The organism is Streptomyces sp. NPDC092370, assembly GCF_044755265.1.
Lineage (GTDB): Bacteria > Actinomycetota > Actinomycetes > Streptomycetales > Streptomycetaceae > Streptomyces.
Genome location: NZ_JBIVQO010000003.1, coordinates 505329 through 607084, shown reverse-complemented (window position 1 = coordinate 607084; position 101756 = coordinate 505329). Strand labels below are relative to the sequence as shown.

Below are 101756 nucleotides of genomic sequence, written 5' to 3'. Positions count from 1 at the left end.
TGAGTTCTCAAGGAACGGTCGCTTCCTTTGTACTCGCCCTCTCGGGCTTTCCTCCGGGCTTCCCTTCGGTCTTGCGTTTCCGACTCTATCAGATCTTTTCTCGACCCGATTTCCTCGGTGCTTTCCAGGTTTCCGCTTTCGCGTTTCCCTTTCCGGCGGTTCCGACTTTATCAGAAGTTCCGGGCCGGACTGACCGGCCGTTCATTTCCGATTTATCGGGAGAGGCTTCAATGAAATCAGCGTTTCAAGAAGCAGATAGATGTTCACCGTGCTGGTCTGGGCCTTGAGCCCATCTCCAGGCAACTGTTCAAATCTACCTCCCCGCACTCGCCGTGTCAACGGCTCCTGCGGGGGCGAAGAGGAGACTAGCAGCTGAACGGAGGTCGTCGCACATCCGGCGGTCACGGGGGCCATCAGGCGGCTGTGGGGACGGTCGCGCTGCGCTCCGCGGCCTCGACGTCGCCGGTCTCCCCTGCACGAGCGGCACGACCGCCCAGGACGTAGACGTATGCCAGGAACGCCGCTTCGGCGACGACCCCGATGCTGATGCGGGCCCACGTGGGAAGGCCGGACGGAGTGACGAAACCTTCGATCGCGCCGGACACGAAGAGGACGAGGGCGAGGCCTATGGCCATGCCTATGGCGGCTCGGCCTTCTTCCGCGAGAGCGGTGCGCCGGGTGCGGGGGCCGGGGTCGATGAGGGTCCAGCCCAGGCGCAGGCCGGTGCCGGCTGCGACGAAGACGGCGGTCAGTTCGAGGAGACCGTGCGGGAGGATCAGGCCGAGGAACGTGTCGAGGCGGCCGGCCGAGGACATCAGGCCCACGCCGATGCCGAGGTTGAGCATGTTCTGGAAGAGGATCCAGATGACCGGGAGGCCCAGGAAGACCCCCAGGATCAGGCACAACGCGGCGGCCCAGGCGTTGTTCGTCCAGACCTGGGCGGCGAAACTGGCGGCCGGGTGGCTGGAGTAGTACGTCTCGTACTGGCCGCCGGGGCGGGTGAGCTCACGTAGTTCGCCGGGAGCCGCGATCGAGGCCTGAACATCGGGGTGGGTGCCGATCCACCAGCCCAGCAGGGCCCCGACGGCCGTGGACAGGAGCGCCGTGGGCACCCACCAGTGCCGTGACTTGTAGACAGCTGCGGGGAAACCGTGGGCCAGGAAGCGGGTGACGTCACGCCAGGAGGCGCGTCGGCTGCCTGTCACGGCATGACGCGCGCGGGCCACGAGTTGACTGAGCCGGCCGGTCAGCTGCGGGTCGGGAGCGCTGGACCGGATCAGGGAGAGATGCGTCGCGGTGCGCTGGTAGAGGGTGACGAGTTCGTCGGCTTCGGCGCCGTTGAGGCGGCGCCGGCGGCGGAGCAGGGCTTCGAGGCGATCCCACTCCGCACGGTGGGCGGAGACGAAGACGTCGAGGTCCATCGGTGTGCCTGCTCCTCGGCTGGTCGTCGGCAGCTCGTCGTGGATCAGCTTGTCGTACTGCGGTGCGATGCGCACTCAGCTTGGCAGACTGGCCCTGTCGGAGGCAGGGCAGGGGAAGGGCGGCGGGCGTGAGTGAGCTGGTGACGGGCGAGGCTGTGGCGTTGGAGCTGCGCCCCGCGAGGCTGCCCAGCAGGGCGCTGGCCGTGCTGCTCGATCTGGTGGCGGCGCTGGCGGTCTACGTCGCGGTGACCATCACGGTGGTCGTTTCCACGGCCTCCCTGGACGAGGCGGCGCAGACGGCGCTGTCGATCGCGACGTTCGTTCTCGTGCTGGTGGGCGGGCCCATCGCGGTGGAGACGCTCAGTCACGGGCGGTCGCTCGGGAAGATGGCGTGCGGGTTGCGTGTGGTGCGGGACGACGGGGGTCCGATCCGGTTCCGGCATGCGCTGGTGAGGGGCTTGATCGGGGTGATCGAGATCCTCATGACGTTCGGGGTCGTCGCCTGCATCGCCTCGTTCGTGTCGGCGCGTGGGCGGCGGCTGGGTGATGTGTTCGCGGGGACACTCGTCGTACGGGAGCGGATCCCGGTCACGCGGACCGGTTTCGTGCCGCCTCCGCCTCCCTGGCTGTCGGGGCGGTTCTCGGGGCTCGATCTGTCCGCGGTGCCCGACGGGCTGTGGCTCGCCGTCCGGCAGTACCTGACGCGCATGCAGCAGCTGGATCCGCAGGTGGGCTGGTCGATGGCGGAGCGGCTGGCGTCGGATCTGGCGGAGCGTACGGGCGCTCCGGTGCCGCAAGGTGTGCCACCGGCGGCGTATCTGGCGGCGGTCGTGCAGGAACGGCAGGCGCGGGAGGTCCGGCGGGCTTTCGGGAGCGATGCGGCCCCGTCGGCGACGCCCGCCACCGCCGCTCCGGCCCCGAACGGAACGAAGACCCCGGCCGTGGCTCAGGCAGAAGGGTGGCTTCAGGCTCCGGGCACTCCTCCGGCTTCCCATGGAGCGGCCGGTCCGTCGGCCGGGGCGCGTGAGGTGGTGTCCGAACCGTCCGGCGGGGGCCGGTCCGAGGAGTCAGCCGAGGTTCCCGCGAGTGAGCGGCCCCGTACCGGGTTCGTGCCGCCGGCCTAGAAGGCGGGACCGGCCGCCCGGGGGCGGCTGCCTGTTCAGGTGAACACCGACGGCGGTGACTCCAGGTCCTCGAGCTCGATGCCGGGTGCCGCGAGCACCACGTCCCCGGCGAGGTGGACGGTGTGCTGCTCGCCCGTGTCCAGGGCTGTGACCTGGTATTCGTCCACGGTCAGAGGGCCGTTGTCAGTGGCGTGTGCTTCGCTTTCCAGCAAGGTCCAGGACTGGTCCACGGTGCGGGGGGCGAGGACCGGGTCCGTGAAGGCGACGAGGCGTACGCGGGTGGACACGGAGGGGGTGAGGCGCAGAAGACGGGCGGTGGCCACGAGGAATGCCGGGGATGTGCCGGTGAAGGCGTGGGCGCGCACGTTGCCTTCGGTGGCCTCGGTCCCGGTGGGATCGGTGCGAACCCAGGTCACGCCGTCGAGGGCGGCGCCGCGGACCTGCCAGGCGGAGGCGTGGAGTTCGAGGCGGAGGGGGCGGCCGAGTTCGTCGAGGGTGAGGTCGACGGAGCCGTGGTGATCGCCCGCGGGGGTGGTCAGCTGGGAGACGTAGCGCCAGCCGGAGGGGCCGCGCGCGCACTGGAAGTGCTCATCGGCGAGGGGGGTGTGATCGTGCGGATCGTGGAGCGAATAGCGGCCGCGGGGCATGGAGGTCCTGGGTCTTGACGGGCGGGGCCGGTCACTGGTCCGTCAAACGGGGCAGGCCCCCCGGCACGGGGGTGCGGGGGGCCTGCCTCGGAGATCTGAACCGGTAGCCGGCTGACCGGCAGTGGTGCCGCTCGGCTCAGTAGCGGTAGTGGTCCGGCTTGAAGGGGCCCTCTACCTGGACGCCGATGTACTCGGCCTGCTCCGGGCGCAGCGTCGTCAGCTTCACGCCGAGGGCGTCGAGGTGGAGGCGGGCGACCTTCTCGTCGAGGTGCTTGGGCAGCACGTAGACGCCGGTCGGGTACTCGTCGGGCTTGGTGAACAGCTCGATCTGGGCCAGGGTCTGGTCCGCGAAGGAGTTGGACATCACGAACGACGGGTGGCCGGTGGCGTTGCCCAGGTTCAGCAGGCGCCCCTCGGACAGGACGATGATGACCTTGCCGTCGGGGAAGGTCCAGGTGTGGACCTGCGGCTTGACCTCGTCCTTGACGATGCCGGGGATCCTGGCGAGGCCGGCCATGTCGATCTCGTTGTCGAAGTGGCCGATGTTGCCGACGATGGCCTGGTGCTTCATCTTGGCCATGTCAGAGGCCATGATGATGTCCTTGTTGCCGGTCGTGGTGATGAAGATGTCGGCCTTGTCGACGACGTCGTCGAGGGTCGTGACCTGGTAGCCGTCCATCGCGGCCTGGAGGGCGCAGATCGGGTCGATCTCGGTGACGATCACACGGGCGCCCTGGCCGCGCAGGGACTCCGCGCAGCCCTTGCCCACGTCGCCGTAGCCGCAGACGACCGCGGTCTTGCCGCCGATGAGGACGTCGGTGGCGCGGTTGATGCCGTCGATGAGCGAGTGGCGGCAGCCGTACTTGTTGTCGAACTTCGACTTGGTGACGGCGTCGTTGACGTTGATCGCCGGGAACAGCAGGACGCCGTCGCGCTGCATCTCGTACAGGCGGTGGACGCCGGTCGTGGTCTCCTCGGTCACGCCGCGGATCTCGGAGGCCAGCTGGGTCCACTTCTGCGAACCGTCCGTGATGGTGCGGTTCAGCAGTTCGAGGATGACGCGGTGCTCGTCGGACTCGGCGGTGTCGGGCGAGGGGACCTTGCCGTCCTTCTCGTACTCGACGCCCTTGTGGACGAGGAGGGTGGCGTCACCGCCGTCGTCCAGGATCATGTTGGGGCCGCCGGTGGGGCTGTCCGGCCAGGTGAGCGCCTGCTCGGTGCACCACCAGTACTCCTCCAGGGTCTCGCCCTTCCAGGCGAAGACCGGGACGCCCTGGGGGTTGTCCACGGTGCCGTTCGGGCCGACGGCGATGGCGGCTGCCGCGTGGTCCTGGGTGGAGAAGATGTTGCAGGACGCCCAGCGGACCTGCGCGCCGAGGGCGACCAGGGTCTCGATCAGCACGGCGGTCTGCACGGTCATGTGCAGGGAGCCGGTGACACGGGCGCCGGCGAGAGGCTGCGCCTCGGCGTACTCCTTGCGGATCGCCATCAGGCCCGGCATCTCGTGCTCGGCGAGGGTGATCTCCTTGCGGCCGAAGTCGGCCAGGGAGAGGTCGGCGACCTTGAAGTCCTGTCGGTTCTCGACAGTCGTCATTGCGAGCTGCTCCTCGGGGTTTGGGTCGAGGTGGGTACGGCTGGTCTGCGCGGCGGCGGACACAGGGGTGCCCGAAGGAGGACACAGGCATGCCCGCGTACGCGCAGCGCAGTCCGTCGGAGGCCCTCTCTCCCTCGGCCGGTCCGCGGTGGGACCGCCCGACCGCCATCAGCAGCGACGTCTGGCTCCGTCCCAAGCTACACCGGGGGCGGGTGCGATCCCCAGTCCGCCGGGAAACACATCGAGCCGATCATGTGACGGATCGGGGGACGGTGCGGACGGCGGGGCGTGGCGGCGACGGCCGGTGATGGTGATGGGGGCCGGGAAAGCCGGACGGGGCCCGCCGGGTGGTTCGGCGGGCCCCGTGGGCCGGAGAGGAAGGGGTCAGTGCTCGGTGGGGTGGGGAGCCGGGCCGCCCGGGGAGGCCTCGGGGTCGGGGCCCTTGGCGGCTTCCCGCTCGCTGAAGACGTCCGGCTCGAGGTAGATCACGCGGGCGATCGGGACGGCTTCGCGGATGCGGGCCTCGGCGGCGTCGATGGCGGCGGCGATCTCGGTGGCCGTGTCGTCGTGCTGGACGGCGATCTTGGCGGCGACGAGGAGTTCCTCGGGGCCGAGGTGCAGCGTGCGCATGTGGATGATGCGGGTGACGGTGTCGCCGTCGACGACGGCGGCCTCGATCTTCCGGGTCTCCTCGATGCCGGCGGACTCGCCGAGCAGCAGCGACTTGGTCTCGGCGGCGAGGACCAGGGCGATCACGATGAGCAGGATGCCGATGCAGAGGGTGCCGATGCCGTCCCACACGCTGTCGCCGGTGAGCAGGGCGAGACCCACGCCGCCGAGCGCGAGGATGAGGCCGACGAGGGCGCCCAGGTCCTCCAGGAGGACGACCGGGAGCTCGGGGGCCTTGGCGTGGCGGACGAACTCATTCCAGGAGCGCTTGCCCCGCAGGACGTTGGACTCCTTGATGGCCGTGCGGAAGGAGAAGGTCTCGGCGATGATCGCGAAGACCAGGACGCCGACCGGCCAGTACCAGTTCGTCAGTTCGTGCGGGTGCTTGATCTTCTCGTAGCCCTCGTAGAGGGCGAACATGCCGCCGACCGAGAAGAGCACGATGGAGACGAGGAAGGCGTAGATGTAGCGCTCACGGCCGTAGCCGAAGGGGTGTTCCGGGGTGGCCTCGCGCTTCGCCTTCTTGCCGCCCAGCAGGAGCAGGGCCTGGTTGCCCGAGTCCGCGAGCGAGTGGACGGACTCGGCGAGCATCGACGACGAGTTGCTGAAGAGGAACGCCACGAACTTCGCTACCGCGATGGCAAGGTTGGCGGCCAATGCCGCCACGATCGCCTTGGTACCGCCTGACGCGCTCATATGTCCGCGTTGTCCCTTCGTATGCCGTTCCAGGGCCCGGACGCCCGCCTTGGTGCGCGCCCGTGGCTTTGCCCGTGCTTGACGGTGGGCCATTGTTGCAGCCCGCCGCGGCAGCGGTGAGTCAGGTCACCAGCACGGGGCCGTCGAAACGGTCACGCGACGACCGTGGCCCGGAAGAGCGTTCCCGTTCCGGACACTTCAGCCTTTTCACCGGCCGGGACGAAGACGGACTCACCGGGGGCCAGGTCGTGCTCGCCGGCCCGGACGGTGCCGGCCGTGCAGAGCAGGATCTGCGGGGTCGGCCGGGTGAGGTCGTGGGCGGCGCCCGCCTCGGGGAGGACGTAGCGGGAGAGGCGGAACTCGTCGATGGGCGTCTCGTAGACCTCCTCGCCGTCCGGGGAGGCCTCCGGGCGCAGGACGCCGGGGTCGCCGGGGCGGAAGCGGACGATGCGCAGGAGTTCGGGGACGTCGACGTGCTTGGGCGTCAGGCCGCAGCGCAGGACGTTGTCGGAGTTGGCCATGATCTCCACGCCGAGGCCGTCGAGGTAGGCGTGCGGGACGCCGGCGCCGAGGTAGAGGGCCTCGCCGGGCTGGAGCCGCACATGGTTCAGCAGCATCGCGGCGATGACGCCGGGGTCGCCCGGGTAGTGGTGGGCGATGTCGACGTAGGGGGCGTAGGCGCCGCCGAGGCGGGCGCAGGCGGTCGCCGCGTCCGCGACCGTGCGGGACATCTCGTCGGGGTCGGCGGTGAGGATCGCCGTGAGGACCTCGCGCAGGGCGGCGCCCTCGGGGTGGGCGTGCAGCAGGTCGACGTAAGGCTTGAGGGAGTCGACGCCCAGGTCGTCGAGCAGGGCCGCGGCCTCCAGCGGGTCGCGGAAGCCGCACAGACCGTCGAACTCGGTGAGGGCGCAGATCAGTTCGGGCTTGTGGTTGGCGTCCTTGTAGTTGCGGTGCGGGGCGTCCACGGGGACGCCGCGCCGCTCCTCGTCCGCGTAGCCCTCTCGCGCCTGCGCGAGGTCGGGGTGGACCTGGAGGGAGAGCGGGGCGCCGGCGGCGAGGATCTTGAGGAGGAAGGGCAGCCGGGGGCCGAACTTGGCCACGGCGGCGGGCCCGAGTTCCTTCTCGGGGTCGGCTTCGACGACCTGGACGAGCGTGCCCCGGCCGGTGCGCGAGGGTGCGCCCGGGTGCGCGCCCATCCACATCTCCGCCTGCGGCTCGCCGGTCGGTTCGACGCCGAGCAGCTGAGGGATCGCGGTCGGGGAACCCCAGGCGTAGGGGCGGATGGTGTTGTCGAGGCGGTCCATGGGGGTTCTCTCTGCGTGGTGCGGGACGCGGGCGCGTCAGGGTGTCCCCGGCAAGATCAGGCCCTCGAAGCGAGCGCCAGGTAAACGGCGGCGAAATCCGTGATGGCGATCAGTTCCGCGAGGGTCTCCAGTTCGCCGCCCTCCTCCGGTTCCAGCTCGCTGATCGGTGTGTCGTGGCTGAGCGCGAGGTCGCGGGCGCCGGGGGCGGCGGTGAGGCCGCCGATGGGGCGGTCACGCAGCAGCACCACGCGCGCGTGCAAGGCGGGCGGTTCTTCGACGCGGTCGCGGAAGAAGTCCTCGGGGTCGGCGCTGGCGGCCAGTGGGCCGGCGAGCAGGGCGCCGTGGGCGGCGAGGGCCTCGGGCAGCTCGGCCACGACCGCGGGGGTACCGGACAGTTCGGCGAGGGCGGCGGCGAAGCGGCGGCCCGCGGGTCCGGCCGAGGTGCCCTCGGTCCAGACGACCGGGAGCGCGTCGGCGAGCTCGGCGGCCAGAGTCTTGGCGGCGTTGCTGTACGTGGCGATGGCGGGGCCGCAGCGCTCGGCGACGCGGTCGAGACGGTCGGCGACCTTGCCGAGGACGTCCGGCGGGGCGTCGAGCACGGCCGCACGGTCCAGCAGCGCGAGCAGCGGGGTGAGCAGGGCCCACAGGACACCGGGGGCGGACGCGGCGAGCGGCTCGTCCTGGTCGTACGGGGCGGTCGCCATGGGGACGAACAGGCCGTGCACGCCGGCGACGGCGTCGGCGAGCGGGGTACGGGCGGGCGCGACGGCGACGACGGTGCAGCCCCGGCGGTAGGCCTGCTCGGCGAGCAGGGACAGGCCGGGTTCGGTGCCGTCCGGGGTGGTGATCAGCAGGAGGTCCACGGAGCCGACCCAGCCGGGCAGTTCCCAGCGCAGGGCGCCCGCGGCGGGGGCGACGCCGGTGGGGGCGAGGCGGGTGACCGGACTGCCCGCGCCGGCGAGGGTGCCGATGAGGTCGGCGGCGTGGGTGGCGGCGGCACCCGGACCGGCGATGAGGACGGCGCGGGGCCGGCCGTCCGGCTTGAGGTCGTTGACGCCCGCCTCGGCGGCGTGGCGGGCGGCGGTGCGCACGCGGGCACCGGCTTCTGCGGCGCCGCGGAGCAGCCCGCGGTGGTCGGCCTCGGCGAGGCCCTCCGGGGAGTCGAGCAGCGATTCGTCGAGCATGGGCGGCAACTTCCCATCGCCGGGGTCCGTTAAGAGGTGTCCTGGATCGTGCCCGCTGTGCCGGGAGCTATGTGCACCGGGGTGTCGCACGGGTGCGTACGGGCGCGCGCGGCTGCGTGCGCCCCTCGGTCACGCGGGGCGGCGGGCCTCGTCGACAAGGAGGACGGGGATGCCGTCGCGGACCGGGTAGGCCAGGCCGCAGGCGGTGTCGGTGCAGATCAGCTCGCTGTCCTCCTCCGTGAGGGGGGCGTGGCAGGCCGGGCAGGCGAGGATCTCGAGGAGGCCGGATTCGAGGGGCATAGGGGTTTCCTTCGAGGTGCGGGCGCTTGGGGTCGTGCCTGGTCAGATTACCGCCGGTGGGGGTGGGGCCTCAGCCCCTGATGATTCCCAGTACCTCGTCGCGCACCCTGGCCATCGTCTCGGCGTCCTTCGCCTCCGCGTTCAGGCGCAGCAGCGGTTCCGTGTTGGAGGGGCGGACGTTGAACCACCAGTCGGTGGCGGAGACGGTGAGGCCGTCGAGTTCGTCGAGGGTGATGCCCTCGCGGGCCCCGTACGCGGAGCGGATCGCGGCGAGGCGGGCCTGCTGGTCGGCGACCGTGGAGTTGATCTCCCCGGAGCCGGCGTAGCGGTCGTACTGGGCGACGAGGGAGGAGAGGGGGCCGTCCTGGCCGCCGAGCGCCGCCAGTACGTGGAGGGCGGCCAGCATGCCCGTGTCGGCGTTCCAGAAGTCGCGGAAGTAGTAGTGCGCGGAGTGCTCGCCGCCGAAGATCGCGCCGGTGCGGGCCATCTCGGCCTTGATGAAGGAATGGCCCACGCGGGTGCGGACCGGGCTGCCGCCGTTCTCCTGGACGACCTCCGGGACGGACCAGGACGTGATCAGGTTGTGGATGATCGTGCCCTTGCCGCCGTTCCGGGCCAGTTCGCGGGTGGCGACCAGGGCGGTGATCGCCGACGGGGAGACCGGCTCGCCGCGCTCGTCGACGACGAAGCAGCGGTCGGCGTCGCCGTCGAAGGCGAGGCCCAGGTCGGCGTCCTCCTCGCGGACCCGCTTCTGCAGGTCGACGAGGTTGGCGGGGTCGAGGGGGTTGGCCTCGTGGTTGGGGAAGGTGCCGTCGAGCTCGAAGTACATCGGGACCAGCGTCAGGGGCAGGCCTGCGAAGACCTCGGGGACCGTGTGCCCGCCCATGCCGTTGCCCGCGTCGACGACGACCTTCAGGGGGCGGATACAGGTCAGGTCGACCAGGGAGCGCAGGTGTGCCGCGTAGTCCGGCAATGTGTCGCGGCCGGTGATGGTGCCCGCCCGGCCGGCCGGCTCCGGGGCGCCCGACTGGCTCCACCCCTCCACCAGTTCGCGGATCTGCGCGAGGCCGGTGTCCTGGCCGACCGGGGCGGCTCCCGAGCGGCACATCTTGATGCCGTTGTACTGCGCCGGGTTGTGGGAGGCGGTGAACATGGCGCCCGGCAGGTTCAGCGCGCCCGAGGCGTAGTACAGCTGGTCCGTCGAGCACAGGCCGATCTCCGTCACGTCCGCGCCCAGCGCGGCCGCCCCGCGTGCGAAGGCACGCGACAGGCCCGGTGAGGAGGGCCGCATGTCGTGCCCGGTCGCGATGGCGCTCGCGCCGGTGACCCGCACGAAGGCCGCTCCGAAAAGCTCGGCGAGGGACTCGTCCCACTGGTCGGGAACGACCCCGCGTACGTCGTACGCCTTCACGACCTGCGACAGATCAGCAGCCACGGCCAACCTTCCTGGAAAAGTACTGTCGGTCCGCCCAAACTACCCTCGCCCACCGACGGCGCGCTGGGCGGACGCCAGGAGGACTCCCAGCCGTGATCTCAGGTCAGGCGGCATCCAGTCCAGCACCGGGGTGCTCTGGCCGACGGCGATCAGGCACATCACATCCCCAGCGCCAGGCCGCACTCGCGGGCCGCGGTGACCGGGAGGACGCCGAAGAGGGCGTTGGCCGAGGTGCCGAGCCGGTCACGGTGACACCGAACCAGCCGGGGACGGGCGACAGGAAGGCGAGCCCGGCGCCGGCCGCCGCCACGCGGTGGCCGGTGGTCGCCGCCTGCCCGGAGAGGTTCATGACGCAGCGAGCGCGAGGACGGACGTCACGGTCAGGATCGCGGGGCGCAGCTCGCGGACGGTGGCGAGCCGCTTCTGTACCGCCCCGCGCGCGGGTACGCCGATGACGACGGCCGTGCGGATCCCGGCGAGCAGGACAGAGCGTGCCGCCGGTCGACACGTGGGCGTGGCTCCGGCGAGCCGGAGCCCAGCCAGCAGGACAGAGCGTGCCGCCGGTCGACACGTGGGGGTGGCTCCGGCGAGCCGGATCCCGGCGAGCAGGACAGAGCGTGCCGCCGGTCGACACGACGGGCCCGCTGATGACGTCGCCGCCGACCGGTTCGCCGTCGGGACCGGTGACGTTCAGGAAGGGCCAGTCGTGGGTGGGGGTGGTTCCGGCGAGCCAGTCCTTGACGGCCGTCCACGAGCCGGGCGAGCACGAGGGACACCACGAGGGCCAGCAGCGGGTCTCACGGCTCACCACGGACGCCACGGAGCCGAGCGGCAGCCCGGTCACCCGGGAGAGCGACGACCGGTGTGCCCCTCGTGAAAGCGGTTTCCCATGGTCACGGAATAGCCATGTCCGCGCCAAGCCGGCGCCCATGGGTGCGCCGGTGGAGGAACGAGGATGCGGTCAGTTGTCGGGCGAGCGCAGGACGCGGAGGTGTCCGCGGCGCGCGACCTCCATGGGGTCGGCCCTGCGGCCTCCGCCGCCGGCCTCGGCCGCCCGCTCCTGCGGACGTGCCGCCTCACGGACGGCGTTCGCGAGCGCTTCCAGGTCGTCGCCGCTGGGGCGGGCGGGGGCCGAAGCGTCGAGAAGCCGGACGACCTCCCAGCCGCGCGGGGCGGTGAGGCGCTCGGAGTGCTCGGCGCACAGGTCGTAGCAGTGGGGTTCGGCGTAGGTGGCGAGCGGACCGAGGACCGCGGTCGAGTCGGCGTAGACGTACGTCAGCGTCGCGACGGCGGGACGGCCGCAAGCGGTGCGCGAACAGCGACGTACAGGGCTCACGATGTTGGACGGTACCGCACTCTTGAGCGGGCCGCGACGACTCTCCACGAGGTCACCCCACCGTGTCGTGCTGTGAAACGTCCCACACACTCCTTCGGGCGCACCTTGCCGACCTGCCCGGACGTCGCCGTCCGGGGTGCCGGACAGCCTCGCGAGCGGACACGAGTCGGCACAAAACCCTCAATTGCCGTGTGCTCACCGGTCTCGGCGAGATACGAATTTGAGCCCGATCTTGGCTTGAACGGTCATGTGACGACATGCCCCGCGGGTCGGCCGGAAGCGGTCCGTGCCACCGTGCGGTGCCGGGTGCCGGGGCGCGGCGGGGACTACCCTTCACCAGTGATGGACAAGCCCGTAACGCCCCGTGCCGCCGCCCCCGGGCCCCGCCGCCGTGATCGCCACGGACGGGGCATGCGCGGCCCCATCGCACCGCCGCAGGTGCCGCTCGCCGCGAGCCGTGCGGACGCGTTCGCCGATCTCGTGCAGGACTCCGTGGAGCGCCTGGAACGGCGGTGGCCGCAGCTCGCCGACATCGATTTCCTGGTCCTGGAGGTGCCCCGGCTCGACAGGCCCGGCCAGGCCTGGAACGACGAGGCGGTGCCGCTCGGCGGCACGATCAGCGCACGCGAGGGCCGCCCCGCGCGCGTGGTCGTCTACCGGCGGCCGGTCGAGATCCGCACCAAGGGGCGCGACGAGCGGGCGGCGCTGGTGCACGAGATCGTCGTGGAGCAGGTCGCCGAGCTGCTGGGCCTGACGCCGGAGACGGTGGATCCGCGCTATGGCGAGGACCAGGGCTGAGACGGACGCCGGCCGGAGGTTCTACTTCTGGAGCACCGACAGGTCCTCGTCCGCCTCCGGTACGGCCACCGTCCCCCGGTCGTCCGGCAGCGTCTGCACGGTGAAGGCGGGGACGCCGCCCTCGGTCGCCGCAAGGGTGCGGGCCCCGTAGACCGGGCCGCCGGAGACCGGTTCGACCGTGAGCGCGTAGGTGCCCTTGAGACCGCCGGGGGCCGGGGGCTCGATGTCCTGGGTCGTGCCGCCCTTGATCGTGTACGTCTTCGACACCGGGGTGCCACCCTCGCTGCCGGCCGAGGCGGTGACCTTGACCGTGGCGGCGGCACCGGGGGCCGTCAGGGACAGCGTGCTGCCCTTGCCGCTGTTGTCCGCGGACGTCGCGCGCGTGCCGACGGGGCGGGTGGCCGGGATGAATGCCGTCTCCTGCTTGTCGCCCTTGCCGCGGACGACCCGCAGGGCCGCCACGACCGGCACGGACCGGTCCGTCGGGGTCAGCACCAGGGAGCCCGCCTCGCCGCGGGTGACATCGCCCAGGTCGGCGCCGGTCGTCATGCCGGCCTTGACGTGCACCGTCTCGTGCCCGGCCGGGGTGATCAGCCCGGAGGGGGACGCCAGGCGCACCTTCAGGTCGGCGTCGGCGTCGCCGGGGGTGAAGGCGACCAGGCGCACGGAGGTTGCATCTTTGGGGATGCCGGGCAGGACCAGGCTGCCCGAGGGGTCCGTGGACGCGGCCAGCCAGTCGCCGCCGAGCTTGTCGTCCAAGGCCTGCACGGCGGCGCCGACGCGTCCGCTGCGGACGTTGACATGCACGGTGAGGTCGGTCTGCCGCTCGTCGACGAGGGTGGACAGCAGGACCGGCTCGCTGGAGTGCGGCTGGACCGTGATGTCCTCCCCCACCGCGGACTTCAAGGCGCCGTCCTTGCCGTAGAGCTCGATGTCGACCACGGCGGGCGAGTCGTCGGGGTTCGTCAGGTGGACGTAGTCGGTGCGGTCGGCGTCCGTGCTGGCGCCGGGGAACCAGAAGTCGGTGTCCGGCGCGGTGCAGTTGACGCCTTGGAGGCCACGCCCGGTCCCCGCGGCGACCTCGGTCGTCTCCTGGACCGTCCAGCCGGGTGCGAACCTGCCGTCCGCGGTCGCGACGAGCGCGGGCGCGTCGCCGCCGGAGCTGTCGCCGGTGACCGGCTTGCCGGGCTCCCGGGGAGTCAGCACGGGCTCGGCGGGCTTGTCCTTGCCGGACTTCCCGTCGTCCTCGCCCTTGCCTTTGTCCGTGCCGTCGGCCGGAGCGTCCGCCGACTCCTGGGCGGCTGCCCTCAGTTCGGCCTTGCCGCCGCTCTCGGCGCCCTTCGTGACGGGTGTGAAGGACGTGTAGGACGTCTCGGCGAGGTCGGACGTGCTGGGCGCGGGGCACAGCAGGCTCGTGCGCTCCACGGGCAGTTGGGCGGCCGCCCCGGCGGCGGTCTCCGGGGCCGGGGCGTCCGGCTGGGACAGCGCGGCGAAGCCGGTGACGGCGGCGAGCGCGGTCGCGCCGGCGATCAGGGACAGGGTGGTGCGGTTCACTGCTGGCTCCCGTCGGGACGCTCACTGCCCGTGCCGTGGGGGTGGTGCTGCTGCGCCGGGTCGTACGGCGTGCCGTAGCCCTGCTGGTAGGCCTGGTCGTAGCCCTGCTGGTCGTACGGCGCGACCGGCGTCTGGTCCTGGCCGCCGTAGGCGTACGGGTCGTACTGGCCGCCCTCGTACGGGTCTGCCTGGTACTGCTGCCCGTAGGCGTCCGCCGGGTAGGGGGCGTTCTGGTACTGCTCGCCGTAACCCGCGTACTCGCCGCCCTGGTAGGCGGCGTTGTCCCACTCACCGTAGTTCTGCTGCTGCGGCACCGCCGCCGGCGGCTGCTCCGGCTGCGGGGGCGGGAACTCCTCGGATCCGGCGGTTCCTTCGGCCTCGGCCTCGGCTTCCGCCTGGGCGCGCAGACGGCGGGCGCGGCGGCCCTCGCCGGCGACGGCCTCGGCCGGGACGGCCGGCTCCTCGGGGAGGTCGTCGTCGATGTCACGGCGTCGGCCGGGCAGGGCGAGCACCACGAGGACGAGGGCGAGGAGCCCTTGGGCCCACAGCCAGGCCGTGTGGCCGATCGGGTCGTCGTAGGTGACGTCCAGCCTGCCTCCGCCCGCGGGGAGTTCGAAGCCCTGGGCCCAGCCGTCGACCGTGGTGCGGGTCAGCGGCTTGCCGTCGAGCGTGGCGGACCAGCCGTCGGAGGCCGAGTCGGCGAGGCGCAGCACGCGTCCGCCGGCACCCGCCGGGATCGTGGTGTGGATGTCGACGGGCCCGGCGGCGACGGGCCGCGGGGTGCCGGATCCGGAAGCGGGGACGATCGTGGCGCGCGCGACCTCCCGGTTGACGCGCCACAGCGCGCCGCCGTCCTGCTGGCTGAGCCGGGTCAGACCGGGTGTGGCGTCCAGGACGCGGGTGACCTCGCGGGGCGCGCCCTGGTGGACGAGGACGTAGCGCACGGCGAAGCCGCCGAGCTGGTCGGCCTGGTCCGCGCCGGAACCGGCGACCAGGTTGGCGACGACCTTGTCGAGCCTGCCGTTCTCGCCGTCGGCCGCGGCGATCTCGCCGTCCCCGAGGCGGGCGCCCGAACCGCGGACCAGCATGTAGCCGACGCGGGCGACGGAGTCGCTGTCGAGGACGAGAGTGCGGGCCTGGTCGCGGGTGCCGCTCTCCTCGGCGACGAACGCGGGCACCTGGGTCGCGTCGCGCCGCTCCAGGGGGCCGTCGGCGCCGCGGATCATCCAGCCGGCGGCGATGAGCAGCGGGCCGGCGGCCGAGGCGAAGGCGATCAGCACGGCGACCGGCTGGCGCCAGCCGAAGCTCTGCTCGGCCACCCGCGCGCGTGCCCCGTCGGCGCCGAGCGCGGCGGCCGCCAGGAGGGCGATGCCGTAGACGAGGGTCGCCGGGCCGGCCCAGGCGGAGCCGTTGGCCAGGACCGCGAAGACGAAGCCGATCAGGGCGACCGTCCAGGCCGTCCAGATGCCCGCCTGGCGTTCGGAGCGCACCAGGGCGGCCAGGGCGGCCAGCACGATGCCGAAGAGCATGAGGCCGCTGACGGTGCCGGGGCCGCCCGGGCTGGCGCCGAGCAGGTCGAGGGGGGAGGCGGCGGAGGGGCCGTACTCCAGGCCCGCTTCCTTGAGGAAGCCGAACGGCAGCAGCGTCAGCGACCAGGGCGCGAGCAGCAGCAGGGGGGTGCCGAGCTGGGCGAGGAACCGCAGTCCGTAGGCCGTGATGTCGGTCCGGCGCAGCACCAGCACTCCGATGCCGAGGAGCAGCGCGATGGGCCACACGATCGGCGTGAAGGCGGTGGTGATGGTCAGCAGCAGCGCGTACGCCCAGGTGGCGCGCCAGCTGCCGCGGGCTCCGCCGGCGTTGGCCAGGCCGGCGGCCGCGATGCCCGCGCGGGCGATGAGCGGCAGCAGCACGGCCAGGACGGCGGTGCCGATACGGCCGCCGGCGAGAGCGCCGGTGGCGGCGGGCAGGAAGGCGTAGACGACGGCCGCCCAGGCGCGCAGCAGCCGGGACTCGACGAGCGGGCGGGAGGCGAAGTAGGCGGTGACGCCGGCCAGCGGCACCGAGCAGACGAGCAGGACCGTGACGGCGAGACCGGCCGAGCCGAACAGCAGGGACGCCAGCATCGCCACGAGCGCGAGGTACGGCGGCGCGGGCGAGGTGCCGCCGGCGCCGACCGGGTGCCAGGCATCCAGGTAGCGTGCCCACAGCTCGCCGGAGTCGGCCGGGGCGGGCAGCAGGGCGCCGCCCGCGAGCGCGCCGCCGCCGAGGAGCTGGCGGCAGGCGGCCAGGGAGACGAGCAGCAGCACCAGGAAGAGCACCGGGCCCGGCTTGCGCGCGATGCGCTTGAGCCGGGCGAACTGCTCGATCTCCAGGAAGTCGGCGTCGTCGCCGCCGGGGCCCGACTCGACGGCGCCGCCGTGCCGTCCCGCGCCGGCGGCGACTTCCGCGTCGGAGCGGCCGACGAGGCTGCTCGCGACCTGCTCGACGGTGACACGGACGGTCGCGCCGGGCGGCGGGAACAGTGCCCGCAGCTCGCCCTTGTCGATCCGGGGTGCGCCCCTGCCGCGCCGCCCGGCGAGGATCCGCTCGGGCCTGAGCAGGGTGCTCATCAGGCCGCGGATCTCGTCGACGGCCTGTCCGGGGACCTTGCCCACGAGGTAGGCCACGGTCCGCAGCAGCGTGCCGAGCACGATGCGCAGCATCACCCAGGGGAGCACGGCCGTACGCGCGTTGACCAGCAGGGTGTAGACGGCGCCGGCCTTGTCGACCTTGTGCGGAGAGGCCGCCGTACGGCCCACGCAGTCGACCGTGCGGCGCTCGCGGCTGGAGGCCTCGGCGTGCCGGACGACCGCCTCGGGGGCGACCAGGACGCGGTAGCCGGCCGCGTGCGCGCGCCAGCACAGGTCGACGTCGTCGCGCATGAGGGGCAGGTGGCGGTCGAATCCGCCGAGCTGCTCGAAGACGTCGCGGCGGACGAGCATGCCGGCGGTGGACACCGACAGCACGGTCCGGACGTGGTCGTGCTGGCCCTGGTCCTGCTCACGGCGGTCCAGGCCGGTCCAGCGGCGGCCTGAGTTGGCGATGGAGACGCCGACTTCCAGCAGCTGGCGCCGGTCGTACCAGCCGCGGAGCTTGGGGCCGACGACGGCCACGTCCTCGCGGCCCAGCTCGTACTCGTTGTCCACGACCCGCAGCAGCTGGGCCAGGGCGTCCGGGTCCGGGGCGCAGTCGTCGTGCAGCAGCCACAGCCACTGCACCGGCTCGCCGTGCGGGAGCTCGGGCAGGTCGTAGGCGTCGTCGCGCCACGAGCGCGTGACCGGGTCCCAGCCGCTGGGGCGCTTCAGATACGGCAGCTCGTCCGGAGTGAGGACCGGTGCGGTGCGGTCGCACTCCTCGACGGCCTGGCCGAAGCCGGTGCGGCGGGCGAGGTGCAGCACCCGGTCGGCGCCGAGCGCGTCCGTGACCAGCTGTGCGGAGGCGTCCGAGCTGCCGGTGTCGGCGCCCATCGCGTACTGGACGGGCCGCTCCTGGCCGAGCAGTCCGGCGAGCGCGTCGGGCAGCCAGCGGGCGCCGTCGTGGGAGACGAGGACCGCCGTCACCACATGACGCGGGAACTCAGGTGTGGCAGCGGTGTCGTGATGGGCTGCCGGGTGGCTGTGCACGGACATCGAGGTACGGGCCCCGGTTCGGTGGACTGCGGTGGACGCCTGCGCCCGGTGGGGGCGGCGCGGCGTCTCGGACGAGCGACCACACTATCGGCTGCGCAGCAAGGGGCCCGCCGCCTGTGGACAACCCATGACGACGGGCCGTTCACGAAGAGGGGTGGGGGGTCAGACGGCCGCTTTCTTCAGCCGGCGGCGCTCCCGCTCGGACAGGCCGCCCCAGATGCCGAATCGCTCGTCGTTGGCGAGGGCGTACTCCAGGCACTCGGAGCGGACCTCGCAGGCGAGGCAGACCTTCTTGGCCTCTCTGGTCGAGCCGCCCTTCTCGGGGAAGAAGGACTCGGGGTCGGTCTGGGCGCACAGCGCGCGCTCCTGCCAGCCGAGCTCCTCGTCCGCGTCGTCGACCAGCAGTTGCTGCACCGTCTCGGTCATGTGCGCCCCTCGTCTGTCTTTCGCGTCCCCGTGATCTAGCCGTTACCGATTCCGGCTGAACGACACGAGTGAAATTACAAGTGTGCGGCTCCGGGCGAGTCAAGCCGAGATCTGCTATTGGGCCCCTGATTCACTCTGCGGAACCAAGCCCATGCGGAAAGTGTTCAAATCACCATAAATCTGACACACAGACAGAGCCCCTGAGGGCTCACGTCTTCCGCCGGACCCCTCGCAGACCTCTACAGGGAAGGACGCCCAGGAGTTCGATCTCGTTCCGACACGCACATCGAAGCGCAACGGATCACAGTTGGATCACGACCACGCAACGGGGTTTGTGCGCCCGGTTGGACGCCATGTGTCCCGGGTGGGCCATGAACAAACCTTTCATCTGAGCGATCGACCGGATGAGGTGAACCACATCCCACATACCGGGTGTCGGGTTGACAGTGAAGGTGTGAACCGGTGTCCTTGTGGGCATGCTCGCGAACTTGGCATCCACCTCGACCCGCACCGCCGGGTCCCACGGTGCTGCCCGCGCTCGCTGTAGCTGTTGCTGTCCCAGCTGTTGAGCCACACCCGCTCCAGCTGAAGGCCGAGCCACCCGTGTCTCGGCCTTTCGTTCCCTCTGACCTTCTTTCACTGAGGAACCACGCACCCCATGAACAGCGACAGCGACCTCCAGATCGCCGGTGACATCCTCGAAGTCACCCACCTCCTCCAGACCCCGCGCGAGCACCCGGCCACCGTCGCCGAGTTCGTCGGACTGGCCCGCTCCCTCGCCGAGGACCGCTCCCAGTGGGCGCACCTCGTCCGCTACGACGCGGTCAGCCGCTGGTACCACCGGCTGCGCACCGGCCCGGGTTACGAGGTGTGGCTGCTGTCCTGGGTGCCCGGGCAGGGCAGCGGGCTGCACGACCACGGCCGCTCCTCCGGTGTGCTGACCGTCCTGGAGGGCACGCTGACTGAGCGCACGGAGCGGGGCACGCGCGCCCTGCGCGCGGGCGCGCAGCGCGTGTTCGCGCCGGGGTACGTGCACGAGGTGGTGAACGACGCACTGGAACCGGCGGTGAGCCTGCACGTCTACTACCCGGGCCTCACCGAGATGCCGATGCACACGGCCCCGCACTGCGAGGCCCGGACCGTGCCGGGTGTTCTGACCCCCTGACCCCCTGACCGGATGCCGTGGGCGGCGGCCGGATCTCGCGGGCGCCGACCGCTTGTCGCAGGCGCCTGCAAGACTGACTCCCATGCGCATTGTGGTTCTGGCAGGCGGCATCGGCGGTGCCCGGTTCCTGCGTGGTCTGAAGCGGGCCGTCCCGGACGCGGACATCACGGTCATCGGCAACACCGGGGACGACATCCACCTCTTCGGGCTGAAGGTCTGCCCGGACCTCGACACGGTGATGTACACGCTCGGCGGTGGCATCAACGAGGAGCAGGGCTGGGGTCGCGCCGACGAGACCTTCCACCTCAAGGAGGAACTCGCGGGGTACGGCGTCGGGCCCGAGTGGTTCGGCCTGGGCGACCGGGACTTCGCCACGCACATCGTGCGGACGCAGATGATCGGCGCCGGATACCCGCTGAGCGCGGTGACGGAGGCGCTGTGCGACCGCTGGAAGCCGGGCGTGCGGCTGATCCCCATGTCCGACGACCGCGTCGAGACGCATGTGGCCGTCGAGATCGACGGCGAGACCAAGGCGGTCCACTTCCAGGAGTACTGGGTGCGGCTGCGCGCCTCGGTGCCCGCCCGGGCGGTGGTGCCGGTGGGAGCCGATCAGGCGAAGCCCGCGCCGGGTGTCCTGGAGGCCATCGCCGAGGCGGACGTGATCCTCTTCCCGCCGTCCAACCCGGTCGTGTCGATCGGCACGATCCTCGCCGTGCCCGGCATCCGGGAGGCGATCGCCGACGCCGGGGTGCCGGTCGTCGGGCTCTCCCCCATCGTCGGTGACGCGCCCGTGCGGGGCATGGCCGACAAGGTGCTCGCCGCCGTGGGCGTCGAGTCGACCGCGACGGCGGTGGCCGAGCACTACGGCTCGGGCCTGCTGGACGGCTGGCTCGTCGACTCGGTGGACGCGGGTGCGGTGGAGCAGGTCGAGGCGGCCGGGATCCGCTGCCGGGCCGTACCGCTGATGATGAGCGACACCGACGCCACCGCGCGCATGGCCCAGGAGGCGCTGGCGCTGGCCGAGGAGGTGCGTGCGGCGTGAGCGCGGAGGTCACCGGTGAGGAGCGGGGCGCCGACGGGTACCGGGTGTGGGCCGTGGGCGGGATACCGGAGGTCGCGGCCGGGGACGATCTGGCCAAGCTGATCGCGGCCGCCGAGCCCGGGCTGGCCGACGGGGACGTGCTGCTCGTCACCTCGAAGATCGTGTCCAAGGCCGAGGGCCGGATCGTCCGGGCCGCCGACCGGGAGGCCGCGATCGACGCGGAGACCGTACGGGTGGTCGCCCGTCGCGGCAGCCTGCGGATCGTGGAGAACCGGCAGGGCCTGGTCATGGCCGCGGCCGGGGTCGACGCGTCCAACACCCGGTCCGGGACGGTGCTGTTGCTGCCCGAGGACCCGGACGCCTCCGCCCGCGCCATTCGCGACGGGCTGCGGGACACCCTCGGCGTCGACGTCGGGGTGATCGTGACCGACACGTTCGGGCGGCCCTGGCGCGCCGGGCTCACGGATGTCGCGATCGGCGCCGCCGGAGTGCGCGTGCTCGACGACCTGCGCGGCGGCTCGGACGCTCACGGCAATCCGCTCAGCGCCACGGTCGTCGCCACGGCCGATGAACTCGCCGCCGCGGGGGACCTCGTCAAGGGCAAGGCCGCGGGGCTTCCCGTCGCCGTGGTGCGCGGGCTCGCACACCTGGTGGCGGAGGGCGACGGCGGCGAGGGAGCGCGGGCCATGGTCCGCGGCGCCCGCGACGACATGTTCCGCCTCGGCACCTCCGAGGCGGTCCGGCTGGCCGTGACCCAGCGGCGCACGGTCCGGGCTTTCACGGACGAACCAGTCGACACGGGTGCCGTACGCCGGGCCGTGGCCGCCGCCGTCACGGCGCCGGCACCGCACCACACCACCCCCTGGCGGTTCGTGCTGCTGGAGTCGCCGGAGTCGCGGAGGCGCCTGCTCGACGCCATGCGGGACGCGTGGATCGCCGATCTGCGGCGGGACGGCAAGACGGAGGAGTCCATCGCCCAGCGCGTCCGCCGCGGGGACGTGTTGCGCAACGCGCCCCATCTCGTCGTCCCCTGCCTGGTCATGGACGGCTCCCATACGTACGGCGACGCGCGACGGGACGGGGCCGAACGGGAGATGTTCGTGGTCGCCGCGGGTGCCGGCGTGCAGAATTTCCTGGTCGCGCTGGCCGGGGAGCGGCTGGGCTCGGCGTGGGTGTCGTCGACGATGTTCTGCCGGGACGTGGTGCGCGAGGTGCTGGAGCTGCCGGCGGACTGGGACCCGATGGGGGCGGTGGCGGTCGGGCACCCCGCGGAGGAGCCGCGGCCCCGGCCCGGGCGTGACGCGGGGGCCTTCATCGAGGTGCGGTGACAGGTGCCGGGCGGGGCCTACCCTCGTAGGGCTGCTCTTTCGGATCCCGGGGACTTCATTCATGGCAGGACGGTTCGCTCCGCGGCCCACGCGTACGACGGTGCGCGGCGGGCAAGTCGCCGTACCCCCCGGAATACCGCGGCAGGCCGTGGGGCCGGGGCGGGTGCGCGAGTGGGTGCCGGACGGGCCGCTGGATCTCGGCCTGGTGCTGGGGCCGCTGCGGCGCGGGCCCGGGGACCCGACGTTCCGGGCGATGCCGGACGGGTCGGTGTGGCGGGCCAGTCTCACTCCGGCCGGGCCCGGGACACTGCGGGTGTGCGCGTACGGCGGTGGGGTGCGCGGGGAGGCCTGGGGACCCGGGGCACCGTGGCTGCTGGAGCGGTTGCCCGAGCTGCTCGGGGCCGCGGACGATCCGTCGGCGTTCGTGCCGCGGCACCGGCTGCTGGCGTCGGCCCGGCATCGGCGGCCGGGGTTGCGGCTGACGCGGAGCGGGCTCGTGCTGGAGTCCTTGATCCCGTCGATCCTGGAACAGAAGGTCACGACCGATGAGGCGTACCGGGCGTGGCGGCTGCTGGTGCGGAAGTTCGGGGAGCCGGCGCCGGGGCCCGCGCCCGGACGGATGTACGTGATGCCCGCGCCTCGGACCTGGGCCCTGATCCCTTCGTGGGAGTGGCACCGGGCCGGGGTCGACAACAAGCGGGCGTCGACGATCCTGCGTGCGGTGCGGGTGGCCGCGCGGCTGGAACAGTCGGTGGGGATGGAGCCCGGGGCGGCTCGGGCGCGGCTGGAACTCGTGCCGGGGATCGGGCCGTGGACCTCCGCGGAGACGGTGCAGCGCAGTCACGGGGCGGCGGACGAGGTGACGGTGGGGGATCTGCATCTGCCCGGGATCGTGGGATGGGCGCTGGCCGGGAACCGGGACGCGGATGACGCGGTGATGCTGGAGCTGCTGGAGCCGTACGCGGGGCAGCGGCATCGGGCGGCCCGGCTGATCCTGCTGAGCGGGAGGGTGCCGGCTCGCAGGGCACCGAAGATGCCCCGGTGGGATATCGGGCAGTTGTGACCTGTGGGCTCCGCTGGCCCGGCGTTGGTACTCGCGTTGCCGCACGAACGGTGGGGGGCGAAGTGTGGGGCGTCGGTGCTGGGGGCGTTGCGCAACCCGGCGGAACGGGGTGCCGCTGCGCCCACCCGTGCCGCCCCCCGGCGGCACGCATGCCCGCAGCCGGCGGGACGGGGCACCGCAGCGCGGAGGCAGTGCCCGCAGCGCGGAGGCAGTGCCCGCAGCCCGGCCGGAGCGGGCCCAGACCCGGCCGGGCTGGGCTGGGCCGGGCGGGCTGGGCCGGGCGGGCTGGGCCGGGCGGGCTGGGCCGGGCCGGGCGGGCTGGGCCGGGCGGGCTGGGCCGGGCCGGGCGGGCTGGGCCGGGGGCCGGGCTGAGCTGGGCTGGGCTGAGCCCGGCCGGGCTGGGCTGAGCCCGGCTGGGCTGAGCTGGGCTGGGCTGGGCTGGGCTGGGCTGGGCTGGGCTGGGCTGGGCTGGGCTGAGACATGATCCCCTCAGTCGAGCGGGGCAGGATCCCGTAGCTGGGCGGGACAGGGCCCCCGGCAGACGAGGGGGACAAGGGCGCCCGCCCGACAAGCGGAGCAAAGGCACCCGGCAGACAAGCAGGACAAGAACGCCCGCCCGACAAGCGGAGCAAAGGCACCCGGCCGACAAGCAGGACAAGAACGCCCGCCCGACAAGCGGAGCAAAGGCACCCGGCCGACAAGCGGGACAAGGACGCCCGGCCGACGAGCGGGGCAGGGGCGCCTGGGTGGGCGGCCCCGCCCCCATGCGGACTACTGGTCCGAGGAGAAGCGCACCGCTCCTGCCGGGATCCGGGCGTCGCACCATATGCGGGCGCCCTCCAGGAGTTCGTTGTCGGCGCCGATCACCGCGCCGTCGCCGATGACCGTGCCCGTGAGGACCGAGCGTTGGCCGACGCGGGCCCGGGTGCCGATCAGGGAGTCGGTGATGACAGCGCCCGGCTCGATGACCGCGCCCGGGAGGATCGTGCTGCCGAAGATCCGCGCGCCCTCGGCGACGAAGGCGCCCTCGCCCACCACCGTGCCGCCCGACAGCTTGGCGTCGGCGGCGACCTGGGCCGTGGGCAGGACGAGGCGGTCGCCGCAGCGGCCCGGGACGGCGGGCGACGGTGCCCGGCCGAGGACCAGGTCCGCCGAGCCCCGCACGAAGGCCGCCGGGGTGCCCAGGTCCAGCCAGTACGTCGAGTCGACCATGCCCTGGAGGTGCGCGCCGGCCGACAGCAGACCGGGGAAGGTCTCCCGCTCCACCGACACCGGCCTGCCCAGCGGGATCGAGTCGATGACCGAGCGGCGGAAGACGTACGCCCCCGCGTTGATCTGGTCGGTGACGATCTCCTCGGGAGTCTGCGGCTTCTCCAGGAACGCCAGCACCCTGCCCGTGTCGTCGGTGGGGACCAGGCCGTAGGCGCGCGGGTCCGTGACCTTGGTGAGGTGCAGGGAGACGTCCGCGCCGGTCGTCTCGTGGGTGTCGACGAGGGCCCGGATGTCCAGGCCCGTCAGGATGTCGCCGTTGAAGATCAGGACCGGGTCGTCGGGGCCGGAGTGCAGCCGGGAGGCCACGTTGCGGATGGCGCCGCCGGTGCCGAGCGGCTCCTCCTCCGTGACGTACTCCAAGTGGAGTCCCAGCGCGGAGCCGTCACCGAAGTACGGCTCGAAGACCTCGGCCAGATAGGACGTGGCCAGGACGATGTGCTCGACGCCCGCGGCTCTCGCTCTGGCCAGCTGGTGCGTGAGGAAGGGCACCCCGGCCGCCGGAACCATGGGCTTGGGCGTGTGCACCGTGAGCGGGCGCAGCCGGGTGCCCTTGCCGCCGACCAGGAGGATCGCTTCTGTCACGTGTCGTCTCTGCTTCCTGCCGGGACCGGCCGAACTGTCTTTCGGCCGGTCAGTGTATGCAGACCGTTCCGTGGCGCCTTCGTTGGCCGTGTGGCATCCCGCCCCCCTGTCCCCCGTCGGCGGTGAGACGGATACTCAGCGGCCCTGGTAGCGGGCCGCCTTGGAGCGGGCCGAGCCGAGCTTTCCGTAGAGCTTGCGTCCCGGGCACTCGGTGATGAAGCCGTCCCGGTGCCCCGAGATCACGTTCAGTCGTACCTTCTTGCCCTTGCGGTGGAGATTGCTGCCGGCCGACGTCAGATAGGTCTTTCCCTTCGGGTTGACCCCGTACAACCCCAGCTTCCACGCGGTCAGCCGGGCGATGGCCTTGACCGCGGCCTTCGACGGCTTGGTGGCGCCGTACGACCCGAGGACGGCGATCCCCGTGCTGTTGCTGTTGAAACCAAGCGTGTGCGCGCCGAGGACCGGTCTCGCCACGCCCCCGGCGCGGCCCTCGTAGATCTTTCCGCACTTGTCGATGAGGAAGTTGTAGCCGACGTCCCGCCAGCCCATGCTCTTGACGTGGTAGCGGTAGATACCGCGGATGAGTGAGGGCACCTGCGAGCAGCGGTAGTTGTTGCCGCTGGCCGTGTGGTGCACGAAGGCCGCCTTGACCTTCTTGGTGTACCGGAAGCCGCTCTCCCGCAGCCCCTCGTCCGCGCCCCAGCCGCGCCGCGTGACGATATCCGGGCGCGGGCCGATGTACGGCTTCGCCTGCCTCTGCCGCTGCCGCTGCCGCTCGATCAGCTCGCCTGCGTCGAGGGCGAGGTACTCCTGCTCGGTCTCGGCGCGGCTCACTGCCGCGATCTCGGTGGCGCCGAGCGGGGCGAGGTCGGCGTTGACGGCGGCGGTGAGCGCGGACGCCTCGGCGTTCAGGCCGACGGCGCGGGAGCCGCCCGGGACGGCACCGCGGGACGGGTCCTCGTCGTCGCCGGGGTCGACGAGTTCGAGGCGGAGACCGGACGGAAGCGGGGGCTCGGCGGGCAGGTTGCGGGCGCCCGCGGTGTGCCCGGCGGAGTCGGTCGCCGCACCGTCGGGCTCGGAGTGGACCCGGAGTTCGACGCCGTCGGAGTCGCCCACCCACAGGGGGGCCGTGGCACCGCGGACCCGGCCCGCGGCTCTCTCGGCGGTGTCCGGGTCGGCGGCGTGGTCGGCGTTGTGGGTCTCCACCTCCTGCCAGCCCGACCAGGTGCCGGTACCGGCGGCGCGGGTGCGGACCTGGACACGGCCGTGCAGTTCGGCGTCGGGATCGTCCCAGACGACGCCGACGAGGGAGAAGTGGCGAACGGCACGGCGGGTCAGGCCCTGTTCGGCGGCAGGGGCGGAGGGGGTGGCACGGTGGCGGGTGAGGGGTTCGAGGGGGAGGGACTGGGTGCTGCCGGCGGCGTACGGTTCGGCCGCGCGCCGGTCGGCCGGGGTCGTGGCCGGGGCGCCCGCGTGGGGCGCGGGTCTCGCCGTCGTGGCGGCTTCCGCGGCCGGCACCGGTCTCGCCGTCGCCGCGAGGGCGGGAGGGGTGAGGGGAAGGGCCAGGGCGGCCGCACAGGTGACACCGATCGAGGAAGCAAGGAATCCACGCATGCCCCTGATCTTGGACATCATCGTATAAGTCTGTCCATTTGGGATATGACGGATCGTCGGCCGGGTTCGGCCGAACCGGTGGCGGATTCGCGGGGGGACGGCGGACGGGCCATTGGGCGGGGACCGGTGCGCCGCGTACGCTTGCGCGGGTGAACGCCACCGATCGCACCCCCGCCGACCTGCTGGGTTCCGCGCTCGCCGCGGATCCGGGACGCCCCCTGGTGACCTTCTACGACGATGCCACGGGCGAACGCGTCGAACTGTCCGTGGCCACCTTCGCCAATTGGGTGGCCAAGACCTCGAACCTCCTCCAGGACGAGTTGTCCGTCGAGCCCGGGGACCGGGTCGCGCTGCTGCTGCCCGCGCACTGGCAGACGGCGGTGTGGCTGCTGGCGTGCGCGTCCGTGGGAGTCGTCGCGGACGTGTCCGGGGACGTCCGGGCCGCGGACGTCGTGGTGAGCGGGCCGGACCGGCTGGAGGAGGCGCGGGCCTGCTCCGGGGCGCGGATCGCCATGGCCCTGCGGCCGCTCGGGGGGCGGTTCCCGCAGGCCCCGGAGGGCTTCGCGGACTACGCGGTGGAGGTGCCGGGGCAGGGGGACCGGTTCGTGCCGTACGCGCCCGTGGATCCGGAGGGGCCCGCGCTGATCGTGGCCGGGCGGGAGTTCAGCGGGGCCGAGGTGGTCGAGCGCGCCCGTGCCGAGGCGACCGCGCTGGGGCTGACCGGACCCGGGTCGCGGATCCTGTCGGGCCTGCCCTACGACACATGGGAGGGGCTGAACGCCGGACTGTACGGGCCGTTGGCCACCGGTGGTTCGGTGGTGCTGTGCCGGCATCTGGAGCAGGCCGGGGACGGGGTGCTGGACAAGCGGGTGGACAGCGAGCGGGTCACGACCATCGCCCGCGGCACGGCGGGCCACTGAGGCCTGCCGCTTGGATCATCGTCGCGGGGCCCGGGGCCGGCTGACAGGAGCCGAGCCTCACAGCCGGCCTGATCCGAACGACAGGCCCCAGGACTCTCCCTCGTTCGGCCCATCCCCACCCGCCCCTCGCCCTCCATCCGCGCCATGGTCATAGGAGCAGTGCGCGCGGGGCGTTCCTACGTCAGGAGGGGTGGTTGCTGCCGTGGGCTACAGGGTCGGTCCGAACGCGGGGGCGTCCGCCAGCGGGCGGGGGCTGCTGCGGCGGCGCCGGCGGCGGTGGGTGCGCATCACGGCGTTCTGGGTCACGGCTCTCCTCATGGCGGCCGGCGGCGTCGGCTGGGCCGTGTACGCGAAGCTCAGCGGAAACATCACGCCCGACGAGGCCGCCGCCGCCGAACTCCGGCGCTACGACAGGGAGCGGCCCACCTCGCTCGTCAAGGACGCCCGGAACATCCTGCTGATCGGGTCGGACTCGCGCGAGGGCAGGGACAACGCCCGCTACGGGCGGGACTCCGGCACCGAGCGGTCCGACACCACGATCCTGATGCACCTGTCCGCGGGGCGGGGCAGCGCCACCGCCGTCTCCCTGCCGCGGGACCTCATGGTGAACCTGCCGGGCTGCCGGCGACCGGACGGGTCCCGCAGCGCGCCGCGGTTCGCGATGTTCAACCAGGCCTTCCAACTGGGTGGTTCGGCCTGCACCATCCGGACGGTGGAGAAGCTGACCGACATCCGCGTCGACCATCACGTCGTCGTCGACTTCCACGGCTTCAAGAAGATGGTCGACGCGGTCGACGGCGTCGAGGTGTGCCTGCGGAAGCCGATCGACGACCGGGCCGCCAAGCTGCGGCTGCCCGCGGGGCGGGTGACGCTGAACGGCGAGCAGGCCCTCGGCTACGTCCGCGCCCGCAAGTCCCTCGGCGACGGCAGCGACACCGAGCGGATGGAACGGCAGCAACGATTCCTCGGGGCGCTGGTCAACAAGGTGCGCAGCAATGACGTCCTGCTGAATCCGGCGAAGCTGTATCCCGTGCTGGACGCCGCCACATCGTCCCTCACCACCGACCCGGATCTGGCGAGCCTGCGCGGTTTGTACGAACTCGTGCGCGGTCTGCGCGACATCCCCATGGAACACGTGCAATTCCTCACCGTTCCCCGGGAGTCGTATGCGTACGACGCCAATCGCGACCAACTGGTGGAGCCAGCGGCGGACCGGCTGTTCGAGCGGCTGCGCATGGACGCACCAGTGGTCGTCGAGGGGAACGGCCCAGGACATCCCGCCCCGGCGAGGGCCGCCGATTCGCGTGACGGGTCGTACGGGGATTCGTATTCGGGTCCTTTCCGCGCGCCCGCCGTCACCGTTTCTCCCCCACCGACGTTTCGGGGGAACACGGCAGCCGAGGACACCTGCGAGTAAAGCGGGCACCAAGGTCGCCCCAGGGCCAGGAACTCTTCACCTGAGAAATGGGCGAATTGCCCGGGTGTAGGGACGTGGAATGGGTCACCGTCTTCGCTCGGCGCCGAAAGGGACGGTTAATGTGAGCGATCCGGTGCGCCCGGCTCTGAGGGACGGTCCTGAGCCGCGCACCGTGTGACCGAGACCCGAGCGCCTTGGAGGGGAAGGCGCCGCGTGCCCCGACGGAGGAATCAGGCAACCGTGGACGCGCAAGGCCGTGGGCGGGCGGACGACGTCGACCCCGCAGACCAGTGGGTGCTCAACCCGGACACCGGCGAATACGAACTGCGACTGGGTCCTTCGGCACCGCAGTCGGGCGTCCCCGCGCCGCGCAGGCCGCGGTCCTTCGAGGCGGGCCCGCGGGCGCGCGGCCGTACGGAGGCGCCCGGCCGGTCACGGCCCGAGAGGCCCGGGCGCGCGGTGCCGCCGCCGCGCAGGCGGCGCGGGGCTCCGGAGGAGCCGGTGCCGGGGCGCCGCGGACGGCGCCCGGTGAAGAAGGTCTCGAAAGGCAGGAAGGTCCTGCTGTGGACCGGCGGCACGATGGCGTTCGTGCTGGTCGCCGGTGCGGGCGCCGCGTACTTCTACATCGAGCACCTGAACGACAACATCGCGTCCGTCTCCGACGACGGCGCGAGCACCGGTGGCTTCCAGAAGGACAAGGCGATCAACATCCTGCTGATCGGCACCGACAAGCGCACCGGCAAGGGCAACGACAAGTACGGCGACGCGGGCAGTGTCGGGCACGCCGACACCACGATCCTGCTGCACGTCTCCAGGGACCGTTCGAACGCGACCGCGCTGAGCATCCCGCGCGACCTGATCGTCGACGTGCCGGACTGCCCGACGACGCAGGAGGACGGCACGCAGAAGGTCATCCCCGGCACCCAGCAGGTCCGCTTCAACACGAGCCTCGGCCAGGACGGCCGCACGCCGAGCTGCACGATGCGGACCGTGACCGAGCTGACCGGGGTCAAGCCGGACAACTTCATGGTCGCGGACTTCAACGCGGTCAAGACGCTGACCAGCGCGGTCGGCGGGGTCGAGGTCTGTGTGGGCAAGGACCTCGACGACCCGGACTCGCACCTGAAGTTGTCCAAGGGCACCCACACCATCGAGGGCGAGCAGGCGCTGGCGTTCGTGCGCACCCGGCACGCCGTCGGTTTCGGCGGTGACCTGAGCCGGATCGGGCTGCAGCAGCAGTTCCTGAGCGCCCTGATGCGCAAGCTGAAGTCCAACGACACCCTGACCAGCCCCGCGAAGATGCTCGACCTGGCCGAGGCGGGCACCAAGGCGCTGACCGTCGACTCGCAGCTGGACAGCATCGGCAAGCTGAAGGACCTCGGTCTGGAGCTGGGCAAGCTCAACACCGAGAACCTGACGTTCGCCACCATTCCGGTCGTCGACAACCCGGCCGAGAAGGTGAAGGCCACCGTCGTGCTCAACGAATCGACGGCCCCGAAGGTCTTCGAGATGATCAGGAACGACGTTTCCTTCACCGCTGTCAAGGCGCGGAAGAAGAAGGACGCCGCCGCGGTCGCCGCCCGGCTGAAGGGCACCAAGTCCTCGGCCTCCGAGGTGCGGGTGCGGATCCTCAACGGCGGTGCCCTCGCCGGCAGCGCCCAGGAGACGCTGAGCTGGTTGCAGAACGAGGAGGGCGTCACCAAGTCGGAGAACGCCGGCAACGCGCCCGCCTCGCTGGCGAAGACCACGCTCGAGTACGCGCCCGACCAGGCCGACCAGGCCCGCCGTCTCGCGGACATCATGGGTCTGTCCGGCTCGGCGATGAAGCCCGGCGAGAGCGCGACCGACTCCCAGGGGCTGCCCGCCATGACACTGACCCTCGGCAAGGACTTCGAGGGAGCGGGTGTCTCCCTCACCGCACCCACGAAGGCACCGGCGGGGGTGCCGAGGTCCACCGCCGACAAGGTGACGTGCGCCGAGTGACTCCTCGTTCCTTCCCGTTCGCGCACCCGATGAGCCGGGCCGGAGCGTGACCACTTCCGGGGGTGCCCGCGATGACGCGGACCCTGGGCAAGGACCCCAAGGGGGCGGGGGTGCCCCTCACCACTCCGGCGAAGGTGCCTGACGACGTGCGGAAGGCCACGGCCGACAAGGTCGAGTGCGCGAAGTGACCTGACCGCCCCTTCCTGCGTCTCACAGGTGGACGGAGCATGCCCGGACGAATCGGCCGGGTGTACATCCGACCGGGCATGTCAGTGGTCCAACCAGGAGCGGAGACGACCGTACTCCGGCGGAGCACCGGGGAAACCCGTGGCCCGGGCGGACACGGGTCGCCCGTGATCCGAACACGACGCGGGGCGGACCCGTGGGTCGGCCGTAGGGGTGGGGAGGCAGGGATATGGCGCAGAGTGACGTGCGCGGAGGCAGCACGCGGCACGATTCGGGCGGCCTGGCCCAGGACGAGGGTCCGGGGACGCAGACGCCCGTCGCGGGCGGCGGCGAGGGGGGCGGAGGCGGCCACGGCCGACCACGCGGCCGACGGCGCGGCGGCGGACGCCGGATATTGCGCTGGTCCGCCATCGTGCTGTCGGTACTGATATTCGGGACGGCCGGCGCCGGATACCTCTACTACCGCCATCTCAACGGCAACATCGACAAGGGCACACGCAACAGCGGCGAATCCGGCGTCGAGAAGGCCGGGCCCAACGCGGCGGGCCAGACCCCGCTCAACATCCTGCTGATCGGTTCCGACAGCCGGAACTCGGCGGAGAACGTCAAGCTCGGCGGCGGCAGGGACAACGTCGGCAGCAAGCCCCTGGCGGATGTGCAGATGCTCCTGCACGTCTCGGCGGACCGCGAGAGCGCGTCCGTGGTGAGCATCCCGCGCGACACCCGGGTGGACATCCCCAAGTGCGTCGACCCCGACACCGGGGAGACCTACCCGGCCAAGAACACGATCATCAACGAGACGCTCCAGCGCGGTGGTCCGGGCTGCACCCTCGCCACCTGGCAGAACCTGACCGGTGTGTACATCGATCACTGGATGATGGTCGACTTCGCCGGGGTGGTGGCCATGGCGGACGCCATCGGCGGCGTCCCGGTCTGCGTCAACCAGAACGTGTGGGACCGGCCGCTGCCCGGTCAGCGCGGCGGCTCCGGACTGAAGCTGAAGGCCGGCAAGCACAACGTGCAGGGCAAGCAGGCGCTGCAATGGCTGCGCACCCGCCACGCCTGGGGCAGTGACCCACTGCGCGCCAAGGCACAGCACATGTACATGAACGCGATGATCCGGACGCTGAAGGAGCAGAACGTCTTCACCGACACCGGCCGGCTCATGGGCCTGGCCGAGGCGGGCACGAAGGCGCTGAAGGTGTCCGAGGAGATCGGCACGGTCAAGGAGCTGTACGACCTGGGCATGCAGCTGAAGTCGGTCCCCACGAACCGCATCACGATGACGACGATGCCGTGGATCGTGGACAACCTGGACCGCAACCACCTGCTGCCCAAGCCGCGGGACGCCGACAAGATGTGGGCGATGCTCCGCGACGACGTCCCCTTCGACAAGGCGGGGAAGGCGCGGGCGGCAGCGTCCTCGACGCCGTCCCCGGCATCGGGGAAGGCCACGGGTCCGGTCGCCGCGCCGGCCGCGGGACTGTCGGTCTCCGTCGTCAACGGGACGGCGAGCGACGAGCGGGCCGCCGTTGCGCAGCGGGCCGCCGCGATCGTGACGGCGCTGCAGCAGAAGGGCTTCACCCGGGCCGTCGCCTCGGGCCGGCAGGATCCACACGCCCGGACGCAGGTGACGTACCCGAAGAGCACCGGGGAACAGGGCCGCGCCAACGCGCTGTCGGTGGCGAAGGCGGTCGGCGTCCCGAGCAGCCAGGTGCGGGCCACGGACGACGTCACCACCACCCTGACCATCGGCAGCGACTGGCGGGAGGGGACGACCTACCCGAAGCAGAAGGCTCCCGAGGCGGGTGACCTGCCCGACTCCGCGGACGCGCTGACCGCCGACAAGCAGGAGTGCATGGACGTGTACCCGGCCTACCGGTGGTGAACTCGTCCGCGTCCGGTGCGTGAGAGAGCGGGGCCCGCCGTCCGGGAGGACGCCAGGGCCCCGTCTCGTCCAAGACGGCGGTTCAGCTGGGCCGGGGTTCAGCCGCCCGGCCCGGCGCGCCGGGCCGGGTGGAGACCGGCGGGCCCACGTGGCCGGGCCGGCCGGGGGGACGGGGAGTGCCGTCCCGGCGCGCCGGCGCAGCACAACCGCGTCGCGCGCACCGTGGGCCCCCTCCCGGACGGGAAGGGGGCCCACGGCCACGTCAGGTCAGGTCAGGTCAGGTCAGGTCGCGGCGGCGTCGGCGTGCACCGCGGGGCGCCGGGAGGCGATGACCTTCTTCGCCAAGGCCCGCGGGCTGGTCAGGAAGCCCCAGCCCCACGACATGTGCATCGTGGCCAGCGCCACCGGGATCTGCAACCGCGCCTTCAGCGGCAGGCCCTTGCCCGCCGGGACCGAGCCGAGCAGGATCGCCGCGAGATAACCGCCGGGCACCACGAAGCCCCACGGCGTCAGCAGAGCGCCCACCAGGAGGCCGGCCGCGATCGCGCACACGGCGGCCGGCGGGGCGAGGTAGCGCAGGTTGATCGAGCCCTCGTGGTAACGGGCGACCACGTGCCGCCAGCGCCCGTAGTCCTTGTACTGCTTGGCGAGCGCCTTCACGCTCGGCCGCGGCCGGTAGGACACCTTCAGCTCGGGCGAGAACCAGATCAGCCCGCCGGCCTCACGGATGCGGAAGTTCAGCTCCCAGTCCTGGGCGCGGATGAACTCCACGTTGTAGCCGCCCTGCTGCTCCAGCGCCTCGCGCCGGAACACACCGAGATAGACGGTCTCCGCCGGACCCGCCTGCCCGCCGGTGTGGAAGGCGGCATTGCCGACCCCGATCTTCGAGGTCATCGCGGCGGCGACCGCGTGCTCCCAGTCGTTCTCGCCCTCGGCGTGCATGATGCCGCCGACGTTCTGCGCGCCGGTCTCGTCAAGGAGCCGGACGGCGGTCGCGATGTAGTTCGGCGAGAGCATGCCGTGGCCGTCGACGCGTACGACGATCGGGTGCCGGGAGGCGTTGATCGCGGCGTTCAGCGCCGCGGGCGTACGGCCGGTGGGGTTGGGGACGGTGTGCACACGCGGGTCTTCGGCCACGAGCTCGGCGGCGATCTCGTCCGTGCGGTCCGTGGACGGACCGAGGGCGATCACGACCTCCATCTCGCCGGCGTACTCCTGCGCGAGGATGGCTTGGACTGCTCCCCGCAGATGCCGCTCCTCGTTGAGGACGGGCATGATCACGGAAACGGCGGGGAGCCGCACGTCGGGATTGGCGTTCATAGGAGCCTCACGTTACCGCGAACGGGGGACACCGGTGCGCGCCGCCGGGGCGGTGGCGCGGGCCGCAGATCGTATCGGCCTACGGTTTCACGGATCCCACGTACGGCCGTCGTCCGGAGGTGTCCCCATGCCCACGCCGCCGCGGTCCTCTCGGTCCACCGCCGCACCCCGGCGCCGCCCGCAGCCCCCCTCTCCCCGCCGTGCTCCGCGCCGCCCCCGCCCGGCCCGGCGCACACCGCGCTGGGGCATGCGGGCGGTCACCACCCTGTCCGTCGCGGTCCTCGCCTCCGCCGGTATCGGGCACGCGGTGATGACCAGCCTCGACGCCGACATCGCGCGGGTCGACCCCTTCAAGGACATGAAGAACCGGCCGCAGGCGGGCCACGGCATGAACGTCCTGCTGGTCGGCACCGACGGCCGGGAGAAGATCAGCAAGGAGGAGCGCCGCAAGTACCGGCTGGGCGGCGCCCCGTGCCACTGCACCGACACGATCATGATCGTGCACATCTCCGAGGACCGGAAACGGGCGAGTGTGGTGAGCCTGCCGCGCGACTCGTACGCGGTGGCGCCCGCGCACACCGACCGGACGAGCGGCAAGCGGCACCACGGGCATCCCATCAAGCTGAACGCGGCGTACGCCGAGGGCGGGCCGCAGCTGACCGTACGCACGGTGGAGGACATGACGAAGGTGAAGATCGACCACTACCTGGAGGTCGACTTCGCCAGCTTCATGAGGACGGTCGACGTGGTGGGGGGCGTGCAGATCTGCACCGCGACCCCCCTGAAGGACAGCCACACCGGCCTGGACCTCCCGGCCGGCCGGCACACGCTCGCGGGCGGGCAGGCGCTCCAGTTCGTCCGCGCCCGCCATGTCGACGGGGCCTCCGACCTGGGCCGCATGAAACGGCAGCAGCGCTTCATGGCGGCACTCGTGGAGCGGCTCACCTCCTCCGGGCTCCTCCTCAACCCGATGAAGTTCCGGGACGTGACGCGGGCGGTGCTCGGCTCGGTACGGGCCGACAAGGGCTTCGGCACGGACCAGATGCTGGACCTGGGCCGGGCCATGCGGAACTTCTCGCCCTCCTCCTCGGAGTTCACGACCGTCCCGATCGGGCGGATGGGGTATCCCGTGAAGGGCGTCGGATCGACGCTGAAGTGGGACCCGGTGAAGTCGGAGCGCCTCTTCCAGGCCCTGCGCCAGGACCAGCCGCTGTCCGTGCACCGGCCGCACGGCGCGGCCCGTATCGTCCCGGTCGCCCCGCAGCAGATCCGCGTCCAGGTGGAGAACGGCACCCGCGCCGCCGGCCTGGGCCGCCGGGTGGACGCGGCCCTGGCCTCGACCGGCTTCCGCACGACCAAGACCCCGGTGAACTCTGCCGGCCGCGACGTCAGGCGCACGATCATCGTCCACGACCCCCGCTGGGACCGCTCCGCGAAGTCCCTCGCGGCGGCTCTGCCGGGCAGTGAGCTCCGGGCGGTCAAGGGTCTGGGCCCGACCCTGAAGGTGATCGCCGGAGCGGACTTCGAACGCGTGCGGAAGGTGCGGGCCGAGGACCCGGGTCAGAGCGAGTTCGGGGTGGTGCGGGGCGACGAGGTGGCGTGCTCGTAGGCGCGCTCAGTCCTCGAAGCCCTCTGCCGCTCGCTTCTCCCGCAGGTCCATGATCGCGCGGCGGCGGGCCAGGCGGTGGGTGCGGCGGATCTGGGCCTCCTGGTAGCGGCGCTTGTCGCGTTCGGTCTCCGGGAGGACCGGCGGGACCCGGCGGGGCTTGCCGTCGGCGTCGACCGCCGCGAAGACGAGGTAGGCGGAGCCGACCTGCGTCGGTGGGGCGGACTCGTTCCAGCGTTCGGCCAGGACCCGGACGCCGACCTCCATCGACGTGCGGCCCGTCCAGTTGACCTGTGCCTTGACGTGGACGAGGTCACCGACGCGGACCGGTTCCAGGAACGCCATCTCGTCCATGGAGGCGGTGACGGCCGGCCCGCCGGAGTGGCGCCCGGCCACGGCTCCCGCCGCGTCGTCGACCAGCTTCATGATCACCCCGCCGTGCACCGTCCCCAGAAGGTTCGTGTCGTTGTGGGTCATGATGTGGCTGAGGGTGGTGCGGGACGCCGAAGTCGGCTTGCCCGGGATTTCCGGACTGCCGGAATCCGCAGCTGGGGCCTGGTCTGTCATGGCCCCCACCTTATGCCGAGGCCGCATGAGGGGGATTTGTGTCAGCTTCGCCACAGCCGTGCTCTGATTTTCCGACGACTCTTGTATGGCCCACTACGTGGACCTGCACACTGGGGCGCATGAATGATTGGCCCGAGGGGTTTTCCGGCGACAACCGCGGCAGCCGGTACGGACGCGGCAGCTCGAGCGCACAGCCCGAGAGCGCCCGTGTCATGCGGCAGGTCCGCCGCGGTCCGGCGGCCTCGCCCGGGCAGGCGGCGTACGGCGGCGCCCCGCCGTACGGCGGCGGGGTACCGCAGCAGCCGTCCTACGTGGACGGGGGTGGCCACGGCCCCGGTGACGGCTACGACAGCGGCTACAACACCGGCCAGGTCTACGGTTCCCCCGGCGGCCGAGGCCCCGGCGGACCGGGCGACGGCGTGTACGAGCCGGGCCCCGCGCCGAACTGGCGCCGCCGCATCAAGGTGACGGCCATCACGGTGGTGACGCTGCTGGTCGTGACGAGCGTCGGCACGTACTTCTGGGCCGACTCCAAGCTCAACCGCGACGTCGACCTGTCGAAGGTCATCGACCGTCCGGAGGCGGGCGAGGGCACGAACTACCTGATCGTCGGCTCCGACAGCCGCAAGGGCATGTCGGCCGAGGAGAAGAAGAAGCTGCACACCGGGTCCGCCGCGGGCAAACGCACGGACTCGATGATGATCCTGCACACCGGCGGCGGCGCCCCGACACTGATCTCGCTGCCGCGCGACTCGAACGTCACGATCCCGTCCTTCAAGGGCTCCGACTCCGGCAAGCTCTACCCGGCCTCGGGCCGCCAGACGAAGCTGAACGCGGCGTACGCCGAGGACGGCCCGGAGCTGCTGGTGCGCACGGTGGAGGCCAACACGGGCCTGCACATCGACCACTACGTGGAGATCGGCTTCGCCGGCTTCGCGAACATCGTGGACGCCGTCGGCGGCGTCGAGATGGACATCCCGAAGGACATCAAGGACACCAAGTCCGGCGCGGATCTGAACAAGGGCAAGCAGACCCTCAACGGCGAGCAGGCCCTCGCCTTCGTCCGCACCCGCTACGCCCTCGAGGGCTCCGACCTGGACCGCACGAAGAACCAGCAGAAGTTCCTGTCGGCCCTGGCCAACCAGGTCGCCACGCCGGGCACGGTCCTGAACCCGTTCAAGCTGTACCCGACCATGGGCGCGGGCCTGGACTCCCTGGTGGTCGACAAGGACATGGGCCTGTTCGACCTGGCGTCCATGTTCTGGGCGATGAAGGGCGTCAGCGGCGGCGAGGGCAAGTCGATGAACATGCCGATCGCCGGCAACGCCGTCAACGGCAACCTCCAGTGGGACACCGCGAAGGTGAAGACGCTGGTGAGCCAGCTGAAGAACGACGAGCGGGTCACCGTCTCGGGCAACTGACCAGGCGGGCGGGCAGCGGAAGGGGGCACCCGGGCGGGTGCCCCCTTCGCCGTGCGGCGGTCCTCACATCGAGGCGGCCGACATCGAGCGGCACATCTCGGCGCAGCGGCGACAGGCCTGCGCGCACCGCATCATCTGGGCGTCGTCCGGCATGGACATACACGCCTCGGCGCACATGTCACAGGCTCGCGCGCACATGGCGCACATCTCGGCCATGAGGGGCGAGCGGCGCATCATCATGTCGGCGCACATGCGCGTCATCTCGGCACAGTCCATGACCGTGCGCATGATCTGCATCTGGGCCGGGCCGCCCATCTGCAGGCAGGAGCTCATCGTCTCCTCGCACACGCTGTGGCAGGTCATGCACGCCTGCACGCACTCCTGCATCTCCTTGCTCAGCTGGCTCGTGGTGGTGGGTTGCTGGGTCATGACGTCCTCCCGGGGGGCGGGAGCCGCGGATCGGCGCCCGCTCCTCTCGTCCTACGCCTGTGGCCCCATGAGCACCACAGGACGGACTCGCCCGTGGCGGTCCGCCCTCACCTGTGAGGCACGACTCACCGGTGGCTGCGTGAATCCTCCGGCAGCGGCAAAAAGGGTGTGCAGGCACGCCGGAGGCCCGGCGTCGCCGGGCCGGGGGCGGCGAGTGAACCGTGCAGGGGGGAGACCCACCCATGACGCAGCAGATGTACGACGAACGGCGGGTGCCGGAGACGAGAGGGCCCCAGGGGCAGAAGCAGCGGCTGCGCAGGCGGCTGGAGCGGCTGATCGGCGTCGCCGCGACCGAGGGCAACGAACTCGTGCCGTTGCGCAACGGCGACGAGATCTTCCCCGCGATGCTGGCCGCCATACGCGCCGCTGAGCACACCGTCGACATGATGACGTTCGTGTACTGGCGGGGCGAGGTCGCCCACGAGTTCGCCGACGCCCTGGCCGAGCGGGCCCGCGCAGGGGTCCGGGTGCGGTTGCTGCTGGACGGCTTCGGGGCCAAGGAGATAGAGCCCGGCCTGCTGGACGCGATGGACGAGGCCGGTGTCCAGGTGGCCTGGTTCCGCAGACCCACGCGTCTGTCGCCGATGCGGCAGAACCACCGCTGCCACCGCAAGGTGCTGGTCACCGACGAGCACACGGCCTTCACCGGGGGCGTGGGCATCGCGCAGGAGTGGTGCGGCGCCGCCCGGAACCCGGACGAGTGGCGCGACACCCATGTACAGGTCCGCGGACCCGCGGTGGACGGCGTCGCCGCGGCGTTCGCCCAGAACTGGGCCGAGTGCCACGACGACCTCTACGACGACCACGACCGCTTCACCGCCCAGGAACAGCCGGGCCGGGCCACGGTCCAGGTCGTGCGGGGGTCGGCCTCCTTCGGCTGGCAGGACATGCAGACGGTGCTGCGGGTCCTGATCACCTCGGCGCAGGAGCGCCTGCGGGTGGCCACGGCCTACTTCGCCCCGGACACCTACTTCGTCGGTCTCCTGGCCGCGGCGGCGCGCCGCGGGGTCCGGGTCGAGATCCTGCTGCCCGGCCCGTACACCGACCAGCGGGCGTGCCTGCTGGCCGGGCGGCAGCACTACCAGACGCTCGTCGAAGCGGGTGTGGACGTGCGGGAGTACCAGCCGACCATGCTCCACACGAAGATCATCACGGTGGACGGGGTGTGTTCCCTCATCGGCTCCACGAACTTCAACCGCCGCTCCATGGAGCACGACGAGGAGGTCGTGCTCGCCGTTCTCGACGAGGACTTCACCGAGGCCCTGGACGCCGACTTCGACGCCGACCGGGAGCGCAGCGAGCCGATCGACGCCACCCGCTGGAAGCGGCGCCCCCTGCCCGAGCGTCTCGCTGAAGCCGCGGTCACCCCGATCCGCCGCTTCCTGTGAGAACGCCGGGGGCCGGGGCTTGCCGGCCCCCGGAGCGCGACTACGGCAGGTTGCGCGCCATGACGATGCGCTGGACCTGGTTCGTGCCCTCGTAGATCTGCGTGATCTTGGCGTCGCGCATCATGCGCTCCACCGGGTAGTCGCGCGTGTAGCCGTATCCGCCGAGGAGCTGGACCGCGTCCGTGGTGACCTCCATCGCCACGTCCGAGGCGAAGCACTTGGCGGCGGCGCCCAGGTAGGTGAGGTCGGCGTCGACGCGCTGGGAGGCGGCGGCGGCCTGGTAGGTCAGGGCGCGGGCGGCCGAGATCTTCATGGCCATGTCGGCGAGCATGAACTGGATGCCCTGGAAGTCGGCGATCGGCTTGCCGAACTGCTTGCGCTCCCGGACGTAGCCCTTGGCGTAGTCGAGGGCGCCCTGGGCGATGCCGAGGGCCTGGGCGGCGATGGTGATGCGGGTGTGGTCGAGGGTCTTCATCGCCGTGGCGAAGCCGGTGCCCTCCTCGCCGATCATGCGGTCGGCGGGGATGCGGACGTTGTCGAGGTAGACCTCGCGGGTCGGGGAGCCCTTGATGCCGAGTTTCTTCTCGGGGGCGCCGAAGGAGACGCCCTCGTCGGACTTCTCGACGACGAAGGCGGAGATGCCCTTGGAGCGCTTGGCCGGGTCGGTGACGGCCATGACCGTGTAGTACTCGGACTCGCCGGCGTTGGTGATCCAGCGCTTCACGCCGTTGAGGACGTAGTGGTCGCCGTCGCGGACGGCTTTGGTCTTCATGCCGGCGGCGTCGGAACCGGCGTCGGGCTCGGACAGGCAGTAGGAGAACATGCCGTCGCCCTTGGCGAGCGGGGTCATGTACCGCTTCTTCAGGTCCTCCGAGCCGGAGAGGATCACCGGCAGGGAGCCCAGCTTGTTCACGGCCGGGATGAGGGAGGAGGAGGCGCACACGCGGGCGACCTCTTCGATCACGATGACGGTGGCCAGCGCGTCCGCGCCGGAGCCGCCGTATTCCTCGGGTACGTGCACCGCGTGCAGGTCGTTCGCGACCAGCGCCTGGAGGGCCTCGCGCGGGAAGCGGGCCTCCTCGTCCACCGCGGCGGCATGCGGCGCGATCTTCGCCTCGGCCAGCGAGCGGACGGCGTCCCGGAGCATGTCGTGCTCCTCGGACGGGCGGTACAGGTCGAAGTCAGCCGATCCGGCCAAGGTCTCTCACGCTCCAAAACGCTGCGATGCTGAGGCTAACTACCGTTAAGTAATCAAAAGTTTATGGGGTCGCCCACAGGAGTGATACGTGAGCTAGGCGACAGCGGAGAAGTTGCCCGGTAAGGCGCGCGGCCATGCCCCGGATATGCTCGGGCGCGCACCACATGCCGCAGACCCCTGGAGCACCCATGGCCCTGAAGATCACCGTGATCGGCACCGGTTATCTCGGCGCGACACACGCGGCGGCCATGGCCGAGCTGGGCTTCGAGGTGCTCGCCCTGGACGTCGTGCGCGAGAAGATCGAGAAGCTGGAGCGCGCCGAGGCCCCGATGTACGAGCCGGGCCTGGAGGAGCTGCTGCGCAAGCATGTCGCCGGCGTCGAGGGCTCCAGCGGCCGGCTGCGCTTCACCCAGGACTGGGCGGAGATCGGCGCGTTCGGCGATGTGCACTTCGTCTGCGTGAACACCCCGCAGCGGCACGGCGAGTACGCCTGCGACATGAGCTACGTCGACGCCGCGATCGCCTCGCTCGCGCCGCATCTGCACGGTCCGGCGCTGGTCGTCGGCAAGTCGACCGTGCCGGTCGGCTCGGCGGACCGCCTCGCCGCCTACCTGGCCGCGCACGCGCCCGCCGGTGAGGACGCCGAACTCGCGTGGAACCCGGAGTTCCTGCGCGAGGGCTTCGCCGTCGACGACACGCTGCACCCCGACCGGCTCGTGGTGGGCGTGCGCAGCGAGCGTGCGGAGAAGCTGCTGCGGGAGGTGTACGCCACGCCGATCGCGGAGGGGTCGCCGTTCGTGGTCACGGACTTCCCGACCTCCGAGCTGGTGAAGACCTCCGCGAACTCCTTCCTCGCCACGAAGATCTCGTTCATCAACGCGATGGCGGAGGTGTGCGAGGCCGCGGGCGGTGACGTGGCCAAGCTGGCGGAGGCCATCGGGTACGACGACCGGATCGGGAGGAAGTTCCTGCGGGCCGGGATCGGATTCGGCGGCGGGTGTCTGCCGAAGGACATCCGGGCGTTCATGGCGCGCGCCGGTGAGCTGGGCGCGGACCAGGCGCTGACGTTCCTGCGGGAGATCGACTCGATCAACATGCGCCAGCGCGGGCAGATGGTGGAGCTGGCCCGGCAGGCGCTGGGCGGCGGGCCGTTCCTGGGCAGGCGGGTGGCGGTGCTGGGCGCGACCTTCAAGCCCGACTCGGACGACGTGCGGGACTCCCCCGCGCTCAACGTGGCCGGGCAGATCCACCTCCAGGGCGGCCAGGTCACGGTCTACGACCCGAAGGGCATGGACAACGCCCGCAGGGTCTTCCCGACGCTCGGCTACGCCGCCTCGGCGCTGGACGCCGTGCGCGGGGCCGACATCGTGCTGCACCTGACGGAGTGGCGGGAGTTCCGCGAGCTGGACGAGGAGGCCCTCGGTGAGGTCGCGGCGGCGCGGGTGATCCTGGACGGCCGCAACGCCCTCGACCCGGAGCGCTGGCGCAAGGCCGGCTGGACGTACCGGGCGATGGGACGCCCGAAGGCCTGAGCGCGGGCGGACACGCGAACGCTCGGACGGGTGACGCCGGTTCGGCCGAGGCTCAGTCGGCCGAACCGGCGTCTTCGTGCATTCTGCACCACCCGGCCGTGAGGCGGGGCGGCAGCGGGGGTCAGGGCGCCCCCTGCACGTCCTTGGCGACGTCCTTGGCCCGGTAGCGGCGCATCTTCGCGCGGGCCCCGCAGACCTGCATGGAGCACCAGCGGCCGCGGCCTGCCGGACTGCGGTCGTAGTAGGCCCAGTGGCAGTCGGCGGCCTCGCACGCCTTGAGACGGGTCCAGGTGCCGGCGACCAGGGCCTCGGCGACGGCGGCGGCCACGCGTGCGTGCAGGGAGCGGTCGTCGGCGGGGGTCAGGGCGGCCGAACCGTCCGCCGCGTCGACCGTGACGAACAGCGGGGCTTCGGCCAGGAGATCGCCGAGGGGGGTGACCTCCCGGTGCGGCGGGTGGCCGGCGTGGGCGAGCAGGGTCGCGCGCAGCGACTCGCGCAGGGTGCGGGCCCGGTCCGTCTCGTCGGGGGTGACGCCGAGGCGCGCCCTGCCCTCGGGCGTGTCCAGCGCGTCCGCGCCGGATTCGACGTCCAGCGTGTTCACCAGGGCCTCGACCAGGGCCAGGCCGCCGGGCGCGGGCGATCTCTCCGTCATGGCTGGACCGTACCTCTCGCGATTCCCCTTGCGAGGTTACCGCCTATGGGGGAGCATGCAGTAACGGTTACTGGTTACCCGCCTCTGCCGGTAACGACCACTTCGAGGAGGAAGTCATGGCTCTCGCCAAGCTGGGTGTCGTCGTCCTGGACTGTCCCGACCCGCAGGCCCTGGCCGGTTTCTACGCCGAGGTGCTCGGCGGCACGCCGACGGTGGAGACCGACGGGGAGGACGAGTGGGTCGACCTGAAGGTGCCGGGCGGCACACCGCTGGCCTTCCAGGCCGCTCCCGGATTCGTACCACCGCGGTGGCCGTCCCCCGAGCACTCGCAGCAGTTCCACCTCGACCTGGTGGTGGACGACCTCGACGCGGCCGAGAAGGGCGTGCTGGCCCTCGGCGCGAAGCCGCTGGACGCCGGGGACCGGGAGCGGACCTTCCGGGTTTACGCCGATCCGGCCGGGCACCCGTTCTGCCTCTGCGCCTGCTGACGTCTGGAGGTCCCATGTCCGCCGTGGCACGTTTCCGTTCCGTGGTCGTCGACTGCCCCGACCCTCGCGAGCTGGCCCGCTTCTACGCGCAGGTCGGCGGCGGTACGCCGGAGGGGGACGACCCCGACTGGGTGGTGCTGCGCGTCCCCGGCGGGCCCCGGCTCGCCTTCCAGCGCTCCCCCGGTTACACCGCCCTGCAGTGGCCGCGGGCCGACCGCGACGCCCAGCAGTTCCACCTCGACTTCGACGCCGGGTCGACCTGGGACGAGATCGACGCGGCCGAGGAGCGGGTACTGGCCCTGGGTGCGCGGGTGCTGGACAAGGAGGACGACGAGAAGAAGGACTTCCGCGTCTACGCCGACCCGGTGGGGCATCCGTTCTGCCTGTGCCGGATCGAGCACGCCTGATTCGGCCCGGCGCGGGGCCGCCAGGGCCTGTCGTCTGGATCAGGTCGCGGGGAAGCGACGGTGCCGTTCAGTTCCGGTGAGCGCGGTCTGGTGCGTGCAACTGCAAGGCGGAGGAGGGAGTCGACGCGGAGCGTCGGCGACCGACGACGACACCGCAGATGTGCGCGCCGGACCGCGCGACTGCGGCATGATCCAAACGACAGGCCTCAGCCGTCCAGCTCTGAGATCGTCGCCGTCGAGGGTTCACGGCGCTGCTGGGCGGCCCGGGCCGTGAAGTCGGCACCCCGCAGGACCCGCTGGACGTTGCCCCAGGTCAACAGGGCCACGTCCGCCTCGTCCCAGCCGCGTCGGAGCAGCTCGGCGATCAGCCTGGGATAGCAGGAGCTGTCGCCGAGCTCCTGCGGGTGGGCGGCCCCGGTGTCGTACGTGCCGGACAGTCCGACGCAGTGCGCTCCGGCCACGGCGCGGATGTGGTCGAGGTGGTCGGCGACATCGCGGACGGTCGGGCCGGTCTGCTCGGCCGTCAGCGGCACCAGACACAGTCCCCTGGCCGCGCCCAGCTCCGCCAGCAGGTCGTCGGGGAGGTTGACGGGGTGGGGGCGCAGGGCCCGGGCGGCGGAGCGGCTGCACAGCACGGGCGCCCGGGACAGGCGCAGGACGCGGCGGAAGGTCTGCGCGGACGCGCCGGAGAGGTCCACGATCACGCCGAGCCGGTTCATCTCCCGCACGACCTCCTCGCCGAACCGCGTCAGCCCCGCATCACTCGCCCAGGACACACCGGTCAGCGTCAGGGCACGCAGGCCGAGCAGGTGCAGCTGGCGCAGGATGCCGAGCGAGTCGCCCAGGGCGGACGCTCCGGCGGGACCGAAGAGCACGGCGACACGGCCGCGGTTGCGGGCGTCCGCGACCTGTCCGGCCGTGGAGACCGGCCGCAGGCCCTCCTCGCAGGTCCCGGCGACAATCTTCGCCAGGTCCAGTCGCTCCAGCGTGGCGCCGACGGCCCGGTCGCCGTCGAGGCCCTCGGGCAGGTGCAACGACCAGAACAGCGCGCCCACATGGCCGCCGCGCAGCCGGGGCACGTCCGTGTCGACGGTGCTCTCGCCGTCCTCCAGGTCGTACCAGGACAGGCGCTCGAGCGCCCAGGGCAGTCCGTTGTAGCCGTCGGCCACGGGGTGCGCGGCGAGGATGGCGTGGGCCCGGGTCATGGGCGCGTCGTCCGGGTCGGAGACGGGCTCGTAGGCCTCCGCCGTGACCAGGCCCTCATCGGGGTACGGCTCGCCGAACTCGCCTGCGGCCGCGGCGGTGGGGCGCAGGTCGTCCTGGAGGTCTGCCATGGCGGCTCCGTACGCTCGTTCGTGAGGTACGGTCACCGTCGCACGGAGCGAAGAGCGGTTCCTGGTGGGCGGGGCGTTCGGAGTACGACGCCGGCCTCGTGCGCGGGCGTCCTCGTGGCGCGGCCGCGGATCGGGGTTCCGCTGAGCGGGAGGCGGGTCCGGTGCTCGTGGCGGGCGCGGGGGCGGGGGCGGGGCGACCGGCTCCCGCGGCAACCACGCCCGCCACACTCAGCCGGCGGGTGCGTCCAGCGACTCGATCGTGGCGTTGGACGGCGGCCGCGTCGCCTGAAGCCCCCGGGCCACGTCCTCCGCCGCGTCCAGGACCCGGACCGCGTTCTTCCAGGTCAGCTTGGCCAGATCGGCCTTGGACCAGCCGCGGTCGAGCAGTTCCGCGAGGAGGTTCGGGTAGCCGGCGACATCGGCGAGGCCGTCGGGGGTGAAGGCCGTGCCGTCGTAGTCGCCACCGATGCCGAGGTGGTCGATGCCGGCCGTCTCACGCATGTGGTCCAGGTGGTCGGCGACCGTCGACACCGTGGCGACCGGGCGCGGGTGGCGCTCCTCGAAGGCGCGGTGCACCTTCATGGCCGGCGCGGTGGTGTCGAGGGGGTGGAAGCCGTGGGCCCGCATGTTCTCGTCGGCCGCGGCCGTCCAGTCGACGGCCGCCTGGAGCACGAACTTCGGCACGAACGTCACCATCGCCACACCGCCGTTGGCGGGCAGCCGCTCCAGGACGTCGTCCGGGATGTTGCGCGGGTGGTCGCAGACGGCCCGTGCGGAGGAGTGGGAGAAGATCACCGGGGCGGAGCTCGCGTCCAGCGCGTCCCGCATGGTCGTCGCCGCGACATGGGAGAGGTCGACGAGCATGCCGAGCCGGTTCATCTCGCGGACGACCTCCCGGCCGAACGCGGTGAGGCCACCGGCGATCGGCTCGTCGGTCGCCGAGTCGGCCCAGTCGACGTTGTCGTTGTGGGTGAGCGTGAGGTAGCGCACGCCGAGCTCGTACAAGCCGCGCAGCGTGCCCAGGGAGTTGGCGATCGAGTGGCCGCCCTCCGCGCCCATGAGGGAGGCGATACGGCCCTCTCCGCGCGCGGCCTCCATGTCGGCGGCGGTCAGCGCGGGACGCAGGTCCTCGGGGTGCCTGGTCAGCAACTGCCGTACGCAGTCGATCTGTTCCAGCGTGTCCGCGACCGGGGAGGGTGAGTCGGTGCGGACGTAGACCGACCAGTACTGCGCGCCGACCCCGCCCGCGCGCAGCCGGGGGATGTCGGTGTGCAGATGGGCGCTCTGGTCGGCGGCGATGTCGCGGGCGTCGAGGTCGTAGCGGACCTGCGAGCGCAGGGCCCAGGGCAGGTCGTTGTGGCCGTCGACGACCGGGAACTCACCCAGGAGTTCCCGGGCCGCCTCCTGGGAGGTCACCGTCGTCACTTCCCCGCGCCGAAGCCGAAGCCGCCCGCGCCCTCGACCTTGGAGCGCAGGCGCTTGCCCTTCTCGGTGGCCTGGTCGTTGAGCTCCTGCTGGAACTCGCGCATGCGGACGCGCAGGTCCTCGTCGTGCGCGGCGAGGATGCGGGCCGCGAGCAGACCGGCGTTGCGGGCACCGGCGACGGAGACCGTCGCGACCGGGACACCGGCCGGCATCTGCACGATGGACAGGAGGCTGTCCATGCCGTCGAGGTACTTCAGCGGCACGGGCACGCCGATGACCGGCAGCGGGGTGACGGAGGCCAGCATGCCGGGCAGGTGGGCGGCGCCGCCCGCCCCGGCGATGATCACCTTGAGCCCTCGGCCGTCGGCCTGCTCCCCGTAGGCGACCATCTCGCGCGGCATGCGGTGCGCGGAGACGACGTCGACCTCGTAGGCGATCTCGAACTCGTCGAGGGCCTGGGCGGCGGCCTCCATGACGGGCCAGTCGGAGTCCGACCCCATGACGATGCCAACAACAGGGCTCATTCGGTGATGGTGCCTCTCAGGTAGCCGGCAGCGTGACGGGCGCGCTCCAGCACGTCGTCCAGGTCGTCGCCGTAGGTGTTGACGTGACCGACCTTGCGGCCGGGCTTCACGTCCTTGCCGTACATGTGGATCTTCAGCTGGGGGTCGCGGGCCATGCAGTGCAGGTACGCGGAGTACATGTCCGGGTAGTCACCGCCGAGGACGTTGACCATGACCGTCCACTCGGCGCGCGGACGCGGGTCACCGAGGGGCAAATCCAGGACGGCTCGCACATGGTTGGCGAACTGGCTGGTGACGGCGCCGTCCATCGACCAGTGGCCGGAGTTGTGCGGGCGCATCGCGAGCTCGTTGACGAGGATGCGGCCGTCTCGGGTCTGGAACAGCTCGACGGCGAGGTGCCCGACGACACCGAGCTCCTTGGCGATGTTCAGCGCCATCTGCTCGGCCCGCAGCGCGAGGGCGTGGTCGAGGCCGGGGGCCGGCGCGATGACCGTGTCGCAGACGCCGTTGACCTGGCGGGACTCGACGACCGGGTAGGCGACGGCCTGGCCGTGCGGGGAGCGCACGACGTTGGCGGCGAGCTCGCGCAGGAAGTCGACCTTCTCCTCGGCGAGCACGGGGACACCGGCCTTGAACGGCTCGGCGGCCTCCTCGGCGGAGTCGACGACCCACACGCCCTTGCCGTCGTAGCCTCCGCGGACGGTCTTGAGGACGACGGGGAATCCCTCGCCCTCGGCCGCGAAGGCGGCCACGTCCTGCGGGTCGCTCACGATCCGGTGCCGTGGACACGGCACACCGATCGCGTCGAGCTTCGCGCGCATCACCCCCTTGTCCTGGGCGTGCACCAGCGCGTCGGGGCCGGGGCGCACGGGGATGCCGTCCGCCTCCAGGGCCCTGAGGTGCTCGGTGGGCACGTGTTCGTGATCGAAGGTGATCACATCGCACCCACGGGCGAACTCACGCAGCGTGTCGAGGTCGCGATAGTCGCCGACGACGACATCGCTCACGACCTGCGCAGCGGAGTCCTGCGGGGTGTCACTGAGGAGCTTGAACCTGATGCCCAGCGGGATGCCCGCCTCGTGTGTCATACGAGCGAGCTGGCCACCGCCGACCATGCCGACTACCGGGAACGTCACTCCCCCAGGGTATCGGCCGCGCCGGAGTGGCCGGTTTCCTGCCCCTCCCCGGGCCTTTCCGGATCATCTCCCGCCCTCCACCGGCGTGCGCAGGAAGATCGCGCGGGCGGGTGGTTAGCATGGCTGGGTTGACGCCGACGAACGGACGGGGGCCTGCACGACCATGGGAGATGGTGCCTCTCGGCTCCGGCGGACCGTTCGCGAGGTCGCCAAATTCGGTGCGGTGGGCGGGGCCGGGGTGCTGGTCAACCTCGTCGTCTTCAACCTGGTCCGGCACACCACCGACCTCCAGGTGGTGCGCGCGAGCGTCATCGCGACCGTCGTGGCGATCGTCTTCAACTACGTCGGCTTCCGCTACTTCACGTACCGCGACCGCGACAAGAGCCGCCGCACCCGTGAGATGTCCCTGTTCCTGCTGTTCAGCGCGGTCGGCCTGGTCATCGAGAACGGCGTGCTGTACACGGCGACGTACGGCTTCGGCTGGGACACCCCGCTGCAGAACAACGTCTTCAAGTTCCTGGGCATCGGCATCGCGACGCTGTTCCGCTTCTGGTCCTACCGCTCCTGGGTCTTCCGCGCGCTCCCCACACACCGGACGCAGGCGTCCGAGGGTCCGCTCCCGCACGACGAGCCGCCCGGCCCTCCGAAGCCGAAGCAGCAGGTGCCGTAGCCGCGCGGGCGCCCGGCCCGACGGGCCCAGCGGGGTGCGGGTGGTGCTAGCGGACCATCGGTTCCTCGTCGTCCGTGGGCTTGCGCAGGGAGGTGCGGGAGAGGAACAGGGCGAAGACCGGGGGTTTGGTCTGGAGCATCTCCAGACGGCCTCCGTCGGCCTCCGCGAGGTCGCGGGCGACCGCCAGGCCGATGCCGGTGGAGTTGCGGCCGCTGATCGCCCGTTCGAAGATCCGGGCGCCGAGGTCGGCGGGGACTCCGGGACCCTCGTCCGTGACCTCGATCACCGCCTGGTTGCCGATGACGCGGGTGCGCAGGGCCACCGTGCCGCCGCCGTGCATGAGGGAGTTCTCGATCAGCGCGGCCAGGACCTGCGCGACCGCGCCGGGCGTTCCCACCGCGCGCAGATGCCGTTTGCCGGAGCTGACGATCGCCCGCCCCGCGCTGCGGTACGCCGGCCGCCACTCGGCGAGCTGCTGCTGGATGACCTCGTCGAGGTCGAAGGAGACGGCGGAGCCGGTGCGCGGATCGCGGGAGTTCGTCAGCAGCCGTTCCACGACGTCCGTCAGCCGCTCGACCTGCGTCAGCGCGATCGTCGCCTCCTCCTTCACCGTGTCCGGATCGTCGGTGAGGGTGATCTCCTCCAGCCGCATCGACAGCGCCGTGAGCGGCGTGCGCAGCTGGTGGGAGGCGTCCGCGGCCAGTCGGCGTTCGGCGGTCAGCATGCGGGCGATGCGCTCGGCGGAGCCGTCCAGCACGTCCGCCACCCGGTCCAGCTCGGGCACCCCGTACCGCTTGTGCCGGGGCCGCGGATCGCCCGAGCCGAGCCGCTCGGCCGTCTCCGCGAGGTCGGTGAGGGGCGACGCCAGCCGGTTCGCCTGGCGGACCGCCAACAGCACCGCGGCCACCACCGCCAGCAGCGCGACGAGCACGATGATCAGCAGCGTCCGGCCGACCTCACGGGTCACCGAGGAGCGCGGCTCCTGGACGGTGACGGTCTCGCCCTCCTCACCGGGCGCGGTCGCGCTGATGACGTCCCCGACGGGCTTCGTGCCGACCTCGATGGGCGACTCCCCGGGGATGCGGATCACCGCGTAGTAGCGATCCTGCGTGACCTGTTGGCGCAGCACCTCCGCGTCGACCTGCTGCGCTCCGAAGAGCCGGCTGTCGACGATGCTGGCCAGCCGCACCGCCTCGGACTCCACCCGCTCCTCGGCGCTGTTGCTGATCGTCCGGGTCTCGACGATGACGAGGGAGACGCCGAAGACGGCGATCACGACGAGCACCACGGCGAGCGTGGACTGGATCAGTCGGCGACGCATGTCCTGTTACCCGAGCCCGGCCCCGCGGCTCAGCTCTTCTCGAAACGGAAGCCCACACCGCGCACGGTGGCGATGAAGCGGGGGTTGGCGGCGTCGTCGCCGAGCTTCTTGCGCAGCCAGGAGATGTGCATGTCGAGGGTCTTGGTCGACGACCACCAGGTCGTGTCCCAGACTTCCCGCATCAGCTGGTCGCGGGTGACGACCCGGCCCGCGTCCCGCACCAGCACCCGCAGCAGGTCGAACTCCTTCGCGGTCAGCTGGAGCTCCTCCTCGCCCATCCAGGCGCGGTGCGACTCGACGTCGATGCGCACGCCGTGCGTCGCGGGCGGCTGCTGCGGCTCGGAGGCGCCGCGCCGGAGCAGGGCCCGCACCCGGGCGAGCAGTTCGGCGAGCCGGAACGGCTTGGTGACGTAGTCGTCGGCGCCCGCGTCGAGCCCGACGACGGTGTCCACCTCGTCGGCGCGCGCGGTCAGGATGAGGATGGGGATGGCCTGGCCTTCGCCACGCAGGCGCCGGGCCACCTCCAGACCGTCCATGCCGGGCAGACCGAGGTCGAGCACGACCAGGTCGACGCCGCCCTGCAGTCCGGCGTCGAGAGCGGTGGGTCCGTCCTCGCGGACCTCGACCTCGTAGCCCTCCCGGCGCAGAGCGCGGGCCAGGGGCTCCGAGATGGACGCGTCGTCCTCGGCGAGCAGTACACGGGTCATGAGGTGATGGTAGACCTGCGGCGCCCTGAGCTGGGGTGTGACCGGAATCCTTGATTCTTACCGTGGGCATACGCGGTTCTTACGTTCCCGGGGTAGCCGTCCGAACCTCTGCCTGTGTGGTGCGATCCTGGTAAGGACCATGGAAACAGGGGCCGCAGTTCCCCCCATACCTGTGATCCGTGTCTCAAGCCCTTTCATATGCGGCGGTGTCCTGCCGTATGGTGATTCAACGCCTGTAGCACCACGGCGACCTTCGGAGGCTTTTTGCCCGAAGGTCTCTTTTGTGTGCGGGTCGGTTCCCGCCGGCCCCCGACGTGAAACGACCTGTGGCCGGGCCTCGCGGTGCGGCGACGCGCGCAGAGGCGTGGATCCCGGTGGCGACCGCCCACCGCTTCGTGATCCGGAGCGGACCTCCGTAGGCGTCGGACGGACGGCCGTACCCACCGGTGCCGGCAGCCCCCCACCGGGCGCACCACCGCTGCCGCGGGGCGCGTCCCGAGCAGCAAGGAACGACCATGGCGTCCAGCCTGACGAAGGACTCGGCCCGACCGGGCACCCCCGGTGCCGAGAAGACCTTCTTCGGCCATCCCCGCGGACTGGCCACTTTGTTCATGACCGAGATGTGGGAGCGTTTCTCCTACTACGGCATGAGGGCCCTGCTCCCGCTGTACCTGGTGGCCCCGGGTGGCCTGCACCTGAGCGCGGGCACGGCGACGGCCATCTACGCCGTCTACCTGTCGCTCGTGTACCTGCTCGCCCTGCCCGGCGGCTGGTTCGCCGACCGTGTGCTCGGCCCCCGCAAGACGGTCGCCGTCGCGGGCGTGGTCATCATGCTCGGTCACCTGTGCCTGGCGCTGCCCGCGGCGGCGAGCTTCTACGTCGGCCTGGGCCTGGTGGCCATCGGTTCCGGTCTGCTGAAGGCCAACATCTCGACGATGGTCGGCCACCTCTACGACGGCCCGGAGGACCCGCGCCGCGACGGTGGCTTCACGGTCTTCTACATCGGCATCAACCTCGGCGCCTTCATCGCGCCACTGGTCATCGGCACCGTCGGTGAGAACGTCAACTGGCACCTGGGCTTCGCGCTGGCCGCGCTCGGCATGGCGCTGGGCCTCGTGCAGTTCCTGCTCGGCAGCCGCCACCTGAGCGCCCGGAGCAGCGAGGTCCCGACCCCGCTGACGCCCGCCGAGAAGGCGTCCACCCTGCGCAAGGGCCTGATCTGGCTGGCCGTCGCCGTGGTCTTCTACGGTCTGGTCGGCGGCACCGGCCACTTCACCCTGAACTGGGCGCTGATCCCGCTCACCCTCCTCGGCCTGCTCGTGCCGATCCTGGTCATCTCCCGCATCATGCGCGACAAGGACCTGGACTCCGACGAGCGCTCGAAGGTGTCGGCGTACATCTGGTTCTTCGTCGCCGCCGCCGTCTTCTGGATGATCTACGACCAGGGCGGCTCGACCCTGTCGCTCTTCGCCAGCGCGAAGGCCGACAACACCGTCTTCGGCTGGGAGTTCCCGGTCTCCTGGTACCAGTCGGTCAACCCGGTCATGATCATGGCGCTGGCGCCCGTCTTCGCCTGGCTGTGGCTGTGGCTGAACCGGCGCGGCAAGGAGCCGAGCACCATCGTGAAGTTCGCCTCCGGCCTGGTGCTGGTGGGTGCGTCCTTCTTCCTCTTCCTCGCCCCGCTGTCGATCGCCGAGGGCGGCCACAAGGCCGCGGCGATGTGGCTGGTCGCGATCTACTTCATGCAGACCGTGGGTGAGCTGACGCTGTCGCCGGTGGGTCTGTCCGTGACGACGAAGATGGCGCCCGCGAAATACGCCTCGCAGATGATGGGCGTGTGGTTCCTCGCCGTCACCGCGGGCGACTCCGTCACCGCGCTGCTGTCCAACCCGGCCGTCGGCGGGGTCAACCTCGACAGGACGGGCTTCGTGGCGCTGGAGGCGGCGCTCGCCGTGGTCGCCGGCTTCGCGGTGTACATGTACCGCAAGAAGGTCAAGGCCATGATGGGCGAGGTCCGCTGACGCCGGCCTCCGGACCCTGACGTCGGGCCGTCGCACCCCGGGGTGCGACGGCCCTTCTTCACGGCCTTCCCTGGCCCGGCCGGTCGGCGTCCGGGGCGAACCAGGGCCGGGCCGCGGCACCGCGGGGCGCCGACGGCCGCAGGCGGCGGGCCGCGTGGCCGGGGCGGCGCGGCCTTACGTGATCGATCACGGCCAGGGCCGCGCGGAACAGGGCCGTCGGCACGACCAGCAGCACGAGGACCCAGAACAGCGTCACGCCCCAGGGGCGCCCCACGCCCCAGGGGTGTTCGGCGAGCACCTTGCCGCCGTACTTCAGCGACACGGTGTAGTCGCCGTGTGCCCCGGCCCCGAGCTCCACGGGCAGTTCGATGCGGGCCTTCCCGCCCGGCCGGATCGTGCCGCGCCACCGCTGGTCCTGCCACTCGGGGGCGAACACGCCGTGCGAGGTGCCGACCTGGAAGACCGGGTTCTTCACGGGGGACGTGCCGACGTTGCCGACGGTGACCACGAGGGTTCGCGAGGGCGGGGAACCGAACCAGGTGAGCAGCCCGCCGGAGCCGCGCAGCCGGGTGTCGGCGAGCAGGGACAGCCGTCCGCCGGCCGCTTCGGCGGGCATCGGCTCGACGGCGTGGCCGGCGACCCGGAGGGCCGCGTCGGCCTCGGCCCCGGCTCCCGTCACGCTCGCCACGTGCACCACGCAGGGGCACGGCACCGGCGGCTCCACGACGGGCAGTTCGCGGCGGAAGCGGCCGTCGGCGCCGGTGGTGACGGCCCGGCCGTCGCCGTTGGCGCAGGAGTTGGTGCCGCCGGTCACGCCCCGCTCCGGCTCGGCCTGCCCGCACACCAGCAGCGTCAGCAGGGCACGCGGCCGCCAGCCGCTGCCGGTGACGGTGACCGAACCGCCCGTCCCCGCCTCGGACTCGGACAACTCGACGACGGGCCGGTCCACCGCCGCGGCGGACCCGGCGCCCGCCAGGACCAGCAGCAGCGCCAGCAGCAGGGGCAGCGCCCCGTTCGGCAGACGGACGGCGGGCGGCATCGGCGGCTCCAGTGGTCGTACGGGTGCGGGCGTGCGACGTCGGCGCCGCATCGGCATCCCGAAGCGGACCGGGACAGCGGCGCCTGTCAGGAGGGACGCGCGCTCAGCGCCCGGCCCGGGCCCCCTGGTGACGCCGCGACAGCCACAGGGCGCCCGCCGCGCCGGCCAGCAGGACCGTGCCGCCGAGGGTGCCGAGGGCGACAGCCGAGTCCTCCGGCCCGGTCTGCGGAAGCCCGGTACCGGTGTCCGGGCCGGAACCGGAACCCTGGGCGGAGCCGGTGGTGCCGCCGCCGCTCGCGGCCGTGACGTCGAGGGTGAGGGACGGGCCCGGGTCGTTCGCCGGGGTGCACGTGGTGGTCGTACCGAGCGCCTTGATGGTGAGCACGCCCGCCGTGAAGGTGACCTCGCCGCTCTTCTTCGGTGTGTACGTGCCGCTCAGGTCTCTGATCTTGATCGGCGTGTCCGCCGGGATCGCGGCGTCGTTGGCGGGGCCCGTCACCGAGAGGGTGCCGCCGTCGGCGCCGCCCAGGGCGATGGTGGCGCTGGGCGTCATGGCACCCTTGCCCAGTTCGACCGGGCTGGAGGAGACGCCCTTCTGCCAGGACATGGTGACCCGGTAGCCGCTGCCGCTCTCGACGGCCTTGATGTCGATGGGCGAGACGGCGCTCTTGTCGCCGATCGGCGTCCTGCACTGGTAGTTGACGTCGACGACCTCGGCCCGGGCGGCGGGGGCGGCCATCCACACCACCGAGCCGGCCAGGGCCGCGGCGGACGCGAGCGCGGCGGTTCGTTTCCGGTACGACACGGTGCCGCTCCCCTTCCTGTTCCTGACGACGTATCAGATTGGGCCGTCAAGGTACGCCCGGGACCTTGAGGAAGGAAGACACAGGGCGCGCCGGATCCATCCGGAGCGGTCACCCGTTCGGACGCAGCCGGAGCACCCCCTTCAGTGGGGAATCCGACAGATGTGCACAGAGAAAGACGGGTACGCACAGGATCGTTCACACCTGCCTGCAATCGTGCCATGCGTCCGTGGCGCGGCACGTGTGCCCGGAATCGGGCAGACCGACCCGAGTCATGCAGGCACGCGGGCCGATCCTGGCCAGCGGCTTGATTCAGGCAGAGATCAGGGGGCGCGCCTGAGATCAGGCGGGCCGCCATGGATCAGACGAGGCGCCCGGGATCAGGCGGGCCGCATCAGACGAGACACGCCCGGAATCAAGCGGGCGCCCCACGGATCAGACAAGACGCGCCCGGAATCAAGCGGGCGCTCCACGGATCAGACAAGACGCGCCCGGAATCAAGCAGGCGCTCCACGGATCAGACGAGACGCGCCCGGAATCAAGCAGGCGCTCCACGGATCAGACGAGACGCGCCCGGGATCAGGCGGGCGCGCCGAGTTCCGCCCACACCGTCTTGCCGGAGACCCCCGGTGCGCGGACGACGCCCCAGTCCAGGCACAGGCGCTGGACGATGAACATGCCATGGCCGCCCGGGCGTCCCGCGCGGTGCGGGGTGCGGGGTGCGGGCTGGCCGGTACCGCGGTCGGTGACCTCGACACGGATCACCTTGTTGTCGCAGGTGATACGCAGCTGGTCCGGCCCTTCGGCGTGCAGGCAGGCATTGGTGACCAGCTCGGAGACGACCAGCAGCACATCCTCGGCCGCGGCGCGCTGGTCCGCGGAGGCGGCCGGCAGCCAGCCCCACGCGTACAGCGCCTGGCGGGTGAAGTCGCGGGCCAGCGGCACCACACCACTCTCGCCCTCGAAACTCAGCCGGCGCACCTGCCGGCCCCCCGGCGATGCCGTCCCGGGCGGCGCGCCCACGCCCTCGCCGGGCGTACCGGTCGCCGCCACGCCACCCTCGGACGCCCCGGAAGCGCCGCTGGGCTCCGGCCCGCGGTCGCCCGGCGGGTAAGGCCGGGTGGTGCTCATCAGCGCTTCACCTCACCGATTCACCAGATCACGATTCAGAAAGTTCACTACACCGTCAGTCACGCAGCGCGCGGCGCGTCGGTTTCGCGGCGCCCCCGCCGACCTGGAGACCGACGCGTTCAGGATGTCTCCTGCCCTGGCGGACCGAGGGAACACCCATGTATTCCGCACGAAAGGCACGACGGGGCCGGGACGCCGCTCACAGGGGGATGTCCGAGGCACCGCACACCGACGCACCGCCGGTCAGCCCGACTCGTCGGCCAGGGCCGCCTCGAGCGAGTCATGAACGCTGAAGACCGCGTCCGCGCCCGTGATCTCGAACACGCGGGCCACCACCGGCTGCATGCCGGCGAGCGAGACGCCCCCACCGGCCGCCTCCGCCTTCAGCCGCGCCCCGAGGAGCACGTTGAGGCCCGTGGAGTCACAGAACTCCAGGCGCGCGCAATCGATGACCAGGCGCTTGAATCCCTTGGCGAGGCAGTCCTCGAGTGGCTCACGCAACAGATCGGCGGTGTGGTGATCCAACTCACCCGCCGGGGTCACGACGGCACTAGAGCCCTCTTCCCGCACCTCCACCAGAAGCCGGCCAGACTGTGCGCTGCCGACCGTCCCGCGGTCCATGCCGTCTCTCTCTCCCGACGTCGAGGCTGGTTACTGACGCCCTCGAACACTACGCCTTCCCAGCAGGCTCCGACACCCGAACAACTACACACAAACGGACATATGCCCACAGAACGCACTTGCGGTGGGCTCGGGAAAGCAGGTAGGCCTAGTACGGACACGTACCCGACACGGCCGGCTTTGGAGGCGCCGCACACCGCAGTGCACCTTACGGCTCCGGCAGCCATATGCCGAGAACGATGGAGGACATCATGTCACCCCGGCTCGACGCATCGCGTACCCCGAAAGCGACGTCGACACCCCCTCCGGAACATCTGGATCCCATCGAGCAGGACGAGATGCTCGTCACACAGGGCGGACTTCTCGCCGGACTTCCGGACATCCCCCCGTACGCGGAAGTCGACGCGGTCGACGCACGGGCCCTGTCGAAGACCCTCTTCGAGCGTCTGGAGATGCTGGAGGAAGGGACCCACGACTACTCGTACGTCCGCAACACGCTCGTCGAACTGAACCTCGCGCTGGTCAAGTTCGCCGCCTCCCGCTTCCGCTCCCGCAGCGAGCCGATGGAGGACATCATCCAGGTCGGCACCATCGGCCTGATCAAGGCGATCGACCGCTTCGAGCTGTCCCGCGGTGTGGAGTTCCCCACGTTCGCGATGCCGACCATCGTCGGCGAGATCAAGCGCTTCTTCCGCGACACCTCGTGGTCCGTGCGCGTTCCGCGACGGCTCCAGGAGCTGCGGCTGGACCTGGCCAAGGCCGGTGACGAACTGGCCCAGAAGCTGGATCGCGCCCCGACGGTGGCCGAACTGGCCGAGCGCCTGGGCCTCTCCAACGACGAGGTCGTCGAGGGCATGGCCGCGTCGAACGCCTACACCGCCTCCTCGCTGGACGCCCAGCCGGAGGAGGACGACTCCGAGGGCGCGCTCGCGGACCGCATCGGCTACGAGGACCACGGACTCGAAGGCATCGAGTACGTCGAGTCGTTGAAGCCGCTGATAGCCGAACTCCCGCCGCGCGACCGGAAGATCCTGTCCCTGCGGTTCGTCGCGGGCATGACCCAGTCGGAGATCGGCGAAGAACTCGGCATCTCGCAGATGCACGTCTCCCGTCTGCTGTCGCGGACGCTGGTGCGGCTGCGCAAGGGGCTGACCGTCGAGGAGTGATCCTCGACGCGGGTGAACGTGTCCTCGGGGGGCGGGCCGGACGGCCCGCCCCCGGGCGCGTGCCACCGGCGGTCCCCCCGGGGTCCGGTGGCTCAGAACTCGAGGAACAGTGCGACCGTCGGGAGAAGCGGGGCCGTGGAGCTCAGCAGCCAGTACGTGCGCGGAGCGAGTGCCGTCCTGCGCCGGAGCGGCATGTTGACGAGCCACCAGATCAGGCCGTAAAGCGCTACGACGGGGACGACGAACACGAGCCAGAGGGCCATTCCGTCGTTCTCGGTCGGTTCCCGTGTGGTCCAGCCGAGCTCGGCAAGCGGCCAGTTCACCGCGACGTACCACAGCAGCCACAACGGCACCAGGCCCGGTATCCCGAGCAACACGTTCACCAGCAGTGGTGCCGACCAGTGCTTCGCCATCCGTCCCCGCTCCGGTGATGCCGGCCGTCCGCCGGCACGGTGTTCATGATCGAGGGCCCGGTGGTCACACCACGCGCACTCCGCGCCTCCACACCCCGCTGACCAGCGGCACGCCGGGGCGGTAGGCCAGGTGGACGTGGCTCGGGGCGTCGAGGAGCGTCAGGTCGGCGTACGCGCCCGGGGTGAGGCGGCCGATGTCGGTGCGCCGCAGGGCCGCCGCGCCGCCCGCCGTGGCCGACCACACGGCCTCGTCCGGGGTCATCCCCATGTCCCTTACGGCCAGGGCGACACAGAACGGGACGGACGAGGTGAAGGACGAGCCGGGGTTGCAGTCCGTGGACAGCGCGACCGTGACACCCGCGTCCAGCAGGCGCCGTGCGTCCGGCCACTCGGCCCGCGTGGAGAACTCGGCGCCGGGCAGCAGGGTCGCGACGGTACGGCTGCCCGCCAGGGCGTCCACGTCCGCGCCCGTGAGGTGGGTGCAGTGGTCGGCGCTGGCCGCGTCCAGCTCGACGGCGAGCTGCACGCCCGGGCCGTACGAGAGCTGGTTGGCGTGGATACGCGGGTGCAGGCCGCGCGCCTTGCCGGCGGTGAGGATCGCACGGGCCTGGTCGCCGTCGAAGGCGCCCTTCTCGCAGAAGACGTCGATCCAGCGGGCGTGCGGGGCGCAGGCGTCGAGCATCTCGCCGGTGACCAGGGCGACATAGCCGGCCGGGTCCTCGGCGTGGTCCGGCGGCACGATGTGGGCGCCGAGGTAGGTGACCTCGTCGGTGTGGGCGGCGGCGATGCGCAGGGCCCGGGCCTCGTCCTCGACGGTCAGGCCGTAGCCGGACTTCGTCTCGAACGTGGTGGTGCCCTGGCGGAGTGCCTCGCGCAGGTAACGGGTGACGTTGGCTTCGAGTTCCTCGTCGCTCGCCGCCCGGGTGGCCGCGACGGTGGTGCGGATACCGCCCGCGCTGTACGGCCGCCCGGACATCCGGGCGTTGAACTCCTGCGTCCGGTCGCCCGCGAAGACGAGGTGGGAGTGGGAGTCCACGAAGCCGGGGAGGACGGCCCGGCCGCCCGCGTCGACCCGATTGTCAGTGGCGGGTGCTTTGCTTCGATCACCGGTCCACACGACGCGGTCGCCTTCGATGACGACTGCCGCGTCCTGGATCAGTCCGAGGGGGGATCCTCCCCCACTTTCGAATGTGCTCGAGCGGGGGGACCCCCATCCGAGGGAGGGGTCGTTGGTGACCAGGCTGGCGATGTTCGTGATGAGCGTGCTTGCGGTGCTCGCGGAGTGGGCGGGGCTGACGGTCGTCGCGTTGCTCATGGCGTCCTTGGTGGCCTGGTCGGCGGTGGGATCGGGTTCGGGGGCGGAGCCGGGCCGCGCGGGCGGGCGGCCCGGGGTCATCCGCGCAGGGCTTCGACGGCGTCCGCGAGGGCTCGCGGCACATCCGGTACGAGACGGTGGACCCCGTCCCGCACGACGTGCCGACCTGCCACGACCGTATGCGACACGTCCGCTGCCGACGCGGCGAATACGGCCGTCTCGGCCCCGAGCCGCGGAAGCGGCCCTGCCGTCCTGACCGAGTCGAGCGCGATGGTGGTGAAGTCGGCGAGCGCGCCGGTCTCCAGGGTGCCCGCCTCCGCCCAGCCGAGGGCGGCGTGGCCGTCGGCCGAGGCCGCCCGCAGGAGGGCCGCCGCCGTCCAGTGACCCCGGGTGCGGGTACGCAGCCGTTCGTTCAGCTCCATGGCCCGCGCCTCTTCGAGCAGGTCGATCACGGCGTGGCTGTCGGAGCCGAGACTGAGCGGCGAGCCGGCCCGCTGGAGGGCGACGGCGGGTCCGATGCCGTCGGCGAGATCCCGCTCGGTGGTCGGGCACATGCAGGTGCCGGTGCCGCTGCCGCCGAGGAGGGCGATGTCCTCGTCGGTGAGGTGGGTGTTGTGAACGCCGGTGGTGCGCGGTCCGAGCACCCCGTGGTCGGCGAGCAGCCGCGTCGGGGTGCGGCCGTGGGCCTCCCGGCAGGCCTCGTTCTCGGCGGTCTGCTCCGACAGGTGCACGTGGAGCGGGGCCCGCCGCTCCCCCGCCCACCGCGCGACGGTCGCCAACTGGTCGGCGGGCACGGCCCGTACGGAGTGGATCGCCGCCCCGATCCGCGCGTGATCCCGTTCCTTGAGAATTGAACAGCGTTCGGCCCAGGCGTCCGCGGTGCCGTCGGAGAAGCGGAGCTGGGGGTCGGTGGGCGGCTGCCCGAAGCCGGAGGAGAGGTAGGCGGTGTCGAGGAGGGTGATGCGGATCCCGGCTTCGGCGGCGGCCGCGATGAGGGCCTCGCCCATGGCGTTGGGGTCGGCGTAGGGAATGCCGCCGGGGGCGTGGTGGACGTAGTGGAACTCGCCGACCGCCGTGATGCCGGCCAGGGCCATCTCGGCGTACACGGCGCGGGCGAGGGCGTGGTAGCTGTCCGGGGTGAGCCGGGCGGCCGTGGCGTACATGACCTCGCGCCAGGTCCAGAAAGTGCCGGAGCCGACCTGCACGGTGCCGCGCAGGGCCCGGTGGAAGGCGTGGCTGTGGGCGTTGGCCAGGCCGGGGAGGGTGAGGCCGCGCAGGACCTCGGCGCCGGGCGGCGGGGCTGGGGTGCCGGTGCGGACGGCGGTGATGCGACCGTCCCGGACGTCGAGGGCGACGCCCGGTTCGACCCGCGTGCCGAGCCAGGCGTGCTCCAGCCAGTACGTCCGCGCGGCTGCTGTCGTCACCTGCACGCCAGTCCTTCCAGTACGTCGGTGAGGGCGAGTACCCCGGCCACGCAGTCGTCCTCGCTCGCGGACTCGGCCGGGGAGTGGGAGACGCCGGTGGGGTTGCGCACGAACAGCATGGCGGTCGGGATGCTGCCGGACAGGATCCCGGCGTCGTGTCCCGCGCCGGTGCCGAGGACGGGGACCGTGAGGCCGGTGTCCGTGCCGAGGATGCGGGCGAGTTCGTCGCGCAGGGCATGGTCGAATTCGACGACGGGGGTGAACGACTCGCGGACGATGTCGAGGTCGATGCCGTGCGCGTCCGCGTAACTTCGGGCCGCCTTCTCGATGCCGCCGACCACGGTGTCCAGGCTCATCTGGTCCTCGGCGCGGGAGTCGAGCCAGCCGCGCACGAGGGAGGGGATGGCGTTGACGCCGTTGGGCTCCACGGCGATCTTGCCGAAGGTGGCGACGGCTCCGGCGAGTTCCGCCTCGCGCCGGGCGGCGAGGACGGTCTGGGCGTAGGACAGCATGGGGTCGTGCCGGTCGGCGAGCCGGGTGGTGCCGGCGTGGTTGGCCTCGCCCCGGAAGTCGAACCGCCACCGGCCGTGCGGCCAGATTGCGCTGGCGATGCCGACCCGGTCGCCGGACAGGTCCAGGGCCCGGCCCTGCTCGACGTGCAGTTCGACGAAAGCGCCGATGCGGGCGAGCCGTTCGGGGTCGGCGCCGATGGCGTCGGGGTCGTGTCCGGCGGCCTCCATGGCGCGCGGCAGCGACACGCCGTCGCCGTCGGTGAGCAGGTGTGCCTGGTCCCGGGTGAGCTGCCCGGCGGTGAGCCGGGACCCCACGCAGGCGAGTCCGAAGCGGGCGCCCTCCTCGTCACCGAAGTTCACGATGCCGAGGGGCCGGGTGAGGCGGACGTTCCTGGCGCGCAGTTCGTCCAGCGCGGCGAAGGCGGACACGACTCCGAGAGGGCCGTCGAAGGCGCCGCCGTCCGGCACGGAGTCGAGGTGCGAACCGGTGACGACGGCGTCCCCGGCGGCGGGGTCCCCGAGCCAGGCCCACTGGTTGCCGTTGCGGTCGACCTCGTGGGCGAGGCCGCGCGAGCGGGCCTGGTCCTCGAACCAGGCCCGGCAGTCGGCGTCGGCGTCCGTCCAGGCGAAGCGTCGGTAGCCGCCGGAGGCGGAACTGCGGCCGACCGGCAGCAGCTCCGCCCACATGCTGTGGAAACTCACGCGTCGCCACCCTCGCGCATCGGGACCCGCACGCCCCGCTCCCCCGCGACCGACTCCGCGATGTCGTACCCGGCGTCGACGTGCCGGATGACGCCCATGCCGGGGTCGTTCGTGAGCACCCGGCGGATCTTCTCGCCCGCGAGTGCCGTACCGTCGGCCACGGTCACCTGCCCCGCGTGGATCGACCGTCCCATCCCGACGCCGCCACCGTGGTGGATCGACACCCAGGACGCCCCGGACGCCACGTTCACCATGGCGTTCAGCAGCGGCCAGTCGGCGATCGCGTCGGATCCGTCGAGCATGGCCTCGGTCTCCCGGTAGGGGGACGCGACGGATCCGCAGTCGAGGTGGTCGCGGCCGATGACGACCGGCGCGGCCAGCTCCCCGCTCGCGACCATGTCGTTGAACCGCTCACCGGCCTTGTCCCGCTCGCCGTAGCCGAGCCAGCAGATCCGGGCGGGCAGGCCCTGGAAGTGGACGCGTTCGCCGGCCATCTTGATCCAGCGGGCGAGGGACTCGTTCTCCGGGAAGAGGTCCAGGATCGCCTTGTCGGTCTTGGCGATGTCGGAGGCCTCGCCGGACAGGGCGGCCCAGCGGAAGGGGCCCTTGCCCTCGCAGAACAGCGGGCGGATGTAGGCGGGGACGAAGCCGGGGAAGGCGAAGGCCCGGTCGTATCCGGCCAGTCGGGCCTCGCCGCGGATGGAGTTGCCGTAGTCGAAGACCTCGGCGCCCGCGTCCATGAAGCCGACCATGGCCTCCACGTGCCGGGCCATGGACTCGCGGGCCCGGGTGGTGAAGCCGGCCGGGTCCTTGGCGGCGGCGTCGGCCATGTCCTCGAAGGCGGTGCCCAGCGGCAGGTAGGCCAGCGGGTCATGGGCCGAGGTCTGGTCCGTCACGATGTCGATGGGCGCGCCCATGGCGAGGAGCTGCGGCACCAGCTCGGCCGCGTTGCCGAGGACGCCGATGGACAGCGGGCGGCGGGCGTCGCGCGCCTCGGTCGCCAGCCGGAGGGCGTGGTCCAGGGTGTCGGCCTTCACATCGAGGTACCGGTGCTCGATGCGCCGCTCGATGGCGCGCGGGTCGCAGTCGATGCAGATCGCCACACCGTCGTTCATCGTCACGGCGAGCGGCTGGGCACCGCCCATGCCGCCGAGACCGGCGGTCAGGGTGATGGTGCCGGCCAGCGTCCCGCCGAACTTCTTCGCGGCGACCGCGGCGAAGGTCTCGTATGTGCCCTGGAGGATGCCCTGGGTGCCGATGTAGATCCAGGAACCGGCGGTCATCTGCCCGTACATGGTCAGGCCGAGCTGTTCGAGGCGGCGGAACTCCTCCCAGTTGGCCCAGTCGCCGACGAGGTTGGAGTTGGCGATGAGGACGCGCGGGGCCCACTCGTGGGTCTGCATGACCCCGACGGGCCGCCCGGACTGGACCAGCATGGTCTCGTCCTGCTTCAGCCCCTTGAGGGTGCGCACCATCGCGTCGAAGGAGCGCCAGTCGCGCGCCGCCTTGCCGGTGCCGCCGTAGACGACGAGCTTGTCGGGGTGCTCGGCGACCTCCGGGTCGAGGTTGTTCTGCAGCATCCGCAGAGCGGCTTCCTGCTGCCATCCCAGGGCGCTCGGTTCCGTGCCGCGCGGCGCTCGGACGGGGCGGGGTCCTGACATGGTCTGCCTCCTGGTGGGTGCTCCCGGCGGAATGTTGCTGCTCCTATTCACATCCTTACCTCATGAATAGAGCTAGTCAATACGTCGGGGGTCGGCGCGGCGAAGCCGTGGATGCTTGGCTGGATGCATGGGCGCACACAGCGAGACGGAAGAAACGGACGACACCGGGGCCGGTCGGGCGGCCCGGCGGGACGAGGCGGTGCGGGCCGCCGTGGAGCAAGGGCTGCTCGGGCCCGACAGCCCCATCGTCGGACTGCTGGACGTCACCGGCATCCGGGAGTCGGCGGCCGAGCTGCGGGCGGCGTTCGACGCGGTGGCGTCACCGGGGACGCCCGTGCTGCACGCCTTCGCGGTGAAGGCGACCCCGCTGGTGCCGGTGCTGCGGCTGCTGCGCGAGGAGGGCCTCGGCGCGGAGGTCGCGAGCCCCGGTGAGCTGGCCCTGGCCCGGGCGGCGGGCATGCCGCCGGAGGCGACGGTGCTCGACTCCCCCGCGAAGACCCCGGCCGAGCTGCGCGAGGCGCTGTCCCTGGGCATCGCCGTCAACGCGGACAATCCGCAGGAGCTGGCCCGCATCGACGCCCTGATGCAGACGGCGGTGAGCCGCTCACCCCTCGGGATCCGGGTGAATCCGCAGGTGGGCGGGGGTTCCATCGAGGCGTTGTCCACGGCGACCGCCACCTCGAAGTTCGGGGTGGCCCTGCGCGACGAGGGAGCCCGCCAGTGGGTCGTCCAGGCGTATCTGGACCGGCCGTGGCTGACGCGGCTGCACGCGCACACCGGGTCCCAGGGCATTCCGCTGGCCCTGATGGCGCGGGGCGTGGCGGAGACGTACGCACTGGCGGAGGAGATCAACCGGCGGGCCGGGCGGCACCAGGTCGACACACTCGACATCGGCGGCGGCCTGCCGGTGAACTTCGCGTCGGACGCGACGGCCCCAGGCTACGCGCAGTACGCGCGGCTGCTGGCCGAGGAGGTGCCGGGACTGTTCGACGGGCGGTACGGGCTGGTCACCGAGTTCGGGCGGTCACTGCTGGCGAAGCACGGGACGGTGGTGGCGCGGGTCGAGTACGCGAAGGCCTCCGGCGGCCGGGCGGTGGCGGTGACCCATGCCGGGGTGCAGGTGGCCGCGCGGACGGTCTACGCGCCGGGGAGCTGGCCGTTGCGGATCTCCGCCTACGACGCGAAGGGACGGCCGAAGGACGGGCCGGTGGTGGTGCAGGACGTGGCGGGGCCGGCCTGCTTCGCGGGGGACCTGCTGGCCGAGGGGCGGTCCATGCCGCTGCTGGAGCAGGGGGATTACGCGGCGGCGCTGGACACCGGGGCGTACTACTTCGCGCATCACTACGGGTACAACTCGCTGGTGCGGCCCGGGGTGTACGGGTTCGGGCCGGAGGGGCGCTTCGCGGTGGTGCGGCGGGCGCAGACCGTGGAGGAGGTCGTCGCCGAGTCCGGTGGACCGCAGGCCGACGCGTTGACACAGCCGCCGTTCGGGCCTGCGTAGCCTCCGCCCGCAGGCGCGAAGTGACAGGCCACGCAGCCCCCTCGCGCGCAGGCGCCTCGCCGCTCGACGGGCAATGCCCCGCACCACGGACCCATCATGAGGGACCACGCAGCCCCCGCCCGCAGGCGCGAAGTGACGAGCCGCGCAGCCCCCGCCCGCAGGCACCTCGCCGCTCGACGGGCAATGCCCCGAACCGCGGCCCCATCACGAGGGACCACGCAGCCCCCGCCCGCAGGCGCGAAGTGACAGGCCACGCAGCCCCCTCGCGCGCAGGCGCCTCGCCGCTCGACGAGCCGCACAACCCCCGCCCGCAGGCACGTCGCCGCTCGAACGGGCCGCACAACCCCCGCCCGCAGGCACCTCGCCGCTCGACGGCCAATGCCCATGCCCCGCACCGCGGACCCATCATGAGGGACCACGCAGCCCCCGCCCGCAGGCGCGAAGTGACAGGCCACGCAGCCCCCTCGCGCGCAGGCGCCTCGCCGCTCGACGGGCCGCACAACCCCCGCCCCGAAAGCACCTCGCCGCTCGACGGCCAATGCCCATGCCCCGCGCGCAGGCGCGTCATGACTCGGAGCGCGGTTTCCCCGCGCCCCGCAGGCGTCACACCAGCGCCGGTGACTTCTTTCGTGCACCTCCCGGGGCGGCGTCTCCCGCCGCGATGCCCGTGCTGCGGTACGCCTTCACTCGCTTGCCGGCCGGGTGTGCCGCGCCCCCGCGCAGCCAGTCCACGCGGACCCACAGCAGTGCCTCGCCGTCGCGCTCCCGGCGGCCCAGCCAGGCCGACTTGAGCCACAGGCCCGCGCCGCACCCGGCCAGGAGCAAGCCCCCGGCCGCCGGGACGGCGAAGGCGCTGCCCAGAGCGGCGAGGAAGGCGAGGAGGAGCCACCAGCGGTTGCCGCGGCGCCAGTTGCGTACCGTGACCGCCCGGTCCTGCAGCACGTCGTGCTTGCCCGCGCGGGCCGCCGAGGCGGCCAGGGCCGCGTAGCGCTTGCGGCGGCTGCCGGCGACGACGGCCGCCGCCAGGACGAAGAGCGCCGCCCCGGCCAGGACGCCGATGCGGCGTCCGGTCAGGCCCGGTACCAGCGAGCCGATGCCCGCCGCGAGTACGCCCAGCCACCACAGGGGGGCCGCCCCCGCCCGTACGACGACGGCCACCCGGGCCAGCCCCTGTCCTCCACGCGTCATGTCCAGCCTCCGTTCGGTCTCCGAAGCCTTCGGAAGACGTACGTTAGCGACGCATCGTGAGACGAATCTGAGAAGACACCTCGCGTGCCGTCAGTCGACGAACAGGCCCCGCGCAGCCGCTTTCGTGTCGAACTCCTCCAGGCGGGACTGGGCCTGGGGCAGGTCGTCGCACATGGCCTCCAGCAGCACCCGGCCGAGCAGCATCGGCGCACAGGCCGTGTCGAAGGCGAGGCCGGTGCCGACCGCGGCGGGCAGCAGCAGGTCGGAGACCTTGGCGACGGGCGCGAAGGCGGAGTCGGCGACCGTGACGACGCTCAGCCCGGCCTCCTTGGCGTAGGCGAGGGTGTCGACGACCTCGCGGGGGTGCCGGGGCAGCGCGAAGCAGAGCAGTGCGGTCGCGCCGGCCCGGACGGCGGCGTCGATGCGGTCCTGGAGCATCGTGCCGCCCTCGCCGAGCAGCCGGACGTCGGGGTGGACCTTGGCGGCGAAGTAGGCGAAGCCGTGCGCCTGGGCGGCCGCGGCCCGCAGGCCGAGGACGAGGAGCGGGCGGGAGCCGGCGAGGAGCCGCCCCGCGCGCTGCACGGGAGCGGGGTCGGCCAGTGCTTCCGCCAGGTGCCGCAGGTTCTCGATCTCGGCCTCGACGGCCTGCTGGTACTCGTTGTGGGTCCCGGCCTCCGCGGCGGGTTCGGCGGGCGCGACCTCGCGCAGATGCCGGCGCAGGGCGGGATAACCGTCGAAGCCGAGGGCGACGGCGAAGCGGGTCACGGACGGCTGGCTGACCCCGGCCAGTTCGGCGAGCTCCACGCTGGACAGGAACGGCACGTCGGCGGCGCGCCGCACCATGCTGTGCGCGATGCGCCGCTGGGTCGGCGTCAGCCGGTGACCCTCGAAGAGGGCCTGCAACCGCGCGGCAGGGCTGTCGGTCACGCTCATGACGTGCTCCCCCTCGCCTATTCAGTAGCTGAGGATTCTGCATGAGCATATGCAGAGCGGCAAGCCGGACGGGAGGACGGCCGGGGCGCCGGGACGGGAAAACCCCTGCGGAACAGGGGGGCTAACCCCAGTGCGGGCGGTGCCGCCCCTTTCTACCGTGGACGGCATGACGGGAATGGACGCGCGGGACACCGACCTGAAGAGGGAACTCGACGCCACCCTGCACGCACGCAGGGATCTGGGCGAGGAGTACGAGTCGGCGCTGGTCGACTCCTTTCTGGAGAAGGTCGACCAGCGGATCGACGGCGCGGTGGAGCGCCGGGTGCGCCGGCAGTTCGCCGAACAGCAGATGCAGACGGCCCGGGACTCCCGGTCGCCGGGGGCCACGGACTCCTGGGGCGAGCGGTTCGGGTTCGGGATCGTCTCCCTGGTCCTCGCGGTGCCGCTGTCCGCGATCGGCGGGGGCGTGGCCCAGTTGCCCGGCCTGCTCGCCGCCTGGGCGGGCATCGTCGGCGTCAACGTCGTCCAGGCGGTTCGCACCAACCCGAACCTGTTCGGCCGCCGCCCGTCCCGGGACAGCGGCTGGGAGGACTGAGCGCCCCGTCCCGGCCCGGGCCGGACCTGGCGGGTCGGCAGCGCGACGATCTGCCGCAGGTTGCCCCGGCGCGGACGGCTGGTCACGTAGGCCACCAGATCGGCGAGCTGCTCGGCGGACAGCGCGCCCGCGGCGTCCAGCAATGCCCTCCACCTGCCGGGACGGTTCCGCGTCGGAGATGTGCGTGCGCAGCTCGCTCTCGACGAACCCGGGCTCGATGCCGGTGACCCCGGGGAGCTGGAAGCTGGGCGGCCGGCCACGCGGGCTGACGTCGCGTGAGGGGAGTGCGCGGGGACCGCCGCACCCCCGTGAACGGGGGGCGGGACGACGGCGGTCCCCGCGAAGGACGCGGGTCCGGCCAGGGCCGGCTTGCGCGTCCATGGCGTCCGTGGAGGTCCGGGAGCCGCTCCGGAGGTCCTTCGACGCCGCTCGGCGCCGGCCTGGGCGGGGAGCCGCTCCCGCCCCTGCCGACACCCACCAATGTGCAGGACCCGTGTTAAGCGGGTGCTGCGCGGACGTGACACCCGCGTACCGGTTCTGCGACGTCGGCGAAGATCACGGACGTCGCAAGTTCACCCGGTTCACGGGCAGTTCACCGGACGTTGGCCGTCACTTCCCCGTGCGGGCCAGGAAGGACAGCAGGTCCTGCCGGCTGACCACACCGGTCGGCTTGCCCTCGACGAGGACGATCGCCGCGTCGGCCTTGCCCAGCACGGCCATCAGGTCGGCGACGGGCTCGCCGGAGCCGACCTGGGGCAGCGGGCCGGACATGTGCTTCTCCAGCGGGTCGTCGAGCGAGGCACTCTTGCTGAACAGCGCGTCCAGCAGCTCGCGTTCCACGACCGAGCCGACGACCTCGGCGGCCATCACGTCGGGGTGGCCGGCGCCCGGCTTGACGACCGGCATCTGCGAGACGCCGTACTCGCGCAGCACCTCGATGGCCTGGCCGACCGTCTCCTCCGGGTGCATGTGGACGAGGGAGGGCATGCGGTCGCCCTCCTTGTCGTTCAGGACGTCGGCGACGCGGGCGCTGGGGCCGGTGTCCTCCAGGAAGCCGTAGTCGGCCATCCACTCGTCGTTGAAGATCTTGCTGAGATAGCCACGGCCGCTGTCCGGCAGCAGGACCACCACGACGTCGTCCGGGCCGAGCCGCTCGGCGACCTCCAGCGCGGCCACGACCGCCATGCCGCAGGAGCCGCCGACGAGCAGGCCCTCCTCCTTGGCGAGACGGCGGGTCATCTGGAAGGAGTCCTTGTCGGACACGGCGACGATCTCGTCCGCGACGCTCCGGTCGTAGGCGGTCGGCCAGAAGTCCTCACCGACGCCCTCGACGAGGTAGGGCCGGCCGGAACCGCCGGAGTAGACGGAGCCCTCCGGGTCGGCGCCGATGACCTTCACCTTGCCGTCGCTGGCCTCCTTGAGATAGCGGCCGGTCCCGGAGATGGTGCCGCCGGTGCCCACGCCCGTCACGAAGTGGGTGATCTTCCCCTCCGTCTGCTCCCACAGCTCGGGGCCGGTCGAGTGGTAGTGGGAGAGCGGGTTGTTGGGGTTGGAGTACTGGTCGGGCTTCCAGGCTCCGGGCGTCTCACGGACCAGCCGGTCGGAGACGTTGTAGTAGGAGTCCGGGTGCTCGGGGTCGACGGCGGTCGGGCACACCACGACCTCGGCGCCGTACGCGCGCAGCACGTTGATCTTGTCGGTGCTCACCTTGTCGGGGCACACGAAGATGCACTTGTAGCCCTTCTGCTGGGCGACGATGGCGAGTCCGACCCCGGTGTTGCCGCTGGTCGGCTCGACGATCGTGCCGCCGGGCTTGAGCGCGCCGCTCTCCTCCGCCGCCTCGATCATGCGCAGGGCGATCCGGTCCTTCACCGAGCCGCCGGGGTTGAAGTACTCCACCTTGGCCAGGACGGTCGCCCTGATGCCCTTGGTCACGCTGTTGAGCTTCACCAGCGGGGTGTTGCCGACGAGGCTGATCATCGAGTCGTGGAATTGCACCGTTGTCTCCGGATGCCGCAAAAGAAGTTGTCCTAGTGGTGCCGCCAGCCTATGGCCTGCCGGTGGTCCGTGACGGTCGATCACTGCCCGTTGAGATTGGGCGACGGGCTGTACGGGGCAAGCACTGGGTGTATGGGTTCGAGGAGGTGGCAGCGACGCATGACGAGCATGTCGAGGGCGAGGGTGGCCCGGCGGATCGCGGCCGGCGCGGCGTACGGCGGCGGCGGGATCGGTCTGGCCGGAGCGGCCACCGTGGGGCTGGTGCTGGCCGAGGTGCAGCTGGCGCGGCGGCGGGTGGGCAACGGCACGTCACCGCGCGTGCCGCACGCGGACGGGCTGTACGGCCCTACGTACGCCGTTCCGGGCGAGGTACCGCTGAGGCTGACGATGCTGGGTGACTCCACGGCCGCGGGCCAAGGCGTGCACCGGGGCGGGCAGACCCCCGGGGCGCTGCTGGCCTCGGGGCTCGCCGCGCTGGCGGAGCGCCCGGTGGTGCTGCGCACGGTGGCGACCCCCGGGGCCTGTTCGGACGACCTGGACCGCCAGGTGGCGCTGGTGCTGGCCGATGCCGACCCGGTGCCCGACATCTGCGTGATCATGGTCGGCGCGAACGACGTCACCCACCGCATGCCCGCGACCCGCTCGGTCCGCCACCTGGCCTCGGCGGTCCGGCGGTTGCGCACGGCCGGTGCGGAGGTCGTGGTCGGCACCTGCCCCGACCTCGGCACGATCGAGCCGGTCCGCCAGCCCTTGCGCTGGCTGGCCCGGCGGGCCTCACGCCAGCTGGCGGCCGCCCAGACGATCGGAGTCGTCGAACAGGGCGGCCGCACGGTGTCGCTGGGCGACCTGCTGGGGCCCGAGTTCGCCGAGAACCCGCGCGAGCTGTTCGGCCCGGACAGCTACCACCCCTCCGCCGAGGGCTACGCGACGGCGGCGATGGCGGTGCTGCCGACCGTGTGCGCCTCCCTGGGCCTGTGGCCCGCCGAGGAGGAGCGCCCGGACGCCTCCCGCCGCGAGGGCTTCCTGCCGGTGGCGCGGGCGGCTGCGGAGGCCGCGTCGGAGGCGGGCACGGAGGTCGCGGCGGCGATGCCGAGCGGTCCGCGCGGGCCGTGGGCCCTGCTGAAGCGCCGGCGGCGTCGGCGGGTGCCCGAGCAGGAGCCGGCCCCTGCGACGCCCTCGAACTGAGGAGGCCAGAAAAGCAAGCGCTTGGAAACTGCGGTCAGGGTCACACCGCGACACCCGTGACCCAGCCCATACGTACGGGTAACTTCCCACACAGCCCTGCCAGACCACCCGGTACGTCAATGGAGCCGTGATGCCCGAAGCCGTGATCGTCTCAGCCGCCCGCTCCCCCATCGGCCGCGCCGTCAAGGGCTCCCTCAAGGACCTCCGCCCGGACGACCTGGCGGCCACGATCGTCCAGGCCGCCCTGGCCAAGGTCCCGGAGCTGGACCCGAAGGACATCGACGACCTGATGCTCGGCTGCGGCCTGCCCGGCGGCGAGCAGGGCCACAACCTCGGCCGGATCGTGGCCGTGCAGATGGGCATGGACCACCTGCCCGGCTGCACCGTCACCCGGTACTGCTCCTCGTCCCTGCAGACCTCCCGCATGGCCCTGCACGCCATCAAGGCCGGTGAGGGCGACGTCTTCATCTCGGCGGGCGTGGAGACGGTCTCGCGGTACGCGCACGGCAGCTCGGACATGCCCGGCACGCACAACCCGCTCTTCGCCGACGCCGAGGCCCGGACCGTCGCCACCGCCCAGTCCGAGGGTTCGACCTGGCACGACCCGCGCGAGGACGGCCTGCTGCCCGACCCGTACATCGCGATGGGCCAGACCGCCGAGAACCTGGCCCGCGCCAAGGGCGTCACCCGCCAGGACATGGACGAGTTCGGCGTCCGCTCGCAGAACCTCGCCGAGGAGGCCATCAAGAACGGCTTCTGGGAGCGCGAGATCACCCCCGTGACCCTCCCCGACGGCACGGTGGTCTCCAAGGACGACGGCCCCCGCGCCGGCGTCACCCTGGAGGGCGTGCAGGGCCTCAAGCCGGTCTTCCGCCCCGACGGCATGGTCACCGCCGGCAACTGCTGCCCGCTGAACGACGGTGCCGCCGCCCTCGTGATCATGTCCGACACCAAGGCCCGCGAGCTCGGCCTCACCCCGCTCGCCCGGATCGTGTCGACCGGCGTCTCCGGCCTCTCGCCCGAGATCATGGGCCTGGGCCCGGTGGAGGCCAGCAAGCAGGCCCTGCGCCGGGCCGGGCTGACCATCGACGACATCGACCTGGTCGAGATCAACGAGGCGTTCGCCGCCCAGGTGATCCCCTCCTACCGCGACCTGGGCATCCCGCTGGAGAAGCTGAACGTCAACGGCGGCGCCATCGCCGTCGGGCACCCCTTCGGCATGACCGGCGCACGCATCACCACCACCCTCATCAACTCCCTCCAGTTCCACGACAAGCAGTTCGGCCTGGAGACGATGTGCGTCGGCGGCGGCCAGGGCATGGCCATGGTCATCGAGCGCCTCAGCTGATCGCCGTACGGTAGCCGCCATAGCACGCGCTGTGAGGTCTTGGCCCAGAACCCCGGAAACTCCGGGGTTCTGGGCTGTTTTGTGATCCAATCTCCCTCAGGATGTGACCTATCTCCCTCTCCACGGAGAGAAGCCCAGGTCACAGCAGCCCCACCCCCTCCCGCGAGACCGAAGCTCTGTCTGTTTCGTGACGCTACGCACTGACAGGTGGTTAGTCCGCCCTTCAAGCTGATGTAGGAAGTCGGGGGTCGACTTTGAACCGGGAGTACGTCAGTGAGCGCCATGCCGATCGCATTGCTGGTCACCACGGCCGCCACGGGCGCCGTGGGCGTCGCCGTCCTGCGCACCGTCCTGCAGCTGCGCCGCCAGGTCGCGGCCCTGCACACCGCGCTGGCCGAGAACCGCGCCGCCACCACCCGTGCGCTGCTGCCCGCGGCCCGCACCGCTGCCGACACCGATGAGATACGTGCCGCCGTCGCGGCGGCGCTCGCCGAGGAGCGGGAGCGGGAGCTGGCCGAGGCGCGGGCGTTCTGGGCCGCCCAGGAAGCCCGTGACGCCTCAGACGCCCCCTCCCTGCTGGGTCTGCCCGAAACCGATCTCTTCCTGCCCCGCCAGGCCGACTTCGCGGGTCTGGAACCCGTGTCCGAGCCCGGCGTGGATGCCGAGGAGCCGGCCGGTGAGTCCCCTGAGCTGGCCGCGGCCCGCCGCCGCCACCCCTCCCACCCGGACTTCGTACCGGCGCAGTCGCCGGTCGCGAACGACCACGAGCGCACCGTCACCACCCTGGAGGAGCTGGCCTCCTCCCGCGTCGAGCTGACGGACGTCCGTCCCGGCCCGCTGGGCACCCTGGACGTCTACGTCTTCGCCGACGGCACGACCCTGTGCATGACGCCGGGCCACCGCGAGACCGCCGAACGCCTCGCCACCGCCCTGCGCGCGGGCGTGACGCCGACCCTGCTGGGCGGCTCCGGCGTCTCCGGCGCCTACACGCTGACGTTCGAGTGCGGCGAGGACAACGTCTACATCCTGGCGGACCGGGTCATCGCGTCCCTGTAGGGAAACGCCCCGACAGGGGCGTGGGGCTGTATCGATGTGCGCTGCGCCGCGTGGGCGCGAGCAGCCGCGGACCACCGGGCACCCGCGTACGGACGCTCAGACCCCCGCCCGTTTCTGCGCCTCCTCCACCAACGTCACCGCCTCCTCGACATCGGCATCACCAGGAATCACCACGGCCAGATCATGCACGGCGACGGTGATCTGATCTGCCGCTGCAAACATCCCCGCATCCGGCATCTCCCGAGGCTCCACGCCCTCGAGCACCTGCGCCCTGCGGGCCAGCTCCCGGGCCAGCCCGAGAGCCTCGGCGGCAGCGCCCCGCTGCAACCGGCTCTGGGGCGCGGCCCTCAAACGATCGGCGAAGTGCTCCACCGCACGGGTCAGAGGCGTCGTATCAACCACGCCGCGAGCGTACGCGTCGCACCGGGACTGTTGCCAACGGGCGAACACTCAGGCACGGTGACCTGAAGGACCGGCTTACATCCCAGCGTCCGGAGGCGCCGATGTCCCAAGTCTTCTCCGAAGAGACCCACCGCAACATGCTCGCCCGCATCCCCCACTGCACCGGTCGTGAGATCTCCGACTGGTTGCGCACCGTCGAAGACGGCCCGGCGCTCTTCCGCTTCGAGGAAAAGGTCAGCTGGCTCCGGCACGAACACAACCTCGCGTACGGCCACGCCAAGGCGATCATCCACGAGTACGACCTGAGGAGGGCCGCGCGCAAACTCCTCTAGCGCGCACCGTCCCGCAGACGACGAAGAGCCCCGGCCGGAGCCGGGGCCCTTCGCGTACGACCGTCGGAGACTAGTCGTTGCTGTTGAGGATCGAGATGATCCTCAGGAACTCCATGTAGATCCACACCAGCGTCAGCGTGAGGCCGAAGGCCGCGAGCCACGCCTCCTCGCGCGGGGCGCCGTAGGCGACGCCGTCCTCGACCTGCTTGAAGTCCAGGGCGAGGAAGCAGGCGCCGAGGATGATGCCGATGACGCCGAAGACGACGCCGAGGGCACCACTGCGGAACCCGAGGCCGTCACCGCCGCCGAACACCGCGAACAGCAGGTTCACGGTCATCAGCAGGATGAAGCCGAGCGCGGCCGCCATCACGAAGCCGTAGAAGCGGCGGTTGACGCGGATCCAGCCGGCCTTGTAGGCGATCAGCACACCGGCGAAGACCGCCATGGTGCCGATCACGGCCTGCATGGCCGCGCCGCTGGCGATGCGGTTGTCGACGATGTTGGACACGACGCCGAGGAAGACACCCTCGAACGCGGCGTACGTCAGGATCAGCGCGGGCGAGGCCTTGCGCTTGAAGGACTGGACGAACGCCAGGACCATGCCGATCAGCGCGGCGCCGATACCGATGCCGTAGCTACGGCTGATGTTGGCGTCGTCGACCGGCAGCAGGGCCCAGGAGAGCGCCGCGGTGAGGATGAGCACGCCGAGCGTGCTCGCCGTGCGCAGGACGACGTCGTCGATGGTCATCCGGCCGGCGGCGGCCGGGGCCTGCGGCGGAGCGCCGTACTGCAGGTCCTGCTGGGCGTAAGGGTTCTGCGCGTACGGGTTCTGCGCGTACTGGCCGCCCGTGGGCTGCGCGTACGGGTTGCCCTGGGTGGCGACAGCGGGACCCCCGGCCTGCGGCGCGGTGTTGAAGCCCGCGTAGCCGTTGTCGCGGCTGAACCCCCGTCGCGAGAAGACCGGGTTTCTGCTCCTCATTTCACTCCTCCATGGCCACCAGGCGTGGCCTTGGCTCAAGAGTAATAGGTAGGCAAAGGAATGACCCTACTGCTTGGGGAGGATCTTTCCCTCGTCGTGCTGCGCAACACGCTACGTGGCTTCCTGATTCCCCTCACCCCAGGGGGTCACTCCCGGCTCACCCGAAAGGGAAGCCCGTGTACGCCTCGGCCAGGTCCGTCTCGGCGGCGCGGGAGGTCGCGATCCGCTCCAGCCGGGCGAGCTGGAGCCGGTCCTCGAAGGGGGTCGCGCCGGGCATGCGGTGCAGGAGGGTCGTCATGTCGTAGGAGAACCGCTCGGCCTGCCAGACCCGGCGCAAACAGGTCGCGGAGTAGGCGTCGAGCAGGGCCGGGGATCCGGTCTCCTGCTGGTGGGTCAGGGCCCGCGCGAAGGTCACGACGTCTCCGACGGCGAGGTTGAGGCCCTTGGCCCCGGTCGGCGGGACGATGTGCGCCGCGTCACCGGCGAGGAAGAGGCGGCCGTGCCGCATGGGCTCGTGGACGTAGGAGCGCATGGGGGTGACCGACTTCTGGGTGATCGGGCCGCGCGCGAGGCGCCAGTCGTCGGCGGTCTCGAACCGGCGCTCCAGCTCGTCCCAGATCTCCTCGTCGCTCCACGTACCGGCGTCGGTGCCGTCGGGCACTTGGAGGTAGAGGCGGGAGACGGCCGGCGAGCGCATGGAGAGCAGCGCGAAGCCGCGGTCGTGTCGGGCGTAGACGAGCTCGTCGTGCGAGGGCGGCACGTCGGCGAGGACGCCGAGCCAGCCGAAGGGGTACGTCCGCTCGAAGACCTGGGTGAGTGCGGTGGGGATCGCCTTGCGGGCCACACCCCAGAAGCCGTCGCAGCCGACCACGTAGGCGCACTCCAGGACGTCCTCGCGGCCCTCGTGCCGGAAGCGGATGCGCGGGGTGTCGGTGCCGGCGTCCTCCACGGCCAGCGCTTCGGCCTCGAAGAGCAGGGGCCCGCCCTCCTGGAGCCGGAGGGCGATGAGGTCCTTGCAGACCTCGGTCTGGGCGTAGACGGTCACGGACCGGCCGCCGGTGAGAGCGGGGAAGTCGACGCGGTGGCGTCTGCGGTCGAAGCGCAGTTCGATGCCGTCGTGGCGCAGCCCCTCGCGGTCCATGCGCTCCCCCGCGCCGGCCGCGCGCAACACGTCCGCCGTGCCCTGCTCCAGGATCCCGGCGCGCTGCCGCCGCTCGACGTAGGAGCGGTCGCGGCTCTCCAGGACGACCGCGTCGATGCCGGCGTTGTGCAGCAGCCGGGCCAGGAGGAGGCCTGCGGGACCCGCTCCGATGATGCCGACGGTGGTGCGCATCGGACGACCCCTTTCCCCGTGACGTTCGTCAGGTGAACTTTCTTTCACCAATGTGCTGCGAGTCTCCGACGGCATGCGGCCGCTGTCAACGGGCGCGCCGTGAACTCTTCAATGGACCACGCAAGGATCGGATGGTGCCCGGAGCCGGACTCGAACCGGCACGCCCGCGAAGGGGCAGCGAGGTTTAAGCTCGCCGTGTCTGCATTCCACCATCCGGGCAGGCCGTGGGCTCCGCATCGAGTGTCCGAGACTATCCGGGACGGGTCCCCCGAACAGCGGAAGCGTGGACCGATGTTGTCTTATTTTATTGACGTCTGAGGGTGCATCAGCACACGGAACGCGCCATCCGCACTTGCCAATAGCCTTGCGTGCGGCAGTCGGCCGCGTATGCGGAATGACGGAATTTCACCGCCTGAACGAGGGCACTCCACCTGTTCTCGACACCCGGAACCATCGGTTCCTGACACCGGGGCCTCTGAGGGGTGTTCGTCATCCCCAGGTATGACACTTCCCCGCGCGGTCCGACTGCAGTCGGCCTCAGGAACGGGAACAACGGGTGACTACACGGCGGCGTTCGACCCGGACGATGGAACACGACCTTCCCCGTGCACAGCCGTCCGACAGGAGAGCCATCCCGTGACCACCGCATCCCTCGCCGACCGGGCAACCAACGTGGCCGCGCGCGCCACGGATCTGTCGAAGATCTACGGCCAGGGCGAGACCCAGGTGGTCGCCCTGGACCGGGTCTCCGTCGACTTCCGGCAGGCCGAGTTCACCGCGATCATGGGACCGTCCGGTTCCGGCAAGTCGACCCTCATGCACTGCGTGGCCGGTCTCGACACGTTCTCCTCCGGGTCGGTGCGCATCGGCGACACCGAGCTGGGCTCCCTGAAGGACAAGCAGCTGACCAAGCTGCGCCGGGACAAGATCGGCTTCATCTTCCAGGCGTTCAACCTGCTGCCGACGCTGACGGCGCTGGAGAACATCACCCTTCCGATGGACATCGCGGGGCGCAAGCCGGACAAGGAGTGGCTGGACTCCGTGATCGCCATGGTCGGCCTGGCCGACCGGCTCGGCCACCGGCCCGCCCAGCTCTCCGGCGGCCAGCAGCAGCGCGTCGCCGTGGCCCGGGCGCTGGCTTCCCGGCCCGAGATCATCTTCGGTGACGAGCCCACCGGAAACCTCGACTCGCGTTCCGGGGCCGAGGTTTTGGGCTTCCTGCGCAACTCCGTGCGGGAAATGGGCCAGACCGTCGTGATGGTGACCCACGACCCGGTGGCCGCGTCCTACGCGGACCGCGTGGTCTTCCTCGCGGACGGCCGGATCGTCGACGAGATGCACCGGCCGACGGCCGACACGGTCCTCGACTTCATGAAGCAGTTCGACGCCAAGGGCCGCACCAGCTGATTCCCCGTCAGGACCGACAGGACTGAGAACCGCCACCATGTTCCGTACCGCCTTGCGCAACGTACTCGCGCACAAGGCCCGGCTGCTGATGACCGTGCTCGCCGTGATGCTCGGCGTCGCGTTCGTCTCCGGCACCCTGGTCTTCGCCGACACCCTCTCCAACGCCTTCCGCAACCAGTCGGCGAAGAGCTACGACGACGTCGCCGTCTCCGTCTCCTCGTACGCCGATCCGGACAACCCCGAGGAGGAGCCGGGTCTGACCGGCAAGGTCCTCGACAGGATCTCCGCCGTGGACGGCGTCGCCGGGGTGTACGGCCGCGTCGAGGGCTTCGCCGGGGTCGCCGACCCCGACGGGAAGCTGATCGGCGTCGGCTGGTCCAACAAGGGCTCCAACTTCGCCCCCGCCAAGGACGGCAAGGACACCGCCTACACCTTCACCGACGGCTCCGGCCCGGTGAAGGACGACCAGATCGCCCTGGACCAGGAGTCCGCCGCCAAGGGTGAGTACAAGGTCGGCGACCGGGTGCGCGTCGCGACCAACGGCCCGGTGAAGGAGTACACCCTCAGCGGTGTGTTCACCACCGAGGACGGCGCCGTCAACGCCGGCGGCAGCCTCGTCCTCTTCGACACCGCCGTGGCCCAGAGGCAGTACCTGAAGCCGGGCTACTTCGAGAGCGTCACCGTCACCGCCGCCCCCGGCGCGAACGACACGAGGATCCTGAACGCGGTCAAGCCGCTGCTGCCGGACACCGCCGAGGCGCGGACCGGCCAGGCGCTCGCTGACGAGCAGGCCGAGCAGATCGAACAGGGCATGGGCAACCTCAAGCAGGTCCTGCTCGGCTTCGCGGGCATCGCGCTCTTCGTCGGGATCTTCCTGATCTCGAACACGTTCACAATGCTGGTCGCCCAGCGCACCAAGGAGATCGCCCTGATGCGCGCCGTCGGCGCGTCCCGCAAGCAGATCACCCGCTCGGTGCTCGCCGAGGCCGCGCTGGTGGGCCTGGTGGCCTCGGCCGTCGGCTTCGTCCTCGGCATCGGTCTTGCCGTCGGACTGCGCTCGGGCATGGCCGCGTTCGACATGAAGATGCCGGACGGCCCGCTGATCCTGTCCGCCACGCCGGTGATCGCGGCGGTCTCGGTGGGTGTGCTGATCACGATGCTCGCCGCCTGGCTGCCCGGCCGCCGGGCCGCGAAGATCCCGCCGGTGGCGGCCATGAACAGCGTCCACGCCGTGGCCACCACCAAGTCGCTGGTGCTGCGCAACTCCATCGGTGCGGCCGTCACCGCCCTCGGCGCGGTGGGGATCGTGGCGGGTGCCTCGACCGGCGGCGACGACGGCCGGATGTACATCGGGGCAGGCGCGTTCCTCGCGCTGATCGGCGTGATCATCCTGATCCCGCTGCTGTCCCGGCCCGTGATCGCGCTCGTCCGTCCGCTGCTCGTCGGCCCCTTCGGGGTGGCCGGCAAGCTGGCGGGCCAGAACGCGGTCCGCAACCCGCGCCGGACCGGGGCCACCGCCTCGGCGCTGGCGATCGGGCTGACGCTGGTGACCGGCCTGTCAGTGCTCGGCGTCACGGTCGGTACGGCCATCGACAAGATGACCACGGACAACATCAAGGCCGACTACATGGTCTCGATGGCCAACGGCGGTGACCTCGACCGGTCGGCGCTGACGGCGCTGGAGAAGGCCGAGGGCGTGTCCGCCGTCTCGCCGCAGCAGGACGTCTACTTCCAGCTCGACGGCAAGGACTACGTGTCCGCCTCGGCGGTCACCCCGGGCGCCATCGAGAAGGTGCTGGCCGTCGACGTCGTCAGCGGCAGCGCGGGCTCGCTCGCCGAGGGCCGGATCGCGGTCGCCGAGAAGACGGCGAAGAGCAGGGGCTGGAAGACCGGCGACACGCTCCCCGTCACCTTCGGCGACGACAAGAAGGCCACGCTGACGGTCGGCGCCGTCTACAAGGACAGCGAGTTCCTCTCCCCCGTCCTCGTCGACCGGAAGGTCGTGGACCGGCACGAGACGAAGCCGTCCATCCGGCAGATCTTCGTGAAGGTCGAGGGCGGCCAGACCGCGGCGAACGAGAAGGTCCTCATCGACGCGCTGGGCGACAACCCCGCGATCACGGTGATGGACCGGCAGGACATCCGCAACGAGTTCGGCGGCGCCATCAACACCCTGCTGAACATCATGTACGGCCTGCTGGCGATGGCCCTGATCATCGCGGTGCTGGGCGTCGTCAACACCCTCGCGATGTCGGTCTTCGAGCGACAGCAGGAGATCGGCATGCTGCGCGCGATCGGTCTGGACCGGCGCCGGGTGAAGCGGATGGTCCGGCTGGAGGCCGTCGTCATCTCGGTGTTCGGCGCGCTGGTCGGCATCGGTCTCGGCGCGTTCCTCGGCTGGGCGATCGGCGAGACCTTCGCGGACCAGATCCCGGGGTACGCGCTGGTCCTGCCCTGGGACCGGATCGGGATCTTCCTGGTGCTGGCCGGTCTGGTCGGCGTCCTGGCCGCGATGTGGCCGGCCCGCAACGCCGCGAGGCTGAACATGCTGAACGCGATCAAGACCGAGTGACCTCGCCTCACCGCCGTACACCGAAGGGCCGGACTCCCCGCGACGGGGAGTCCGGCCCTTGCGGTCGTGTCCGGATCAACCGCGGCCGGGCGTAGCCCACACGCGGGCCCGCAACGGCATCCCGGAGGCGCCCGAGTCCGGGGTGCGGACGGCCAGGACCTGGTTGACGCCGATGCGGTTGCGTTCGAAGGCCAGGGCCGAGGCCGCCATGTACAGGCGCCAGACCCGGGTGCGGCCGGGGCCGGCCAGCCGCACGGCGCGCTGCCAGTCGGCCTCCAGGCGGGCGACCCAGTGGCGCAGGGTGAGGGCGTAGTGCTCGCGGATCGCCTCGACGTCGCGTACCTCGAACCCGGCGCGCTCCAGCTGAGCCACGGTGCTGCCGATCGGCTGGAGCTCGCCGCCGGGGAAGACGTAGGAGTCGATGAACGCGTCGACGCTGTAGGTCGTCTCGTCGCGCTGCGGGCGGCGGGCGATCTGGTGGTTGAGGAGCCGCCCGCCGGGCTTGAGCAGGTGGTACAGGTCGGCGGCGTACTCCAGGTACCGGTCGGCGCCGACGTGTTCGGCCATGCCGATGGAGGAAATCGCGTCGTAGGGCCCGTCACGGACGTCGCGGTAGTCCTGGACGCGGATCTCGACCTTGTCGGTGAGGCCCTCGCCGGCGACGCGCTTGCGGGCGTAGGCGGCCTGCTCCTGGGAGAGCGTGACGCCGACGACGCTCACGCCGTGCTCGCGAGCGGCGTGGACGGCCATGGAGCCCCAGCCGCAGCCGACGTCCAGGAGCCGCCGGCCGGGTCTCAGGCCGAGCTTGCGGCAGACGAGTTCGAGCTTGTCGTGCTGGGCCTGTTCGAGGGTGCTGTCCGGGGCGGGCCAGTAGGCGCAGGAGTACACCATGGACGGGCCGAGGACGATCTCGTAGAAGTCGTTGCCGACGTCGTAGTGGTGGCTGATGGCGCGCCGGTCGGTGTGCTTGGTGTGCAGGTGGCGGCGGGGGCGGCGGGCCTCCTCGCGGGGCGGGACCGGCGGCAGCGGCGCCCCGGCCAGCTTGACCAGTCCGCGGACGGCGGCACGGACCTCGGGGTCGCGCAGGGCCTGGGCGAGGGTGCGGGCGTCCTCGCCGCGTTCCCAGATGAGCCCGGACAGCAGGTCGAGGGTGGTGTAGAGGTCGCCCTCGATGTCGAGGTCGCCCGCGACCCAGGCGCGGGCCAGTCCCAGTTCACCGGGCTTCCACAGCAGGCGGCGCAGCGCTCGGCGGTTGCGCACCACCAGGGTCGGCGCGCCCGGCGGGCCCGCCAGCGATCCGTCCCAGGCGCGGATGCGCACCGGGAGCGGTGCTCCCAGCAACTGTGTGAAGAGGCCCTGCAGCCGCTGCGCGGCGTCTGCCATGGTGTACACCTCCATGACGCGGAATCCTGGAATGTCCGACACCACTAAACACTCGCGGGGCTTCGGCGCAGTCTCCGGCGCGCGTCATGTCTGGGCAAAGCCGGTAGGTCCCCGGCCCGGCAGGAAAGTCCGGAAAACGCCGACGGGCCTCCCGCACCACGGATGGCGGGAGGCCCTTCGTCAGACGGTTGACCGACCGGAGGTCAGGAGGCCTTGGCCTTCTCCTCGGTCTTCTCCTTCGGCGCGGCGGCGACCGGGGCCGGCTTGGCGGCCTCGTAGAACTCCTCGCGCGGCGTCTCGATGGCGCCGAGCGAGACGACCTCGCGCTTGAGGAACATGCCGAGGGTCCAGTCGGCGAAGACGCGGATCTTGCGGTTCCAGGTCGGCATCGCCAGACCGTGGTAGCCACGGTGCATGTACCAGGCGAGACGGCCCTTGAGCTTGATCTTCATCTTGCCCATGACGATCATCGCGACGCCCTTGTGGAGGCCGAGACCGGCCACCGCGCCCTTGTTGGCGTGGGCGTAGTCCTTCTGCGGGAAGCCCCGCATGCCGGACACCACGTTGTCGCCGAGGACCCGGGCCTGGCGCAGCGCGTGCTGGGCGTTCGGCGGGCACCAGGCGTTCTCGTTGCCCGCCTTGCGGCCGACGAGGTCCGGGACCTGGGCGTTGTCGCCGGCGGCCCAGATGTAGTCGGTGCCCTTGACCTGGAGGGTCGGCTCGCAGTCGACGTGACCGCGGGGGCCGAGCGGCAGGCCGTAGCGGGCGAGGGCCGGGTTGGGCTTGACGCCGGCGGTCCACACGATGGTGCTGGAGTCGACCTCGAGGCCGTTCTTCAGCACCACGTGGCCGTCGACGCAGGAGTCCATGGAGGTGGACAGGTAGACCTCGACGCCGCGGCCCTCGAGGTGCTCCTTGCCGTACGTGCCGAGCTTGGGGCCGACCTCGGGGAGGATCTTGTCGGCGGCGTCGACCAGGATGAAGCGCATGTCCTCGCGGGACACGTTCTTGTAGTACTTGGCCGCGTCCCGGGCCATGTCCTCGACCTCACCGATGGTCTCCGCACCGGCGAAACCGCCGCCCACGAAGACGAACGTGAGCGCCTTGCGGCGGATCTCCTCGTCGGTGGTGGAGTCGGCCTTGTCGAGCTGCTCGAGGACGTGGTTGCGCAGGCCGATGGCCTCCTCGATGCCCTTCATGCCGATGCCCTGCTCGGCGAGGCCGGGGATCGGGAAGGTGCGGGAGACCGCGCCGAGCGCGATCACCAGGTAGTCGAAGGGCAGCTCGTAGGCCTCGCCGACCAGCGGGGAGACCGTGGCGACCTTGCGGTCCTGGTCGATGGTGGTGACCCGGCCGGTGAGGACCTCCGCCTTGGGCAGCACGCGTCGCAGCGGGACGACGACGTGGCGCGGGGAGATGTTGCCGGCGGCGGCTTCGGGGAGGAAGGGCTGGTAGGTCATGTACGACCGGGGGTCGACGACCGTGACGGTCGCCTCGCCGTAGCGCATCTTCTTCTGGATGCGCCGAGCTGCGTACAGGCCTACGTACCCACCGCCTACTACGAGGATCCTGGGACGCTCCGTGGTGCTCATGCCATCGAGTATCCACCCGTCTCAGGGGGGTGGCTCGTGCGCCCCTTCACAAGCTTGGGTGGGGTGTGTGCTATCCTCCGCCGCCCGCGTGATCCATGTCATGGTGACAACCGGGAGCGTTTGTGCACCCCGAGCCGTTGTCAATGCCGCGTGAGCTGCCTCTCTGTACCCGAGAGGCCTCCGTGAGGTCCTTCCGCGGCGCCCCTTCGAGGGGCTCCCCGAACCCCTCCATACCATGCTTCTGAACATGTTCAAAGGGCCGTTCGACCCCCGGACGGGTCAACAGGGCCCCTGTGATCGCCCGGGAGGGCCGAATTCCTTGTGAAGAACTTCACGAACTTTTCCGACGGGCTGTCGCCGGGGGGTCACCGGAACCCCCCGGAGACGCTCATTCGTGATCCATGCCTGCTCAGAAGGGGGCCAGGCGACCGACCGCGCGATGCCGTCGAGGATCGCTCGCGAACGCGACTCACGAAAGAAAGCGCCGTGTACACACTGGCGCGTACACTGGCCCCATGACTGAGAACACCGTGACTGTACGGGAAGCCCGCGCGCACCTCGCCGACCACATCAACCGGGCCGAGGAAGGCGTTCCGACCGTCATCACGCGCAACGGTGCTCCGGTGGCGGCCGTGGTCCCGATCGCAGATTTCGAAGCACTGGAGGAAGCGGCCGACGTCATGCTGGCGCGCGAAGCCGAAGCGGTTCTGGCCGAGGGCGGCCCCACCGTGACGATGGCGGAACTGCTGGCGGATCTGTTCACCGAGCATGACGGCGAGGCGGCGTGAAATACGCCTTCCGGTTCACCACGGCGGCGCAGCGGCAGCTCCGGGCCATCAGCCGGCCCGACGCCATGCGCATCCTGACCGCGCTCACCGCACTCGGCGACGACCCGTACCGCGAGGACGCCGACATCAAGAAACTCACCGGTCCGTCGGGACTCTACCGGCTCCGGGTCGGAAGCTACCGGGTCGCCTACCAAATCAACGACGGTGAACTCGTCATCCTCGTCGTCAAGGTGGGCGACCGGCGGGACGTCTACCGCAACCTGTAGTACGCGGCGAACGCCACCGCCGTCATCAACCGAGAAGTGCCGCTGAACGCTATTGGGCGTCCTCTGCCGTTTTGATCGCGATCCCGTCGAGGATGTCGTGCTCGCTCACGACGACCTCCCGTGCCCCGATCCGCTCCATGACCGACAGGAGCACGAGGGCGCCCGCCCCGATCACGTCGACCCGGCCCGGGTGCATCGAGGGCACCGCCGCGCGCTCGGCGTGGGTGGAGCGCAGCAGCCACTCGGTGATCTCACGGACCCGGTCGTGGGAGACACGGGAGTGGTGGATGGCCACGGAGTCGTACGCGGGCAGTTCCTGGGCGATCGCCGACACGGTCGTCACGGAGCCGGCCAGGCCGACCAGGGTGCGCGCCTCGCGCAACGGAACCGTCCGCTCGGCGAGGTCGAGCGCGGCCTCGATGTCGGCCCGCATCGCCGTGATCTGTTCCTCGGACGGCGGGTCGCTGACCACTCCGTCCCGGACCAGGTGCCGCTCGGTCATCCGGACGCAGCCGATGTCCACCGAGCGGGCCGCCCGAACCCGGTCGTCGCCCACGACGAACTCGGTCGAGCCGCCGCCGATGTCCACGACGAGGTAGGGCTTCGGCAGGTGGTCGCGCCCGACCAGCTCCTTGGTGGCGCCGGTGAAGGAGAACGCGGCCTCCTGGTCCCCGGAGATCACCTCGGGCTCGACGCCCAGGATGTCCAGCACCCCGCTCACGAACTCGTCCCGGTTCTCGGCGTCCCGGGAGGCGGAGGTCGCCACGAACCGCAGCCGCTCCGCCCCGTGCTCCTTGATGATCCCGGCGTACTCGCGGCACGCCGCGAAGGTCCGCTGGAGCGCCTCGGGAGCGAGCCGGCCGGTGCGGTCGACGCCCTGCCCGAGCCGGACGATCGTCATCCGGCGGTCCAGGTCGACCAGCTCACCGGTGCCCGGGTCAGCCTCGGCGACCAGGAGCCGGATGGAGTTCGTCCCGCAGTCCACGGCGGCGACCCGGGTCACTGGGCGTCCGCCTCGGCGGTGGTCACGCACGGCCCCTTGCGCCACCACTGAGGCAGCATCGCGATGGCCTCGTCCCCGAGCGGGTTCACTCCGGGGCCCGCGGCCAGCGAGTGGCCCACCAGAACGTGCAGGCACTTCACCCGGTCCGGCATGCCGCCCGCGCTCGGGAAGTTCTTCAGTTCCTCGATCTCGTCGCGCCGGCGGATGTAGTCCTCGTGCGCGGCGCGGTACGCAGCCGCCAGCTCCGGGTCGGAGGCCAGCCGCTCGGTCATCTCCTTCATCACGCCGTTGGCCTCCAGCGTGCCGATCGCCGAGGCGGCGCGCGGGCACGTCAGGTAGTACAACGTGGGGAACGGTGTCCCGTCCGGCAGCCGCGGGGCCGTCTCGACGACGTCCGGCTGTCCGCACGGGCAGCGGTGCGCGATCGCGCGCAGACCGCGCGGGGGCCGGCCGAGCTGCTGCTTGAAGGCCTCGACGTCCGCGTCGGTGGGCTCGGTGCGCGGGGTGGTCGGCGGGGGCGTTTCCATGACTGTCTTCAGGCTGTCTTTCTCTGGGTTCAGGTCACTGACTGGGGCCGGGTCACCGGTCGGAGGCGTCGGCCTTGTCGACCCCGTCCCAGACGTTCGAGTACCAGGGGCGGTCGGCCGCCCCCAGGTCGGTGCGCGACTGCTTCGCCGCGTGCGGGTCCACGACGATGAAGCCCGTCTCCCCCGGCATGACGTAGTGCAACCGCTGCCGGATCTGCTGCTCGGCGTAGGCGTCGTCCTGCCAGCGCGCCTTCAGGTCACGCAGCCGTTCGACGCGCTCGCGGGCCTGCCGCTGTTCGCGCCGGAGGTCGTCGATCTCGGCGCGCTGCGAGACGTACTCGCGCATCGGGTAGGCCAGGGCCACGATCAGCGAGCACATCACCAGGGCGAGCAGCGCCGCCCGGCCGGTCAGGCGTGAGCGGCGGGCCTGGCGCTTGGTCTGGGAGCGGTAGACCCGGGCCGCGGTCTGCTCACCGAGCAGCCGGATCCTGGTCGCGGTGGAGAACCGGTCCCGGTCCTTCACGGCCATCTGTCCGCCTCCCGCTCCACCGTCCTACGCGCGTACGTCCCCGGACACGGTACGGGACCGAGTACGGGGACGTACGTACGACGCTGCCTCGTGTGGCCGGGGTCAGCCCTTGAAGCGCGGGAAGGCGCTGCGGCCGGCGTACACCGCGGCGTCGTCGAGGATCTCCTCGATGCGCAGCAGCTGGTTGTACTTGGCGACGCGCTCGGAGCGGGCCGGGGCACCGGTCTTGATCTGGCCGCAGTTGGTGGCGACGGCCAGGTCGGCGATGGTGACGTCCTCGGTCTCGCCGGAGCGGTGGGACATCATGCACTTGAAGCCGTTGCGCTGGGCCAGCTCGACGGCGTCCAGGGTCTCGGTCAGCGAGCCGATCTGGTTGACCTTGACCAGCAGGGCGTTGGCGGCGCCCTCCTCGATGCCGCGGGCCAGGCGCTCGGGGTTGGTGACGAACAGGTCGTCGCCGACGAGCTGGACCTTGTCACCGAGCTTGTCGGTGATGGTCTTCCAGCCCTCCCAGTCGTCCTCGAACAGCGGGTCCTCGATGGAGACGAGCGGGTACGCGTCGACGAGCTCCGCGTAGTACTCGGTCATCTCGGCCGCCGAGCGCTCCTTGCCCTCGAAGGTGTAAACGCCGTCCTTGTAGAACTCGGAGGCGGCGACGTCGAGCGCCAGGGCGATCTGCTCGCCGGGGGTGTAGCCGGCTTCCTTGACGGCCTCGAGGATGAGGTCGAGGGCCTCGCGGTTGGAGCCGAGGTTCGGGGCGAAGCCGCCCTCGTCGCCGAGGCCGGTGGCCAGGCCCTTGCTCTTCAGGACCTTCTTCAGCGTGTGGTAGACCTCGGCGCCCCAGCGCAGGGCCTCGGAGAAGGACTCCGCGCCGATCGGGGCGATCATGAACTCCTGGATGTCCACGTTGGAGTCGGCGTGCGAGCCGCCGTTCAGGATGTTCATCATCGGCACCGGCAGCAGGTGCGCGTTGGGGCCGCCCAGGTAGCGGAACAGCGGCAGGTCGCTGGCCTCGGAGGCGGCGTGGGCGACGGCGAGCGAGACGCCGAGGATGGCGTTGGCGCCGAGCGAGCCCTTGTTGTCGGTGGCGTCCAGGTCGAACATCGCCTGGTCGATCAGGCGCTGCTCGGTGGCGTCGTAGCCGACCAGCTCCGGGCCGATCTGCTCGATGACCGCGAGGACGGCCTTCTCCACACCCTTGCCGAGGTAGCGGTTCGAGTCGCCGTCGCGGAGCTCGATGGCCTCGAAGGCGCCCGTGGAGGCGCCGGACGGGACGGCGGCACGGCCGGTGCTGCCGTCGTCGAGGCCGACCTCGACCTCGACCGTGGGGTTGCCTCGGGAGTCCAGGATTTCCCGGGCTACGACGACGTCGATGGACGGCACGAGCATCTCCTTCTTCATGTGACGCGGGACGCGGGCCCCGTGGACCCGGCGAGGTGCGGGCCCGTGGTGGCTCGCGACACGAGCCTAACCGGCTCCGGGCGATCGGCCACCGGGTCGCCCACCCCATGGACAGAACCGAGAGTAAATTGTTTCCGAACGGAACAAAGCCGGTTGCCGAAAAAACCCCGCCCCGGCGCGTACGGGGGATGACGCACCGGGGCGGGGAGCACGAGGACCCTGGGCGGGTCCGGCCGGCCGCTGCTTACTTCAGGTGCAGCTGCTGGCCCGGGTAGATGAGGTTGGCGTCCTCGACGATGTCCTTGTTCAGCTGGTAGAGCTTCTCCCAGCCGCCCTTGACCTTCTCCGCCGTGGCGATCGAGCTCAGGGTGTCGCCCTTGACGACCTTGTACTCGCCGTCACCCTTCTTGACCTTCTTGCCGGTCGGGGTGGTGACGGTCTTCTTGGCGGCCGGGCGCTCGTCGGAGCGGGAGGCCGGCTGCTGCTCGGTCTGGCGGGTCTCGGTGCTCTGCTGGCTCTGCTGGCTCTGCTGCGAGGAGCTGCCGGAGTCGCTGGAGGAACCGCCGCCGGTGTAGCCGGCGCTCGACAGGCCCTTGCCGCAGACCGGCCAGGCGCCCTTGCCCTGGCCCGCGAGGACCTTCTCGGCGATCTCGATCTGCTGGGCCTTCGTGGCCTGGTCCGCGGTGGAGGCGTACTTGGTGCCGCCGTAGCCGGACCAGGTGGAGGCGGAGAACTGCAGACCGCCGTAGTAGCCGTTGCCGGTGTTGATGGACCAGTTGCCGCCGGACTCGCACTGGGCGACGGCGTCCCACTCCGAGGCGGTGGCGGCGGAGGCGTTACCGGCCGCCATCAGCGGGGCGGCGACGGCGGCACCGGTGACACCGGCGATGGCGATGGCGCGAGCGGCCTTGGACGGACGGCGGTGCGTGCCCTTACCGGAAAACAGCATGGAGAGATCCCCTCACCGACGCCTGCGAGGTGAGCTGTCGGGTTCGGGCCGGTTGAGTTGCCCGGCCGCGCCCCTCCCGGGACACGGCTTCACCCCAAGCCCTTCCGGCACAACCGGCCGGTCGGGCACTTACCTTGGGTCCCCCGCTCCTGCCTACGGCGCTTGACGCGACGACTGTTCCCGTACGGCCGCTGGCAGGATTCGGCGTTGCGGCAGCCGGGGCTCGCGGTGACGAGCAGTCACGACCGTAGACACGCGATCCACGGAATTTCAAAGACGATCAGGGCTTCTGAGATCTATCTCTCACGGGCCTTATACGGGACATTCGGTGCGAAACGTGACGTGAACTCACCCGCTTTCGGGACGACTTCGGCCCTCGTTTCCGCACTGCCCGAACGGCTACCTCTCGTCCGCTTCGACCCCTGTCGTGAGCGTCTGACCGGGGAGGATGAGGTTCGGGTCGCCACCGACGGTCTGCTCGTTCCCGTCGTAGAGGGAGTTCCATCCGCCGTCGACGTCAAGGGAGTCGGCGATGGACCAGAGGCTGTCGCCCACGCCGACGATGTAGGAGCCCTCGGACGAGCCCCGGGAGGCGTCGTCGCCGCGCGAGGCGTGGCGGCCCGAGGACGAGCCCTCGCTGCCGTTCGCGGACGCGGAGTCCTCCTCGGCACTGGGGCCTCGGTGGCGGCCGGAGCCGGTGTCCGTCAGGGCCGAAGAGTCGCCGCCCTGGCGTGAGTTGCCGGACTCGTCACCCCCGGGGGCGGCGGAGGGGGAACTGCCGGACTTCTGATCCTGCTCCCGCCCCCGCTCCTGAGGTGCGGAATCAGATGACTTGTCCGACTTAGGGGTTTCATCCTCCTGGGTCGACCGCCCGTCAGGCGACGACGAAGGGCTTGAGGAAGGCTCCGAAGAAGGGGACGGCTCGGAGCCGCCGAGCAAACCGGACGAGTCCACCTCGCCGGATGATGCGGACGAGTCGGACGCTTCCGCCCCCTTGTCCTGCGGGAGGCCGGAGAGCAGGCCGCAGGTACGCCACGCGCCGACCCCCTGGTCGGCGAGGATTCTCTCGGCCACGGATATCTGCTGGGAGCGACTGGCCAGGTCGGCGCTCGCGGCGTAGTCGAGGCCGCCGTAGTTCTCCCAGTCCTCCTGGGACAACTGCAGGCCGCCGTAGTAGCCGTTGCCGTCGTTCTGGCTCCACGCGCCGCCGGTCTCGCAGTCCGCGACCCGATCCCAGGTCGTGCCGTCGGCCGCGCTGGCACCGGAGGCCCCGAGGAGTGGGATCGCGATGGCGGAGCCGGTCACTCCGGCCGCCACGAGGAGCGCCGGAGCCTGGCGGGGGCGACGGTGCCGACCGTTCCCGGAGAGCATACGGAGACCTTTCACACGACAGCGGTGACCGACGCGTCCGGCATCCCGGCCGCGTTGATGGGTGAACGTATCGGCAGGAGATCACTTGTCACAAGTTAATGCCGCGTAGATCACGTGAAGATCACAGCTCTGATGTTTCGTCATGTTCAACCGCTGCGAACTCCACCGGCAGGGTGCGCAGCCCGCGCATGATGAGGCCGCCGCGCCACCGCAGCTCGGCCGGGTCCGCCGCGAGGCGGAGGTCCGGGAGGCGGGTGAGGAGGGTGGCGAGGGCGGTCTGGCCCTCCAGGCGGGCGAGCGGGGCGCCCAGGCAGTAGTGGATGCCGTGGCCGTAACCGAGGTGCTGGTTGTCGCGGCGGGACAGGTCCAGCACGTCCGGGTCGGCGAACCGCTCCGGGTCCCGGTCCGCGGCGGCCAGGACGACCAGGACCGGGTCGCCCGCGTCGATGTGCTGCCCGCCGAGGGTGAGGGGCTGCGTGGCGAACCGCCAGGTGGCGAGCTCGACGGGGCCGTCGTAGCGCAGGAGTTCCTCGACGCCGGTCTCCAGGAGCCCGCTCTCCCCGGCGGCGAGGGACGCCTGGAGCCGGGCGCGCTGCTCGGGGTGGGTGAGCAGGGCGTAGGTGCCGTTGCCGATCAGGTTCACGGTTGTCTCGAAACCGGCGAACAGCAGGATGAAGGCCATGGCCGCCGCCTCGTTCTCGGTGAGGTGCTCACCGTGGTCGGAGGCGCGGATGAGACCGGAGATGAGGTCCTCGCCGGGGGCGGGCTCGGCGGGCAGCGCCTCCCGCTTGCGGTGGATGAGGTCGGCGAGGTAGCCGCGCATCTTCTTCACCGACCGCGCCACGCCACCCCTGGGACCGCCCTGGTGACGGATCATCATGCCCGCCCAGTCTCGGAAGTCGTCCTGGTCCTCACGCGGGACGCCGAGCAGGTCGCAGATGGCGTAGATGGGCAGCGGGAAGGCGAACTCGTGGATCAGGTCGGCGGACCCCTTCCGCGCGAACCCGTCGATGAGGGTGTCCGTGAGCTCCTGCACCCGTGGCGCGAACTCGGCGACCCGGCGGGGCGTGAACGCCTTGGACACCAGTCGCCGCAGCCGGGTGTGGTCCGGCGGGTCGATGTTCAGCAGATGCGTCATCAGCTCGGCCTTGCGCTCCCCGGGGATTCCGGTCTTGCCCTTGGCGTGCGCCGGTTCGTCGTGATGCGCCGGGTTCTTGGAGAGCCGGTGGTCGGCGAGGGTCTGCTTGGCGTCGGCGTACCGCGTGACCAGCCAGGCCTCCACGCCGCTGGGAAGCCGCGTCTTGTGGACGGGACTGTGCTCGCGGAGCCAGGCGTAGGCGGGGTAGGGGTTGCTCGCGAACTCCCAGGTGAAGAGCTCGGGCGCGGTCGTGGGGGTGCGGGGCTGGGGCTGGTCGGTCACGCGTCGACCGTATCCGGCTTCCCGCCGCTTCCCGTCCCGCTCCCCTGCTCCCTCCCGTTCAGCCCTCGGCCTGCCTGATCGCGTCGCGGTAGGCGCGGGCCGCCGCCCTCAGGGCCGCCTCCGGGTCCACGCCCTCGGACTCGGCGCGGACGGCCAGGGCGAGGAGCTCGTAGCCGATGCCCTCGACGGGCGGGAGCGGTATGTCCAGGTTCGCTGTGCGGGCGCGGGAGGCCAGTTTGGCGGCGAGGGCCAGACCGGGCTGGCCGAGGGGAATGCCCTCCGTGACCGAGGCGCGCTGCTTCTCGACCGCCTTGGTGCGCAGCCAGTGCTCCTTGACCTCCTCGGGGGTGGTGGCCGTCGCGTCGCCGAAGACGTGCGGATGGCGGTGGATCAGCTTGGCGACGATGCCGCCGGCCACGTCGTCGATGGAGAAGGGCTCCTCCCCGTCCTCCGGGCGGCCCTCCTCGGCGATGCGGGCGTGGAAGACGACCTGGAGGAGGACGTCACCGAGCTCCTCGCGCAGTTCGTCGCGATCGCCCTCCTCGATCGCCTCGACGAGTTCGTACGCCTCCTCGATGCCGTACTTCGCCAGGCCCTCGTGGGTCTGCCGCGAGGACCAGGGGCACTCGACGCGGATGCGGTCCATGACCTGGACGAGGTCGAGGAGCCGGGCGCCCGGGAGGTCGTAGGAAGCGGGCAGCAGCTCCAGCTCGGGCATGGCGATACGGCCGGTACCGGCGAGGCGGGCCAGCCCGTCCGTCAGGACCGGTTCACCCTCGCCCGTCGCCACCACGACCACCGTGCGGCCCCCGGAGCAGGCGCCGACCAGCTCCTGGGCGGTGGGGGACGCCTCGTCGACCGGGACCCCCGCCTCGCGCAGATACGGCAGCTGCGGGTGGGCGCCGTCCGCGCACAGCACCCGGTCCGCCGCGTGCAGTGCCTGCCAGGCGGGCCAGGACAGCAGGCCGGGGGCGACGCGGTGGCTGGTGGTGAGCAGGATGATGCGGCCCGGGGCGGCGGCCGCGTCGGGAGCGGTCCGCTCGGGGCCCGGGGTGGCTGCGGGGCTGTTGGCGTTCACGGTTCGAAGCTATCCCACGTCGCCGTCAGCCCTCCAAGCCATCCACAGGGCCCCGGGAGCGGGTGCCCCGCATGCCGCCCCTGCTCCTACATGCCCTGCTGGGTCTGGGCCGTCGTGACGTCCCGGACCCACGGCGTCTTGGCGTCGGCGCGGCTGCTCTTTTGGACGTCCCACGTGCCGTAGCGGGGGTTGAGGTCGATGTTCAGGTCCTTGGAGGCCTCGGAGAGGGCCTTCCAGAACTCGGGACGGTCGGTGGTCGTGCCGAGCTTCTGGGCGAGCTTCTGGGCCTCCAGCTGGAGGCGGAGGTTCTCTTCGAGGCGCTGCGGCGGGATGCCGTACTGCCGGAGCCAGGTCGTCTCCAGCGCCTCGGCGCCGCCGGCCTGCTGTTCCAGGCCGGACCGCATCTGCTGGATCTCCTTGCGGGAGACGCTCACTGCGGCGTCCTCGGCGGCGCGGTGCAGCACCCGGTCCAGGACCATGGTCTGCAAGGTGTCACGGGTGAGGGTGCCGGTTCTGGCGATGGCCTGCTGGTACTGGGCCTCGTTCTGCACGGCCGCCCGCTGGGCCGCGCGTACCTCACCGACCCGCTCGTCCAGCTGGGAGACGGTGATGCGCTGGCCGCCCACCACGGCCGCCGCCCCGGGATGCGCGTCGTTCCCGCAGGCGGTGAGAAGGGGTGCCGCGGCGGCGATCGCTGCGGTGAGGACGAGCGCGGTGCGACGGCGGCGGTGCAAGGAGACCTCCCGTGGAGATTGCAACGACAGGTGCGGCGCACGGCGCCTCCACCAGGGGTGGTGGTCGGGCGACGGGCGGGCGCACAAGGTCTTGCGATGATCGATGGTAGGCAGTGGCCAAGCTCTGGCCAACCCATTCGACCAACGATTCACCGGGACTTCCGGCACCGCCGCGCCAACCCCCGGGGCGATCGTCAGCCGCGGACCTGCCCCAGCCACTGCAGTGTCCTGCGGATCTCCGCACCCAGGGGGTGCCCGGGGCCGTGGGTGCGCTCCACGTCGTGCAGCAGTCTGGCCAGGGTGTCGTGAGCGGCACCGCGGTCACCCAGGGACAGCAGGAGATGACCGATGCGACGGCGGACGTCGTGCGCGAGCTCGGGGCCGCCCGCGGCGACGTACTGGTTCTCGTAGTACGGCAGCACCGCCCGGTACTCGGCGAGCGCCGCCGCCGGCTCGCCCAGCTGTTCGAGGCACTGGGCGGCCTCGTAGCGGAAGCGCAGGGCCTGCGGGTCGGCCTGGCCGGCCTCGGCGGCGCGTTCGTCGGCGAGCCGGCGCAGTTCGGGCAGGGCGCGCCGGTACTGGCCGTCGTCCAGGAGCGTCGCCGCGTACTGCTTGCGCAGGGTGCGCACGACCGGGGAGTGCGCGCCGTGCTGCTCGGCCGCCGCGGGCAGGATCGCGCCGAGGATGTCGACGGCCTGGGTGACGCGGCCCTCGCCGAGGAGCCGTTTGACCTCGTCGACGGCGCGGGCGATGTCCGTCTTCCCCGCGGTGTCGGTGACGGGGGTGGCGGGCGTGGGCCGGGGCGCGGGGGTGCGCGCACGATCCGGCCAGGGGGCGTGCGGGCGCAGGAACGGCCGGGTGGGATCGAGGGCCGCTCCGGTGGGCGTCCCGCGTGCGGGCAGGAGCAGCTCCAGGTGCTCGTAGACCTCCTGCGCGGAGGCGGGCCGGTGCTGCGGGTCCTTGGCGAGGAGGCGCAGGACGAGGGCCTCCAGGGCCTCGGGGACCTCGGGGCGGACGCGGCGCACGGGCAGCGGGGGCTCGTACAGGTGCCGGTGCAGGACGCCGAGTGCCGTGGAGCCGGAGAAGGGCACGTCGCCGCTGAGCAGTTCGTGCAGGACCACGCCGAGCGCGTACAGGTCGGTGTACGGGCCGACCGCGCCGCCCATCGCCTGCTCCGGGGCCATGTAGGCGGGCGAGCCGATGGGGGTGCCCGTGTGGGTGAGGCGGGTGGTGTCCGCGTCCATGACGGAGGCGACGCCGAGGTCGAGGACGGTGACCGTGCCGTCCTGTCTCACCATCACGTTGCGCGGCTTGAGGTCGCGGTGGACGATCGGCACGGCGTGCACGGCGCTCAGCACCGCGCACAACTGCGCCGCGACCGCGACCGCCCATTGCCAGGGGTACGGATCGTGCTCGGCCAGGTGGCCGGCGAGGTCGGCACCGTCGATGTACTGCATGACGAGGAACAGCTCCTCGCCCTCACTGCCCGCGTCGTGCACGGTGACCAGGCCGGGGTGGTCGACCTGCGCGGTCACCCGGCACTCCCGCACGAAACGCCGGCGCAGTTCCTCCGCGTCCTGCCCGGCCACCTTGTCGGGGCGCAGCAGCTTCACCGCCACGCGCCGGTCGAGCCGCTGGTCGTACGCCGTCCAGACCTGCCCCATCCCGCCCTGCCCGAGGACGGTGGACAGCTCGTAACGGCCGGCGACGACACGTCCTGCCGCCGCGGTCACCTGCCGCCCTCGTGCCCGTCGTCGCTGCCGCCTTCGTGCCGGCGCAGGTAGTCGCTGAGCTCGTCGAGTTCGGCGCGGACCTGGTCGATGCGGGCGGGGCCGGGGTGCTGGGGGGACGGCGGCGGCTGGATCGGGCCGGGGACCGCCGGTGTGGCGTCGTGGGGTGCGGGTGTGCGAGGCACGGGCGTGTGAGGCACCGGGTGCTGCGGGACGGGCGTGGAGTTCGGGGCGTAGGGCGGCGCCGGGTTCGGATAGCCGTAGGGGGTGTTCACGACGGTGGGTGCGTGGGGCGAGGCGTAACCGGTGGCCTGCCGCCGCTCGCCGTGGTGGGCGATGTCCACGACCAGGAAGTAGACGGCCGCGGCCACTCCGATGAGGAGGATCACCGCCAGCGCGATGTCGGTCCGGTAGTCGTCCTTCGGCAGTGAGCCGATCACGGCGAAGCCCGCGATGGAAAGCGGCAGGCTCACCCACGCCACCGTCCAGTCGAGGGCCCGTCCGCGCAGGACGGCCACCCTGAACAGCGGTACGCAGGCCAGCAGGCCGCACGTGAGGAGACCGGCTGCGGCGAACAGCACGCGCAGGGAGATGACCGTTGCCGCGCTGCGGGGAGGCGGCGCCGCGCCGTGGCCGTACATGACTGCTCCTGGACCGGTGGGGCCGATGGGGACGGACGTGCGAGTGACAGACCCTGTTGGGGAATCCGAGCGTATAGCCCGACACGGACAACCGGTCACGGGTTGTACCGAACCGTTGTCATGCTGATCACTTCGCGTACGGCCGTTTTCCGAGCCGGTCACGGCCCAGCCGTCCGCCGCGCCCTACAGGGGGTGCCGCATCCACACGTTGGGCTCGACGTAGACGGCGTATCCGCGCTCCACTTCGCAGCGCACCGGAACGAGGCCTCCCGGCACCTCCGTCTCGCCGTCCGTGTCGAAGGGCAGGCCCGTCCAGCGGCGCCAGTCCGCGAGCGGGGCGGCCACCGTCATGGACGCCGGTGCCACCGAGTCGATGACGGCACCGGCCCGGGCGTGCACACGCAGCCACGGGTCCTCGGGCAGCCCGTCGGGGCGGACGCGGCGGGCGTACTCCTCCATCGGCGTGTGCGGTTCGAGGTGCTTGGCGTTGGGGCGGACCGGGGCGACGACCTCACGGAAGCCACGAGCCCGGGCGTTGTCACGCATGGCCGAGAGCATCACCCCGGACAACCCGCGGCCCTGGGCGTGCGGGGCGACGGAGACCGAGATGGCGCTGACGGTGTCGGGCCGCACTCCGCGCCGCAGATCGGAGAAGGCCCATACGAGCACCGCGTCCCAGCCGTTGGCGGGCAGCCCGCCGCGGTGCTCGGCGCCGAGGGCGAACGGCACGCTGTAGGCGTTCGCCACGATCTCGCCCTGCTCGTCCTCGGCGAACAGGACGTACTCCGGCAGTTCGGTGGCGATCCGGGGGAAGTGGGCGGCGCCCACGAGGTCCTGGATCACGAACTCCGGCCAGCTGTCCGCCATCCCGAGGACCCGCTCCAGCATGTCCGGACGGTCGGCGAGGCTCGCTGTCTTCGGCTGCATGTGATCACGGTAGGCGCGGTTGCGAAGACCCGGAAGCGAATTACCGTCGAGGGGCAGGTGCCTCACCCGCCGCACTGCTTCAGCATCATCTCCTTGTCGGCGTCCGTCACGGGGAGTTCGTACTTCAGCGACACCTGGGCGAAGCGCACCGCATAGGCGCAGCGGATCCGTTTGTTCGGCGGCAGCCAGGACGCCGGGCCGGAGTCCCCCTTCGAGCCGTTGGTCGGTCCGTCCACCGGGAGGAGGTTGAGCGGGTCGTTGGCGATGGACTCCCGCTTGTCCTTCGTCCAGCGCGAAGCGCCCATCTGCCAGTCGTACGACAGCGGCATGACGTGGTCTATCTGGACCTTGATCGCACGGGACTTGGTCCACTCGATGACCTTCCCGGTGTACGGGTCGTGCAGCGTCAGCGAGGTGACCACGCAGTCGGATCCTGCCCGGAAGCGCAGGTCCTGCCCGTCTCGTTTCAGCAGGTCGTTCCGCGAGTCGCAGCCATTGCGGGAGAAGGGGACGTCGCGTGGCGCCGAGTCCATCCAGGCGTAGCCGAACTTGTCCCGTTCGTAACCCGTCCTGGGGCCGCGTCCCTTCGTCACCACCTTCTCGATGAGGGCACGCGCCCTCTGCTTGTCCGCGTCGGAACTGATGGCCGCCAGCCCGGGTTTGGTGCCGTCCGGGTTGTCCAGCGGGTTCACGGCCCGCCCGTCGCCGGCGGCCGGGACGCCGGAGCCGGAGGGCCCGTCGCCGTCGGCGGGCGGGGCCAGGCCCTCGCAGCCGGCCAGCGCCGAACCGGTGAACACCATCGCGACAGCCAGTGCGGCCCCGCCCCTCAGACGCGTCACCGCGCCCCTCCTCTGTTTGCCTGTTCCGCTCCGGCACGGGCGGCCCGTGCCTGGTCCCACGGTAGCGACGAAGAGGTTCAGACCGCACAGGGCCTCACTGCGCAGCCTTCGCATCTCGTGCGTATCGCCGGTTCCGGGTCGTCTCCGGAGGGAGCTTCTCGCATGGGCGTCTCCGACGAGTTCCAGAGCCGGGCGCGGAACGAGGGCAAGCAAGGCTCCGACACCGCGGAACAGCGGGCCAAGTGGTGTCAGGACCCCAGGACCGAGGTGAGGAACTCCCCGACCCATGCCAGCAGTTCCCGCCCGACCAGCGGCTTGCCGCCCACCTTCGCTGTCTTCGGGCGCGGAACCAGCACCTGGTGCGCCGCCGGCTTGATGACGACCCCGGGGTACAGCCGCTTGAGCCGCAGTTCCTGCGACTCGCGCAACTCCACCGGCGCGAACCGGATGTTGTTGCCCTGCAGCACGATCTCGCCGACGCCGCACGCCCGCGCGAACATGCGCAGGCCCGCGACGAGCAGCAGGTTCTCCACCGGCTCGGGCAGCTTGCCGTAGCGGTCGACGAGTTCCTCGCGGACCGCCTTGATGTCCTCCTCCGAGTTGGCGGAGGCGATGGCGCGGTAGGCCTGGAGGCGGAGGCGCTCGCCCGGCGCGTAGTCGTGCGGGACGTGTGCGTCGACGGGCAGCTCGATCTTCACCTCGAGCGGCGGCTCCTCCTCGATCTCGCCGGTCTCCAGCTGGCGCCGGTAGTCGGCGACGGCCTCTCCGACCATGCGCACGTACAGGTCGAACCCGACGCCCGCGATGTGGCCCGACTGCTCACCGCCGAGGAGGTTGCCCGCGCCGCGGATCTCCAGGTCCTTCATGGCGACGTACATGCCGGCGCCCATCTCCGTGTGCTGGGCGATGGTCGCGAGCCGCTCGTGCGCGGTCTCGGTCAGCGGCTTCTCCGGCGGGTAGAGGAAGTAGGCGTAGCCGCGCTCGCGGCCACGCCCTACCCGGCCGCGCAGCTGGTGCAGCTGGGACAGGCCGAAGTTGTCGCCGCGCTCCACGATCAGGGTGTTGGCGTTGGAGATGTCGATGCCGGACTCCACGATCGTCGTGGAGACCAGCACGTCGAACTTCTTCTCCCAGAAGTCGACGACGACCTGCTCCAGCGCCCCCTCCGACATCTGCCCGTGGGCGGTGGCGATCCGCGCCTCGGGGACGATCTCGCGCAGCCGGGCGGCGGCCCGGTCGATCGACTCGACGCGGTTGTGGATGTAGAAGACCTGGCCCTCGCGCAGCAGTTCGCGGCGGATGGCGGCGCCGATCTGCTTCTCCTCGTAGGGACCGACGAAGGTGAGCACCGGATGGCGCTCCTCCGGCGGGGTGGTGATCGTGGACATCTCGCGGATGCCGGTGACCGCCATTTCCAGCGTCCTGGGGATCGGGGTCGCGGACATCGTCAGCACGTCGACGTTCGCGCGGAGCTTCTTCAGCTGCTCCTTGTGCTCGACGCCGAAGCGCTGCTCCTCGTCGACGATGACCAGGCCCAGGTCCTTGAACTTCGTCTCGGACGAGAAGAGGCGGTGCGTGCCGATCACGATGTCGACCGAGCCCTCGCGCAGGCCTTCGAGGGTCGCCTTGGCCTCGGTGTCGGTCTGGAAGCGGGACAGGGCCTTCACGCTCACCGGGAACTGCGCGTACCGCTCGCTGAACGTGCCGAAGTGCTGCTGCACCAGCAGGGTCGTGGGCACCAGGACGGCCACCTGCTTGCCGTCCTGGACGGCCTTGAAGGCGGCGCGGACCGCGATCTCGGTCTTTCCGTAGCCGACGTCGCCGCAGATCAGGCGATCCATGGGGACCGTCTTCTCCATGTCCTCCTTGACCTCGGCGATGGTGGTGAGCTGGTCGGGCGTCTCCGCGTAGGGGAAGGCGTCCTCCAGTTCGCGCTGCCAGGGGGTGTCCGCGCCGAAGGCGTGCCCGGGGGCGGCCATACGCGCGCTGTACAGCTTGATCAGGTCGGCCGCGATCTCCTTGACGGCCTTCTTCGCGCGGGCCTTCGTCTTCGTCCAGTCGGCGCCGCCGAGGCGGTGCAGGGTGGGGGCCTCGCCGCCGACGTACTTGGTGATCTGCTCCAGCTGGTCGGTGGGGATGTAGAGGCGGTCGCCGGGCTGGCCGCGCTTGGCGGGGGCGTACTCGACGACCAGATACTCGCGGGTCGCGCCCTGCACGGTGCGCTGCACCATCTCGATGTAGCGGCCCACGCCGTGCTGCTCGTGGACGATGTAGTCGCCCGCCTCCAGGGTGAGCGGGTCGATGGTCTTGCGGCGGCGGGCCGGCATCCGGGCGCCCTCACGGCCGGACGCCTTCTGCCCCGACAGGTCCGTCTCGGTCAGGACGGCGAGTCTGAGGGCCGAGTCGACGAAGCCGTGCTCGATCGAGCCGCACGCCACGTGCACGACGGACGGGGAGATCTCGCCGAGGCCGGAGTCGAGACGGGCCGCGATGCCCTCGCCGCCCAGCACCTCGACGGTACGGGCGGCCGGGCCGTGGCCCTCGGTGACGAACACCGTGCGCCAGCCGTCGGCGAGCCAGCCCTTGGTGTCGGCGAGGGCCTTGGCGGTGTCCCCGCGGTAGGTCTCCGGGGCGTGCATGCCGAGCTTCAGGGTGTCCGCGTCCAGCTCTTCGTCCGCGGCGAACGGCGACACCGACCACCACATCATGTCCAGCTCGCGGGCCCGGTCCCGGACGTCCGCGATGGACCACAGGGAGGCCGCGCCGACGTCGATGGGCGCCTCGCCGCCGCCCGCGGTGGCCGCCCAGGAGGCCTGGAGGAACTCCTGCGAGGTGGCCACCAGGTCCGACGCGCGTGTGCGCACCCGCTCCGGGTCGCACACCACGGCCATGGCGCCCTTGGGCAGCACGTCGAGCAGCAGCTCCATGTCGTCCACCAGGACCGGAGCGAGGGACTCCATGCCCTCGACGGCGATGCCCTCGGCGATCTTGCCGAGGAGTTCACCCAGCTCGGGGTGCTGTTCGGCCAGGACCCGCGCACGGTTGCGTACGTCGTCGGTGAGCAGCAGCTCGCGGCACGGCGGCGCCCACAGGCCGTGCTCGGCGACTTCGAGGGAGCGCTGGTCGGCGACCTTGAAGTAGCGGATCTCCTCGACGTCGTCGCCCCAGAACTCGACGCGCAGGGGGTGTTCCTCGGTGGGCGGGAAGACGTCGAGGATGCCGCCGCGCACGGCGAACTCGCCGCGCTTCTCGACGAGTTCCACGCGCGCGTAGGCGGCTGCCGCGAGGGCTTCGACGATCTCGTCGAGGTCGGCGCTCTGCCCGGTCCTCAGGGCGACCGGCTCCAGGTCGCCGAGGCCCTTGACCTGCGGCTGGAGCACGGACCGGACGGGCGCCACGACGACCGAGACAGGGCCGGTCTCGGGGTCGTCCGGGCGGGGGTGGGCCAGGCGGCGCAGCACGGCCAGGCGGCGGCCGACGGTGTCGCTGCGGGGGCTGAGCCGCTCGTGCGGGAGCGTCTCCCAGGACGGGTACTCCACGACTCCCTCCGGCGGGAGCAGGGAGCGCAGGGCCGCGGCCAGGTCCTCCGCCTCGCGGCCCGTGGCCGTGACCGCCAGCACCGGGCGGCCGGTGTCGCGGGCCAGGGCGGCGACCGCGAAGGGGCGCGCGGCCGGGGGGCCGACCAGGTCGACGTGCATGCGGTTGCCGTCGGCAGCCGCCCTGATCGCTTCTGCGAGGGCGGCATCCTTTACTACGGCGTCGAGCAGACCGTGCAGGCTCATGGGGGCTTTTTCCGTCCAGGGGTGGGCAACACGACGGGCCCGACGCGCGCCGCGGGCCGGGGGGTCTCCAGCGTACGACGACGCGCGCCCGCACGGTGGGCCTGTGGATAACGCCCGTTCTCCAGGGGCCGGCTCCGGTGGCGCGATGGCTGCGGCGCCCGGGGTCTGCGCCCGGGGTCTGTCCCCGGGGTCTGCGCCTGGAGCCGCGCCTCATCGCCGAGTGCGGCCTCGTGGCCAGGCGGATGGGGCGAGCCCGGTGCGGGGTTCCCGTGTGACCGGACAGCGGCGGGGCGCCGGGGCCCCTCGCCGTGCGGCTCGTCAGCAGAGCCGCCCGGGTGGCACCGGGCCGGGCAACTCG

Annotated in this window: 85 protein-coding genes, 1 tRNA gene, 1 pseudogene and 1 riboswitch; of the genes and pseudogenes, 29 read left to right on the top strand and 58 right to left on the bottom strand. The window is 71.6% G+C overall.

Annotation, left to right across the window (positions count from 1 at the left end; genetic code table 11):
• Nucleotides 1–413: 413 nt before the first annotated feature.
• Entirely contained in the window at nt 414–1421 is a 1008-nt protein-coding gene (locus ACIQHQ_RS13975) for a stage II sporulation protein M (protein WP_402612185.1), read from the bottom strand.
• 128 nt (nt 1422–1549) lie between these two features.
• On the opposite strand from ACIQHQ_RS13975, the gene ACIQHQ_RS13970 reads away from it, so the two are divergent.
• On the top strand, nt 1550–2545 hold the full coding sequence (locus ACIQHQ_RS13970) for an RDD family protein (protein ID WP_402612163.1): 996 nt from the start codon (nt 1550–1552) through the stop codon (nt 2543–2545).
• A gap of 35 nt (nt 2546–2580) precedes the next feature.
• Here the strand turns inward: ACIQHQ_RS13970 and ACIQHQ_RS13965 are convergent, their stop codons facing one another.
• From ACIQHQ_RS13965 to ACIQHQ_RS13925, 9 genes and pseudogenes are all read right to left on the bottom strand, one after another.
• Nucleotides 2581–3192, bottom strand: coding sequence for a hypothetical protein (locus ACIQHQ_RS13965; protein ID WP_402612162.1), 612 nt, complete (start codon nt 3190–3192; stop codon nt 2581–2583).
• A gap of 136 nt (nt 3193–3328) precedes the next feature.
• A complete protein-coding gene (ahcY, locus tag ACIQHQ_RS13960; RefSeq protein ID WP_402612161.1) occupies nt 3329–4786 on the bottom strand; it encodes an adenosylhomocysteinase in 1458 nt (485 codons plus the stop codon).
• A gap of 384 nt (nt 4787–5170) precedes the next feature.
• A complete protein-coding gene (locus tag ACIQHQ_RS13955; protein WP_402612160.1) occupies nt 5171–6151 on the bottom strand; it encodes a cation diffusion facilitator family transporter in 981 nt (326 codons plus the stop codon).
• Between the two features lie 152 nt (nt 6152–6303).
• Complete coding sequence (manA, locus tag ACIQHQ_RS13950; protein ID WP_402612159.1) at nt 6304–7455, bottom strand: mannose-6-phosphate isomerase, class I; 1152 nt, start codon at nt 7453–7455, stop codon at nt 6304–6306.
• Nucleotides 7456–7511: 56 nt separating this feature from the next.
• The gene (locus ACIQHQ_RS13945) at nt 7512–8639 is read right to left on the bottom strand and encodes an SIS domain-containing protein (protein ID WP_402612158.1); all 1128 of its coding nucleotides are present in this window, start codon (nt 8637–8639) and stop codon (nt 7512–7514) included.
• Between the two features lie 129 nt (nt 8640–8768).
• Nucleotides 8769–8939: a Trm112 family protein gene (locus ACIQHQ_RS13940; RefSeq protein ID WP_402612157.1), complete on the bottom strand. Its 171-nt coding sequence runs from the start codon at nt 8937–8939 to the stop codon at nt 8769–8771.
• A 70-nt stretch (nt 8940–9009) separates the two neighbouring features.
• Complete coding sequence (locus ACIQHQ_RS13935) at nt 9010–10374, bottom strand: phosphomannomutase/phosphoglucomutase (RefSeq protein WP_402612156.1); 1365 nt, start codon at nt 10372–10374, stop codon at nt 9010–9012.
• A 170-nt stretch (nt 10375–10544) separates the two neighbouring features.
• Nucleotides 10545–10860 (bottom strand): annotated as a pseudogene (locus ACIQHQ_RS13930) (L-lactate permease); the annotation flags it as partial.
• A 475-nt stretch (nt 10861–11335) separates the two neighbouring features.
• Complete coding sequence (locus ACIQHQ_RS13925; protein ID WP_402612155.1) at nt 11336–11758, bottom strand: DUF3499 domain-containing protein; 423 nt, start codon at nt 11756–11758, stop codon at nt 11336–11338.
• Nucleotides 11759–12052: 294 nt separating this feature from the next.
• On the opposite strand from ACIQHQ_RS13925, the gene ACIQHQ_RS13920 reads away from it, so the two are divergent.
• Nucleotides 12053–12508, top strand: a complete 456-nt coding sequence (locus ACIQHQ_RS13920; protein WP_402612154.1) for a metallopeptidase family protein — start codon at nt 12053–12055, stop codon at nt 12506–12508.
• A 21-nt stretch (nt 12509–12529) separates the two neighbouring features.
• Here ACIQHQ_RS13920 and ACIQHQ_RS13915 read toward each other — a convergent pair whose 3' ends face one another.
• From ACIQHQ_RS13915 to ACIQHQ_RS13905, 3 genes are all read right to left on the bottom strand, one after another.
• Nucleotides 12530–14062, bottom strand: a complete 1533-nt coding sequence (locus ACIQHQ_RS13915) for a DUF5719 family protein (RefSeq protein WP_402612153.1) — start codon at nt 14060–14062, stop codon at nt 12530–12532.
• Nucleotides 14059–17730, bottom strand: a complete 3672-nt coding sequence (locus ACIQHQ_RS13910; RefSeq protein ID WP_402612152.1) for a glycosyltransferase — start codon at nt 17728–17730, stop codon at nt 14059–14061. Before ACIQHQ_RS13910 ends, ACIQHQ_RS13915 begins: the two co-directional genes overlap by 4 nt.
• 162 nt (nt 17731–17892) lie before the next feature.
• A complete protein-coding gene (locus tag ACIQHQ_RS13905; RefSeq protein WP_010034659.1) occupies nt 17893–18156 on the bottom strand; it encodes a WhiB family transcriptional regulator in 264 nt (87 codons plus the stop codon).
• A 658-nt stretch (nt 18157–18814) separates the two neighbouring features.
• Here ACIQHQ_RS13905 and ACIQHQ_RS13900 point away from each other — a divergent pair.
• The 4 genes from ACIQHQ_RS13900 to ACIQHQ_RS13885 all read left to right on the top strand — a co-directional run bounded on the left by ACIQHQ_RS13900 (nt 18815) and on the right by ACIQHQ_RS13885 (nt 22754).
• On the top strand, nt 18815–19321 hold the full coding sequence (locus tag ACIQHQ_RS13900) for a cysteine dioxygenase (RefSeq protein ID WP_402612151.1): 507 nt from the start codon (nt 18815–18817) through the stop codon (nt 19319–19321).
• Nucleotides 19322–19403: 82 nt separating this feature from the next.
• Nucleotides 19404–20363, top strand: a complete 960-nt coding sequence (gene cofD, locus ACIQHQ_RS13895; RefSeq protein ID WP_402612150.1) for a 2-phospho-L-lactate transferase — start codon at nt 19404–19406, stop codon at nt 20361–20363.
• Complete coding sequence (locus ACIQHQ_RS13890; RefSeq protein ID WP_402612149.1) at nt 20360–21691, top strand: coenzyme F420-0:L-glutamate ligase; 1332 nt, start codon at nt 20360–20362, stop codon at nt 21689–21691. The genes cofD and ACIQHQ_RS13890 overlap by 4 nt, the downstream gene beginning before the upstream one ends.
• Before the next feature lie 61 nt (nt 21692–21752).
• The gene (locus tag ACIQHQ_RS13885) at nt 21753–22754 is read left to right on the top strand and encodes a DNA-3-methyladenine glycosylase family protein (RefSeq protein WP_402612148.1); all 1002 of its coding nucleotides are present in this window, start codon (nt 21753–21755) and stop codon (nt 22752–22754) included.
• 771 nt (nt 22755–23525) lie between these two features.
• On the opposite strand, the gene ACIQHQ_RS13880 is transcribed toward ACIQHQ_RS13885, so the two are convergent.
• Both ACIQHQ_RS13880 and ACIQHQ_RS13875 read right to left on the bottom strand, forming a co-directional pair.
• On the bottom strand, nt 23526–24608 hold the full coding sequence (locus ACIQHQ_RS13880; protein WP_402612147.1) for a sugar phosphate nucleotidyltransferase: 1083 nt from the start codon (nt 24606–24608) through the stop codon (nt 23526–23528).
• Nucleotides 24609–24743: 135 nt separating this feature from the next.
• Entirely contained in the window at nt 24744–26222 is a 1479-nt protein-coding gene (locus ACIQHQ_RS13875; RefSeq protein ID WP_402612146.1) for an N-acetylmuramoyl-L-alanine amidase, read from the bottom strand.
• Nucleotides 26223–26371: 149 nt separating this feature from the next.
• On the opposite strand from ACIQHQ_RS13875, the gene ACIQHQ_RS13870 reads away from it, so the two are divergent.
• The 4 genes from ACIQHQ_RS13870 to ACIQHQ_RS13855 all read left to right on the top strand — a co-directional run bounded on the left by ACIQHQ_RS13870 (nt 26372) and on the right by ACIQHQ_RS13855 (nt 32616).
• Entirely contained in the window at nt 26372–27142 is a 771-nt protein-coding gene (locus ACIQHQ_RS13870; protein ID WP_402612145.1) for a TIGR03089 family protein, read from the top strand.
• A 280-nt stretch (nt 27143–27422) separates the two neighbouring features.
• Complete coding sequence (locus tag ACIQHQ_RS13865; RefSeq protein WP_402612184.1) at nt 27423–28559, top strand: LCP family protein; 1137 nt, start codon at nt 27423–27425, stop codon at nt 28557–28559.
• Nucleotides 28560–28799: 240 nt separating this feature from the next.
• Nucleotides 28800–30542 carry an LCP family protein gene (locus ACIQHQ_RS13860; RefSeq protein WP_402612144.1) on the top strand — a complete coding sequence of 581 codons (1743 nt, stop codon included), beginning with the start codon at nt 28800–28802 and terminating at the stop codon, nt 30540–30542.
• Nucleotides 30543–30957: 415 nt separating this feature from the next.
• Nucleotides 30958–32616: an LCP family protein gene (locus tag ACIQHQ_RS13855; RefSeq protein ID WP_402612143.1), complete on the top strand. Its 1659-nt coding sequence runs from the start codon at nt 30958–30960 to the stop codon at nt 32614–32616.
• Nucleotides 32617–32898: 282 nt separating this feature from the next.
• Here ACIQHQ_RS13855 and ACIQHQ_RS13850 read toward each other — a convergent pair whose 3' ends face one another.
• Complete coding sequence (locus ACIQHQ_RS13850) at nt 32899–33936, bottom strand: glycosyltransferase family 2 protein (RefSeq protein ID WP_402612142.1); 1038 nt, start codon at nt 33934–33936, stop codon at nt 32899–32901.
• 247 nt (nt 33937–34183) lie between these two features.
• Between ACIQHQ_RS13850 and ACIQHQ_RS13845 the strand changes: the two genes are divergently transcribed.
• Nucleotides 34184–35545, top strand: a complete 1362-nt coding sequence (locus tag ACIQHQ_RS13845; protein WP_402612141.1) for an LCP family protein — start codon at nt 34184–34186, stop codon at nt 35543–35545.
• A 6-nt stretch (nt 35546–35551) separates the two neighbouring features.
• On the opposite strand, the gene ACIQHQ_RS13840 is transcribed toward ACIQHQ_RS13845, so the two are convergent.
• Nucleotides 35552–36109: an acyl-CoA thioesterase gene (locus tag ACIQHQ_RS13840; RefSeq protein ID WP_184561399.1), complete on the bottom strand. Its 558-nt coding sequence runs from the start codon at nt 36107–36109 to the stop codon at nt 35552–35554.
• 119 nt (nt 36110–36228) lie between these two features.
• On the opposite strand from ACIQHQ_RS13840, the gene ACIQHQ_RS13835 reads away from it, so the two are divergent.
• On the top strand, nt 36229–37530 hold the full coding sequence (locus tag ACIQHQ_RS13835; RefSeq protein ID WP_402612140.1) for an LCP family protein: 1302 nt from the start codon (nt 36229–36231) through the stop codon (nt 37528–37530).
• A gap of 63 nt (nt 37531–37593) precedes the next feature.
• On the opposite strand, the gene ACIQHQ_RS13830 is transcribed toward ACIQHQ_RS13835, so the two are convergent.
• Nucleotides 37594–37959: a four-helix bundle copper-binding protein gene (locus ACIQHQ_RS13830; protein ID WP_402612139.1), complete on the bottom strand. Its 366-nt coding sequence runs from the start codon at nt 37957–37959 to the stop codon at nt 37594–37596.
• A 254-nt stretch (nt 37960–38213) separates the two neighbouring features.
• Here ACIQHQ_RS13830 and ACIQHQ_RS13825 point away from each other — a divergent pair, with 254 nt between their 5' ends.
• Nucleotides 38214–39407, top strand: coding sequence for a phosphatidylserine/phosphatidylglycerophosphate/cardiolipin synthase family protein (locus tag ACIQHQ_RS13825; RefSeq protein WP_402612183.1), 1194 nt, complete (start codon nt 38214–38216; stop codon nt 39405–39407).
• A gap of 40 nt (nt 39408–39447) precedes the next feature.
• Here ACIQHQ_RS13825 and ACIQHQ_RS13820 read toward each other — a convergent pair whose 3' ends face one another.
• Nucleotides 39448–40605 (bottom strand): acyl-CoA dehydrogenase, encoded by a 1158-nt coding sequence (locus tag ACIQHQ_RS13820; protein WP_402612138.1) that lies wholly within the window; start codon nt 40603–40605, stop codon nt 39448–39450.
• A gap of 188 nt (nt 40606–40793) precedes the next feature.
• Here ACIQHQ_RS13820 and ACIQHQ_RS13815 point away from each other — a divergent pair, with 188 nt between their 5' ends.
• Nucleotides 40794–42137, top strand: coding sequence for a UDP-glucose dehydrogenase family protein (locus tag ACIQHQ_RS13815; protein ID WP_402612137.1), 1344 nt, complete (start codon nt 40794–40796; stop codon nt 42135–42137).
• 121 nt (nt 42138–42258) lie between these two features.
• Here the strand turns inward: ACIQHQ_RS13815 and ACIQHQ_RS13810 are convergent, their stop codons facing one another.
• Nucleotides 42259–42789, bottom strand: a complete 531-nt coding sequence (locus ACIQHQ_RS13810) for a CGNR zinc finger domain-containing protein (RefSeq protein ID WP_402612136.1) — start codon at nt 42787–42789, stop codon at nt 42259–42261.
• Nucleotides 42790–42905: 116 nt separating this feature from the next.
• Between ACIQHQ_RS13810 and ACIQHQ_RS13805 the strand changes: the two genes are divergently transcribed.
• Both ACIQHQ_RS13805 and ACIQHQ_RS13800 read left to right on the top strand, forming a co-directional pair.
• Nucleotides 42906–43277, top strand: a complete 372-nt coding sequence (locus ACIQHQ_RS13805) for a VOC family protein (protein WP_402612135.1) — start codon at nt 42906–42908, stop codon at nt 43275–43277.
• A gap of 14 nt (nt 43278–43291) precedes the next feature.
• Nucleotides 43292–43684 carry a VOC family protein gene (locus tag ACIQHQ_RS13800; protein ID WP_402612134.1) on the top strand — a complete coding sequence of 131 codons (393 nt, stop codon included), beginning with the start codon at nt 43292–43294 and terminating at the stop codon, nt 43682–43684.
• A gap of 206 nt (nt 43685–43890) precedes the next feature.
• Here ACIQHQ_RS13800 and ACIQHQ_RS13795 read toward each other — a convergent pair whose 3' ends face one another.
• The 4 genes from ACIQHQ_RS13795 to ACIQHQ_RS13780 form a co-directional block, all read right to left on the bottom strand.
• Nucleotides 43891–45018: a dipeptidase gene (locus tag ACIQHQ_RS13795; RefSeq protein WP_402612133.1), complete on the bottom strand. Its 1128-nt coding sequence runs from the start codon at nt 45016–45018 to the stop codon at nt 43891–43893.
• Nucleotides 45019–45246: 228 nt separating this feature from the next.
• Nucleotides 45247–46434, bottom strand: a complete 1188-nt coding sequence (locus ACIQHQ_RS13790) for a dipeptidase (RefSeq protein ID WP_402612132.1) — start codon at nt 46432–46434, stop codon at nt 45247–45249.
• 5 nt (nt 46435–46439) lie between these two features.
• Complete coding sequence (gene purE, locus ACIQHQ_RS13785; RefSeq protein WP_390986762.1) at nt 46440–46967, bottom strand: 5-(carboxyamino)imidazole ribonucleotide mutase; 528 nt, start codon at nt 46965–46967, stop codon at nt 46440–46442.
• Nucleotides 46964–48103: a 5-(carboxyamino)imidazole ribonucleotide synthase gene (locus ACIQHQ_RS13780; protein WP_402612131.1), complete on the bottom strand. Its 1140-nt coding sequence runs from the start codon at nt 48101–48103 to the stop codon at nt 46964–46966. The genes purE and ACIQHQ_RS13780 overlap by 4 nt, the downstream gene beginning before the upstream one ends.
• Nucleotides 48104–48266: 163 nt before the next feature.
• Between ACIQHQ_RS13780 and ACIQHQ_RS13775 the strand changes: the two genes are divergently transcribed.
• The gene (locus tag ACIQHQ_RS13775; RefSeq protein WP_402612130.1) at nt 48267–48773 is read left to right on the top strand and encodes a GtrA family protein; all 507 of its coding nucleotides are present in this window, start codon (nt 48267–48269) and stop codon (nt 48771–48773) included.
• Nucleotides 48774–48819: 46 nt separating this feature from the next.
• Here the strand turns inward: ACIQHQ_RS13775 and ACIQHQ_RS13770 are convergent, their stop codons facing one another.
• Nucleotides 48820–50094 carry an ATP-binding protein gene (locus ACIQHQ_RS13770; protein ID WP_402612129.1) on the bottom strand — a complete coding sequence of 425 codons (1275 nt, stop codon included), beginning with the start codon at nt 50092–50094 and terminating at the stop codon, nt 48820–48822.
• A gap of 29 nt (nt 50095–50123) precedes the next feature.
• The gene (locus tag ACIQHQ_RS13765; RefSeq protein WP_402612128.1) at nt 50124–50801 is read right to left on the bottom strand and encodes a response regulator transcription factor; all 678 of its coding nucleotides are present in this window, start codon (nt 50799–50801) and stop codon (nt 50124–50126) included.
• A 515-nt stretch (nt 50802–51316) separates the two neighbouring features.
• On the opposite strand from ACIQHQ_RS13765, the gene ACIQHQ_RS13760 reads away from it, so the two are divergent.
• Nucleotides 51317–52822: a peptide MFS transporter gene (locus tag ACIQHQ_RS13760; protein WP_402612127.1), complete on the top strand. Its 1506-nt coding sequence runs from the start codon at nt 51317–51319 to the stop codon at nt 52820–52822.
• Between the two features lie 58 nt (nt 52823–52880).
• Here the strand turns inward: ACIQHQ_RS13760 and ACIQHQ_RS13755 are convergent, their stop codons facing one another.
• The 4 genes from ACIQHQ_RS13755 to ACIQHQ_RS13740 all read right to left on the bottom strand — a co-directional run bounded on the left by ACIQHQ_RS13755 (nt 52881) and on the right by ACIQHQ_RS13740 (nt 56416).
• Nucleotides 52881–53861 (bottom strand): hypothetical protein, encoded by a 981-nt coding sequence (locus tag ACIQHQ_RS13755; RefSeq protein WP_402612126.1) that lies wholly within the window; start codon nt 53859–53861, stop codon nt 52881–52883.
• A gap of 103 nt (nt 53862–53964) precedes the next feature.
• Nucleotides 53965–54666, bottom strand: a complete 702-nt coding sequence (locus ACIQHQ_RS13750; RefSeq protein WP_402612124.1) for an LPXTG cell wall anchor domain-containing protein — start codon at nt 54664–54666, stop codon at nt 53965–53967.
• Between the two features lie 577 nt (nt 54667–55243).
• Nucleotides 55244–55795, bottom strand: a complete 552-nt coding sequence (locus ACIQHQ_RS13745; protein ID WP_402612123.1) for an ATP-binding protein — start codon at nt 55793–55795, stop codon at nt 55244–55246.
• A gap of 243 nt (nt 55796–56038) precedes the next feature.
• The gene (locus ACIQHQ_RS13740) at nt 56039–56416 is read right to left on the bottom strand and encodes an STAS domain-containing protein (protein ID WP_031102780.1); all 378 of its coding nucleotides are present in this window, start codon (nt 56414–56416) and stop codon (nt 56039–56041) included.
• A gap of 239 nt (nt 56417–56655) precedes the next feature.
• Here ACIQHQ_RS13740 and ACIQHQ_RS13735 point away from each other — a divergent pair, with 239 nt between their 5' ends.
• A complete protein-coding gene (locus ACIQHQ_RS13735) occupies nt 56656–57582 on the top strand; it encodes an RNA polymerase sigma factor SigF (RefSeq protein WP_402612121.1) in 927 nt (308 codons plus the stop codon).
• A gap of 92 nt (nt 57583–57674) precedes the next feature.
• Here the strand turns inward: ACIQHQ_RS13735 and ACIQHQ_RS13730 are convergent, their stop codons facing one another.
• The 5 genes from ACIQHQ_RS13730 to hutU form a co-directional block, all read right to left on the bottom strand.
• Nucleotides 57675–57995 (bottom strand): hypothetical protein, encoded by a 321-nt coding sequence (locus ACIQHQ_RS13730; protein ID WP_402612120.1) that lies wholly within the window; start codon nt 57993–57995, stop codon nt 57675–57677.
• A 64-nt stretch (nt 57996–58059) separates the two neighbouring features.
• A complete protein-coding gene (gene hutI, locus ACIQHQ_RS13725; RefSeq protein ID WP_402612119.1) occupies nt 58060–59391 on the bottom strand; it encodes an imidazolonepropionase in 1332 nt (443 codons plus the stop codon).
• A complete protein-coding gene (locus tag ACIQHQ_RS13720; RefSeq protein ID WP_402612118.1) occupies nt 59388–60740 on the bottom strand; it encodes a formimidoylglutamate deiminase in 1353 nt (450 codons plus the stop codon). Before ACIQHQ_RS13720 ends, hutI begins: the two co-directional genes overlap by 4 nt.
• Nucleotides 60731–61948, bottom strand: coding sequence for an allantoate amidohydrolase (locus tag ACIQHQ_RS13715; protein ID WP_402612117.1), 1218 nt, complete (start codon nt 61946–61948; stop codon nt 60731–60733). Before ACIQHQ_RS13715 ends, ACIQHQ_RS13720 begins: the two co-directional genes overlap by 10 nt.
• Nucleotides 61945–63609 (bottom strand): urocanate hydratase, encoded by a 1665-nt coding sequence (gene hutU, locus ACIQHQ_RS13710; RefSeq protein WP_402612116.1) that lies wholly within the window; start codon nt 63607–63609, stop codon nt 61945–61947. The genes ACIQHQ_RS13715 and hutU overlap by 4 nt, the downstream gene beginning before the upstream one ends.
• A 127-nt stretch (nt 63610–63736) precedes the next feature.
• On the opposite strand from hutU, the gene ACIQHQ_RS13705 reads away from it, so the two are divergent.
• A complete protein-coding gene (locus ACIQHQ_RS13705) occupies nt 63737–65110 on the top strand; it encodes a diaminopimelate decarboxylase (RefSeq protein ID WP_402612115.1) in 1374 nt (457 codons plus the stop codon).
• Between the two features lie 603 nt (nt 65111–65713).
• Here the strand turns inward: ACIQHQ_RS13705 and ACIQHQ_RS13700 are convergent.
• Nucleotides 65714–66298 carry a hypothetical protein gene (locus ACIQHQ_RS13700; protein ID WP_402612114.1) on the bottom strand — a complete coding sequence of 195 codons (585 nt, stop codon included), beginning with the start codon at nt 66296–66298 and terminating at the stop codon, nt 65714–65716.
• 90 nt (nt 66299–66388) lie between these two features.
• Nucleotides 66389–67231: a MurR/RpiR family transcriptional regulator gene (locus ACIQHQ_RS13695; protein ID WP_402612113.1), complete on the bottom strand. Its 843-nt coding sequence runs from the start codon at nt 67229–67231 to the stop codon at nt 66389–66391.
• Nucleotides 67232–67406: 175 nt separating this feature from the next.
• On the opposite strand from ACIQHQ_RS13695, the gene ACIQHQ_RS13690 reads away from it, so the two are divergent.
• Entirely contained in the window at nt 67407–67826 is a 420-nt protein-coding gene (locus ACIQHQ_RS13690; protein ID WP_402612182.1) for a hypothetical protein, read from the top strand.
• Nucleotides 67827–68435: 609 nt separating this feature from the next.
• On the opposite strand, the gene ACIQHQ_RS13685 is transcribed toward ACIQHQ_RS13690, so the two are convergent.
• Complete coding sequence (locus tag ACIQHQ_RS13685) at nt 68436–69824, bottom strand: cystathionine beta-synthase (protein ID WP_402612112.1); 1389 nt, start codon at nt 69822–69824, stop codon at nt 68436–68438.
• A 159-nt stretch (nt 69825–69983) separates the two neighbouring features.
• On the opposite strand from ACIQHQ_RS13685, the gene ACIQHQ_RS13680 reads away from it, so the two are divergent.
• The 3 genes from ACIQHQ_RS13680 to ACIQHQ_RS13670 all read left to right on the top strand — a co-directional run bounded on the left by ACIQHQ_RS13680 (nt 69984) and on the right by ACIQHQ_RS13670 (nt 73413).
• A complete protein-coding gene (locus ACIQHQ_RS13680) occupies nt 69984–71009 on the top strand; it encodes an SGNH/GDSL hydrolase family protein (protein WP_402612111.1) in 1026 nt (341 codons plus the stop codon).
• Nucleotides 71010–71139: 130 nt separating this feature from the next.
• Nucleotides 71140–72357, top strand: a complete 1218-nt coding sequence (locus tag ACIQHQ_RS13675; protein ID WP_402612110.1) for an acetyl-CoA C-acetyltransferase — start codon at nt 71140–71142, stop codon at nt 72355–72357.
• A gap of 273 nt (nt 72358–72630) precedes the next feature.
• Nucleotides 72631–73413, top strand: a complete 783-nt coding sequence (locus ACIQHQ_RS13670; protein ID WP_402612109.1) for a hypothetical protein — start codon at nt 72631–72633, stop codon at nt 73411–73413.
• 96 nt (nt 73414–73509) lie between these two features.
• Here the strand turns inward: ACIQHQ_RS13670 and ACIQHQ_RS13665 are convergent, their stop codons facing one another.
• Nucleotides 73510–73815 carry a hypothetical protein gene (locus tag ACIQHQ_RS13665; protein WP_402612108.1) on the bottom strand — a complete coding sequence of 102 codons (306 nt, stop codon included), beginning with the start codon at nt 73813–73815 and terminating at the stop codon, nt 73510–73512.
• 101 nt (nt 73816–73916) lie between these two features.
• Between ACIQHQ_RS13665 and ACIQHQ_RS13660 the strand changes: the two genes are divergently transcribed.
• Entirely contained in the window at nt 73917–74147 is a 231-nt protein-coding gene (locus ACIQHQ_RS13660) for a DUF4287 domain-containing protein (protein ID WP_031102797.1), read from the top strand.
• A 70-nt stretch (nt 74148–74217) separates the two neighbouring features.
• Here ACIQHQ_RS13660 and ACIQHQ_RS13655 read toward each other — a convergent pair whose 3' ends face one another.
• The 3 genes from ACIQHQ_RS13655 to ACIQHQ_RS13645 form a co-directional block, all read right to left on the bottom strand.
• Entirely contained in the window at nt 74218–75126 is a 909-nt protein-coding gene (locus ACIQHQ_RS13655; RefSeq protein WP_402612107.1) for a Bax inhibitor-1/YccA family protein, read from the bottom strand.
• A 157-nt stretch (nt 75127–75283) separates the two neighbouring features.
• Nucleotides 75284–76459 (bottom strand): 4-hydroxybenzoate 3-monooxygenase, encoded by a 1176-nt coding sequence (locus ACIQHQ_RS13650; protein ID WP_402612106.1) that lies wholly within the window; start codon nt 76457–76459, stop codon nt 75284–75286.
• A gap of 132 nt (nt 76460–76591) precedes the next feature.
• Nucleotides 76592–76678, bottom strand: a tRNA-Leu gene (locus ACIQHQ_RS13645).
• Nucleotides 76679–77095: 417 nt separating this feature from the next.
• Between ACIQHQ_RS13645 and ACIQHQ_RS13640 the strand changes: the two genes are divergently transcribed.
• Nucleotides 77096–77866 (top strand): ABC transporter ATP-binding protein, encoded by a 771-nt coding sequence (locus ACIQHQ_RS13640; RefSeq protein ID WP_402612105.1) that lies wholly within the window; start codon nt 77096–77098, stop codon nt 77864–77866.
• A 37-nt stretch (nt 77867–77903) separates the two neighbouring features.
• A complete protein-coding gene (locus ACIQHQ_RS13635; protein WP_402612104.1) occupies nt 77904–80438 on the top strand; it encodes an ABC transporter permease in 2535 nt (844 codons plus the stop codon).
• A 75-nt stretch (nt 80439–80513) separates the two neighbouring features.
• Here ACIQHQ_RS13635 and ACIQHQ_RS13630 read toward each other — a convergent pair whose 3' ends face one another.
• Nucleotides 80514–81821, bottom strand: coding sequence for a class I SAM-dependent methyltransferase (locus ACIQHQ_RS13630; RefSeq protein ID WP_402612103.1), 1308 nt, complete (start codon nt 81819–81821; stop codon nt 80514–80516).
• Between the two features lie 203 nt (nt 81822–82024).
• Nucleotides 82025–83413: an NAD(P)/FAD-dependent oxidoreductase gene (locus ACIQHQ_RS13625; RefSeq protein ID WP_402612101.1), complete on the bottom strand. Its 1389-nt coding sequence runs from the start codon at nt 83411–83413 to the stop codon at nt 82025–82027.
• Nucleotides 83414–83928: 515 nt separating this feature from the next.
• Between ACIQHQ_RS13625 and ACIQHQ_RS13620 the strand changes: the two genes are divergently transcribed.
• The gene (locus ACIQHQ_RS13620; protein ID WP_018385071.1) at nt 83929–84201 is read left to right on the top strand and encodes a type II toxin-antitoxin system Phd/YefM family antitoxin; all 273 of its coding nucleotides are present in this window, start codon (nt 83929–83931) and stop codon (nt 84199–84201) included.
• Nucleotides 84198–84467, top strand: coding sequence for a type II toxin-antitoxin system RelE/ParE family toxin (locus tag ACIQHQ_RS13615; protein WP_402612100.1), 270 nt, complete (start codon nt 84198–84200; stop codon nt 84465–84467). The genes ACIQHQ_RS13620 and ACIQHQ_RS13615 overlap by 4 nt, the downstream gene beginning before the upstream one ends.
• Nucleotides 84468–84516: 49 nt before the next feature.
• On the opposite strand, the gene ACIQHQ_RS13610 is transcribed toward ACIQHQ_RS13615, so the two are convergent.
• From ACIQHQ_RS13610 to mfd, 14 genes are all read right to left on the bottom strand, one after another.
• Nucleotides 84517–85470 (bottom strand): exopolyphosphatase, encoded by a 954-nt coding sequence (locus ACIQHQ_RS13610; RefSeq protein ID WP_402612099.1) that lies wholly within the window; start codon nt 85468–85470, stop codon nt 84517–84519.
• Nucleotides 85467–85997 carry a DUF501 domain-containing protein gene (locus tag ACIQHQ_RS13605; RefSeq protein WP_402612098.1) on the bottom strand — a complete coding sequence of 177 codons (531 nt, stop codon included), beginning with the start codon at nt 85995–85997 and terminating at the stop codon, nt 85467–85469. Before ACIQHQ_RS13605 ends, ACIQHQ_RS13610 begins: the two co-directional genes overlap by 4 nt.
• Nucleotides 85998–86049: 52 nt before the next feature.
• The gene (locus ACIQHQ_RS13600; protein ID WP_402612097.1) at nt 86050–86526 is read right to left on the bottom strand and encodes a septum formation initiator family protein; all 477 of its coding nucleotides are present in this window, start codon (nt 86524–86526) and stop codon (nt 86050–86052) included.
• A gap of 102 nt (nt 86527–86628) precedes the next feature.
• Complete coding sequence (eno, locus tag ACIQHQ_RS13595) at nt 86629–87909, bottom strand: phosphopyruvate hydratase (protein WP_365092744.1); 1281 nt, start codon at nt 87907–87909, stop codon at nt 86629–86631.
• Between the two features lie 262 nt (nt 87910–88171).
• Nucleotides 88172–88876, bottom strand: coding sequence for a transglycosylase family protein (locus tag ACIQHQ_RS13590; protein WP_402612096.1), 705 nt, complete (start codon nt 88874–88876; stop codon nt 88172–88174).
• Nucleotides 88877–88880: 4 nt separating this feature from the next.
• Nucleotides 88881–89047, bottom strand: a riboswitch (cyclic di-AMP (ydaO/yuaA leader).
• Between the two features lie 228 nt (nt 89048–89275).
• Nucleotides 89276–90247 carry a transglycosylase family protein gene (locus tag ACIQHQ_RS13585; protein ID WP_402612095.1) on the bottom strand — a complete coding sequence of 324 codons (972 nt, stop codon included), beginning with the start codon at nt 90245–90247 and terminating at the stop codon, nt 89276–89278.
• A 121-nt stretch (nt 90248–90368) separates the two neighbouring features.
• On the bottom strand, nt 90369–91667 hold the full coding sequence (locus ACIQHQ_RS13580) for a cytochrome P450 (RefSeq protein WP_402612094.1): 1299 nt from the start codon (nt 91665–91667) through the stop codon (nt 90369–90371).
• Between the two features lie 58 nt (nt 91668–91725).
• The gene (locus ACIQHQ_RS13575) at nt 91726–92745 is read right to left on the bottom strand and encodes a nucleoside triphosphate pyrophosphohydrolase (protein ID WP_402612093.1); all 1020 of its coding nucleotides are present in this window, start codon (nt 92743–92745) and stop codon (nt 91726–91728) included.
• An 86-nt stretch (nt 92746–92831) separates the two neighbouring features.
• Complete coding sequence (locus ACIQHQ_RS13570) at nt 92832–93479, bottom strand: SurA N-terminal domain-containing protein (protein ID WP_402612092.1); 648 nt, start codon at nt 93477–93479, stop codon at nt 92832–92834.
• A 194-nt stretch (nt 93480–93673) separates the two neighbouring features.
• Nucleotides 93674–95170: a protein kinase gene (locus ACIQHQ_RS13565; RefSeq protein ID WP_402612181.1), complete on the bottom strand. Its 1497-nt coding sequence runs from the start codon at nt 95168–95170 to the stop codon at nt 93674–93676.
• Nucleotides 95171–95208: 38 nt separating this feature from the next.
• Nucleotides 95209–95850, bottom strand: coding sequence for a hypothetical protein (locus tag ACIQHQ_RS13560; protein WP_402612091.1), 642 nt, complete (start codon nt 95848–95850; stop codon nt 95209–95211).
• Between the two features lie 183 nt (nt 95851–96033).
• Complete coding sequence (locus tag ACIQHQ_RS13555) at nt 96034–96777, bottom strand: N-acetyltransferase (RefSeq protein WP_402612089.1); 744 nt, start codon at nt 96775–96777, stop codon at nt 96034–96036.
• 62 nt (nt 96778–96839) lie between these two features.
• The gene (locus ACIQHQ_RS13550; RefSeq protein ID WP_402612088.1) at nt 96840–97616 is read right to left on the bottom strand and encodes an HNH endonuclease family protein; all 777 of its coding nucleotides are present in this window, start codon (nt 97614–97616) and stop codon (nt 96840–96842) included.
• Nucleotides 97617–97864: 248 nt separating this feature from the next.
• The gene (gene mfd / locus ACIQHQ_RS13545; RefSeq protein ID WP_402612087.1) at nt 97865–101398 is read right to left on the bottom strand and encodes a transcription-repair coupling factor; all 3534 of its coding nucleotides are present in this window, start codon (nt 101396–101398) and stop codon (nt 97865–97867) included.
• Between the last annotated feature and the right edge of the window lie 358 nt (nt 101399–101756).

Bases quoted from the DNA above. Each gene is read 5' to 3' on its own strand.
- ACIQHQ_RS13975 (WP_402612185.1), bottom strand. From the start codon at position 1,421: ATGGACCTCGACGTCTTCGTCTCCGCCCACCGTGCGGAGTGGGATCGC.
- ACIQHQ_RS13965 (WP_402612162.1), bottom strand. From the start codon at position 3,192: ATGCCCCGCGGCCGCTATTCGCTCCACGATCCGCACGATCACACCCCC.
- ahcY (WP_402612161.1), bottom strand. From the start codon at position 4,786: ATGACGACTGTCGAGAACCGACAGGACTTCAAGGTCGCCGACCTCTCC.
- ACIQHQ_RS13955 (WP_402612160.1), bottom strand. From the start codon at position 6,151: ATGAGCGCGTCAGGCGGTACCAAGGCGATCGTGGCGGCATTGGCCGCC.
- manA (WP_402612159.1), bottom strand. From the start codon at position 7,455: ATGGACCGCCTCGACAACACCATCCGCCCCTACGCCTGGGGTTCCCCG.
- ACIQHQ_RS13945 (WP_402612158.1), bottom strand. From the start codon at position 8,639: ATGCTCGACGAATCGCTGCTCGACTCCCCGGAGGGCCTCGCCGAGGCC.
- ACIQHQ_RS13940 (WP_402612157.1), bottom strand. From the start codon at position 8,939: ATGCCCCTCGAATCCGGCCTCCTCGAGATCCTCGCCTGCCCGGCCTGC.
- ACIQHQ_RS13920 (WP_402612154.1), top strand. From the start codon at position 12,053: ATGGACAAGCCCGTAACGCCCCGTGCCGCCGCCCCCGGGCCCCGCCGC.
- ACIQHQ_RS13910 (WP_402612152.1), bottom strand. From the start codon at position 17,730: ATGTCCGTGCACAGCCACCCGGCAGCCCATCACGACACCGCTGCCACA.
- ACIQHQ_RS13905 (WP_010034659.1), bottom strand. From the start codon at position 18,156: ATGACCGAGACGGTGCAGCAACTGCTGGTCGACGACGCGGACGAGGAG.
- ACIQHQ_RS13900 (WP_402612151.1), top strand. From the start codon at position 18,815: ATGAACAGCGACAGCGACCTCCAGATCGCCGGTGACATCCTCGAAGTC.
- cofD (WP_402612150.1), top strand. From the start codon at position 19,404: ATGCGCATTGTGGTTCTGGCAGGCGGCATCGGCGGTGCCCGGTTCCTG.
- ACIQHQ_RS13885 (WP_402612148.1), top strand. From the start codon at position 21,753: ATGGCAGGACGGTTCGCTCCGCGGCCCACGCGTACGACGGTGCGCGGC.
- ACIQHQ_RS13875 (WP_402612146.1), bottom strand. From the start codon at position 26,222: ATGCGTGGATTCCTTGCTTCCTCGATCGGTGTCACCTGTGCGGCCGCC.
- ACIQHQ_RS13855 (WP_402612143.1), top strand. From the start codon at position 30,958: ATGGCGCAGAGTGACGTGCGCGGAGGCAGCACGCGGCACGATTCGGGC.
- ACIQHQ_RS13850 (WP_402612142.1), bottom strand. From the start codon at position 33,936: ATGAACGCCAATCCCGACGTGCGGCTCCCCGCCGTTTCCGTGATCATG.
- ACIQHQ_RS13845 (WP_402612141.1), top strand. From the start codon at position 34,184: ATGCGGGCGGTCACCACCCTGTCCGTCGCGGTCCTCGCCTCCGCCGGT.
- ACIQHQ_RS13840 (WP_184561399.1), bottom strand. From the start codon at position 36,109: ATGACAGACCAGGCCCCAGCTGCGGATTCCGGCAGTCCGGAAATCCCG.
- ACIQHQ_RS13835 (WP_402612140.1), top strand. From the start codon at position 36,229: ATGAATGATTGGCCCGAGGGGTTTTCCGGCGACAACCGCGGCAGCCGG.
- ACIQHQ_RS13830 (WP_402612139.1), bottom strand. From the start codon at position 37,959: ATGACCCAGCAACCCACCACCACGAGCCAGCTGAGCAAGGAGATGCAG.
- ACIQHQ_RS13825 (WP_402612183.1), top strand. From the start codon at position 38,214: ATGTACGACGAACGGCGGGTGCCGGAGACGAGAGGGCCCCAGGGGCAG.
- ACIQHQ_RS13815 (WP_402612137.1), top strand. From the start codon at position 40,794: ATGGCCCTGAAGATCACCGTGATCGGCACCGGTTATCTCGGCGCGACA.
- ACIQHQ_RS13810 (WP_402612136.1), bottom strand. From the start codon at position 42,789: ATGACGGAGAGATCGCCCGCGCCCGGCGGCCTGGCCCTGGTCGAGGCC.
- ACIQHQ_RS13805 (WP_402612135.1), top strand. From the start codon at position 42,906: ATGGCTCTCGCCAAGCTGGGTGTCGTCGTCCTGGACTGTCCCGACCCG.
- ACIQHQ_RS13800 (WP_402612134.1), top strand. From the start codon at position 43,292: ATGTCCGCCGTGGCACGTTTCCGTTCCGTGGTCGTCGACTGCCCCGAC.
- ACIQHQ_RS13795 (WP_402612133.1), bottom strand. From the start codon at position 45,018: ATGGCAGACCTCCAGGACGACCTGCGCCCCACCGCCGCGGCCGCAGGC.
- purE (WP_390986762.1), bottom strand. From the start codon at position 46,967: ATGAGCCCTGTTGTTGGCATCGTCATGGGGTCGGACTCCGACTGGCCC.
- ACIQHQ_RS13775 (WP_402612130.1), top strand. From the start codon at position 48,267: ATGGGAGATGGTGCCTCTCGGCTCCGGCGGACCGTTCGCGAGGTCGCC.
- ACIQHQ_RS13770 (WP_402612129.1), bottom strand. From the start codon at position 50,094: ATGCGTCGCCGACTGATCCAGTCCACGCTCGCCGTGGTGCTCGTCGTG.
- ACIQHQ_RS13765 (WP_402612128.1), bottom strand. From the start codon at position 50,801: ATGACCCGTGTACTGCTCGCCGAGGACGACGCGTCCATCTCGGAGCCC.
- ACIQHQ_RS13760 (WP_402612127.1), top strand. From the start codon at position 51,317: ATGGCGTCCAGCCTGACGAAGGACTCGGCCCGACCGGGCACCCCCGGT.
- ACIQHQ_RS13755 (WP_402612126.1), bottom strand. From the start codon at position 53,861: ATGCCGCCCGCCGTCCGTCTGCCGAACGGGGCGCTGCCCCTGCTGCTG.
- ACIQHQ_RS13745 (WP_402612123.1), bottom strand. From the start codon at position 55,795: ATGAGCACCACCCGGCCTTACCCGCCGGGCGACCGCGGGCCGGAGCCC.
- ACIQHQ_RS13740 (WP_031102780.1), bottom strand. From the start codon at position 56,416: ATGGACCGCGGGACGGTCGGCAGCGCACAGTCTGGCCGGCTTCTGGTG.
- ACIQHQ_RS13735 (WP_402612121.1), top strand. From the start codon at position 56,656: ATGGAGGACATCATGTCACCCCGGCTCGACGCATCGCGTACCCCGAAA.
- ACIQHQ_RS13730 (WP_402612120.1), bottom strand. From the start codon at position 57,995: ATGGCGAAGCACTGGTCGGCACCACTGCTGGTGAACGTGTTGCTCGGG.
- hutI (WP_402612119.1), bottom strand. From the start codon at position 59,391: ATGACCCCGGGCCGCCCGCCCGCGCGGCCCGGCTCCGCCCCCGAACCC.
- hutU (WP_402612116.1), bottom strand. From the start codon at position 63,609: ATGTCAGGACCCCGCCCCGTCCGAGCGCCGCGCGGCACGGAACCGAGC.
- ACIQHQ_RS13705 (WP_402612115.1), top strand. From the start codon at position 63,737: ATGGGCGCACACAGCGAGACGGAAGAAACGGACGACACCGGGGCCGGT.
- ACIQHQ_RS13700 (WP_402612114.1), bottom strand. From the start codon at position 66,298: ATGACGCGTGGAGGACAGGGGCTGGCCCGGGTGGCCGTCGTCGTACGG.
- ACIQHQ_RS13695 (WP_402612113.1), bottom strand. From the start codon at position 67,231: ATGAGCGTGACCGACAGCCCTGCCGCGCGGTTGCAGGCCCTCTTCGAG.
- ACIQHQ_RS13690 (WP_402612182.1), top strand. From the start codon at position 67,407: ATGGACGCGCGGGACACCGACCTGAAGAGGGAACTCGACGCCACCCTG.
- ACIQHQ_RS13680 (WP_402612111.1), top strand. From the start codon at position 69,984: ATGACGAGCATGTCGAGGGCGAGGGTGGCCCGGCGGATCGCGGCCGGC.
- ACIQHQ_RS13675 (WP_402612110.1), top strand. From the start codon at position 71,140: ATGCCCGAAGCCGTGATCGTCTCAGCCGCCCGCTCCCCCATCGGCCGC.
- ACIQHQ_RS13660 (WP_031102797.1), top strand. From the start codon at position 73,917: ATGTCCCAAGTCTTCTCCGAAGAGACCCACCGCAACATGCTCGCCCGC.
- ACIQHQ_RS13655 (WP_402612107.1), bottom strand. From the start codon at position 75,126: ATGAGGAGCAGAAACCCGGTCTTCTCGCGACGGGGGTTCAGCCGCGAC.
- ACIQHQ_RS13650 (WP_402612106.1), bottom strand. From the start codon at position 76,459: ATGCGCACCACCGTCGGCATCATCGGAGCGGGTCCCGCAGGCCTCCTC.
- ACIQHQ_RS13635 (WP_402612104.1), top strand. From the start codon at position 77,904: ATGTTCCGTACCGCCTTGCGCAACGTACTCGCGCACAAGGCCCGGCTG.
- ACIQHQ_RS13630 (WP_402612103.1), bottom strand. From the start codon at position 81,821: ATGGCAGACGCCGCGCAGCGGCTGCAGGGCCTCTTCACACAGTTGCTG.
- ACIQHQ_RS13625 (WP_402612101.1), bottom strand. From the start codon at position 83,413: ATGAGCACCACGGAGCGTCCCAGGATCCTCGTAGTAGGCGGTGGGTAC.
- ACIQHQ_RS13620 (WP_018385071.1), top strand. From the start codon at position 83,929: ATGACTGAGAACACCGTGACTGTACGGGAAGCCCGCGCGCACCTCGCC.
- ACIQHQ_RS13605 (WP_402612098.1), bottom strand. From the start codon at position 85,997: ATGGAAACGCCCCCGCCGACCACCCCGCGCACCGAGCCCACCGACGCG.
- ACIQHQ_RS13600 (WP_402612097.1), bottom strand. From the start codon at position 86,526: ATGGCCGTGAAGGACCGGGACCGGTTCTCCACCGCGACCAGGATCCGG.
- ACIQHQ_RS13590 (WP_402612096.1), bottom strand. From the start codon at position 88,876: ATGCTGTTTTCCGGTAAGGGCACGCACCGCCGTCCGTCCAAGGCCGCT.
- ACIQHQ_RS13585 (WP_402612095.1), bottom strand. From the start codon at position 90,247: ATGCTCTCCGGGAACGGTCGGCACCGTCGCCCCCGCCAGGCTCCGGCG.
- ACIQHQ_RS13560 (WP_402612091.1), bottom strand. From the start codon at position 95,850: ATGTACGGCCACGGCGCGGCGCCGCCTCCCCGCAGCGCGGCAACGGTC.
- ACIQHQ_RS13555 (WP_402612089.1), bottom strand. From the start codon at position 96,777: ATGCAGCCGAAGACAGCGAGCCTCGCCGACCGTCCGGACATGCTGGAG.
- mfd (WP_402612087.1), bottom strand. From the start codon at position 101,398: ATGAGCCTGCACGGTCTGCTCGACGCCGTAGTAAAGGATGCCGCCCTC.